Here is a 115,343-nt window from a genome sequence, read left to right on the forward strand (position 1 = left end):
GGCATTGGGCATTGGGCATTGGGCATTGGGCATTGGGCATTGGGCATTGGGCATTCTCCTTGTCTCCCTTGTCCCCACTCCCCCTCATCTTTTAAGAACTTAAAATCTCACTGGTAATTTTAAGGGCTATCTGAATTTGGTCGCTGTCGATAACTAGAGGGGGACAGAAACGAATTGCTGCTTTACCGCAACCTAGTAACAATAAACCTCGTAAAAAAGCTTCTTGAATAATGCGATCGCGCAATTTATGATCAAGATTACCCTGTTCATCCAATAAATCTACCGCTACCATCAAACCCTTACCTCGTGGCAATGATACTCTGGGAAACCTTTGATGCAACTGGGTAAGACTAGCTTGTAATAATTCTCCCATTTGGGTAGCGTTGGTCATCAAACCACTTTCTAGCAGTCGCAGTGTGGCAATACCAGCAGCACAAGCTACGGGATTACCGCCAAATGTAGTAGCGTGAGAACCGGGAGGCCAAGTCATTAACTCAGGTCTGGCAAGTATCGCTCCTAAGGGCATACCACTGGCGATACCTTTAGCAGTAGTAATGATATCAGGCATCACACCCCAATGCTCGATCGCAAATAAGCGACCAGTCCGCCCCATCCCTGCTTGCACTTCATCCACTACCATTAGAATACCGTGGCGATCGCATATCTCCCGAATCCGCTGCAAAAAACCATCTTCGGGTACGATATACCCACCCTCTCCTTGAATCGGTTCGACTACGATCGCCGCTACTTCTTGCGGTGGTAAAATTGTGCTAAATAACTGTTTTTCCAAATAATCTAAGCTTGCGTGAGTGCCGTAGGGGATATGAGTCACCCCAGGAACTAAAGGCCCAAAATTAGCTCGTTGCACTGCTTTGGAACCAGTGAGAGACATTGCCCCATAAGTGCGTCCGTGAAATGCGCCTAAGAAGGCTACGATTAGCGATCGCTTGGTGTAATATCGAGCTAGTTTAATTGCTCCTTCGTTGGATTCTGCCCCAGAATTGGTGAAAAATATCTTTGCAGGAAACGCAGTATCACTCTGTGGGTGGGGAAAGGGAGCGCGAATCGCTAATTGTTCCGCTAGTTCCACCATCGGTTCATAATAAAAATCTGTCCCTGACATGTGCAGCAGACGCGCCGATTGTTCTTGAATTGCCTTGACGACTTCCGGGTGAGCGTGTCCGGTGGCGGTAACGGCAATACCTGCGGTCATATCCAGAAATACATTGCCATCCACATCTTCTACCATACAGCCCTGGCCGCGAGATACAACTAACGGGTAATCGCGGGTGTAAGAAGGGGAAGTTACAGCGCGATCGCGTTGTACAATTGCTTGAGCGCGAGGCCCAGGTAAGGAAGTTACTATACGGGGTGTAAAAGGTAAATTTAGGTTAATAGGGATACTTAACATAATTTTTTCAACTTTTTAAAGATTACTGATGATTAAAGGCTAAATGTTGATTGCTTACAGTAGCATTTGATTCCATTAGTGTAGAAAATTACGCATTTACCGAAAAATTAGAGTATGCGTTAGCAATCGTGAAAAATTACAGATACTTTTTCCTGAATCCTTAGAGGTATTTAACGAAAAAGCTTCATGGTAAAGACTTTCGTATTTTTTTAAAACTCTTGCCCGCTTTTATAACACACATTTTCCAGGTGCGTAGTCGTAACCCGCCGTAGGCATCGCATCCACAGGAGAATGGCTATATGCAAAAATTAATATAACTCTCTGAGATAATCAACCAATGACTTGGGCATCTGGACAGAAGTTACACCGCGATCAGTATGAAATTAAACAAAATTTAAGACAGGAGAACTTTGCTATTACTTATCTTGCTGAGGATCGGGCTAGCAAGAATGTTGTAATTAAAACATTGGATTCCAATTTACTTAATCAATTAAGTAACGTAGACCGCGATCGCTTAAAATCAGGTTTTGCAGATGAATCCCGTAAACTAGCAATATGCAAACATCCGAATATTGTCCAAGTCATTGATACCTTCGAGTCAGGTGATTTAAAATGCATGGTCATGGAGTATATTCCAGGAGATAATTTAGCCAAGATTGTCCAACCGCGAGGATTTCTCCCTGAAAAAGAGGCTTTAGATTACATCCAACAAATTGGAAAAGCACTCATAGTAGTGCATAAACAAGGATTTTTACATCGAAATGTGAAACCAGAAAATATCATTTTGCGGGCGGGTACGCATCAGGTTGTTTTGATAAACTTCGACTTAGCACGAAGATTCGTTGATAACCCAGTGTCAAGTCGCGGTAACTTAGTTGATAAATTTACACCAATTGAACTGTATTCCAACTCTCCTAGACAACAGGCGCGACGTAAACCTTGGACTGATATTTATTCTCTTGCGGCAACTTTATATTTTTTATTAACAGGAAAACTGCCAGAAAGTGCTATTGAGCGCCAAGATAACAATAAGCGTTTAATTCCACCTAAGGAATTTAACACCTAAGGAATTTAATGATAAGATTAGCGATCGCGTCAATCAAGCGATTCTCCACGCAATGGAACTACAACCCGACAACCGTCCCGAAACAGTAGAAGAGTGGTTAAAAGAATTGGGTTTAAACACAGCAAGTTTTTCTCTTCCCAAACTTCTTTGGGCACAACCTCTGTGGGCGTGGATATTAGAGATTATGAGTGTATTAGCCTTATTTGCAGCCTTGATATCAGGAATCAAAGATGGCACAGACTTATTCAAAGATTGGTTTCCAGGCAAACCAGCACCCCCGACACAACAAACCCCATCGTCTTCCACTCAACCACAAAATAGGTAGTAGGTCACGTCTACGCAATAGTTAGTTTTGAAGTCACATTTGTTGCTTTTGCGACTCCAATAGTTAGTTTTGAAGTCATATTTATTGCTTTTGCGACTCCAATAGTTAGTTTTGAAGTCACATTTGTTGCTTTTGCGACTCCAATAGTTAGTTTTGAAGTCATATTTATTGCTTTTGCGACTCCAATAGTTAGTTTTGAAGTCACATTTGTTGCTTTTGCGACTCCAATAGTTAGTTTTAAAGTCGCATTTGTTGCTTTTGCGGCTCCAAAAGTTAGTTTTAAAGTCACATTTGTTGCTTTTGCGACTGCAAAAGTTATTTTAGCAATAGCCAGAAAACCTCAATCTTCGTCTCTGCGCCTCTGCGTGAGCTATCCATCTTCTAATTTACCAACGCCAAGCACCATAACTCACAAAAAGCGTGTCAGAATCAACATTAGCCATCAATAAATGTGGGTATATGTTCTGGCAAAACGGACAGCTAATACATAACGGCAAATACAAAATAGAAAAACAGTTGGGTGGTGGCGGTTTTGCAGTTACCTACCAAGCAATGCATACCAAGCTAAACCGCCGAGTCGTCATCAAAACCCCCAACATCAGCGTCCAACGAGATCCAGATTATCCCAAATATGTTGAACGCTTCAAAAAAGAAGCACAGATGCTAGCAATGTGTTGTACAGACTCACATCCCCATATTGTGCAAGTATTCGACTTTTTTGTTGAAGAAGATGGTCGCTACTGCTTAGAGATGCAATATATAGCAGGCGAGAGTTTATGGGAATACGTGCAACGCCAAGGGAAATTACCCGAAACTGAAGCTGTAAGATACATCCGCCAAATGGGTTTAGCTTTGGTAGATGTACATAAAAAAGGAGTCTTTCATCTCGATGTCACTCCTCCCAATATTATGCTCAACTTTGATCCAAATGTTCCTAACTCAGGCAAAGCAGTATTAATTGACTTTGGTATCGCCGGGGATATGTCCCCACCGAGTACATTGTCTAGGTCTTTTGGTAACAAGGTATTTGCACCCTATGAGTTAACACGCAAAGGGATTCGTAACGCAACAGTTGATGTCTACTGTTTAGCTGGATCGTTGTACTATGCCATTACTGGACAACGCCCTACCAATTCCTTTGACCGCAAGTATGAGCAAGAGGAATTAGTATCACCAAAGCAATTTGTCCCTAGTCTTAGTGATGCTGTAAATGAAGCGATTCTGCAAGGCATGGCATTAGAGGCAAAAGATCGACCCCAGACAATGGAAGAGTGGTTGAATTTTCTCTCCTCCTCGCAAGCTAATCTAACAGAAGTGATATTAGCTTCAAATGTGGGGGTAAATTACCAAAATCTAGAAAATTTACTCAAAGCGGGTCAATGGAAAGCAGCAAACCAAGAAACCACCAGAGTCATGCTGAAAGTAGCCAAAAGAGAACAGCAAGGCTGGCTTGGTTATGAATCTATTGAAAATTTTCCCTGCACAGATTTACGCACAATTGACCAATTGTGGGTAAAATACAGCAATGGTCATTTTGGCTTTAGCGTACAAAAACGTATTTGGCTAGAATGCGGTGGCAAAGTAGATTATAAAACGGAGTATCTTTTGGGCGATCGATTAGGCTGGCGCAATAATGAAGGCTGGGTAAAGGACAATGAATACAACTATTCGCTAGACTCTACCCAGGGGCATCTCCCTACGCTTCCACGGTCAGCGATCTTTACTACTACAGTTAAGGAGATTGGGGTAAAGGATAATGAATACAACTATTCGCTAGACTCTACCCAGCATTTTGATCTCCCTAGGCTTCCACTATTTGGATCTTTAATCTGTCGGGTGAACTCTATTGATGTTACTTCTTCTCTCGCGTCCAGACTTGTAAATTGTAATGTATAAAGGTTTACGAGATTTGTAAAACTTTGTGAACAAGATATATTCCACGAAGCCTTGCGGGTTCTAGCTTTTCGTTACCTGGCACTGTTTAAATAAGCGAGGTACTCAGGCGCACGCTTTGCAAACACAAAAAGCCGCAATCAATATTAGATTAGGATATAAATTCAATACCCAGTTTTTCAACCATGTAAATACAGGGGTAATAATGACTATTAAAGAACAAATTAACCAAGAACTAGAAAAATTACCTGAACCCTTATTGCAGGAAATTTTAGACTTTGTGCAATCTTTGCAAGCCAAACATGAAAAAAATAGTATATCTTCAGATAGCCAACCTGCTCAAACGCTTACAACAGAGCACACCTTAACAGGTTCTACTGCTGAAGATTTATTAGAATTTGTGGGCAGTTGGGAAGGTTCAGATATTAAAGAATGCCTGCAACTAGTTCATGACAGTCGGATACCTCTAGAATTGTAATTATGTATCTCTTGGATACTAATCACTGTTCCTTTTTGATGGAAGGGATGCCTAGTGTTGTGAATCACTTGCGCTCGCTTGGTCAGGTACAATTAGCAACTAGTGTTATTGTTGCTGGTGAGTTGCACTTTATGGCGCAAAATTCACATCAAAAAGCTGCTAATTTAATAAAAATCAATGCATTTATCAAACGAATTAACCTATACGGGATCGACAAAGAAACAACAGAAATATACGGTGATTTTAAATCAGAAATTATTAAACAATTTGGCTCAAAAGAAAAAAATAAACGTAAAACAACTAAATTGAATACTATAGGCATTAGTGAAAATGACCTCTGGATAGCTGCTACAGTTTTACGTCATTCATTGACTCTTGTTTCATCTGACAGCGACTTCGAGCGAATGCGACAAGTAAGAGAAATTTCTTGGGAAAGTTGGGTGTAAATTAAGCAGACTAAAAAAATATCCAATTTACACCCACTCAACTAAAAAACTTCTTCACGCATCTCACAAATATCTCCACACCCATTCCCAATGCCGTCTCATCAAAATCAAACCGGGGATAGGGAGCGCGAATTGCTAATTGTTCCGCTAGTTCTACCATCGGCTCATAATAAAAATCTGTCCCTGACATGTGCAGCAGACGCGCCGACTGTTCTTGAATTGCCTTAACGACTTCCGGGTGAGCGTGTCCGGTGGCGGTGACAGCAATACCTGCGGTCATATCCAGAAATACATTGCCATCCACATCTTCCACCATACAGCCCTGGCCGCGAGATACAACTAACGGGTAATCGCGGGTGTAAGAAGGAGAAGTTACGGCGCGATCGCGTTGTACAATTGCTTGAGCGCGAGGCCCAGGCAAGGAAGTTACTAGATGGGGTATACGAGGTAAATTTAGTTTAATAGGAATACTTAACATAATTTTTTTCTATTTTTTAAAGATTACTGATGATTAAACGCTAAAGCTTAATTGCTTACAGTAGCATTTGATTCTATTGCTGTAAGAATTACGCATTTACCGAAAAATCAGAGAACACGTCAGCGCTCAGGAAAAATACAGCTAATTTTTCCTGAATCTTCAGAAGTATTTAACGAAAAAGCTTGATGGTAAGCCCTTTCGTATTGTTTAAGACTCTTGCCCGTTTTTATAACACAACTTTTAGAAAATGTTCCCTATTCCCTATTCCCTCTATGGGAACCACCAACTTCCCCAATTGCTGTAAAACTGAAACCGTCCAAAGCCGAGAAATTGACCGTGAGCTTTTTCACCCACAGGGAATGCTGTAACACCGAATAAATAAACACCAGAAAAGCTCGGATTACTCACAGGGCGGAGGGCGATTGTAATTGTCTGTCCTGGAGTTACAGGCGGGTCAAAGTTTACAGAAACAGTGCGTGTCTTGCGCTCGTTTGTAACTGAGCCTAGTTTCAGTTGCGTTTCTTTGCGATCGCGTGTTCCGACAAATGCACGGGTATCATCAAGATTGTAACGAATGTTTTCCGATCCCTCTTTTTGGGCGATCGTTACCTTCTGGAGGGATTCTCCAGCATTTTCCGGCACATTGATAGTGAAATAGTAAGTTCCGCCCCAAACATTCACCTCTTTGTAAGTAGTTGTCGCGTTAACAAGTTTCGGCGGTTGGACGAAATAGACTAGGCCATCTCTAAGCTGCACAGCTTGAGTCACCGGAAGCGTAACTTCTCCAATGCCTATTGCTAACGAGAGTGTTATTCCAAACAAAGTTGTGAGGCGCATGATTCAGATATAAAAAACGCACTTATTCTAATTCTAGTTCCTTGGGAATCAGTGACTTAGGAATGATAGAAGCTTGTTTTTCCCCAACCGAAGATTTTGTGTACCACCAAGCCCAAGCAATTAAAACAGCTTGAAGGGGAAGCCTGACTACGTGTACCCAAGGTGAGTTTGGTATATGTTCTAGCTGAATGTGATTAACCGCCATATTGATATTGGCAGGGAAAACCGCAATAAAAAGTGCAAGAAGTCCCCAAGCAGCAGCTTGACTTACAGGCGGAACTAATAACCCAATACCACCCAAAATTTCATAAAAGCCACTGAGATAAACTAATCCTAAAGGGTAAGGAAGTTGGGGTGGCATAATTTTGACATAAGGTTCTGGAATAACAAAGTGTGTCACTCCAACCACAATGATGGATATAGCAAGGATGACACGTAATGTTTCCTTATACTTCTTCATGGTTTTTGCCTCATTATATACTTGCTCTATTACTTCAGTTTGACTGACGGATGTTAATCTGCATTGAGTCAATAGGAGTAAAAACTGAAAATACTCATTCCCTCATCTTTAAAGCCAACCAGCACAGCTGTTCCATCTTTAACGAAAAGTGGACGTTTGAGCAGCATTGCGTCGTGAGTGAATGCATCAACCCACTGTTCGTCAGCCCAAGTCTTCTTTTCATCTCCTAAAGCGCGGTAAGATTGACCAGAGGTGTTTCGCATGGGAGCAAAACCCAAAGACTTCACCCAGTTTTGAATCATCTCACGAGTCGGCGGAGTATCTTTGGTGTTGATAAACTCATGGTCAATGTTGTTATATTGGAGCCACGTCAAAGCTTTTTTGCAAGTGCTGCAATTGGGAATTCCGTAGACTTGAATAGACATAAAATAATTAAAACAATCTTCATATATGACATAGTAGGTGGAACTTCTGCCACCAATGCTCTTGTCGTAGATATTCTACGACAAAAATTTAAGGGTAGCGATCGCTTTTAGTAATCGGTAATTCCAAGTATAGACCTCATCGATCCATGATTTGAGAGTTCTGAAATACCAAGGAGTAGTTTTACTAACACTTTCATCTATAAAAAATATGAGCGATGCCTTTAGCCGACTTGCACCCTTCATCCAAGAATATATTTATCATCACCAGTGGACTGAATTACGTCCAGTTCAAATTGCCGCTTGTCAAGTCATATTTGACACTGATGCTCACTTGTTAGTTACTGCTGCAACTGCTGCTGGTAAAACAGAAGCAGCTTTTCTACCAGTTTTAACTCTATTACATACCAACCCTGCCGCCACAATTGGCGCATTATATATTAGTCCAATCAAAGCTTTAATTAACGATCAATTTGAGCGTCTCAATGACTTACTCAAAGAAGCAGACATTCCAGTTTGGCACTGGCATGGCGATGTTTCGCAAACTCGAAAAAACAAGCTTTTAAAGAATCCTCAAGGCATTCTCCAAATTACCCCAGAATCTTTAGAAAGTTTGTTAATTAACAAAAATCAAGACCTACCTCGCTTATTCGGTGATTTAAGGTTTGTCATCATTGATGAAATTCACGCCTTTATGGGTTCAGAACGCGGTTGTCAAATTATTTGCCAATTGCAACGTTTAGCAAAGTTGACCCAAAAACAACCACGTCGTATTGGTTTATCGGCAACTCTTGGGGATTACTCAATAGCTGAAGAGTGGTTGCGTTCGGGAACAGATAAGCCAGTAATTACACCAAAAATGGATGGTATAAAACGCCAAATAAAACTAGCTGTAGAACATTTTTATATTACTGATGAAATAGATGAATCAGAAGCGACAGCAGATGAACAATATATTTTCAACCTCAGCAAGTCTCGCAAATGCCTGATATTTGCTAATAATCGCACACGTACCGAATCTGTAATTGCATCTTTGCGACAAATCGCCACAGAACAAGGATTACCAGATATATATCATGTGCATCATGGGAGTATATCTGCTAGTTTGCGGCAAGCTGCTGAAAATGCGATGCGTGAACCCAACAATCCAGCTGTTACCGCCGCCACTCTAACTCTAGAATTAGGCATAGATATCGGTTATTTAGAGCGAGTGATTCAGTTAGAATCACCCTTGTCTGTAGCTAGTTTTTTACAGCGTTTGGGACGCAGTGGTAGAAGAGGAGAAGCTGCCGATATGCGTTTCGTCTGCGCTGAAGAGAAGGCATTAGCAGAAGATTCTCTGCCAGAACAAATCCCCTGGCAACTTTTACAGTGTATTGCGATAATTCAACTTTATTTAGAGGAACAATGGATTGAACCAATTATACCAATTAAATATCCTTTGAGTTTGCTTTATCACCAAACAATGAGTATTTTAACAGCTACAGGAGAAATTTCAGCTAATGCTTTAGCTAAACAAATTTTTAGTCTGCCACCCTTTGCTGCGATTTCTCAAGAGGATTTACAACTATTACTACGCTATTTAATTGATATTGGTCATATTCAGTATACTGAACAAGGTAAATTAATCCTGGGTTTGGCAGGAGAAAAAGTGGTGAGAAAATTTCAGTTTTATGCTGTCTTTGCTGAACAGCAAGAATACATTGTTAAGCAAGGTTCAACAGAAATTGGCAGTATTGTCACGCCACTTCCTGTTGGTAATCAATTTGCTTTAGCTGGCAGAACTTGGGAAGTCGTAGAAGTTGACTTTCAAAAGAAGGCTATTTTTGTTAAACAAGCTGAGGGGAAATCTAGTATTTATTGGCGTGGTGGTGGTGGGACTATTCATACCAAAGTTTTGCAACGAATGCAACAAGTCTTATTTGAAAATATCGAGTACAGTTACTTGCAAAAAAATGCTTTGCAACGCTTACATCAAGTTCGCAAATTGGTGCAACAGGTTGAATTAGATAAACACAAGATTGTAGAATTAGAGAAAGGTAAATGCTGTATTTTTCCTTGGATGGGTACGGTTGCTTATCGCACCTTAGAAAGGTTGCTCAACTCTTACTGCCGGGAATCGTTAGAAATTACAAGTATTGGCGGAGTAAATCCCTATTATTTGACAATTAAATTAGGCAAGGATAAATTTAAATATCTTTATCGTGAAATTACTTCCTTGTGCGAACAAAGAATTACCTCAGAAGATTTAGTTAGTACTTCAGAAGCACCGGAAATTCAAAAGTATGATGGTTTTATTCCTCATCCACTTTTACGGAAAGCTTTTGCTAACGATTATTTGGATTTGAGAGAACTGAAACAGCAAGTGGCATTGTGGAAAGAATAAAAAGATAATTCGTAATTATTTAAAATCAGCTATTTTTTAATTAATTTCTGGAGCGATCGCAAATCATAATTTAAGATTTTTCCAGTATTCAAAAGTTGATATCCAGCGAGAAATAAAGCAGATGATGCCACAACAACTAAAAGATTAACTGACGCGAACACATTACCAGTAAAAGCTATAACTATAATTCCTAGCGCTATCAAAATCCATCCTAAGTTAGGGTTTATTCGCTGCTGACAAAGGACGAAAATACCGGAAATACATAGTAATAAACCAGGAATACCAAAAAATATACCAACACGAATATTTGCAGTTAAAATGATGATGCCTGCAACCATCAAAGCAAAGCCTATATACCTGGTTGTTTGATTCACCAGAGTTTGTCTGCTGTTCAGAGCAATTTGAGCCTGCATTTTTGTGGAACTTGTAAGAGGAAGAAGATTTTGTTGAGATTGTATCTTATCTTGAAATATAAATGTAACTTTTTCTCCTTGACCAAGGTCTATTTTATCTCCTATATTTATTTGGCAGAGTGTTCTAGGTTCTAATCTAGTGTTGTTGACAAATGTGCCATTAGAACTTCCTAAATCTTCAATCAAGTAATTATTTATATGGATTTGAATCCGTGCGTGGATGCGAGAAACTACATCTACATCTGGCAAGTTGGAAACATCAATATCCGGCGGAATTTGGTCATTTGGTTTACCGATATGAAACACCGCAGTATTTGGTGATAACTCAAAAGCAGTGTTGGTTTGGACATGAAAAAGCTCTAAACTCAGTCCTATAGTGTTGGATGTACTGAAATTTTGCATAGTTTTTAGTCAATATTTTCTCTAGACTTTTGATTATTGCAAATTAGTAGACAATTTAAATCCGTTATGGCTTACCGATTCTCCTATCTGATGTAAAGGAATCTCAATCCAAACAGAACTCTACAGTAACGAGCCACGGTGCTACTAAGCACTTGTTCATAAAATTCAATTTAAATTATAGACAAGTAAGTCGGTGAGAAGAATTCAAACTATATTAACTAATGTAAAAAATATTCAAATTATTTTGTAGTGAGGGCTTCAGCCCTGAAAATATGGCTTTAGCCCTCACTACAAACCTTTAATTATTTACGTCGTCTTACTTAGTTGATCTTAGAGTACCGAACGACTAACTGACCTTAGTTTGCTCATGTGGACTAAGATCAGTTATCAGTTAGGCATAACATGTGAGCAGAGGGCTATTTACATATTTTTTCTGAAACAAATCTCAAAGTACAGCTTTGCGGAAAATCGTGGCGTTTTTAAACGTAGAGTATTTTAAATTGGAATGTGAATCCAGAATTCTGTGCCTTGTCCTGGTTCTGATATACAATTCAAGATTCCACCATGTTTTTCTACTACAATTTGGTAGCTAATTGACAGTCCTAGACCTGTTCCCTTTCCTACCTCTTTTGTGGTGAAAAATGGATCAAATAAGCGCTTTTTAATGTCTTCTACCATTCCTAATCCGTTGTCAGCAATTCGGATAACAGCAAATTTACTCTCTAAAATTTCAGTACGAATTATAATTTGCGGTTTATAATTTGTTTTTATCCTGACCATTGATTCTTCTAAAGCATCGATCGCATTAGTTAAAATATTCATAAAGACTTGATTAAGCTGCCCAGGATAGCAATCAACTAAAGGCAAATCACCATATTCTTTAACTATAGATATATTTAAGCCAATTCCATTATTTTTCCAGCGGTGATGCAAAATTAATAACGTATTGTCAATTCCTTCATGAATATCAACTAGTTTTTTTTCTGCTTCATCATGACGAGAAAAATTTCGCAATCCCAAAACAATCTCACGAATACGATTAGTACCCATATTCATCGAGGATAGGAGTTTAGAAAGATCGCTAGTAATGAATTCAATATCAATTTTTGCAGCAAAATCTTCAATTTCTACTTCCGGTTGGGGATAATGTTGTTGATAAAGGTGCAAGAGAGTTAACATCTCTTGAAAGTATTCGTTAGCATAGGTTAAGTTACCATGAATAAAACTAACTGGATTGTTAATTTCATGGGCCACTCCAGCGACTAATTGTCCTAAGCTAGACATTTTTTCATTCTGGATCAGTTGAGATTGAGTTTGTTGCAATTTATGCAAGGTTTCGGTGAGTTTTTCAGCTTGAGTTTGAGCTTCTAAAGTAGCAGTGCGACTTTGAGTATAAACTTGTGCATGATCGATGGCGATCGCTAGTTGATCGCAAACAGCTTGTAATAGGTTAATTTCACTGTTAGTCCAAATGCGATCGCCACTACAATGACTGCACACAATTGCTCCAATTTCCCCAGAATTACTCTTAATTGGTAGCATTAGTTGAGATGTAATACCAAACTCAGTTAAAAGTTCTTGCACATCATATTCGAGATGTGATTTGCTATTAATATTGTCGATGCAGCTTAGTTCTTGAGAGAGAAGGTTTTGAGTCAAAAAAGTACTTTTTTGCAGTGGAATACTGCCTAACATACTTGCCAAGTTAGGATTTCGCGCTTCATAGCTAATAGTCAGGCTTGGTTGAGATGGATGCGGTAAATAAGAAAGAAAGTAGCAACGGTCAATTTGTAATAAGCTGCGAATTTCATTCACAGCAGTTTCTAAGATCATATCTAGGTTAAGAGAACTGCGGATTTGGCTAGCTAAACGCAGTAATAAAGCTTCCCGACGACTGAAGAGTTCTTCTCGCGCCCAGATTCGGTCAATAGCCACAGCAATATTATTAGCAATCCAATTTAAGAGGTTATGAGTTGGTTCGGTAAATAATTGCTTGCTAAATAAAGCCATTATACCGATTATTTGCTGCTCTACTATTAGGGGATAAGCAGAAAATCGTAAAATTGATAATGTAGAATTTAGAAGTTCATTGGAATTATTAATTGATAGTTCTTCGTTAAAAATTGCTTGATGATTTTGAATCATTAAGCCAATAATATTATTGACTAAAGCAATATGCTCTGGGAAATCTTGGGTATCGCTCAAAGCACTACAACTAATATCTGTGCAATGAACACCAGCCTGCAATTGTAACTGATTTGTCTGTCTTTCAAATGTCCAGATACAAACAAAACCGATATCAAGATATTGGGAAATAGTATTTGTACAATTTTGCAAAATTTCTGGAAGTGTGCCACTTTGAGATAAGGCTAAACTGACTTCTGCACTCAAAACTGACAAGCGCGATCGCTCCAATAAAGCTAACTCTGAAAGCTTGCGGTGTGTAATATCTGTACGAATTGATACATATTGATAGGGTTTTCCATCTTGTCCCAACATTGGGGCGATCAAAGTATCTACCCAATAAAAAGTACCATCCTTGGCTTTATTTTGAATTTCTCCTTTCCATATTTTTCCTTGAGCAATAGTTTTCCATAAATTTGCAAAAAATTCTTTTGTGTGGTGTCCAGAATTGATAATTCGATGATCTTGCCCTAAAAGTTCTTCTGCAGAATATTGAGAAACTTTACAAAATAAGTCATTGACATAGGTTATTCTTCCAGTTCTATCAGTAATAGCTACCAGTGAATGAGCATTTAAGGCAAATTTAAAAGCTTCTAATTCTTGGATAGAATTTTTTAGTGCTATCTCATTCTCTTTGTTAAGAGTTATGTCACGAGCTACTGCATAAATCAACTTTTCTTCACTGAAACCAGTCGCATTCCACGATAGCCATTTGTAAGAACCATCCTGACAAAGATAGCGATTTTCAAAACTGATTGCGTCTACAGATTGTGTAATTTTTTGGGCTACTGCAATAGTTGATTCACGGTCTTCAGGGTGAATAAATTCGATAAAAGGTTTAGCAACTAGTTCATCAATTGACCAACCTAATGTTTTTGTCCATACTGGATTTAAATACTTAAAATAACCATCAAAATTAGCAATACACAATAAATCTATAGAAAGTGAGAAAAATCGAGAGTATTTTTTTTCAGATTGTTTGTACTCAGATTTAACTAGTTTCATCAGCTTTTTAGGTATGAAGATTTTTGGATAAAAGGTAATACGTTTATCGTTAAAATTGAATAATCATTGCAATAAAATCTTTCAATCTAGAGACTTGCCTAATGTCAGTTATCACTAAGACTAGTTACTTACGAATAAAAACGTAATGAACTTGATAGTAAAGCCAATAAGTATCTACTAGTTTTTACTGAGTAAGCTAGCTAGCTGTTGACTTAATTCTCTACTAAATAAAGGTTTCCCTAAAAAGCTGTAAAGTAAACATTTAGATTTTAAACTTAAGATAAGAAGTGTTACGTAAATTTTTATCTGTCATTTTCCTTAAGTAGCTAAGGTATTAAGACCGTAAAGCGTAATTCTTAGTTAAGAATTCAATTATGAATTACGAATTACGAATTACGTTAGCGCAGCGTTAGCGACGCAGGAGCGTCATTACGAATTATTTTAAGCAATACTCCCGCGCTTTCTGGCTTCTTTGTAGGAGGTTCCGACATTTTTTAAACCAGCTTTAATCATTTGTTGTTCGAGTAGGGCAAAAAAACGCGCTTTATCGCCACCTTTTACTACTGCTTGATTATGCGCTTCAGCGATCGCTACAGGATAACCATACCCTTTTTGAACTTGTGCTAACATCAGTCCCAGTGCTTGGTCTAACATGGTTGGATTCTCTGCTACCCATGCCGGAACTTCAATTCGGGCGATTTCAGTGCCAACGTGGACATAGCAAAAGTAAATAGTTTGATCGCCGTAAAGTTCCAAAATGGGCGAATTACTGCGCCACAGAGTACTACGTTGTCCGGGTTTGAGTCGGGTTCCCCAAATAGAAGTATCTCGCAACTGTTCAAAAATTTTGCAAGGTACTTTTTCTAGCTGATTTGGGCAATGACTTTTACAGTCTGGTACTGGATGGGGACAAGCCAATAGCCGTAAAAAGTTCATGGTTTCGATGCTGCGAGAGGCACTAAGATAGCCCATCAACGGAATTTTAGCCTCACGCATCTGCTGCCAAGCTTCCAGGATGGGGGGTAAAATGCGATCGCGTGCATCAATCGGTAACTGTTCTAAAAACCAGTAAATTAGCGAACCATCTACCATCGCTAGCGCTGGCGTTTCCCCTAGCGCTGCACTACACGCCAGTTCTGCTAACACCGTTGTTTCTGAAGCAGTGCGGCGGAAACTCATCCATTCCTCAGTTCTAATTCCCCACTGCCGAGACATATATAAATCTTCTGGGCGGTAAAATACTTCTGGCAAACTATCGAGTAGCGGATGGCGATTTTGTCCGTAGTGTAAGACGACTCTGCCGATATTTAGCAGATAACAGTAAGCAATTTCATGATGGTTGGGGGCAATTTGGGAACCATCAGTAGCGATGACAGTATGAATTTTTGGCGGAATAGGGATATCGATGCAGGTTTCTAGTGCTTCAATTGGGGTAGCATTAGCAAAGAGAATGCGATCGCGCCATTTTTCCTGGCGATCGATTAAATCTTGTTGGCACTCGTAAGCATTTTTTAAATGTTGTTGTGCCAGTTCTAAACGCTGACGACTGGCAGCAGCTTCTAAGGTAAGATGCTGACTTAAACCCTGCATTTCTCGCGCCAGTTTTGTTAGGTCAAGCATAAAAGTAAGTGCGAAGTAAGGAGTGAATACTTGTAAGTTATTATTTCACCTAAATTTACAAAATACATAATTTTATTTAGATAGATACGTCCATAAATTAGATATGTATTATTCAGAACTATTGTAGAGACGTAACACTGCTACGTCTCTTTTTCACTAGATACTTAATATATTAAAGCCAAGCTGAGAAATCTTTGGCAAACTGAGAAAGTGATAACAACTGAATTCGTGGATCGTTTTGAGCAGTTTCCCGTTCGGCTTGGGTGTTATAGCCCCAGTCTGCAAGGAAAAGTTTCACATCCTCAAGGTCTGCTTGCTGTTGGACTAACTGTAATGTCTTGAGTCTATCTTCTACAAACCAGAGACTAACTGGCTTGTCTTCTACTGACTGGATTAATTCTCGCAAAATATCATATTTGGGACGCTTGACTTCTTTCCCAAAGATTGCTTCTGGTGGTAAATTCACTCCTTCTTGTTGCAACAACTGTTGTACAAAACGCCCTTCTTTAGTTGTTACAATGTATAGCTTAACTCCACTGTCAATAGTTAATTTGATTTTTTCTACTACCGCCGGATAAAATCTATGCAGACTCAGCCAACCATCTAAATCTGTGGTAATCCATTCATCTCGCTGCTTATCTAGTTTCGCACCTATTTCTTTTGCTTCTAGCTTATCATTTAACAAAATTTGTGGGGCAATGCTTACCCATTCATGAAGAATTTTTTCGTCAGGAGTTCCATCTATCAAGGCTTTAATTAAAATGGGCATTTCCCAACCCGTTTCAATAACAGGTCTTAGGCGATAGAATCTCAAAGCTAAATCATCTGGTGGTGTGTCGTTAGCAGAAGACCAAATTTCACAGTAGCTACGCCATGCTACCTCAAAATATTCAATTAATCCGTCGCAAATCACTCCATCAAAGTCCAGGGCTAAAATTTTGGGACTACTTGCGGTCATTGGTTTGAGAATAAAACTGCTGTTGTCAGCTTATCCGACAAATTTAAATCATGCAGTAATTTTTGTTAGTCTTTTATAATTTATAACTTCCTGAAAAAGTATGGTGGAATTGTGACATTTGATTGGTTATTAGTAGATTAACGAGGATCTACAGCAGGTTTGCGATCAACTAAACGAATTTGGTTTTGCTTGACTACTACGGGGATTAGTGGTAAAGAACGTTTAGCTGGGCTACGAACAACTCGACCCTGAGAATCGTATTGAGATCGATGACAAGGACAAATAAAGTGATTCTTCTCAAAATCCCACTTGACTGTACATCCTAAATGGGTGCAGATTGGACTGATAGCGTACTCAGCAATTTGTGGCCCGTCTTAAATAATCAGATAATCACGGTGCGATCGCATTAGGATTAATATACATTTGTGTTTACTGTCAGTTAATTTTCAGAAAATTTGCTTTTTTTAAGAGTTGCTCCTGAACTTTAATTTTTAATTACTATTTATTTCTGGAGGATGAGGTTATTTATCAACTTCAGAGCTAGGCTATAACCTAAGATATGTTGTTCAAAAAATATCTTCAAAATATCTTTTCAAACTCTCTCCAGAGAGAGAATTCTTTATACCTTTAATTTTTTAAGCTGTTGTTAGTCGAGTTCCATATTTTAACAACTGAAAGCGCCATGAGTGAGAAAAATCAAGAAAATCAAATTAATCAACCAGTAACTGAAGACCGGGATTCTCGTGAGTTAGACGTAAACAAAGAAAATTTAACCGCAAATCCAGGAGATAGAATTTCTGATAAGCCTCAATCAATAGAAGAGAAGGCTAAACAGGCGGCGGTTGATGATGTACCAGACATTGCAGGCGAGAGAATCACAGTCCCGACTTACTTCGTTGTGGATGAACCCGACGGCGAAAAAAAGGCACTTCACCACGTTAAAGATGCTGAAGAGATTTCAGATGTAATTCGGCAAGCACGACTTGACGAAAATGGAAATCGAATTTGGTAGTAGTTGTTTATGGAAGACGCAGAGAGACGGAGAAGTTATCAAATACTTTCTCCGTTTTTTTGCATCTCTTTGTACAAATTTCTCGTCTGTATAAGCTTCAGCAAATCCCCCGCACATTACTTGCACATGTTTGAGATTGCGAACTGGAAACCCCTTCATCTCTGGAAAAGCTTTCTGCAAGTTGGCTGTTAGACGATTGATAATCTTTGTGCCCCAACTTTACTGTTGTTGATCATTGAAGAATATCTCGAAATAGTGGTTTCCATGCTCAAAGGCTGCGATGAGAACTAAAATTTACACTTGATCAGAAGGCGATCGCTACAATCCAGGTTACTGAAATTTGCCAGTATTTACACAAAACGAGTGCCAAAACTTCATTTCATTTCTTAATTGCAAAATAATCATCATGAATATGCAGTTATTGCATCGATACGGATTTACAATAGCTTCATAGATGCCATTCTAAATGAGGGAATAAAGATGGATACCCCTGGTCAACACCAGGGGCTTTTTATTTAGCAGCTACGCCTTAAACGTCAATACCGGACTCAACCACGCTACAACGTCTACCATTTCTGCTTCAACTTACACATCAATATCACCTGTGGATACCCCTATACAGTACATAAATACTATATAAGAGCGATCGCACCCTTGGAGCTTTTGTAAAAAGCCAGGTATTGTTTTTATTTTGAGCTTAGTTAGGGAATACTAAACTAAGCACTGAATCTATCTATGACCTTTTTACACAAAATTACTAAAAAATTTTCCCGTAATAACTCTCAAAATGTTTCTGGGATAAATTCATCTGTAATCAGCCAACAACCTATAGTGCCCAAGCAACCAGCAAAACCATCAAAACCAAAAACTCTAGCTGAATTAGAACAGGAAATAGCAGCACAAGGGCAAGTTAGCAGTATATCCCATCAAAAAAGACCTATTAAAGCCAATAGAGGTATAGGTACTAAATTGATATGGATAGCAATACTTATCGGCATTCCCACAGGTGTAATTTGGATGGCGAATCTGCCTTACCCAATAATTCGCCGGACTGTGGTGCAAAATGCGCCTTTTTTATTGCTACCCAGTTACATGAGTGTGGAACAAAACTATCGGCAGGCGTTGGCATCACTTGAGCAAGCTGAATACTTGATTGAAAAACCCACTAGTGCAGCAGATTTAGCATTAGGTGAACAGCAACTGCAACAGACAAAAACACATTTGGATAACTTGCCAGTTGGGTTGGTTGACGATTGGCCGGAATACAAATATTGGTGGTACGACTGGCGGTTCAGCGTTTACGGTCTGAATGCAGCGCGTCGTCAAGTAGGACAACTAGAAGCCAAGGTTTTTCAAGAAAAGAACGCTCAAACCTTGCTCAATGATAATAGTCAAGCATTACTGAATGCAAAACAGCAGTATCAAATTGCTACAACAGTAACCGATAAAAAGTCGGCGATCGCAGCTTGGCGTTCAGCATTGGATAAGTTAGAAGAGATTCCCGGACAAACCTTAGCCGGAAAAACTGCTCAAAATCAACTAGATGCCTACAAGCGTGATTTTAAAGAAGTTGTAGGATTAGCAGCGGGAAATGAACGCGTTAGTGCTTTAATTACCGCAGCGCAGCAATTTTCTTGGCAAGCTGCTAAAGCTGGTCAAAATCCACCGCACACAGTTACCGAATGGGAACAAATAGAAAATTTATGGTCAGAAGCCATTAATCGGTTAAAACAGATTTCTTCTGAAGATTTGGTTGGTTATGCCCAAGCACAAAAGTTATTAGCAACTTATGAGGCTAATTTGGGTCAAGTCAAAGTAAGACGACAAGCTGAGGCAGATTCTGTACAGGCTTTCTTCATGGCACAACGAGAAATAGAAAGCTTAATGGCTTCAATTCCCACTGACCCCAAAAATTTGGATCGCAATCGTGTAATTAGTCAGTTACACAGTATTATTAACCAATTAGAAAAGGTAGAAAAAGGTACAACTGTTTATTTAAAAGCTCAAGAGTTATTGCTATCGGCAAATAATAAATTCAAGCAACTCCAGTGAGATTTTTCAACTGTCAACAACTAACTTCATCCTTTCAGCAACAGGACAAGCACAAAGACCATCAAGAAGCGATTGAGTCAATTCAAAATTTAGAGATTTTATTCATCCGCATTCTTCAACATTCCCGTCAATAATTCCGACATCTTCCACAGGTATTTATTCCTGTTTAAGTAACTAGTACCGCAAGGCAGAAGTCAAAAGTCAAAAGTCAAAAGGCTTTAATTTTGGGCTTTGTGGCTGTTTTGAACGGTAGGTTTATTTCTGCCGTGCTGTACTAGCTGCTGATATCACTCACTGATAGCAACAATTTATTAACCAAGGGTATAGAAGCGAAGCAACCAGCAATAAAACTGACGAATTTGCTATTAGACGTTGCCACATTGCTATTTTTAGCTCATATAACTAAGAAACTCTGGATGACCCAAAAAGACTCATGATACAAGCCCCTAAATTTATTTATGGGGATTATTAATTTTGACTTTTGACTTTTGACTTCCCCGTTCGCGTAGCGTCTCCAAGAGTTGGGGCTGAAAATCGGGTTGTAGTACGTTGTATTTTTGATGGGCAATGTTACTCAGTCAAACCAAATTTGTAAAGAAATTTGAAGTTTAGCAAAAAACTTTTAAAAATCTCTAGACTCTCCAGCCGGCTAGAGAGTCTAGGATAAATTCAAGGCGACTCTCAACCAGAAATTTCTGATGTGTGAGGGATACGTTTCAGTCATCCAGCTCGATCTGGCTAAGTTGTTCATTTTATCCCGTAAATCTATGACTCTCCAACTCACAGTTCCCAACATGGCTTGTTCTGCTTGTGCAAGCACCATCACCAAAGCACTTCAGGCAGTCGATGCCAATGCTAGCGTTCAGGCTGATCCAACAACCAAGCTTGTTAGTGTACAAACTCAAGCATCAGAAACAGCAATTAAGGAAGCGTTGGCTGCTGCTGGTTATCCAGTTGCTTAAACAAAGGGGGCTGGGGACTGGGGACTGGGTACTAGGAGAATAACCAATCCCCAATCCCCAATCCCCAATCCCCAATCCCCAATCCCCAATCCCAGCATGGATACTCTCACACTCAAACTTCGAGGCATGAGTTGCGCTGCTTGCGCCAACAATATCGAAAAGGCAATTCGCTCTGTTTCTGGGGTGATTGACTGCAACGTTAACTTTGGAGCAGAGCAAGCTACCATCAAATACGATCGCTCTCTAGCGAATTTAGAAAAAATCCAAGCTGCGATCGCATCTGCGGGATACTCTTCTGACTCACTCCAAGAAGAATTGCTCTTTGAAGAAGATGATGCTGAAAAAGCGAGTAGGCAAGCATTACAACGCCAACTCTCTCTCAAAGTCGTGGTGGGAGGTGTAATCAGCACTTTCCTACTTTTAGGATCGTTGCCCATGATGACTGGGCTAAATTTACCTTTAATTCCAAGTTTTCTTCAGAATCCTTGGGTGCAGTTAGTGCTGACAACACCCGTAATCTTTTGGTGTGGTGGATCTTTTTACCGGAATGGCTGGAAATCCCTCAAGCACCATACAGCGACGATGGACACGTTAATTGCTTTAGGTACAAGTGCAGCCTATCTATATTCTTTGTTTGTCACTGTTTTCCCAAAATTTTTTATTGCTCAGGGTTTGATACCTCATCTTTATTATGAAGTTGCCGCCATTGTCATCACCTTAATTTTGCTGGGGCGATTGTTGGAAAATCGCGCTAGGGGACAAACTTCTGAAGCCATCCGCAAACTAATTGGACTGCAAGCCAGAGATGCCAGAGTCATTCGTGATGGAATAGAAATTAATGTTCCCATCGCCGAAGTCAGAATTAACGATGTGATTTTGGTGCGGCCTGGTGAAAAGATTCCGGTAGATGGGGAAGTGATTGCAGGTGCTTCGACAGTAGATGAAGCGATGGTGACGGGTGAAAGTTTGCCAGTCAAAAAGCAGCCAGGAGATGAGGTGATTGGGGCGACGATTAACGGTGCTGGTGCATTTCAGTTTCGGGTGACACGAATCGGAAATGATACGTTTTTGGCTCAAATTGTCAAACTGGTGCAACAAGCACAAGGTTCTAAAGCACCTATTCAGCGCTTGGCAGATCAAGTGACAGGATGGTTTGTACCTGCTGTGATTGCGATCGCGATCGCCACTTTCGTCATTTGGTTTAATTTCACTGGCAATCTCACCCTAGCCACAATGACAACGGTGGGTGTACTGATTATCGCTTGTCCCTGTGCTTTAGGTTTAGCTACCCCCACATCTGTAATGGTGGGGACGGGTAAAGGTGCAGAAAATGGCATTTTGATCAAAGGTGCTGACAGCTTAGAACTAGCACACAAAATTCAAACCATTGTCCTAGATAAAACTGGCACTTTGACTCAAGGGAAACCTACAGTTACAGACTTTGTAACTGTCAACGGCACAGCTAATGGTAATGAAATCAAGCTTTTACAGTTAGCAGCAACGGTTGAACGCAATTCTGAGCATCCTTTAGCTGAAGCGGTTGTAAAATACGCCCAGTCTCAAGAAGTGACTTTAATAGATGCAAAGAACTTCACAGCTAATGCAGGTAGTGGTGTGCAAGCAGTTGTTGCAAATCAGCTTGTGCAAATTGGTACACAACGCTGGTTAACAGAACTTGGAATTAACACCATGAGTCTCCAGCAATATAAAGATGCTTGGGAAGCGGCTGGTAAAACAGTTATTTTGATTGCTGTAGATGGCGAACTACAAGGAATAATAGGTATTGCTGATGCCCTAAAACCTTCGTCAGCAGCAGTGGTGAAAGCCTTACAGAAGTTAGGTTTAGAAGTAGTAATGCTCACCGGAGATAATCGTAAAACTGCTGATGCGATCGCTCTACAAGTTGGCATCCAGCGAATCTTTGCCGAAGTGCGTCCAGATCAAAAGGCGGCGATTATTCAAGCTTTGCAAAGAGAGCAGAGGAGCAGAGGAGCAAGGGGAGAGAATTCTCATAAATTCTCACTCAAAACTCAGTACTCAATTGTCGCAATGGTAGGTGATGGCATAAATGACGCGCCAGCGCTAGCACAGGCTGATGTGGGAATTGCCATTGGTACGGGAACAGATGTAGCGATCGCAGCTAGCGATATCACCCTAATTTCTGGAGATTTGCTCTTAATTGTCACAGCAATTCAACTTAGCCGCGCCACCATCAACAATATCAGGCAAAATCTCTTCTTTGCCTTTATTTACAACGTCATTGGTATTCCCATTGCGGCAGGAATTCTGTTCCCTATCTTTGGTTGGTTACTCAATCCAATTATCGCCGGCGCTGCGATGGCTCTTTCTTCGCTTTCTGTTGTTAGCAATGCCCTCAGATTGCGTAACTTTCAACCAAAAACTATCTCATAATTGCAGGTTAATTTAGGAAATGTTCAATCAAAAAACGCTTTGGGGAAGCCTGATAGCTTTAGCACTTCTCACTGGCACATCAGGTGTAACATTAGCAGAAATGCCAGCCCATTCATCAGAGCAAAGCAGCCAATTCCAACGTATTCAGCAACCTTTGGGCTTGAAAGTTGGTGTTGCGATCGCAGGTTTTGCCTTGATCGGACTAGAGTTTTGGTGGTTTCTTCTCTATAAAAGTCCTAAGTCCTAAGTTCTGAGTGAATAATGAAGAAATTGTTTGAACGTAAGACTATATCCAATAGTTCAATTAAATGGTACTCCTAATGGAGGCATCTCCTGCAATAAACGTAATTATGGTATAAAACCGATTGGGTTTATTAGTGAATTTTATGCGGTTCGATACCTGTATCAGATTGCAGAAGTTGCTTTCCCTGATATTATTCAAGATATTCCTAATCTCCCTTGGCAATAATGTAGTACTTCTTTGACTACCAGTGCCATTTATACAATCTTTAGTGTTTCTTCATTTCTTACTTTTTCTTTCTCAGCAATCAGTACTGAGGAGTATTTTGAATAATCGGACAAATTGTCTTCTCATGATGGTCGCTGATATTTTTCCAGCCTGAAAGTAATCCCTTGATTTCAGAGCGTAAAGTTAACAACTGATCAATTTGGCGATCAATCTGCAAAACCTTCTCTTCAAGCTTTTCTTTGATTTCACCACAGGGAGTTTGCCCTTGGTCATAAACCTGAAGAATATTTCCAATCTCTTCTAGGCTAAGACCAAGATTTTGCGCCCTTTTAATGAATGCTAGACGAGTTAGCACATCCAATGAAAACTGGCGAAAGCCTCCCTCTGTTCGTCTCAATGAATTGATTAAACCTAAACTCTCGTAATAACGAATTGTCCTGATGGGTATTCCAGTTAAATCTGTTACCTGACCAATTAAAAGCAGTTTTTTATCTTGAGTTAACATGGTAGATTTTCCTAACTTTTGTAATTATTATTACATATTTTGCTAAATATCAACTGGTTTGAGAGTTAAGCCAAATATTAGCATCAGTATTGGAAATTTTTATCTAATTAGAGATTTTACTAAGTTTTAAATTTTCAAATATCTATTCTAAATGGATATTTGCAATTTAGCTGATATTAAATTGACCTAATTTTGACATTTTTAATAATATTTTTTCAATATTTTACCTAATGATTTTTATCCATTTATTGGGTAGCTGTTTCTCATGGTACTGAAAGTAACTGTTTTTTTGGAGTTTCCATGTTACTTCTAGATCAACTGCTTCACTTCAAGTGAAACCATAAAAATGAATCTCAACTCGCAGACTTTTAGCTCAATCCGTAAACCTAAAATTTTCAATAATCCAGAGCGTTTTATTGAGGGATGGTATTGGGTAATACCCTCTCAAAATCTGCGGGTGGGTGAAGTAAAACCTGTCACGATTTTGGGTAGAGAATTAGTAATTTACCGTGGTAAAGACAAAAGAGTAGTTACCTCTGATGCCTACTGTCCACACATGGGTGCTCATCTTGCTGAAGGCAAAGTTGAAGGTAATGCACTACGTTGTTTTTTCCACCACTGGAAGTTTGATGCTGAGGGGATGTGTATTGATATCCCATGTTTAGATGTGCCGCCTTCCCTAAAGTTACAAACTTGGCCCACTGCTGAAAAATATGGGATGATTTGGGTTTGGACTGGAGAAATACCACAACAACCTCTACCATTTGTTCCAGAGTTAGAACAGAAAGAGTGTGATGTCGCCATTCATTCCCACTTCTTGCTGAACTGTCACCCCAATGTGGTGATGATTAATGCGATTGATGCTCAACACCTCAATACAGTTCATCAATTGCCACTAGAAATTATTTTTGAAAGACACGAACTGAACGAGAATGCAATTATCTTTAGTAATACTACACCCATCAAAGACAATTTCTTTTTGATTAAGCTCATCCGTCTTTTCTACAAAAATGTCATAACTTACAGTATTTGCTATTGGTACGGTAGCATTGGCATTGTGACAATTGGCCCTGATTTCTTCCATATCCACATGATGGTTGCAGTTCGCCTCGACGAAGGGGGAAAAACTGAAGGTCAAGTTCTGTTGATGACTAAAAAACGTAAAGGAATTTTTGGTTGGTTATGCAATCGAGTTGTGCTATGGCTGACTAAGATTACAGCTAAGTACTTTCTCATGGGTGACATCAAGATTCTCCAAACAATTCAGTTTGATTTGAAAACTCCTATTAAAGCAGATCACTCAATTATGCAGTTTATTAACCATGTTGAAAAACAGCAATCCCTAATGTGGGGGACTTGGCAAGAAATGCGATCGCGCGATGTGGAGAGCAAGTCCAAGCGTGAAAGATGGGAAGATACAATGAGTAATGACTAACATCATGTCTATATGATCAAAATTCCGTCAGACTGCTTGGCCAATTAAACGCACGCAATATCACTAACTATTGTCAACAATCTTTGCAACATATAAATCGTTTGTAGGGGCGTATAGATGTACGCCTCTAGCAATGAATGTCTAGCAGATATTTTGCGAAATGGTATAATATCAAGCTCGGGTGATTACTTTTAATATAAATCTATCAATGTATGTTGGGGAGCCACTGCGTTGTCCGGGAACACCTGCTTGTACTCCTACAAAGAAGCAAGCTAGCAAGAGCGTCTCCCCTTCTCCCTTTGGGAGAGGCTAGCGCCAAGGGAGAAGCAAGTGGCGTTTGAACTTAAGTGTTACCCAACGTGAACAAGGATAAATGTTGGGTTTCGTTCCTCAACCCAACCTACATATATTATAAGTGTTTAACCGGACACGATATAACACTTAATAAAGGTTAAAAGTTTAACAAAGTTACTTTTAACTTTTAATCGATTTTTTATTAGACTACCAGATAAATAAAAAGAAGTGGCAAAGCCACTTCCTAATTCCCAGGTAGAACCTAAGTTATGAGTATAACGACTACAAAGAATTGAAATAGTATAAACAAACACCAATTAACTGAATATCTCTATTTTCCTTGTTTCTAGGTGAGTAAATCCTGATTTACATGCACCAAATAACTGTATATTTACATAAGTTTCATGATTGCAATCCAGACTCAATTTTATCCAGTTCATCGCTAAGATGTGCCAGTTTTGTCTGTTCATCAAGAAGTTGCTGTTCTAATTGAAACTTAACTGCTTTACCAGCCTCAAAGCCTCAGTATGAGAACGTTGTCTTCATAGTTACTCTACGCCCTAGCAAGCAAACTAATGTTTAGCATATTATTACTCACTTGGATTCAATACAACGATAATTTCTGTAAGGCTAATTCCTAGAGGTTTCCAATGGGGATTACTGGAGGAAAAAGTACCATCCCCAGATACTAATTGGTAGTCATTGGGGAATTTTTCAGAAGCATTGGGAGCCGTATCTACTCGTAAAATGAGTTTGCCTTGATAACGAGATAATTTACTACTATTCAACAAAATAGTACCGCCGTAGTCCCACGCCAATCCATAGAGTTTAAAATCACCTAATTTTCTACGTAATTCCCTCAAAGGGGTTCCAACACCGATACCTTCGCGGGTTTTCCAAGCTGAACCCAGGTTACGCACATCTAGAGGTTTGGTACGAGTATTATCACTCCAGACTACTAGCAAAGAGCGTCCCTGATTTAGATTTAACTGAGTAGCTGCAAAACTACCTATTCCTTCAGCACCAGAGATAGTTTTATCAACGAGGCGGGATACACCAAACAGCTTGACTAAATCTTGCTTGGTGGTTTTGCGTGTGATCGGCCCCACTCGTTCCCCAGGAACAATTAAGGTATCTTTTAAGGGTTGTGATTTAGCAACAGTAACTGGATGATTGATTTTTTGGGGTAGTGCAAAGGCTTGGTTGGCTGAATAGTTTAGCAGTAAAGCTAAAGTAGCTGTAGCAATGACTTTAATTGATAAATTCATAGGTTTTACTATGGGTAGCAGAATATGAGTGAGAAGTACTCATAATTTAACTACTACAATTTCTCAATTACAGATTCCCAATTTTCAAAAATTTTATTTCATCGCTCTAGTTGCGTTTAAAATTGCCAGCATTGCTACTCCAACATCAGCAAATACAGCTTCCCACATTGTCGCTATACCAAAAATACCCAATCCAATAAATACACCTTTAATTGCTAACGCAAACCCAATATTTTGCCAAACGATTTTGCGGGTTTTTCTGGCGATTTGGATTGCTTCTGCCACTTTGGATGGTGCATCTGTCACGATTACAATATCCGCAGTTTCGATCGCTGCATCTGAGCCTAATCCGCCCATTGCCATACCAACATCTGCTCTAGCAATCACTGGTGCATCATTAATGCCATCCCCAACAAAAGCAACTTTACCATGCTTGCTGGCGGTGCTGAGTAACTTCTCAATGGCATTAACTTTTTCTTCAGGTAATAACTCTGCTTCGTAGGTATCTATGCCAAGCTGTTGGGCAATTCGAGAAGCGATCGCTTGATTATCTCCTGTCAACATTACTGTTCTCTCTACACCCATTCGCTTGAGTGCTTGAATAGCAAGTCTCGCATCTTCTTTGAGTTCATCAGCTATGACAATATAGCCAGCGTAAATATTATCCACTGCTAGATGAATAACTGTTCCTTCTAACTGGCAATTATCGTGATAAATCTTCTCTCTATGCAATAGGCGATCGCTTCCCGCTATTACTACTCTATTTTCAACCTTGGCTTTAATTCCATAGCCTGCTATTTCTTCATAATCTCTAATCTCAAATTCATCGATTTTTCCACCATAAGCCTTGCAGATAGATTGAGCGATGGGATGATTTGAATGCGATTCTACTTTAGCAGCTAATCGCAGCACTTCTTGTTCATTCCAGCCATTTAATGGGACTATTTCTACTACTTTGAATACCCCTTTCGTTAACGTTCCAGTTTTATCAAAAACAACTGTACTAACTGCATTTAAAGTATCTAAAAAAGTAGAGCCTTTAACCAAAATACCACGTTTAGCTGCACCTCCCACACCTCCAAAGTAACCTAATGGAATACTGATAACGAGTCCACATGGACAGGAGATAACTAGTAAAATTAGGGCACGATAAACCCATTCCGAATAAGTTGCACCCGAAATGAATAAAGGAGGCAATATTGCAACTGCTAGAGATGTAAAAACTACTATCGGGGTATAATATCGGGCAAATTTAGTAATAAACTTTTCTGTTGCTGCTTTTTTACTTTTGGCATTTTGCACCAAGTCTAAAATTTTGGCAATGGAAGATTCATCAAATAGTTTTGTGACTCTAATGACGAGCGCACCTATTTTATTAATCGTCCCAGCAAAAACTGTTTCTCCAATTCTTACCGTTCGCGGTACAGATTCTCCAGTTAATGCAGATGTATCAACTTGGGAATTACCATGTATAATTTCGCCATCTAAGGGAATCTTTTCTCCAGGCTTTACAACGATAATATCTCCAATATTTACTGTTTCTGGCGATACTTTTTTCAGTTCTCCTTCTATTTGGATATTTGCATAGTCTGGGCGGATTTCCAATAATGATTTGATCGAATTACGGGAGCGACTGATGGCAATATCTTGAAACAATTCTCCAATTTTGTAAAATAACATGACTCCGACAGCTTCGGGTAATTTATGAATTGCGATCGCCCCTAATGTTGCTACTGTCATTAAAAACGTTTCATCAAATACTCTACCTCTGACTATATTGCGCCCAGCAGTTTTTAAAACACTCCATCCACTTAATAAATAAGCAGGAATGAAAAGCAGATATTCTCCTATTGAGTAGAATGTATTGTGTAATTGATTTTCAAAAATTACACCAGGCGCATATAAACTTAAAATTCCTACCAAAGGCAGTATCTCATTTTTCAGATTGAACTCTCCCCCGTGTTCATGATTGTGGTCATGGTTATGATTCTCATCATGATTGTGATTATGAATATGGTTATGATTCTCGTGATGGTCATGTTCACAGCTGCAACAATCTGAAGATTCTGAATGTACTTTCTGCTTCATTTTTTCTATGTAGGCTAGTAAATTAATTGAGATATGAGCCTTTTTTTTTAAATGTAATGAAAAAAAGAAGTTTTTACAAGTTAATATTTTAAGAACGAGAATCTATCTCAAATTTATTGCTAAATACATGCACTATATTTTGATTAAAATTAAGATTTATAATCTTGTAAAGATAGCTATACGGCTTTCAATTGTATAGAATTATGTAAAATATAACTTTTGTTCGTAGTGAGCAATTTATTGCTCTGTATAAGAATTTAAAGGGATAGAGCCGTTAATTACTACCTCTAATTGAATTAAGCTCTTATACTTACATCAAGCAAATAATAACCGTCTTGGGAATATACAGCAGATTGAAATTTGCTGAATTACATAACATTGCGTCTAAAAGCTAGACATCAAGCCTGTTTGATTGCTGAATTATGATCTAGTAAATAATTTCCGATCAAACTGGTGTAAAGATGGAACTTTCTTGGGTAACAAGTGTCTATCTAGCTATTCTCAGGGAAAATTCACTTGAAGTTTGAAAGTTAATCGAATACCCTAATCTAGTAGACAATTTTCTCAAGGAAATCTATGAACAAAAAAATTCTCCTGAATTTGCTTTCTACTTCCTCAATTTTTGTGTCGATGATGTCTACGCTGGTGGCATTTCATCCTGCCCATGCTAGTGGTAGCATTAGACAGAGATTACTGCACACACAAGACGGTCGTACCTGTATCACTAACCCACATGGTGGACAAGATTTTGTGTGTATTCGAGATTCAGAGAGAAAACGTCCCTATACCTCTACAAGTTCTTCAACCATTGTCACATCAGTATCAGATCAGAATGTTGCCATGTTGAACTTTACTGAAGAGGAAAGCGACGCTGCAATTAAGGTATTTGGCTGCGACTGTCCATTATGTATAAATTCTTTGCGTCAGTTGCAGGGTACTGGAAACTTGGTGTACTAAAATTGAATAGCGCTGATAGCGACTATAACTTTTGTTAGATACACGTGATTAATCACGTATATAAAGATATACGAAACCAAAAAAGCATTTTTAACTACGTACCACTACTATTATTTGGCCAAATGTAAATTGATTGTTGGGGTGGTTTGTAGTACTACTTCAAACCCCTCAAAAGTCTACCTTTACCTGTTCTCGAAGATTTGAGCGAAGCACTGTTAGATTTGACTAGTATTGCTGATGTGCAGGCTTGGCTAGAAACGCGACGATCAAATAGTTCCAAGGCAAGTCCTAGTCCTTTCAAAGATTGCAACACGTTGTTCAGCCGATTGCCAACACAACAGCGAGTTAAAGCTCCCAACGAATAGAGCCGATGATTGTCAAGGGCGCACCTCTTTCAAGACCTAAAGTGTAACCGTAGGTAGAACTGAAATAGTCCGTATCAAATAGATTACGAATATTGATCGCAGCGTTAAAACGATCTCTACGGTAGAAAATCGCCGCATCGGTACGCAAGTAATTGGGTAGTTCAACCGAGTTGTCTGAAAGTGCCGCCCGCTCACCCACATAAAAAAGCCCTAAACCAAATCCCAAACCTTTGAGATCGCCCTTCTGGATTTCATAGGTTGTCCAGAGGCTAGCTTGATTTTCTGGCACACCCAGCAATTTATTACCTACAGAAATATCAATATCCTCGGTAACTTCTGCATCAGTATAGGCATAAGAACCGATCACCTTCCACCCTGGTAGAATCTCACCCGCGATATCTAACTCAATCCCTCGACTCCTTTGCTCCCCCACTTGAATCTGGGAATCACGGTCATTCTGTATTGTAACATTCGTCTTGGTGATTTGATAGACTGCCAATGTTGTTGAAAGCTTTCCGTCTAGAAAGTCAGTTTTAATGCCTGCTTCATATTGGGTTCCTTTGGTCGGCTTAAACGCTCTACCATCAGGATTGAATCCAGAGGTAGGAAGAAAAGATTGACTATAGCTGGTGTAGAGAGAAACCGATTTACTCGGCTGATACACCAACCCAACTCGGGGGCTGAAAGCACTATCATTCTGTTCGGGAGAATCAATTCCGCTATTTGTCACATTCTGTGAAACCCAATCTAAGCGCCCGCCAACCAATAGCTTCAGGTTATCTAAAATACTAATTTGATCCTGAAGGTAAGCACCGTAAGATTGGGTAGATGAATCGAAACTATAATTTGGAATATATACGGGGTTTGAAATGTTGTAATCTGGATTGAAGATATCTAGATCAGGAAGGGCAGGATCGGCAACCAAAGCCTCAAAAGTCTGAAGATTGCGATTAAAATCAAAACCCGCTAAAAGTTGGTGCGAAATCGATCCCGTCTTAAACTTTCCAAGCAAGTCGATCTGTCCAAAATAGTTATCTATTGTGTATTCACGTTTTTGAGTGTCAATACCTACTAGAAAACTATCGTCGACTACATTTGTTCCTGAAGTAAATCCGTCTCTAGTTCTGGTAGTAGCCACCGCCAAATTATTACGAATCTGCCAGTTGTTGCTGAACTTGTGACTCAGGGTATAACCAAATTTTTGAGTCGTGGCATCAATAAAGTTTAAGTTTGAATCAGGATAGCCGAGAAAGAGACTCCGAGGCAGGAAGCTACCATCACTGAAAAACCAACTTCCAGACAAATTCGGATATCCATTATAGTTAGTGTATTCATAGTATAGATTCAGGTCTGTTCTATCCCCCAATTTGAGAGTGATTGAGGGTGCGATCGTGGTTATATTTGAGTTGACGGAATCTTGAAACCCCTCCGAATTTTGATAGGTCGCAATAAACCGATAGAGTACAGTTTTCTCGGCATTTAATGGCCCTGAGAAGTCGATACTGGGCTGATAATAGCCAAAATTCCCCGCTTCAAATCCGAGACTATAGTAGGGTTCACTCAAAGGTTGTTTGGTGATCACATTGACGATTCCACCCGGTTCTACAGCACCAAATAGAACTGAGGCGGGGCCTTTGAGAACGTCTACTTGTTCGATCGTCCCAATGCCTGTCAGCGTAAAGCTATCATTTGTATCTCGATAGCCATTGCGGAAATTTCCGGTCTGCACAAATCCTCTGATGATTCTGCCTCCTGAAGGTGCACCGAAGTTGGTTCCTGCATCAACAACGCCACTGACCGTTTCCACTGCCTCTTTTAAACTTCTTACCTTGCGATCTTCCAGCACCTGTCGCGGCACCACTTGAATCGATTGGGGAATATCACGTAATGGTGTGTCGGTTTTAGTGGCAGTTGACGAATCTGGTACATTATACGTATCTTGCTCCCCCGTCACCACCAACTCAATCGGCTCATCCTGCGGTGTCTCGCTTGCTGGCTTTTGTTGATCTTCCGGTGTTTGGAGTTGCTGCGGTGGTTGTGTCGCTGTTGCAGCAGATGCTACCGCAAAAACCAGCCCTGCATTATCATCAAATAACTCAACCGTAGGCAAAGCTTTCTCACCCACTACCGTCACTCGCACAGTATTTGCATCAATGTTTGTGACTGTTATTTCAATAATTCCCGTAAGGGGTTTTTCCGAGCGGAAGGTGAAACCCTCGCCCGATGGTAAACTCAATTGGGTGTTAGGAATATCAGTAACAAAATTATTACCAGCACTGCGGTTTATAAGTTGTAATTTTTCCCCTTGAGTGGTTTGTAAAATTACCTCCACACCTTTTTGTGTAGGGTTTGCTTTCACCCCTGTTATTTGTGTAATTGTTGGCGCGGGTATAGTTTGCGGTGTGGGCAACTGCACTAGCAATTGTTGAGCGATGGTGATGGAGGTTTCTAAGTCGCTTAGTTGCCGGATTTTTTGATACCCCCGCTTTGTCAGGCGATCGCCCAGTGCAGAAGAATCTATTTGTTGAAGTAAACTATCAATAGCTTTTTGAGACAATTTATCTCTATTCTCAAGTTGCGTTTCTGCCCAAGCAGGTTGAGTTACCACGGTGTTGATAATTACGACCACACTTGCTGCTAGCCATAGATAGATATTGGGCTGCCAACTTTTCATACCGCTCCCCACACCGTTTTAATTAAAATGCTTATTGCATATCGTTATTAATTGCAATATTGGCTGAGTATAGAGAAGCGATCGCGGGTAGGTCTATATCCAAAACGGCATTACAGTCGCAAAACGGCATTAAGAGTCGGAAATATTTTTTTTCCCTGACAAACATTCACTGGGTGTAATGCCGAATTTGCGTTTGAAGGCGATCGCAAAGTGTCCCTGTTGGACATAACCCACTAAATTGGCAACCTGAGTCACAGTTAACTTACCAGAGCGTAGTAATTGCTCTGCTTGTTCCATACGTTTACTGGTAAGATAACCAAACACCGTTGTACCAAAGAGTTCTCTAAATCCATTACCAAGAGTGCGATCGCTCACTCCCACAAGTTGCGCCAATTCCGGTATCAATGGCGGATTCTCCAGACGGGAAACCAAAATATCCCTAGCGTGGTGAATACGGACAATGGTTTGAGCCTTTAGTCGTGGGTATGGTTGCAGTCCATCCGACTGTGCCAGAATGGGAGCTAACTGCAATGCGATTAATTCTTGGATCTTTCCCTGCAAATACATCCGCTTTATCATCCCTTGGTAGGGACAGTTAACGATTTGCTGTGCTACTCCTTGAATAGCGGTTGTAATTTCCGGGTAAATTAATGTCTGCCAATCATTACCCTTTATGAGAAACTTCAACTGGGGGGAAATATCTCCATCCTCTGTGGGGAAAAAGGTTCTGAGTAAATCAGGTGTCATCTCGATATCAACACTTGTGTACTGACCTTTTGGAGTTGCGACTAACATTGTTCGTTGCACGCCGCTACCAGAAATGAGTGTGTATCCTTCCCCAAGCTGTCCTCCGTATTCGTCTAGACTTTTGCCTGAAAGGGTAACTTTAAATTGCACGGGATGATCCCATTCAGTAATTTTTATTAGCAAGTCATGGTGAAATTCTATGTCTGTAATACAAAGCGAGAGATTGGGATGCACTTTAATCTCTCGCTCATATCCTTTACCCTCCCAACTAGGCACTTGATAAATCAACTCATCTGGCTCTGGGTTTTGCAGCTTGTTCATTCAGCTTCTGCCTCCTCCTTGCGGTGCTGTCATGGTAATAGTCATGGTAGGTGGTAGAGATTAATCGGCATTGCTGAATTAGGGGATGATTTCGCACAATTTATAACGAATTTCCAATGGTTTCAACCGCCAATTCATCCCGCATTTATGCAACGCCGATTAATCAAACCAAAACTTATTGAGATTAATTATCACCTGTTTCTTAAACTCATACAAGTTGAACTACTGACCTTTATAGGACAAGGGCAGGGGGAGACAAGTACTAATATCATGTCCGCATAATTAGTTATGATTCCCCTAGTTATTACACCCCACACGCCAGATGCTCCACTTGGGGTCTCCCCAAGACCGCACTGGCTCCCCTTAATCCCCTCCTCGCAAGCTCTTAGGGAAGACGAATTATTTTAAATACTCTCTGTGCGTCCCTGTGTAAAAGCGTAAGAGCGTCCTGTTTATTCAACCACCTCATTTACAGGGAATCTATCAATCAACTGCATCGCGCGATAGGCATTACGCTGGAAAGAATCTGGCAGATGGGGAACGTGAGGTATCTGTGATAACAAATCCAACGTCCGCCGCAAAATTCTCACGACATCGCCTTCATCCAAGGTGGTGTTTTCGCAGAGTTCTATCCACTCCATTCCCAGTGCCCATTGTTCCACGATCGCAATTAACTCAAATTCCAACCATATAGGTAGCGCTACGTTATACCGCCGTTGTAGTTGGAACATTTGGCGGCGAATTCCCCGCAATTTTGCCAAGGCTTCTGCCACTTCATTGCTGAGGTCAAAGTTAACTTTGCTATCTGGACGGGGCGTTTCCATCACTAAAGCCGCTGCTGCTGCTGCTAAATGATGCGGATCTAAGTTATCCAATTCGCCACTAGCGAATACTAAACCCAGCCACAATTCATTCTCGCCTCGAATGGCGGCAGCGATTCGCCCTAATTGTGTGGGGACTAAGTTATCTAAAGCGCCAAAGTGTTGCAAAATTGCAATTAAATTCAGAAACTCTTCCCAATGACGTTGTGACTGTTGCTCTACTTGTCCTTGTAACTGTTCGAGTTCGGCTTCTAGTTCGACATAGCGGGCGCGGCGCTTGAAAAGCGTTGCTGCATTGCCTGATTGATGTAGGGGATGAGCTTCTAATTGCTCTTGGACGGCGGTAGTGCGACTGAGTTGTTCTGCTACTTCTGGTGCCAGATGCAAAGATTCTATCGGATTGGAAATACGTACAGCGATCGCAAAGCTTTCTTCGTTACCACGGCGCGATTGTCCTGGCTTCAAAGGCATCTCTGGCGGTGGTAGTACATCAGGTGGCACTTCTATTCGCGGCAGTTCGGCATACAAATCAACTACATCCCCTGTGGTTGCCACATACCACCGATTATCATGCCCCAAGCATACCAAGTAAGGAGCTTGACCAGAACCAGGCGATTTTCCTACTAAAACTGCGGTTACAGGTGAAGACACTGTGATATTTTTGCCCTTGAGACTCAACAGAGTTCCTGACACTGCAAAGCCCAACATCATTACCAATTCCTCGTGTCGGTCTGACTGTGCTTGCTCTTGCAAGGTTTTCAATATCTGGCGTTCCACCTTCAGGCGTTGCCGCAATTTCTCATAAACTGCCAGTTCATTTTCATCAACTGCGGCAATTTGCTCATGTAGTTGAGCTAATTGTGTTTGCAACTCGGCAATCTCATCGTATTCTGGTCTTAAATGCAAGGTGGCCATATACTGCCCAAAACTGCGCTCTATCAGTTCCCTGGTTTGCTCTAGGGTGTGGGTTTGCAGCAAATTGAGTACCATGCCATAACTGGGCGTAAATTGGCTTACTAGAGGGTCTGGCTTGGATGTTCCCAAATATGCAGCTTCTTTGGCTCCTTCAAAGGGAGTTTGGACTGTCACCACATGACCTTGTTTATCCATCCCTCGGCGGCCTGCTCGTCCAGCCATTTGCAAAAATTCGGAAGCGTTCAACAGGCGGTGTCCAGTATCGGTACGCTTGGAAAGGGTAGAAATTACCGTTGTCCGGGCGGGCATATTAATTCCCGCTGCTAGTGTCTCAGTGGCAAATACTACTTTAATCAGCCCTTGCTGAAATAGTTCTTCTACCAGTGCTTTCCAAGCAGGTAAAATCCCAGCGTGGTGGGCAGCAATTCCCCGATACAGGGGTGCAATTTGTCCAGAACGCCCGGCTTCCGGATTGCGGGCTAAAAACTCATCAATCTGTTGCCGCAAAATCTGGGACTCTTCATTATTTACCAGCCATAAATCACCTACTTCCGCCACCGCTTTATCACATCCCCGGCGGCTAAAGATAAAGTAAATTGCTGGTAGCATATCCCGTTGCTCTAACTGGCTAAGGGTAAAAATTATACCCGGAGCTTCAGGTCTGCCATTTCTTCCCCTATCCCTTTCTCCCCCTTTGGCTTTTTTCTTCTGAAGCCGGGGGTTAATTTTGGTTTTGCTATCATTCAGCAGGGGGAATAACCCTTTAGGATTGCAAAAGTGAAATTCTAAGGGGACTGGGCGAAAATCGGAGTAAATCAGGTCAGTTGGGCCGTGAACGCGGTTTAGCCAATCGGTGAGTTGATCGCTATTGGCAACCGTTGCTGAGAGGGCTGCCAGTTGCACTTCACGGGGACAATAGATGATTGATTCTTCCCAAACAGTACCGCGCTGGCGATCGTTCATATAGTGGCACTCATCAAGTATCACCGCTTCAACGTCTACTAATGAGATGCCGATTTGCCCAATCGGTGTGCCATAGAGCATATTTCGGAAAATTTCTGTGGTCATCACCAAAATCGGTGCATCTCTGTTAATGGAAGCATCTCCAGTTAACAGTCCGACTCGATCGAACCCGAATTTTTCTCGAAAGTCACGTAATTTTTGATTCGACAGCGCCTTCAGGGGAGTAGTATAAAATACACGTTTTCCTCGCGCTAGGGCGCGATAAATGGCGTATTCCCCGACTAATGTTTTGCCCGAACCTGTGGGGGCACATACGACTACGGAGCGTCCAGCGTTCAGGGACGCGATCGCTTCTTTTTGAAACTGATCCAGTTCAAAGGGAAATATAGACCCTAAGTCAAGTTCTGGAGACGGTGCAGGATAATTCACTCAATCACATTTGCAACCAGATTGTTTACTATACTAACGAGTCTTTTGTCAACTTCGTTAGGCATTGGGCATTGGGCATTGGCCATTGGGCATTGGGCATTGGGTATTGCAAAACTCTTACTTAGTGTTCATTCCCCATGCGCTATGCCCCATGCCCCATTCCCTAGTCTCTCATTTTCCCAGCTCTTGCGATCGCTCTGTGGCAGCTTTGACTGCTTCAATTAAAGCGGAACGAAATCCTGCTTGTTCTAGCTTGGCAATCCCGGCAATGGTTGTACCACCGGGACTGGTAACACGATCTTTGAGTTCTGCTGGGTGTATTTTGGTTTCCTGCAACAGTTTCGCTGTTCCCAGTACGGTTTGCAAGGCCAGTTGATTAGCAATTGCTCTAGGTAAACCTGCGGCTACTCCGCCATCTGCAAGTGCTTCTACCATGAGCGCCACGTAAGCGGGGCCGCTACCAGATAGCCCTGTAACTGCATCCATCAGCGCTTCTGAAACTTCTACTACTTCACCCACAGCAGAAAAAACTTGCTGTGCTATTTGGTGATGCAAGGCATTGGTATATGCACCTAAACAAATCGCGGTAACTCCTACTCCCACTGTTGCCGGGGTGTTGGGCATTGCTCTAATCACTGGCAATTGCACAAATGCAGCTTCTAGCTGACTTAAAGTTACACCCGCCAAAATGGAAACGATCAACGGTGAGTGTTCTCTATTAAGAATATCAATATGTGCTAATTCTTGAGCGATCGCACTAAACACCTGCGGTTTCACTGCCAAAAAGACAACTTCTTTTGCTTGTGTGAAAACCTGGCTATTATCTGTCGTCACAGCAACACCGTATTGCTGCTTTAAAAAATTTAAGCGTGAAGATAGCGGTTCGCTAACTATCACTTCTGATGATTCATAAATTCCACGCATTATAAGGCGGGATAAGAGTGCTTCTCCCATTACCCCACCACCAATTAAGCCAAATTTTATAGTCATTAGTCATTGGTCATTAGTCATTGGTGAGCCAGTGCGGTCTTCTCCCAAAGGGAGAGGCTAGCGCCAAGGGGGTTTCCCCCATGAGCAACTGGCGCTAGCGACGCAGGAGCGTCACCCGAAGGGTCATTAGTCATTAGTCGTTTGTCATTTATCACTACGATCAAAACCCAGGACAAATGACAAAGGACAAACGACTAAATACTAATTTAACTTTATTGTGCCATCCGGTTAGTTTCGTTGCCCCAGGTTTGATTTGGAGTACCTGTGGGACGAGATGGACGTGCTGGTGGTTGTGGTACTTCATGAAGAACGCCACCTTGAGTGCTAACTTGGACACAGCTTGGCGTAAACAAAAAGATGCTCTCACCAATGCGCTCTTGATGTCCATCTAATGCGTAAGTACCACCTGCAACAAAATCTACTGCTCGTTGAGCTTGATCTGGGTCCATGATTGTCAGATTTAATACCACTGACTTGCGTTCTCGCAACGCTTGAATTGCCTGAGGCATTTCTTCAAAGGTGCGTGGTTCGAGTACTAAAACTTCCGAAATTCCGTTAATTGCTCCTGGCATACCAATCACATTCCCCATTGGCTTTGAACCTGCTGTCATATCATCTCCCATTGTAGGCACTGGTTCCCGCCAGCGTCGATTTTGAGCGGTTGTGCTTTCTTGCGGTGCTGGTTGGGGATTTTCTTGCTGATACAGATTTTGGTAATTATTATCTGTATCTGGTTCTTCTTCGTAATACTCGTATTCTACTTGCTCATTTAGACCCACAAAGTCTCTGAGTTTGGAAAATATGTTGTTCATGGTGCGTGTACTCTCCTGATGCGAATTGCCTGCATTGACTTAGGCTGAGGATTGATTGAGCTTTTGAGCGATGCCTACGGCGGTAAACTACGCGACATCGGTGGATATTTCAGCAACTTTATTGCTAGTTGTAGCCCATATTACGAGTTTTGGCGATGAACTGACACTTATTGGAAAGGTCTGTGCATCGCCCAAACACAATAATGAGTCAAGATTATATCCTAAGGTTTATCCAAAGGAAACTTCTTTATACCCCATTTTTTCTTGGCGATTGCTCTTGTCAATACTATATCCTTTGTTTCCAATTGCACCAGTCTGTTACAAAATTCTTGTCATCAAATTCTTAGCTTCTATTAATACCCAAGAGCAAGGCTGATGATTAATCGGCTAAGAGCGATCGCCAAACAATATGGTTCCTAATCGTACCATCGTTGCGCCTGCTTGCACTGCCAGTTCGTAGTCGCCTGACATACCCATAGATAGGTGCTGCATTTTAATCTGCGACCAGTTTTGCTCCTGGATTTCTTTGGCTAGCTCACGATTGAGATTAAACACACTGAGAATTTCGGAATCATTTAATCCTGAAGGCGGAATTGTCATCAAACCTTGAATTTGTAAATTTTTGTATTGATTGAGTGTAGGTAAATCAGCCAGAAGTTCTGGCACACTCCAACCAGACTTGTTGGCATCGGGAAGAATTTTCACTTGCAGGCAAACCTGGGGATTCACTCCTAGCTGTTGCGCCAATTGGTCTAAGCGCTGTGCCAGCTTCAAATTATCCACGGAGTGAATCCAAGGGAAATGCTCGATGGCTTTTTTGGCTTTATTGCTTTGCAAATGTCCAATAAAGTGCCAGGTAATATCCGGTAGGTCTTGCAACTCGGCTTGTTTGCTGGCAGCTTCTTGGATACGACTTTCCCCAAAATCACGAATTCCTGCGTTGTATGCAGACCGAATGGCCTGGGCAGAAACTTGCTTGCTAACAGCAATCAATTTGATTGAAGTTGGCAGGGAGGAACGAATAGTAACAATACGTTCGGAAATCGAACTGTTCATTGGAAGGTGCGCTGGAAAACACTCTGAAGCTGATCGTACTCCTGAGATTGTCCACTGCGCCGCAGGGTACGTAAGCGATTTTCCAACATCATTCTAGCCTCAGTACGTCCTAGAGACTGGAATTTAACACCTTTAACGTCATTTGCCACCAAAAAAAATAAGCGCTGGGCATAAAGTGTGGTGAACAAATCCTGGTTCTCATCAACCATACAGATTTTGTAGAGTAAACCCCAAGTTGGATGGTTTATGTAAGTTTCTGCGTTTTCTGGATTCATTTAAGAGTCAAGGTGTAGTCAAGGTGGAAGTATATATATCTTTTCGCAGTGAATTTCAAACATTCAGACGATAATACCAACATTCGTCAGAATATTTGCTTAAAATGCGAAACTGCGGTTACGAAGACCTCGATCTAGTTCCTAATGGGCAGATGAAGCTAGTGGTAGTGAAGCGCAATGGTACAACAGAAGTCGCGAAGCGTAGATTCAAAAAGTAGAGGCTGGTGGACAAATATCACCATCTGCTTTGGTGATTTCGATTTATCAATCTGTAGGGACAAGGCACAAAATAGCGCCGATCTTCTTGTTGAAAGTTCGACATGGGAAGGAAAAACACCCTTTGAAGTTCCCAACGGCAACGGCGAGTTTTTCAACTTCTTTCCATACTGCCACAACTGTCGCCCAATGGCACAAAATCCTAATTGGGGAGTGGAGAGTGGGGATTGGGTACAGGAAAGAAAACTATCTTCTCTTAGACCTCTTGCAAAAGTCCCTGACACCCAATATGGCAAGCTCTTAGGGTAAAAAAGTGTAGCTTTGCTGGGATGGGGTTTTTATTTTTGATTTATGCAAAAGGTCTATTGTATTATCTAGCATTTTTAGTGGTGCAATTTGTGCCTGAGCTTTGTGCAGAGATTCATCGGGGAATCGGTAAAAAATATTAAAATTAGTTTGTAGTGTTCGCCTAAGGCTGGTTCATACCAAAAATCTACGCTAAATGGTAGGGGATCAATTTTATCACTGGGTAGCTGTTCAATTTCCCATTCTGAATCCTCAATTCTGACTCCTGAATTCTGCTGTATTATCTCTTACCATTTTTTCGGTGCAAAATTTAGACCTGAGTTCCTATAGCTAGTCGTATTCCCCAGAATAAGATTAAAGTTGCGATCGCAAGCCAGTCACGCCCTTTTAATCGTAAGTCGTGCCACTGCACTCGATGCTCATTGGGACTGGTAAAACCCCGCACCATCATGGCATTCGCCATTTGATCGGCTCGTAAGAGCAGATTTTCCAAAAGTCTTTCTGCAACTGTCATCCAAACCTTGAATGCTCCTTTTAATCCCAGCTTTTTCCAATTAATTGCCCTTGTCATTACGGAGCGAAATAAGTTTTGTACTTCTTCTAAAACCAAGGGAATAAAGCGCAAGGACAAGGTTAAAGTTAAAGCAATTTCTGTGACAGGCAATTTGAAGCGGCGCAAGGGTTGCATTAAGCTTTCTATGCCAGATGTGATTTCTTCTGGTGCGGTTGTCAGCAGATACAGGTTGGTGCTGTAAATCACGGTAAAGATAAGTGTACTCAGGCGTACTGCCAAACTTAAGGAGTAACGAGTCACTTTAACCGGGCCTTTGTGAAATAGCACGTAGCTGTATGCTTTTTTCTCGGCTGCTGGCTCTTTAATATTATTAGAATTTGCAGGCTGGGTTAAGATTTGTTCATTAGCTGGCAGACGTGACTGATAATCTACACCCAGACCATCAGGACTGAGGGCTGCGATCGCTAGCACAAAAAACGATAGCATTAATAGCCAACCCATTTGCTGCTGCCATACTCGTCGAGGAATTCTCGCAATCAAGGTAGCAATAATTAATACTACCACCAGCAGCACCCGCCAATTGTTGTTGGCTAAAACATAGCTTGTTAAAAAGCTCATCAACCAGGCGAACTTGACTCGCGGATCGATTTTATGCAGCCAAGTTTGGGGTTGTTCTAAATAAAGTCCAAGTGGCAACGATCGCAATAAATCCATTTTAGAGTTAGGAGTGAGGAATGAGGAGTTAGGAGTTTTGACTTTAACTCATAACTTTTACCTTGTGCCGCTATCAAACTCAAGTCGATAGGGTTCTGTAGTTAGCAATTTTGGTTTTAACTCATAACTCTCAACTCATAACTCCTAACTTATTTTGACGCGAGTTGCTCTATTAACATTACCACTTTCGGCATCACGGACTTTTTTACTGCGCCACAGTAAAATAATTGGTGTGCCTTTAAATCCTAGCTGTTGACGGAATTGCCGTTCAATGTAGCGGCGGTAGTTGTCGTTGAAGCGTTTGGAGTCGTTGACAAATAGAGCGATCGTTGGTGGTTGGCTACTTACTTGTGTACCATAATAAATCTTGCCCTGACGCCCACCACGAGATGCTGGCGGTGAATGCCAACTAACGGCATCTGTTAAAACTTCATTAATCACTGATGTGCTGACACGGCGTTTGTGTGATTCAGCTGCCGTTTTCACCAATTCGAGAATTTTTTCTACCCGTTGTCCTGACAAGGCACTCACAAAAATTGTTTCTGCCCATTCGGTAAAATGTAACCGTGATTGCAGAGTTTTTTCGTAGTCGTAGATTGTATAAGAGTCTTTTTCGACAGCATCCCATTTATTAACGACGATGATGCAAGCTCGGCCTTCTTCGATAATTCGCCCAGCTAATTTTTGATCTTGCTCGGTGACTCCATCGACGGCATCTATTACTAATAAAACTACATCAGCGCGGCGAATCGCTTTGAAAGCACGGTTAATACTAAAAAATTCTGTGCCGTATTCGATGTGTTTCTTTTTGCGAATACCGGCAGTGTCAATCAATCGGTAAGTTTGTCCGGCTCGTTCAATGACAGTATCAATAGCATCGCGGGTTGTACCAGAAATGGGGCTGACAATTGCCCTTTCTTCCCCAACAAAAGAATTAAGTAAGCTCGATTTGCCCACATTTGGGCGTCCCACAATTGCTACTTTGATTTCATTAGTTTCTGGAATGTCTTCAATCGCAGGGATGTGATTAACTAACTCGTCGAGTAACTCTCCTGTGCCACTGCCATGAATCGCGGAGATGGGGTAAGGTTCGCCCAATCCCAATTCCCAAAATTCAGCAGCTTGCATTAAGCCTTGTTCTGGGGATTCACATTTATTTACTGCTAGTAGTACAGGTACGGGTTGTTGGCGCATCCATTCAGCGATTTCTAAATCTGCCGATGTGGGGCCTGTTTGACCATCGACGACAAAAATAGCGCCACACGCTTCTGCAAGGGCTGTCATTGCCTGTTGACGAATCAGTGGTAAAAATTCCGTATCATCATTAAAAACTAAACCACCAGTGTCTACCACTAAAAATTCGCGACCATTCCAGAAAGCTGGTAGATAAGTGCGATCGCGTGTCACTCCCGGTTCATCATGGACAATCGCCGTTTGTTCCCCGGCGAGTCGATTAACCAGGGTGGATTTGCCCACATTCGGGCGTCCGATAATTGCAACAATTGGCAGTGCCATAAAACCAGGGTAAGTCAGAGGTGTAGTATATCACGTCCTTACATTTTACTCACTTTCAACTTGAAGTTTTAATAATTTCCCCATCATCTGAAGCGATCGCTATACTTCGGGTAAAACTGCTTTTTTGGCGCTCTGCTTCGCGCCTTTACAACGGACATTTTGACGCTACTTGCTACCCTGCGGGAACGCTAAAAGCGAACAACGGGGAAAATACACACGCAGGTGTCTTTGGCTTGGCGCAAGACAAAAAATGTTATCCGAAAAATACCCGTGGGGGTACTTTTTAAATTTAATTGGATATTTTATAGTCATGACAAAGGTTTTGGTGAATGTCCTAAAACCTAGATATCCGGTTATCTTGTGCATAGAATAAAGACTTTCAACCAACATAAAAGTGGGGAAATAAACCAAAATCCCAATCATTATTATCTGAGCAGTTTAAAAATCATAGCTTCAGGAGATACAAATAATCATGACTCGCAACTTATACGCTCTGCTTATTGGTATTGACAATTATCCTGATTTAAATCATCGACTCCAAGGTTGTGTAAACGACATTACAGCAATAGAAGAGTATCTTAAAGAACGGCTCGATCAAAAAGAATACCAATTACATTTACAAACGCTTAAGGATGACCAAGCAACCCGTCAGGCAGTCATTGATGGCTTTCGCAAGCATCTTTGTCAAGCTGGGCAAGATGATATAGTTTTGTTTTATTACAGTGGTCACGGTTCTCAGGAGCCGGCACCAGAAGAATATTGGCATTTAGAACCTGACCATTTAGATGAAACTTTAGTGTGTTATGACAGTCGTATTGAAGACGGCGTGAATTTGAAAGATAAAGAATTAGCAAAACTTATTGTCGAAGTAGCAGAAAAAGACCCGCACATTACCATTATTATCGATTGCTGCCACTCTGGTTCTGGCACTAAAGACCCATTGCAAGAGAGAGGAATACGTCGCCTCCCTATAGACAAGCGAGAACGCTCACTGGATAGTTTTATGTTTTCTCACGCCGACTTAACGCAACTTACAGCTTCCCGTGACCTGGAAAAACACCCCAGTGGCTGGAAGATACCCAAAAAAGTTGGTCATATACTTCTAGCTGCTTGTCGAGACTACGAAAATGCGCAGGAATACTACTTCAATGACAAACACCGAGGTAGTTTCTCTTATTACTTGATGGATACACTTTCTAAAGCCAATGGCAAATTGACTTATCGAGATTTGTTTGAGCGGACAAATGCCATCATCCGCCGTAAATTTCCAGCCCAGTCTCCTCAGTTGGAAGTGAATAATCCTGATGATGAAAACAAATTTTTCCTGGATGGAGCGATCGCAGAACGTCATCCCTACTTTATTGTTAAAAATGACCTAAACTATGGCTGGGTAATTAATGCTGGTGCTGTCCACGGAGTGCAACCACCCAAAGATGGCGAAACCACTTTACTAGCACTGTTTGCCTTTGATGCTAATATCCAAGACCTGGATGAGGCAGCAAAGTCTGTGGGTAGAGCAGAAGTGACTAGGGTGCTACCAACCCAGAGTCAGGTAGATATCAAAGATGTGCCAAACCTCATTGCTGATGGTAGTACTTGTTTCAAAGCAGTTGTGACCAGCCTACCGCTACCACCTTTAGGCGTTCACATTGAAGGAGATGAAGCCGGTGTAACTTTTGCACGCCAAGCACTAGCAACAGCTGGACTCAATGGTCAAGCTTCACCTTATGTGCGCGAGGAGAATGAGATTGGTAAAGCCGAGTTTCGCCTACTTTGTCGTCATCAACAGTATTTGATTGCCCGACCTACAGATGATCGACTTCTAGTAGCTGAAATTGATGGCTATAGTCCAGACAATGCCAAACAGGCAATTAAACGTTTAGAACATATTTCCCGTTGGACAACAATTGCGGAACTCTCAAATCCAGCAACTAAGATTAGAGCCAATGATGTAGGGATGAAACTGAAGTTTGGAAATGAAGAATCATCTCAATTGCAGCAGCGTTTGCAGTACACGTATAGGGATGGTGAGTGGCAAAGTCCGGAATTTAAACTGGAACTTACCAATAAAAGTCAGAAGCCACTTTACTTTGGCTTAGTCAACCTTTCAGACAGTTTCGCTATTAGCGCCAAATTTTTTGAAGCAGGTAGCATTAGGCTAGAACCAGAAAGATCAGCACTGGCTTTAGACGGCGAAGACTTAATACTCAAAGTCCCAAAGGAGTTGTGGTTACAGGGAATTACTGAGTACAAAGACATAATTAAATTGATTGTCAGTAATCAAGAATTTAATGCCAGATTGCTGACTCAGAATAAACTTGATGCTCCTCCTCCACCTGCCACAAGAGATTTAGAACCTGCAAATCAAAGTAGCCTTGAGCGTTTGATGAATCGAACTCAAAATCGTGAAATCGAACCCAAAAGTGCAGCGAATTATGACGATTGGTATACACAGGAAATTACGATTACCACTGTACGTCCCTTATACTCTACCCCAGTTTCTCAGACAGAACAAAAATTATTAGCACCAGAGGTGGCAGGGGTGGAATTACTGGTGCATCCTAACTTGGTGGCAAATGTTCGCCTAACTACTACACCGCAAGTCAGCCAAGATTTAGGAAATAAAATTTTGCCCCCTATCCTGTGGGAAGATCCAGAAGTTACTCGACCTTTCCAATTTACTACGAGTCGAGGTACTGACCCTGGATTAAATGTATTGGAATTGAACGAGATTCAAGATTACACAGTTGTCACCTCAGATGCACCTTTGAAATTATTAGTACATGCACCGTTAGCAGACAATGAATATCTTCTTGCTGTTGGCTATGATGGAGAATTTTTCTTGCCTTTAGGTCGCGGTAAAACAACTCAAGATAGGAAAATAGAAATTGAGATACAACGATTACCAGCCCCAGTTAGTCAGGGAGAACGTAGCCTACAAGGATCTATTCGCATCTTCTTTCAAAAAGTAATCAGTCGATATTTTGGGCGGGAATTTCAGTATCCCATTTTAGCGGTGGCTGAGGTGGGAGACGACAAGAAAGTAACCTATAGACGGAATGTGGTTGATGTTCAGCAGCAAGTAGCAAAAGCAAGACGAATTGCTCTTTATATACACGGTATTATTGGCGACACTGAAAGTTTAGTTAGCAGCATTAAACAACCCATATTGCTAGCAGATGGACAAAAGCTTTCTATCAGCGAACTTTACGACGTGGTTCTTACCTTTGACTACGAAAACCTGAATACTTCAATTAAAGAGAATGCTGAAAATTTGAAACGGCGGCTAACAGAAGTCGGTTTAGGAGCAAACCACGGTAAAGAACTACACATTATTGCTCATTCAATGGGAGGTTTAATTTCCCGTTGGTTTATTGAGCGAGAAGGAGGTAATAAAGTTGTCCAACATTTAATTATGTTAGGTACACCAAACGCCGGTTCTCCTTGGCCAGTTGTTGAAGATTGGGCAAAACTCACTTTGGGTATTGGACTCAATAGACTTTCTACAGTTGCTTGGCCTGCAACAGTGCTGACAGGTTTGATGGGAATTCTGGAAAAAAATATTAGAGTAGCTCTAGCGGAGTTAAACCCAAACTCTGATTTTCTCAAATCTTTGGCAGCAAGTGAAGATCCTGGCATTCCCTACTCAATTATCGCTGGCAATACATCTATTAATCCGACAGCATTAGAGCAGCAGCTAGAGAAAAAATCTAGTGTTTTAGAACGGCTAGAGCAAAGTTTATTTAAGAAAGTTGTAAATTTACCTTTCTTTGGTGTAGATAATGATATTGCAGTCACTGTAGATAGTATTGAGAATATTCCCAAAGGGCGATCGCTTGCACCCTTTGTTCAACAGGTAGCTTGCGACCACTTAAGTTACTTCAGTATCGAATTACCAGAAGTTGGGTTAGACGCTTTGATTAGAGCGATCGTCGCCCAACAAAAGAAGTAGACAGTTGAAAGGCAAAAATAAGCATTTACTTTTGTTATTGTTGCCTTGATAAATTATCTAACAATACAGTTAAGTTAAGGATTGTTTGTGGAGATTTGATATGTGTAGAGACGTTGCAATGCAACGTCTCAAAGCGAGGTTATCAGTCATACAAGTTATCTTCACCTAAAAGTATTGTGTTAAAGGCATCAGACTTTCTGCTGTGTCTGTGCATGAGATTTTTAGAAGTATTCAACTGGAATTGATATTAGATGAGGCTTACTAATGTCTAAGCATAAGTTCAACCGTAATTTTGCTATTATTATCGGTATAAATGACTATGTAAATGGTATTAGAGAGTTAGAAACAGCGGTTCCTGATGCTGACAAACTTGCTCAAATTCTCCAAGAACAGCATCAAAATCTCAAACAGCAATATCAAGCAGAAAATAAATATGAAGTCCAGTTGCTATTGAATCAACACGTTACCCTTAGCAAACTCAAAGAACTAATTGAAGACTTCAAACAAGGACAAATACCTTTTGACAACGAAAAAGTGGCAATTACCAAGAGCGATCGCATCCTCTTCTATTTTGCTGGACATGGTATCGCTTTAGAGGCTCTAGAAAATCAAGAGGGGCCAGTAGGTTATTTGATTCCGCAAGATGCCACATTAGGAGATAGTAATACCTACTTGCCGATGCAGGAGTTACATGATGCCCTGAATGCACTCCCTTGTCGGCATCTGTTAGCAATTTTAGATTGCTGTTTTGCAGGCGCTTTTCGTTGGGCAAGTCTCAAGCGAGAGATTCAGCCCAAAGTCACAGTCTATAAAGAACGCTACGATCGCTTTATCAGCGATGCCGCTTGGCAAGTAATTACTTCGGCAGCAGACGATCAAAAAGCTTTGGATTCTTTGGGTGTGCGGGGGGAAGTAAAAGAAGGTAACGAGGTTCACTCTCCCTTTGCCAAAGCACTTTTTGATGCCCTACGTGGAACTGACAAAAAAGCTGACTCGAATGATGATGGCATCGTTACGGCAACTGAACTGTACTCATATTTGCGAGATCAAGTTGAAGTTGTCACAGAAAAGAATTACAAGCGGCAAACTCCAAGTCTGTGTCCTTTGAAAAAACATGACAAAGGGGAATTCATCTTTCTGTTACCTAATTTTGACCGAGATAAATTGGAGGATGCACCACCACTTAACCTTGAAAATAATCCCTATCGAGGATTGCAATCTTATGACGAAAAAGACAGTAACTTGTTTTTTGGTAGAGACAACCTAATCAAACAGCTTTATCAGCGAGTCGTTTCTAATAAACAAACGTTGACAGTGATACTAGGCGCTTCTGGAACAGGTAAATCCAGCTTAATGAAAGCCGGGTTATTACCGCGTCTGCGTGATTCCCAGGAGCATAAGTTTCAGATTTTAGATCCCATGCGTCCAGGGGAAACTCCTTTGCAGGCTTTAGCACAGGTGTGTTTACCAATTGCAACTAAAATTACTGTTGCAGAATTAGCAAAAGACGAGCAAGCTTTAGCAAACATTGTTGAACGTTGGAGCCAGACTAATCCCCAGATTAAACTATTGCTATCAGTCGATCAATTTGAAGAGTTGATTACCCTGTGTAAGAGTGACGAACAACGAGAGCAATTTCAGAAATTGATCGAGAATGCGATCGCTAAATATCCCGACAAAATCCATGTAGTTATCACCTTGCGACTCGACTTTGAGGGTCAGTTTCAAAACTCTATACTTAAAGACTTTTGGAATGATGATACCCGATTTGTCGTCCCACCAATGACCCAAGATGAATTCCGGGAAGCAATTGAGAAACCAGTATCTGAAAAAGTGGTATATTTCGACCCTCCCAGCCTGGTGGATGAACTGATCAACGAAGTCGTACAAATGCCAGGTGCTTTACCCTTACTTTCTTTCACCCTCAGCGAATTGTACCTGAAATATTTAGAGGAACGAAGGGACAACCGCGCCTTAAAAAAGGAAGATTACGAAGAGTTAGGAAGAGTAGTTGGTTCTCTAACCAAACGTGCTAACCAAGAATACGATCAGTTAGTAAAAGACCCCGCCTATGAACATACAATACGTCAGGTAATGCTGCGGATGATTTCATTGCAGGGTGGCGACTTAGCAAGGCGACAGGTTCCCAAGTCTGAACTAATTTACGCCGATGAACAAGAAAGCGATCGCGTGCAAACAGTCATCAAACGTTTTTCTGAAGCCCGCTTAATCATTGAAGGTTCTAATTCTCAAGGCGAACCCTATGTAGAGCCAGCCCATGATGCTTTAGTGGAGGGATGGGATAAATTACTCAAGTGGAAAAAAGAAGAAGACATAATTTTACAACGGCGGCTAACAGCAGCTGCCGAAGAGTGGGAAAGTGTCGCCAGCAAAAAACAGCCATCAGGTTTGCAAGCCAAAGCTGAAACTGTAATTGATTGGTTAGATCGCAGATTATACGTTGCTGAAAACTTATTTAGCAAAATCCCGACTCGGCTTGTTCAAGGATTACAGCAAAGACAGCATCAACAAGAGGGTTTGAGAGAGAAACCTATACAGTTTCTTTGGAATAGTAATCCTTATCTTGATGTATTGAATCAGGAACTCCAGTCTCATGACAATTGGTTTAACCAGTTAGAAACAGAATTTGTCCAACAAAGTGTTTTACAGAAACGCCGGAACATTAGTTGGCGATGGCGGATTGCGATCGCAGTTATCGGGGGTTTAAGCTTGTTAACTCTTTGGGCGCTGATTAGTCAAAGAAGTGCAAAAATTGGTGAAACCAGTGCTTCTAGAGAAACAGCAGAAGCCAAGCTACAGCAGCAAGAAGGGTTAGATGCGTTAGTTTATAGCCTACGAGCAGGAAGGTCACTACAACACCCACTGTTGCAATCAATATTTAGTCCAGGTGAGCAGCTACAAAATCAAGTCACAGGAACGCTGCAAGAAGCGGTTTATTCAGTCCGAGAACGCATCCGCTTAGAAGAGCATCAAGGCACGGTCAGAAGCAGTTTTAGCCCAAATGGGCAGTTACTAGCAAGCGCTGGAGAGGACGGTATTGTTCGCTTATGGAACTTACAGGGTCAGGAGCAGGCTGTATGGAATACAAATCTGGTCAGAAGCCTCAGTTTTAGCCCGGATGGGCAACTACTGGCTACAGCTGGAGAGGATGGTATTATTCGCTTATGGAACTTACAGGGTCAACTGTTAGCAGAATTGAAAGGGCATCAAAGTCGCGTTAAGAGCATCCGTTTTAGCCCAGATAGTCAGCTAATCGCTAGCGGCGGCGATGACGATTCAATCCGGTTATGGAACTTACAAGGTCAGCAGTTGCGAGGATGGAAAGCAAATCAAAACTCGGTCAACAGCCTCAGTTTTAGCCCGGATGGGCAGCTGTTGGCTACAGCCGGAAAAAACAGTACTATCCACCTGTGGAACTTGCAGGGTCAGCAGTTGCAGAAATTTGTTGGGCATCAACAACCTGTTAGCAGTGTCAGTTTTAACCAAGATGGTCAACTACTGGTCAGTGGTGGAGAGGACAAAACTGTTCGCGTGTGGAACTTGCAGGGTCAGCAGTTGGGGAAACCTTTTACAGGGCATCAAGGCCGAATCTGGAGTGTGCAATTTAGCCCAGATGGTCAACAAGTAGCTAGTGCAGCCGGAGATGGCACCGTCCGTTTATGGAATTTGCAGGGTAAGGAGTTGGAGAAATTTGCTGGGCATCAAGGCCCAGTTAGAAGCGTCAGTTTTAGCCGAGATGGTCAACTACTAACTAGCGCCGGAGATGATAAAACTGTCCGCGTGTGGAACTTGCAGGGTAAGCAGCTGACAGAATTACAAGGGCATCAAGATCGAGTTCTCAGCATTAATTTCAGCCCAGATGGTCAACGAGTAACGACTGGGGGAGATGATGGCATCATCCGCTTGTGGAACTTACAGGGTCAACAGTTGCTAGGATGGACGGCACATCAAGGTCAACGAGTCCACAGTGTCAGTTTTAGCCCGGATGGTCAGTTAATGGCTAGCGCCGGAGATGATAGCAATGTCCGCGTGTGGAACTTGCATGGTCAACAGTTGACAGCATTATCAATGGCAGAATTTTCTGGTTATCCAAAGCATATATGCGATGTCAGTTTTAGCCCGGATAGCAAACTAGTAGCTAGTGTGGGAGAGAACGGTGTTGTTCTTGTGTGGGACTGGCAAAAGCGGCGGCAGTTAGCAAAGTTCTCTATGATAAAATTCCCTAGTGCAAAGCACTTCTGCAAAGTCAGTTTTAGCCCAGATAGCAAGCTGCTGGCTAGCGCCGGAAATGACGGCATTATCCGTGTGTGGAATTGGCACAAACAGCAGTTGATCACAGACATTCTGGGTCATTTAGGCCCTGTCTATAGTGTGGCATTCAGTCCCGATAGCCAGCGACTAGTTAGTGCTGGAGATGATGGCACTATTCGCTTATGGAACTTGCAGGGTAAGCCATTCCAGGAATTCGTGGCGGCAGTAAATTTTGGGGCGGCGGTGAATTCAGTAGCATTCAGCCCCGATGGCAAAATGATTGTCAGTAGTGACCAAAAAGGTAATGTGCAGTTGTGGGACTGGCAGAATAGGGAGCAGTTTGCTGCCTGGAAAGCACATCAAGGCGAAGTCAGGAACGTCAGTTTTAACAAGGATGGTAAAATACTGGCTAGCGCGGGAGATGATAGCATTGCTAAGTTGTGGCCGATTCAATCATTCGATGAGCTGATACAAGGGGCTTGCGATCGCGCACGTGACTATTTGCAGAATAACCCTAATGTGGAGAGCGATCGCCATCTCTGTGACAATGTACCATCAACTGCTACAAATCCAGACAAGTAAGGTAAAAGCGATGTCTATGACAAGCTACGCCGACACTACATTTTTATAAATAAATAAAAAAGGTAGGATTTCCTACCTTTTACCCAAAAAAAGCATTTTGTAACCAAATACCAAATTAAATATCACACACGCTTTTGACGTATCTATTGCAAAACTATGACGAGTGTATGACGTTTAATTTGTAATTGACTTCGCTATTCCTCCCAGTTGCAACCCAGGCGGATAGCTACCTTCTTCTTTGATGCGCTTAATTTCAGCATCGCTTATCTGCAAATTTAACTTTTGTACTAGCGATCGCACAATATCTCCCCGATCAATTACACCAGCTACGGCTCCAGCAGGAGAAAGTACGGTAATTCTAAGTAACTGCTCATTTTCTAATTTGTTAATTACCTCAGCAATCGATGTTGATTCTGCAACGGTAGGTATTTCTGTCAGCGGATGCACTATGCTGTGTAAAGTTTCGGTTTCCCATTCACTCCTTTGGGTTAAACGGAAATCGTCAATGGAAACTAGACCCCGGTAACGTCCATCAGAAGCAGCAAAATAAACCTGTGAAGGAGCGGTTTCTAAAAGATATAAATCGGCAAAGGAACGCAATGTCTGGTCAGCATCAATTACACGAAAGTCACGAGTCATCGCATCGGCCGCCACCACCTTGAGTAGGCTTTCTTGTAATGTAGTCATGTTGTCATAGGTGTTAGCGTTGCGGACAGCAAACCAACCTAACAACGCAATCCACAAACCAACTACTAACTCCCTGGTCACAAAATCTACAACAAATCCGAAAGTGATCGCACCATAACCCAATATTTGTCCCGCCTTTGCAGCCAAGTGTACGGCTTGAAAACGATTACCCGTGATTTGCCATAGTGCTGCTTTTAACACTTGCCCCCCATCTAGAGGTAAGCCGGGAATCAGGTTAAATAGAGCCACCACTAAGTTAATTCTCGCCAAATCTCCGACCATGACACTGAGGGGATTAGTATCAGGGATCGCAAAAGCTGCCAGACGGAGCAGGAAAAATAGTATGATACTCACCAAAGGGCCAGCGATCGCTACTTGAAAGGCTTTGAAAGGAGTTTTAGATTCTTCTTCAATGGCAGCAATCCCGCCAAACATAAATAGGGTAATTGAATTAACTCTAATGCCCTGCGATCGGGCTACCAAGCTGTGACCCAACTCATGTAATAGCACCGAACCAAATAGCAGCAGTGCCATAACTATTCCAGCACTCCAAGCTATAACATTTCCCCATTCTTGATAAGCTACCCCAAAATTCAGGGTTGCCAACCCTAAAATCACAAACCATAACGGGTCTAAAAACAGGGGAATTCCAAATAATGACCCAATTCTCCAATTTGTTTGCATTACACTGCCCTAAAACTAGATATCGCCAGTACTTTTTATACCGAAATACTATGCATATTCGTATACACATTTATATTGAGCATTAATTCGGTAGTAACAAGTGACGAAATGCTCTTATTTCTAGAATAGACAATTAATGCCTGTGAGCAAAACTTTGGAATTGGGCATTGGATATGGGGCATTGGGCATGGGTCATAAGTTATTTCTTTCCTACTTCCCCTGCCCAAATCATTTTTAGGAGTTTTGTATTGATAGCGGGGTTACAAGTAACACCTTTGTCATTACCAAACTACAGACGACCGATGTAAGTTAGTCCTAAAACGATGCCAACGCCAATAATATGACCAAAAGCCATCGCAGCAACGAATGTTGGAATACTAATTGGTAGGATAGGGAACTTGGGACCAACTAGGGGTTTTTCAATCCTAGTACTTAGTAAAACTATTACTAAGCTACTGATACTGATGATGATTCCTACTATGGGATTCCACGCAGGTGTTGCGGGAACAGATGCAGCGGCGGCTGCTAGTAAAATAGAATAAATCAAGCTTTTGTCTCCTAAACGGAAAAGTTAATGTAGACCTACAAGATTATAAAATTACAAGGCCCAAAAATTTTTTAGATAGTTTAGACTTTTCTGATGATTAGTTTAAATTTGTTAAATATTCATGCGCGTTAAGATTTGCGGCATCACCCAACCACAGCAGTCTATAGCGATCGCCTCTCTAGGCGCAACGGCACTAGGATTTATTTGTGTACCAAACTCACCTCGTTACGTAACTACATCTCAAATTCGGGCAGCAGTGGCAGAACTCCCGGCAAATATTGACACAATTGGGGTTTTTGCCAATCTTAGTATCGCTGAAATCAGTCAGATAGTTACTGATTCTGGATTGACTGGTGTGCAGTTACACGGAGATGAATCACCGAATTTTTGCTACCAATTACGTCAAGCTTTACCTAATGTCGAAATTATTAAAGCACTGAGAATTTGTAGTCTTGAGCATCTCGACACAGCAGTTGATTACACAAAATATGTAGATACTTTGCTACTTGACGCTTACCATCCGCAACAACTCGGTGGTACAGGCAAAACTTTAGATTGGAAGATGCTAGAACAATTTAGCCCTAGTTGTCCTTGGTTTTTAGCAGGAGGATTAACAGCCGATAATATTGTGCAAGCCCTAAATCAGGTTAATCCTAGCGGCGTTGATTTATCTAGTGGTGTGGAACGGACACCAGGAGATAAGGATTTAGATAAAGTAGCACTCCTATTTCACAGTCTAAAGAACATTGGTAAAGTTACTTAGAAGTTAGGAGTAATGAGTTTGAACTAACTCCTAACTCCTAACTCAGCACTCAGCACTCAGCACTCAGCACTCAACACTCAGCACTCAGCACTTAAAAAAATGGTGGTTGGTGGCGAATTAAGTTAAAAAATTCTTCGCGGGTTTTGTGCTCCTCTTGGAACACACCAACCATTGCGCTAGTGACAGTCCAGGAACCTGGTTTCTGAACGCCACGCATTACCATACACATGTGGCTAGCTTCCATCACGACAGCAACGCCTTGAGGTTCCAGAATCGTCTGGATTGCTTCGGCAATTTGGCGGGTTAGTCTCTCTTGTACTTGTAAGCGACGGGAATACATCTCAACAATCCGGGCCAGCTTACTCAGTCCGACAACTTTTTGGTTGGGGATATAAGCAACGTGTGCTCTACCCATAAATGGCAGCATGTGGTGTTCGCACAGACTAAAGAAGTTAATATCTCTAACAAGTACCATCTCGCTATGCCCTTCATCAAAGATGGCATCGTTAACGAGTTCTTCAAGAGATTGGTTGTAGCCACTGGTAAGAAACCGCATTGCTTCGGCTACTCGTTTGGGTGTTTTGAGAAGTCCTTCGCGTTCGGGGTCTTCGCCAACTCCCAGTATTAATGTCCGCACGGCGTCTTTCATTTCGTCCAGCTGTTCCTCTGTTGGCTGGAACACATCCGCTTGTCGCCCGTTGTGGGTGTTGCGATCGGGTCTTGGAGTTATGGCTTCTGCCAAGTCGGGAATCAGAGGCGATTGAGAGCAATTGGAACCGTTGGAACTAGCAATAGTCATGATTCAGTCTTGGTTATGGTTTAGTCATATAGTCATTAGTCATTGGTCATTGGTCATTGGTCATTGGTCATTTGCAAAAGACAAAGGACAAAAGACAAAACAAAGGACGAAGGACTAATTAGAGTGCGCCAGCGCTGGGCATGAGGGTCAATTCATCAATCACTGCCTGTTGTGGTAACAGAACTGTGTGGAGAATTGACTGAGCCACAATTTCCGGGGTTAACATTTTAGAACGGTCTAAGTTGATATGGACTGTTTCTGTATCCCAAAGTTCGGTATTGACTGCGCCAGGACAAATAGCTGTGACACGAATGCCGTGAGTGCGTTCTTCTTGTGCCAGGGTTTGAGAGAGGGCTATCAAACCAGCTTTGCTGACGCTGTATGCTCCCCAACCGGGAAAAGGTTGCTTGGCGGCAATTGAGGCGACGTTAATAATTGTGCCTGTGCCCCGATCGCGCATTGAAGGTAAAATCCCCACAATGCACTGAAACACGCTGGTGAGATTCAAGTCAATTACCTGCTGCCAATCCTCTAGGGGAGTTTCGCTTAAAGTGCCTGTATAGGCGATGCCAGCATTGTTTACCAGAATGTTTATATCACCAAAGTCAAGAGCGATCGCTTGGATCTTTTCTTTGACTTCCAAGGTCCGCGCTAAATCTACAGCGTAAGCTTTCGCTTCCACCCCTGTATGCTCTACAGCTTGTCTTACCGCCTCCAATTTATCCAAAGAACGGCTGACTAAGGCGACATCTATTCCCGCTTTCGCAAAGGCTAAAGCCGTTGCTTTCCCAATTCCACTACTTGCCCCAGTAATCAGGGCGCGTCGTTTTTGCTCAACACTCATGGTGTCTCCCAATTTTTTGGCAGTTCCCAAAGCCTATTACTACCCCATTATTCACACTTCTCGGTTTGGATAGATTAAAGGAATCTAAAAATCTGATAATTTCCATTAAGCAGATGCTATGATTCAGCACAATAGTTACCCGTGTTGTGGTTTTAGCAGTGAAGACAAAAAATTGTTGCCTGGAAAACCACGCGGTACATCGTAGATTCAAATTAGATTATTTACATAATACAAAATCCACTCAATCAAATTGAGTAGATTTGCCAAACATGCAAATGCCTATGGCTAGATTGTTAAAAATCTTTAAGCACATAGGCAATTATAATAGCATTGCTGCCTTTACTAATAAATCATTATGCAGTGCCGTTAGTGGGCAACTTCTGTAAAAACACCAATTTTGCGGAATTTTTCATAGCGCAGTTGACGGCGTTCTGGAGCGGTTAAACGATTGAGTTCGTCTAAATTTTCCATCAGCACTTGCTTGAGAGTAGTAGCGGCTTTTAAGGGGTCGGAATGAGCGCCACCAGTGGGTTCAGGCAGTATTTGGTCGATAATTCCCAACTTTTTCAGGTCGTGGGAAATAATTTTTAGCGCTACAGCGGCTTGGGGAGCCTTACCAGCATCTTTCCACAAAATGGCGGCGCAGGCTTCGGGAGTGGCGACGGTATAAACGGAGTGTTCAAACATGAGTAGGCGATCGCCTACACCAATACCAAGTGCGCCACCGGAACCACCTTCACCAATGACTGTGCAGATAATTGGCACATCTAAGCAAAACATTTCCCGCAAGTTGTAAGCGATCGCTTCTCCTTGACCTTGGTGTTCTGCTTCTACCCCAGACCAAGCTCCGGGCGTATCGATAAAAGTTAGTATCGGCATACTAAACTTGTTGGCGTGTTCCATCAATCGCATAGCTTTGCGATAGCCGCCAGGGTAAGGCATTCCAAAGTTACGGGCAATATTGTCTTTAGTATCGCGACCCTTTTGATGACCCAACATCACCACAGGTTGCCCACTCAGACGACCAACACCACCAACTAAAGCCGGATCGTCACCACCACAGCGATCGCCATGCAATTCCATCCATTCATCACTAATTGCCTGAATGTAATCGAGAGTACTGGGGCGACGCGGATGACGAGCGACTTGCAATCGCTGGGACGGGGATAGACTAGTGAAAATTTCCTCACGCAGTTGCATAGCGCGTGCTTCTAGTTGACGAATTTGACTAGAAACATCGACGCCATTTTCTTCTGCAAGTTGCCGAATTTGATCGATTCGGGTTGCAAGTTCTGCTAGGGGCTTTTCAAAATCTAACAGTAGCGGTTTACGCTCGGTAGTTGTCATCGTAGGGATTATAAGTACGAGTTATAAGTTATCCATCTTTTGTCTTTTGTCATTTGTCATTTATCCTTTGTCCTTTGCAAATAACAAATGACCAATGACTAAACCAGCAGTGGTCTAAATCCATGTTTCACTGATACCTTACCAATCTGCTCCATTTTGTCTACGGTAATCTGATTCCGTCCCCACGAAAAGTTCGTGTATAACTTCTCAAATTCCAGCAGCATTGATTCGGCAAAACAAGCAAACAACTGGCGGGCTGGCACGTCCATATTGACGATTTTCATGATTTTCCAGTCAATATCCAGGGAATGCTCTACAATTCCACCATTTAGCACGTATACACCAGGATGCTGAATTTTAGTCGCTAAGTTTTTAGGATAGCCACCATCAATCAACAAACAGGGTTGTTTCAAAGTGATAAGGTCAATTTCCACGCCTTTAGGCATACTAGCAACCCAAACTACAATGTCAGCTTCAGGCAGTGCTTCTGTCAAACCCATGATTTTTCCTCGTCCTAGTTCGCCTTGCAGTTCTTTGAGGCGTTCTTGATCGCGGGCGATCAACAAAAGTTCTTTGACATCTGTTTTCGCGTCTAGCCAGCGGGTAACAGCACTACCAATATCCCCAGTTGCCCCACATATAGCAACAGTCGCTTTTGACAGATCGATTCCCAGTTGTTTTGAGGCTTCTTCCACCTGCTTACAAATAATGTAGGCAGTATGCGTGTTTCCTGTGGTGAACCGTTCAAACTCTAGTTTAATATTGCGGACTTGGCTAAACTGGTCTAACTTAAAGTTTTCAAAAATAATTGAGGAAAATCCCCCTAAAGCTGTAATGTTAATACCATGCTTTTGTGCATGGGCCATAGCGTTGAGGATTTTGCGGGTTGCGGCTTTGATCCGACGGCTAGCCAGCATCTCCGGCAAAAAGCAAGATTCTACATACCGTCCTTCAATTTTTTGCCCAGTTATACTGGTGACAATAATCGTATCGACAATTTGCGGTGGGGCGCTGCACCAAAAGTCTAGCCCTTGATCGGCATATTCTGGGTATCCCAATTCTTGAGCTACCGCTTGAGCGTGTTCTAAACTAGTCAGATGTCCAATTAGACCAAACATGTAGTGATTATTAGGCTTATGCTGTCTTGAGGGCGTGGAATAAATAAGTGGTTTAGCAGTCCTGAGTCCTAAGTCCTGAGTTTTGAAGTTCTGAATTGAAATTTGAACTACTCAGCACTCAGCACTCGTTACTCAGCACTTTCTTGAGGCGTGAAATAAATAAGTGGTTTAGCAGTCCTGAGTCCTAAGTCCTGAGTTCTGAAGTTCTGAGAAATTTGAACTACTCAGCACTCAGCACTCGTTACTCAGCACTTTTTAAGCGGCGATGAGTCCGTAGGCTGACAAGCGCATGATATCGCGAGTCGTGAAACCTATGTTACTTAATGCTTCACCGTATTGAATCATAAAGTCTTCTACCAAAGCATCTTTTTCCATTGCCATTGTGTGGGCATCACCTTCTACTTTGTTGAGCATTTTCCAGACGATGGGTAGGTTCTGGCGATTTGCAAGTTCAAGTTCAGCTTTGGATTCTGTGAAGTGTTCTTTCAACCAAACTTCTCCAAAGTTGAGGTGGCTGTATTCATCTTTTACTACTCCCTCCGTGATTTTGCGTGCAAAAGCGTCAGCGACAGGAATGTAAATGTTATATGCTGCGATCGCAAAACATTCGATAATCAAAGATTGAATTAACAGACAAGTGACGACCTTCCCGGACGCCGCTGCTATTTGGAAATTCTGGTGTAGTCCAGAGAAAAATTCTTTAGCAAATTGCAAATCTGGGGTAACATCCAAATTTCGTCCACAAGCTTCAAATCCTTTCTTGTGTCGGCTTTCCATCTTCGAGAGACGAATCAATTCATCATGAGATTCCGGCAGCAGTTCGGCTAATGTGATGTAATTTTCATGGGCTTCTTGTTCCCCTTCAATTACGATCGCATTAATCCGGCTATAAGCATCTTTGTATGTTTCGCTCTTGAAATCTAATTCTTTAAATTGGTCTGCAAGCTGCTGCATGGTTATGTTTACTCCTGTAAACTTGAATTATTTGACACCAAGATTGAATTTACCCTATGAACTGTAGAGTAACAATCACTGTGGTTTAATTTAACTTAACAAGTAGACTATGTTTATACATTAATTGTTGCTGGGGGCAATGCTCTAGTACTAGCGAAATAAATGCTTTGCGACCCAAGTTATGTTTAAACCAAACCCGAATGTAAAATCTGGTGATTTTTTGAGCCTAGTAATCTTACTGCTAGGGGCATTTATCGTTCTACTACCGCTGTTTGTGGTCTTTCTCACCTCCTTTGCACCGACAGCCGCCAGCCCAGAAAATTTGTCCAAAAATAACTGGTCTTTAGCAAATTACCGCGTTGCGTGGCAACAGGGAAAATTTTTGCTGGCGTTTGCTAATTCTACCTTGGTAGCGATCGCTGTGACGGCGTTTCAGATTGTCACTTCTGCTTTGGCTGGTTACGCCCTAGCACGGTTGAAGTTTCGGGGACGCCAAGCACTGCTATTAGTCGTTTTAGCAACTTTAGTGATTCCCTTTCAGTTATTGGTGATTCCCATCTTTTTGGTGTTGAAGTGGGGACACCTGATAAATACATACTGGGCGCTCATTTTACCCACTGCGGTTAGCGGATTTGGGATTTTCTTATTACGTCAGTATTTCCAGACAATTCCCGTAGAGTTAGAGGAAGCCGCAGCGATAGATGGGGCGAACCGACTGCAAATATTGTGGCGGGTGATGTTACCTTTAGCCCGTCCGGCCTTGCTAACGCTGTTTTTATTCACCTTCATCGGAGAGTGGAATGATTTGTTTAAACCTCTAGTATTTACGACAAGACCAGAATTAAGGACAGTACAACTAGCGTTGGCTGAGTTTCAGGAGCAATTTACGAATAATTGGCCCTTGATGATGGCAGCAGTGACAATAGCGACAGTGCCAGTAATGGTATTATTTATCATCGGTCAGCGTCAATTTCTTCAGGGTATTGCTGTGACGGGGATTAAGAATTAGTGGGGAAACAGGCAAGAATGGAAGCCCGATTTTAGTTAGGGACTTCCAAATAAAAAAATAATCAATCGTTTAGGTAAGCAGGGGGAGCAGGGAGCAGGGGGCAGGGGGCAGGGAGCAGGGAGCAGAGAGCAGGGAGCAGAGAGCAGGATAATTGAGTAATTTAATTCTTGGATGTCCCTTACTAGACAAGATGCCCACTCTACAATAAATAATTTGAATTGGTGTTATCTCAAAATAAGCTGCAAAGGAAATTCCGCAGGGAAACATGAACTTTTATGACACTCAGCGTAATCATTGCTAACTAAACTGAAGCAATAATTATACACATTCCGTCAGGAAGGAAAACAATATGAGCTCTCAACAAGTCATAGACCCTCAAATATTACAGCAGTTACAAGAAGAGATTCAGCAGAAAATGGATCAAAGCCTAGAAAATGCTGACTTACATTCAGTGCTTGAAAAGTACGGCCTATTAGAATATAGAGTCTTGAGAATTCATTGGCAGTGTAATCTCGACCCCAATCAACTCAAATCTGATGATGCAGTTGATGAAGAGCAACCTAATGCATTATTGGCAGAAACTTCAACAGCTTCAATACCAGAAATTGTGTTAGTCAAAAAAGCATTGTGTATCCCTTGCCCGTCAACTGGCAGCCCTTTAGGCTGTTACTGCTAAATAATTTAATCTTCGGACTGCAAAGAGTTTATTCTAGTGAATGTAAAAATACTAAACTTTGCTTTTATGTAGTAGTTAGGCTACAGAGATGACATCAGCGTACTAACATCACTAATTAGCAAAAAGCAGTATTTTAATAAACTCTTATTTTTTGAGCGCAAGTTTTTCATGTCTCAAAATCGAAGCAGTTGCCAGTGGAAGTTAGGAATAGTGAGTACTTTAGTAATTGCTGGAGTGCTCACTTTTGCTGAGAGTTTTGCCTTAGCTCAAATTCAAACAGATGCCACGCTCGGATCTGAAAGTTCAATAATTACACCAAAGGTAATCGATGGTCAGCCTATAGACCAGATTGATGGTGGAGCAGTTCGTGGTACAAACTTGTTCCACAGCTTTGAAAAATTTTCTGTCTCTGAGGGAAGGACAGCCCATTTTAACAATGCAATCGATATTCAGAACATCATCAGTCGGGTGACAGGTAATTCTGTTTCTAATATAGATGGCATTCTCAAAGCTAACGGCACAGCCAACGTATTTCTGATTAATCCTAACGGAATTGTTTTTGGGCCCAATGCTTCTTTAAATATTGGCGGTTCATTTGTGGCTAGCACGGCGAGTAGTTTGAACTTTGCTGATGGTACAAAGTTTAGTGCTACATCTGGTCAAACTGCACCACTACTCAAAGAAAGTGTTCCTATTGGCTTACAATTCGGAACAACTGCTCGACCTATCCGCAATCAATCCCAAGCAAGTCCAAATAATGCAATTAATACCTTCGGACAAGGTGTTGGTCTACAAGTGCAGCAAGGCAAAACCTTAGCACTGATAGGCGGTGATCTAACGCTAGAGGGCGGAAATTTAACGGCAAGTGGGGGAAGAATTGAGTTAGGAAGTGTTGCTGGCAATAGTTTGGTTGGTCTAAGTTCGACGAATCAAGGTTGGGCATTAGGATATGAAGGTGTTCAAAATTTTCAGAACATCGAACTAACCCAGCAAAGTGAGATTCCATCTAATGTAGATACCAGTGGCAAAGGTGGTGGTAATATCCACCTGCAAGGACAGCGTGTACTGGTAACTGACGGTTCACAAATTTTGGCTCTTACTTTGGGAGCGCAACCAGGAGAAAATTTAACAGTGAACGCTTCCGAGTCTGTAGAACTTGGACTAAATGCGTTCTTGTCTACTGGAACTTTCGACACTGGAAACTCTGGAAATATAAATATCACTACCAGAAAGTTGATTGTCAAAGATGGAGCGCAAGTCTTAATGTTCAATGTTGGTTCGGGATTGGCGGGGCAATTGACCATCAACGCCTCAGATTCCGTAGAACTAATCGCAGGCATCCCCATTGCTCCTTTGCCAGATGGTAGTGATTTAACATCCAGTGGATTATTTAGTGCAACTTTTGGCGCTCAAAATGCTGGCAGCATAATAATTAATACTGGAAAGTTACGTATCGAGGGAGGGGCAGTAATATCAACAAGTTCTGAGGGTATACTTGGGCGTTTTTCTAACCAATTTATACCAGCTACAGGAAATGGAGGAGATTTGATAGTGAACGCCTTCGAGTCCGTAGAATTAATGGGAACCTCAGCAAATGGTTCTAGGCTCAGTAGCTTGTTTGCTGGCACTCAAGGGCCTGGAAATGGCGGCAACTTGACCTTAACTACAGGGCGATTGGTTATCAAAGATGGGGCGGCAATAACTGTCAGCAGTGAAGCTCGAAAAAATGTTAACTATCAAGGGGGTGTACCCAATTTAGGTCTAGCAGGCGAACTCAATGTCAACGCTCGTTCCATCCTCCTGGATAAAGGAAAACTCACATCTGATAGTGAGTCAGGTAAAGGCGGTGACATTGCGGTACAGGTGCGGGACTTATTACTGATGCGTCGCAACAGTCAAATCTCTACTAATGCCGGAGGTGATAAAACTGGCGGTAATATCACCATCAATGCACCTAATGGCTTTCTTGTCGCCACTCCTTTTGGAAATAGCGATATTACCGCCAATGCCAACTTTGGTTCTGGTGGTAAAATCGCGATCGCCGCTAAGAATACCTTTGGGTTTGTGTCACGCACTCGTGCAGAGGTGGAGAGGCTCGATCCAAAAAATATAAACCCGAATAACATACCAACAAGTGACATCACTGCATTTTCTCAGCAAAACCCTTCATTAAGTGGCACTGTACAAATCAACTCACCAGATGCTGACCCCAGTAAAGGATTAGTGGAACTACCCGTAAATCTGGTTGATGCTTCGCAGCAAGTTGCTGCTAGTTGTAGTTCTAGTGGAAAAATAGGAAGAAGTTCGTTTGTCACTACTGGACGTGGAGGAATACAAGCCGATCCCACAGAGCCATTGATAGCTGATGATGCAGTGCTAGCAGATTGGATCGCCCTCCCTCCAGAGAGTCAGAATCGTGCTGAGGGTATTCAGAAAAGAGTAGTTATTCAGACGCAGGGATACACAGAAGAAAAATCACAGAAGGTTAATTCTGTCAATGAGCCTACTCAAATTGTAGAAGCCCAAGGATGGATTCTAGATGCCAATGGGAACGTGGTTCTAGTTGCTCAAGTACCCACTGCATCGCCTCATAACTCCTCGCTTGTCGCTACATCTTGTGCTGCTAATTAAAATTTGATGATTCTCGTAACTTTTGTTGGAGCATTGGCGTAGACCGTCGTAGACATCGCTGCTTTGCAATGAACTTTATACAAGCGATCACTCCTTCTAATAAAATCAGTTGTAGTGCATTAGCGTAGCTCACCATAGACATCGCTGCTTTGCAATGAACTTTAGTTAATAACCAATAGTTATTTTTCCCCTAGCTAGTATCTAACTTTTCACGTTATGTGGAAAAGTCCACCAAAAACCTAACCCCCTAACCCCCTTCCCGACCTCTCCCTAACCCTCTCCTACGAGGAGAGGGAAGCGGAAAAACTTTTGTTACTGTCAGGGGGAAAATTCAAAGTCTCTCTCCTTTTAGGAGAGAGAAATAGAAGTGAGGTTTTCCAGATGCCGTGAAAAGTCAGAGCTAGTATAGGCATACAAAAATTCTCTAGTGAGACTCAAGGGCACTACAGAAGAAATTAAAATAATCAAATAATTAGAAAATTAGAAAAAAGTTGTCAGATTTCCAAATTGGTTGTTTGTTTATGTAATATTCTTTACAAGCCGATCGCGAATTGTTTGGAGTTGGTTTTGAGTTTTAATTGGCTCTCGCGGTGCTGGCAATTCAGTATTCGGCCAGTTAGGTAAATCATTGCAGGGACATAACAACGCCGGCATCCCGACGTTTCGCGCGGCTATTGGCATACTGCATCGGCTGCAAGGGAGCATATTCCATGCTGGTGTCAACAATTCAGCAATGGTTTCATATGTACCCTCAAGGTAACAATCACCCGATTCCGGTGAAATAATTTTTTGCCAACACTCTTCAAATTCTTCACTATAGCGATCGCCATTTAGCACCGATTGAGGCAAAAAGCTTGCCTCACCGTTGCCCGTAATCACTCTTTTACCCAACTGAAACCAGTAGGCAAGGTATCGTTTGACTTCTTGTTTGGTTGCCATAATACAATTCTAGATTTTAGATTTTAAATTTGGGATTAATTTGAATCAACAGTTAAGAATCTTGACTCCTGAATGTTCCAGCATCACCTCTATTTGGCAATGGCGAACCAAGGATGCTGAGATTGAGAACATGGCCACCAGTCACTAAATAAACAGTTTCGCTAAGTGTTGCTAGCTGGCGTACTAAAGAACCAAGGCGATCGCGGAATGTCCTCCCAAGGGGATAAGCTGGGATCACACCCCAACCCACCTCTTCTGCTACAAACAGCATATCAGCAGCAACCAGTTCCACCGTCTCTAATAACTCTGCAAGCGTATTTTCCCAGCTAGATTCATCCTGTTCTAGGAGATTAGCAACCCAAGTCCCTAAAGAATCAACTAAGAGACAGGTATAGGGTTTGGCATCAGCAAGGGTAGCAGAAAGTTCCACGGGTACAGATAGAGTTACCCAGTCTTGGGGACGACGTTGTTGGTGTTCTAAAATGCGTTGGTGCCACTCTTGATCGTCTAGGTTATCGGTGGCTGTTGCTACATAAACAACTGCTTTTCCTGACTGCATAGCTAAAGTTTCCGCCCATTCACTTTTACCAGATCGTGCTGGCCCTGTTACTAAGATGATTTTACCCAAAGTTTTTTACTAAGTATTTTAACAACAGAGGCAGGATACAGAAGAAATATTGCCGTCGCCTCTTGCGGTTATTATCGCAAGTGAGCTTGCAGTTTAAGTCCTCCACCAAAATCTCCGATTTCGTGGCTTGGAATTTAGATGGGATTGAGAGCAACAGATTAAATTCCAACTTCCAATCTTTTGGCTCCTGCGTCCTCCACATACCCACGGTTACAATTTATTACCACAATTTTTTACTTCATCGGTGAGATTTTTGGTTTCAAATAACTTTTAAGGGATAAAATTAGCACCAACATCATTGATGCTACAACTGGCAAAAGCCAAAAATCCCAACAACCCCATTCTCAATTATTCAATACCACTGGGGAAAGCAAACTTTAGGATATCTTTATGAACGCAGGCTTAAAACGCATTGAAGCAACTCTACACGATTTAGGGAATCGCGGCACTGCCTCTACTGCCGAAACAGGTGATTCGACGACAAAACGGCCTTTCTCTTTTAGAATCAGCGTCGGAGCTAACGAACCCACAGAAAGTACACAAATTCCATCCTCTCAGGATGAGAAACTTGTTGAATTGGGCAAAGAGACTGAGAGTGATTATTCTTGTGAACAAAATTTCTTTCCTCACCATGACTCTGTGCAGACCTTTCAAGCAGAAGAGAATGGTAGCAAAACACCCAGTCTACCCAAGTTGAAAACTCCGAACTTTAGTAGCCATCGCCACGGTGCGAATCCAGCATTGGCGATGAATCTATTGCAAGAAATTCAGGAAACTGTCGCTGGTTGGCAAACAGAATTGCAAAATATTTTGAAGCAAATTCAGGATATTTACTTAGAAGGGCCAATTGTCAATGGTTGGTTAGAATCCAATCCCACCGAGCCAGAACCGGGAGGAACCGCGACACTTCGCCATGCAGAAGTTGACCGCTTAATGAACTACGTAGAAGAAATTTGCGCCACTGGTGGAAAAGTATCTTATCAATCATCTATTACTGGCTATCGCCTCTGTGGTGTAGACGATACAGGTAAAGTTTGGTCGCGCCCATGTCCACCGGATCAGGTTCCCAATGTTAGTATGGCGATCGCTCGTTACCAAAAGTTACGTCAACTGTTAGGGCGCAAGCAATCTTTGGAAACCCGCCTTAGTCAACTGGCGCAAACTCTTGTAGTTTTACACAGTCATATTCAACAAACGTAAAGTTTTAAAGATTATTTCCGAAGAAACTCGGTTGGTAGGTCGGTAACTTTTGGTTTAGATTAACTCTCAGCAGTTATAGCATTGGATTTAAGATTTTAATCTAAAATCGTTCGACTGAGCGTAGCCGTACCCCTCCGGGGAAGCAAGCTACGCGTAGCGTTCTGCAGGAAAGTCCCAAATCTCAAATCCAAAATTAAATCTATGCCAGATATCCAAATCTCTGCCATTATCTGTACTCACAATCGAGATACCTATTTAGGGGCTGCAATTGATAGTCTTTTAGCACAGGATTTTGCTGCTGACTTTGAAATTGTGATAGTTGATAATGGATCTAGCGATCGCACTCGTGAGGTTGTAGAACAAAGAACCCACAATCCGCGCCTGAAGTATGTTTTTGAACCCACCATTGGTTTATCTGTCGCCCGTAACACGGGTGCAAAGGTAGCCAGTGGTGATATTCTTGCTTATCTAGATGATGATGCCGTTGCCAGTAAGGGCTGGCTACAAGTTTTATATTCTGCCTATTACAATAATTCTAAGCTAGCGATCGCAGGTGGCAAAGTCACTCTCCTGTGGCCCTCAGGAATTCAACAACCACGGTGGCTATCTCCGGGGCTAGCTGCAAATCTGGGTGCATACGACTTAGGTGACAATAACATCTACATTGAGCAACCTGGCTCAACACCTAGAGGCTTAAATTATTCCATCCGCCGCAGTTTCCTAGAAGAAATTGGCGGTTTCGATCCTCATCTCGGTCGAGTGGGTAAAAATTTATTATCTAACGAAGAACTGCAAATGACCGAATTTGCTCTACAGCGTGGTTGGCAAGTCGCTTATCTTCCCGAAGCACTCGTCGCTCACAATGTAGCTCCAGAGCGCCTCCAACGCTCCTGGTTTTTAAACCGGGGTTGGTGGCAGGGTATCAGTGAATGCTATCGAGAACAACTCGCTGGTAAAGCTGGGATCGCTCAATTACAGCGAGGTAGCGAACGGTTTGTGCGAGGCTTGTATAAGGCATTACAATATTTCTCCGATCCAGCAGAACGGTTTGACAAACTGGTGTATGCTTACGGTCAGATTGGTTACTTAAATGCTGCTATTCAAGGTCTTTTATCTACATCAAAGAAGAAATAACTAGTAACATAATTTCTACTCAATATGTCATCTAAAATACCAGTTTCAGTACTAATTCCGGCAAAAAACGAACAAGCTAACTTGCCTGCTTGCCTTGCTAGCCTCAGCAGAGCAGATGAAATATTTGTAGTAGATTCTCAAAGTACCGATAACAGCATTGAAATTGCTAAAAGTCACGGTGTAAATGTCGTGCAATTCAACTTCAATGGACGCTGGCCCAAAAAGAAAAACTGGTCTTTAGATAATCTACCTTTTCGTAATCAGTGGGTGCTAATTGTAGATTGTGATGAGCGCATCACCCCCGAACTGTGGTCAGAAATTGACCAAGCAATTCAAAATGATGAATATACAGGTTATTATCTCAACCGCCGCGTATTTTTCTTAGGAAAATGGATTCGTTATGGTGGTAAATATCCTGATTGGAATCTACGTTTATTTCAACATAAAAAAGGTCGCTACGAAAATCTAAATACAGAAGATATTCCTAATACTGGTGATAACGAAGTTCACGAACACGTAATTTTGCAGGGAAAAGTTGGGTATCTCAAAAATGATATGCTCCACGAAGACTTCCGCGACCTTTATCACTGGTTAGAACGCCATAACCGCTATTCCAACTGGGAAGCCAGGGTTTATTTTAATATTCTTACAGGTAAAAATGATAGCGGTACTATCGGCGCTAATCTATTTGGTGATGCCGTACAACGCAAACGATTTTTGAAAAAAGCTTGGGTACGCCTGCCATTTAAACCCATTTTGCGATTTGTTTTGTTTTATATAATTCAACGCGGTTTTTTAGATGGCAAAGCAGGATATATCTATGCACGTTTGCTAAGTCAATATGAATATCAAATTGGCGTTAAACTTTACGAATTACGCAACTGTGGTGGTCACTTAAATACTGCAACTATCCCGAAGGAGGAAGATGGGAAGATAAGGGAGATGAGGGAGATGAGGGAGGTTGGGTGATCAGGAAGCAGTTATTGAGCAGGGAAGCAGGAGAAAAATAACAATGACTAATGACCAATGACTAATGACCCTTTCGTAGATTTACGCAAATATGATCAATCTTGGTTTGATCGGGGGCGTCCAAGTTGGTATGTTTTATTATGGTGGTTTGTACAAGCGATCGCCTTTCCTCTAACTCCTCAACCGTTAAATATTCTGCGTTGTGCTTTGCTACGATTATTTGGCGCTCGTATCGGCAAAGGTGTATTAATTCGACCCACGGCCCGATTCACCTACCCCTGGAAAGTTACTATTGGCAACTACAGTTGGATTGGAGATAACGTAGTTTTATATAGCCTCGATCAGATTCACATTGGTGAACATTGCGTAGTTTCGCAAAAAAGTTATCTGTGTACTGGTAGTCACGATCTCCAAGATCCTGCCTTTGGGTTGAAAACAGCGAGTATTACCATTGACAATGGTGCATGGGTAGCGGCAGATTGTTTTGTTGGGCCAGGAGTGCAAATCGGGGCTAATGCTGTGATTGGCGCTCGGAGTAGTGTTTTTACTAATATGCCTTCTGGGCAGGTTTGTTGGGGAAGTCCTTGTCGTCCCAAAACGGCTCGGCTAAAACTCGATCCCTCCACAACGCCGTGATTTTATAGATAAAAGTAGTAAGGGCGTGCAGCTAGCTGTGCGCTCTTAACTTTTCCACATATTTATTTATTTTTGGGAAGAGAATAAAAATGCGATTGTCATTAGTTATTAGTCATTTGTCATTAGTGAATAACCAATGCCCCATGCCCAAGCAAAATGGTAAGTAGCAGTGGTAATATGTTTTCATGGCTGCTCTAATCCTTGCTATTGATGAACAAACTATTGGATGAAACGCTGTCAATCAAAATTGCTGAACAGATAAACAGCAGAGCTAGCACTCCGTTTGACAATGCTTATAAAGCAGCATTATCTACTGAGGGAGCAAGGTATATTCAGGGATTTTTAGCATTTGCTGGGAAGCCATATAGACCGATTGAACACAGTTGGATTGAGCTAGACGACGCCTCCGATGTCCGCATTATCGATCCCACATTACCTCACCTAAACAAAAATCCCCAAGAAATCTGGTATTTTGCAGCACATAGTCTGACTGTTAAAAAACTGAAAGCCATCATTGAAGAATCAAAAGAAGATTATCCAGAAGACGATCCATTGCCAATTTATGGCGATCCACCTTATGAATATTACGGTGATGTAATGTTGGGTGGTCAAGACTATCTGGCAGCATATCAAGCCGCAGAGACTAAGTGCAGAGAAATCAACGAACTCAACCCTGAGAATAACTAATAAAAATGAATTAAATAATTACGAATTATTTAATAGGATTTCCCATCGCTGCCAAAGTATTCCCTATAACTGCAAATTTTGTCTCCACGCACATCAAAAGAAACTGCTACCCGATTTTTGTAAGGCTGTCCGAACAAAAGCCCCTCATCCCGAAACTCAAAAACAGCTGTCGTTTCATTGCTCGTAACACGGTCTAGACCAGTCAGCTTCAACCCAGGACTAAAGGATTCAGAAACGTACTCGAAAAATTCTCTAGCTCGCTCTTTTCCCACGTTTAAACCGTGGAATTTTGCCATTGGAAACCAAAGGGTGAAATCTTCTGTGAGCATATCTAACAATGCTTCCCACTCTCCTGTTGCCATCCCATGTGTAAGATTCTCAAATGCCTGTTGAGCAACTTTTAAAGTATTTTCTGAATTTTGTGTCATTCTCACCCCCGACTGCATATAAACTAATACCGTGTTACTTAAAACCTCACCACTACTTTGCCACAATTCTGGCCACTGAGAAGATATTTTACAGCGTCGGGTATTGATTCTATGCCCTGAAACTGTGTTGGGTCAACAGCAACTTTAAGTTTGTTTGTATAGAAGAGGTAAAAGATGCGATCGCGTGCCTCTGCCATATATTCTTTATAATGAGGCATGAGAAAGCCTCTCACAGAAGCAGCTTTCCAAAATAGCTGGTGATAAAGGCGTGGTTGTGTAATTTGTTCTAAATTTTTTGCGTATTCGGAGATGAAACCAACCACTACTAAGCGTCCCCGCACTGCCAAGTTTTCAACGCAGGTATCAAAAACCTCTTTACCTACACACTCAAAAATTAAATTAATCCCATTGGGGTATTCTTGCTTGAGGACTTGATTGAGGTTTTCTGTGCGATAGTTAATAATGCGATCGCACCCTAATTCTCTCAGTAACTTTGCCTTTGCCTCAGAACTGCAAGTACCAATGACATGATTACCAGCTAGCTTTGCCAATTGCACCGCAATATGACCAGTTCCCCCTGCTGCTGCTGTCACTAAAACCACTTGATTACTTTTCATCTCTCCCACTTGTTCCAATGCCACTAAAGCTGATACACCTGTAGGCATTAGTGTTAGCAACTCTGGCGTTGCTTCCCGCACCTTCATTGCTAAGTTTGCATCGATAAGCTGATATTCTCGATAACCGCCACCACGCGCCGTAGTTATTACAGCATCATCTATTTGAAAATCTTTAACATTCTCACCCACAGCAACAACTTTTCCCACTGCTTCCACACCCAAATCAAAGGGAGGAATCAAGTTAACATAGGGAACATCACCACGACAAAGTAAGGTGTCAAAGCCACCATTAATACCAGCAAATTTGTTTTGGATTAAAAGTTCACTAGACGCAGGTTTAGAAATAGGAATTTCGACAACTTCAACGGCAGATTTAAAATCTTGATTAAGTTGCTTTGCTATTAACTTTTTGTAAGTTTTTGCGTTCATTTACCTATATTAATTTAATAAATATAAATGTAGGGTGCGTTATACTTTTAGCTAACGCACCATCAAAAATCTAAGGTGCATTATACTAAGCTTATAAAGCTTTATCCCACTCTAACTGATGAGCTAAACCATACTTGATAAAATCTTCTTCTTTAGCTTTATCACTTTTACCAAAAACGCCTAAGCTGTAAGGATTATCTTGCATACGTTGTATGACTTGCTCTTTCTCAAATCGGATAACTTCTTCTCTAGGCTTATTAGGTTTAAAAAAGTCTACAACCAAGACAGTTCTATCATAATTGGTGTAATTATGCGGGCAGTGTGGATAGCTATGATCTAAAACCAGGAATTTTCCTTCATGCCAATAAAGTTGCTCATGGCATATTTTCATAGCCACATCTCCCTCTGGCACGATTAATCCTAAATAGCCACGATTCATGTGAGGGTTATAGTTTACATGCAGTTTGATATCCAAGCCTGGATGGAATGTTCCAAAATACACATTTCTGATGATTCCATCATCGCTCAAGTTGACTTTTTCTATTACTTTAGCCAACTTGGGGAAATATTTCTCTCTTAATATAAGTGCTTTTTGTAATGCATCATCTGGGCCATAATCAGGATATTGTATTTGATGCGCCTGAATATATTTTTCAATAAACATACCTTGAAATAAAATTCCAAAAGCACTATATTTTGCATCACCTTTTGTTTTAATCGTTTGACTTTTAGGCCCCAAAATATCATAAGTTAACTTTAACTCGTCATCAGATGCATTCTTAATAAAGCGTTTAAACTCATCTCTAATCACTTGCCAGTTATCTGCAAAACTTTTGAGGAAAGTAAATTTTTTGGGGTCTATATGATACTCATTAAAACTTTCCATTGTCTTTGCTCCTGAAGATGATTTCATAAAAAACCGTTATATAATGATGGGATTTGGTCTTCGTCCCGATTCGATGTTGGAATTCCTGACTAAACTCATTTTAGTGTGAGGTCTATTGTGTCTGAAACTCCCGTATTAGATCAAATTATCAAAAATGTGCGGGTAGTTCGTCCCCATCAGGATGCAATCGAACTACTTGATTTAGGCATTAAGGATGGAAAATTTGCTCAGATTGCCCCTAATATTAGCCCAGACACAGGCAAAGAGGTATTTGATGCCCAAAACTTGTTAGGCTTTCCTGGGGTCGTGGATGCCCACATGCACATCGGTATCTATCAATCGCTCGACAAAGATGCTGTAACTGAAACCAAAGCAGCCGCAATGGGAGGCGTGACTACCAGCTTAAATTACATCCGTACAGGGCAGTATTATCTTAACAAAGGCGGTTCCTACCGCGATTTTTTTCCAGAGGTGTTGGCGTTATCCGCAGGTAATTTTTTTGTAGATTACAGCTATCACATCGCACCTATAGCTAGCCAGCATATCGACGAAATACCTCTACTGTTTGAAGAACACGGTGTCTCTTCGTTTAAAATTTTCATGTTTTATGGCGGATATGGGTTGCATGGTTTGTCAGACCAGCAAAACCTCTTTTTAATGATTAATAAAGAGGAACGGTACGATTTCGCCCATTTTGAATTTATTATGCGCGGTCTAACTCGCTTGATGGAAGCACATCCAAAAGCGCGAGATACTATCAGCTTGAGTTTGCACTGCGAAGTTGCAGAAATTCTTAACGCTTATACCAAAATAGTTGAAAACGATTCTAGTCTTAGCGGATTACACGCCTATAGCGCAGCGCGTCCCCCTCATTCTGAAGGTTTAGCAATTTGCATTGCTTCTTATTTGGCACATGAGACTAACTGTGCAAATATCAATTTGTTGCACCTGAGTTCGCGTAAGGCAATGGAAGCAGCTTTGACTATGCAAACTGCTTTTCCCCATATCAACTTTCGGCGAGAAGTTACTGTCGGACATTTGCTATTAGATGTCGATACCCCTAATACAATTTGGGCAAAAGTCAACCCTCCTATTCGTCCTCGTGCTGATGTGGAATACTTGTGGCAAGCAGTACTCAACCATCAAGTAGATTGGATAGTTAGCGACCATGCTTGCTGTTCTGCTGAACAAAAAAGAAGTGCTAAAGACCTGAATAATATTTGGTTAGCAAAGTCTGGCTTTGGCGGTACAGAATATTTACTTTCTGGTGTATTTAGTGAAGGTAGTAAGCGAGGAATGTCTTACAACCACATGGCTAAGTTGCTATCTTGGAACCCATCGCAACGCTTTGGTTTGTTAGAAAAAGGCGATATTGCCATTGGCTATGATGCTGACTTGGTGCTGGTAGACCCCAATGAAAGCTTTGTGGTACGTGCGGCTGAATCAGAGTCACAACAAGGTTATACACCCTTTGAAGGAGTAGAGTTAACTGGACGAGTGAAGAGTACCTTTTTACGTGGAAATCTTATTTATAATAACGGACAGGTTTTGGGTTCGCCAACTGGACGTTATATAAAAAGATTTTAGAGTAATCTCTACAAAATATAGTTACTTTATTCCTTCTAATTCTAAGTTACAGACATGATAAAGGCAATCGATTCGACAAGATTTTGCCGTTCCAACTCGTATGCGATAAATGGGGCTGTCTCCTTCAAAAACTCAAATGTAATTTTTCCCTTGCAGTATTGAATAAGCCAGTCTTGTCTATGCTTTACACAATCATCATCATCGTTTAATTTTAATCGCTTAATAGTATTTCTTACTTGGCTTTTAACGGGTTCTTCTAAAACTGGACTGACTTTAATAAGTAAGGAAGGAAAATCTAATATAAACCAGTCAATTTCTATCTGGAATGGATCTAAAACATCTTGAAAATCCCTCTTCCTAGCGTTCATCTTTAAACAAGATAAGCAGAAATTGCTCCATTCATATGCCAGTTCTGGTTTTACAGATTTAGGAATAAAATGATCGACAGTAGGGCTTCCTTCAATCCAGGGAATCCATTGAGCAGAATAAGCACAAATTTGGTTGTAAGCTCCATACAAATCTTTCAAGGATTCTCTCCAATATTCACGATTATCCCAAGTCTTCGGTCGAGGAACAGTCTGCAAAAAGGCTACTCCCTTCGATCTCACTTTACTTTCAAAGTCTGTTGGTTCAGGTTGCTGTCTAATAGGAATCACAAGGACGCTCCATGTTGCCTAGCAAAGAACAACCACCGAGACCAAAACTCGTCATCCTCGGCTAAGTATTTTCTCAGTTCATCTGAAACCTTTTGTACATTCTCTGAATTAGGATTATCTTCTTCTTGTAATTTTTTTGCTGCCTGAATAGCCTGCTCCCCTTCAACTGAACGAGGTTGCCCTAAGCCAAATACATCTGATGTCAGCCAAGCATCAATGCGTCCTTGGCGAATGAACGGTAATTGAAGCAACTCTATTTCATTGCTAAGTAAGTCGTTTTTAGCAAGCTCCAGAAGAAATAGCTTATCTAACTTCTCATCAAATGTAGACTCCACAGATGCCATTATCATGGGAGAGTGTGTAGCAATCATCAGTTGCACTTGCAAATCAGTTGCTAAATCTTCTCTAACATCTAATAAAGCAGATAGAATTACTCTTTGCCATTGTGGATGTAAGTGAGCTTCCAATTCATCAATTAAGATAACCATCCTTTTTTGAGGTTTTTTGCGAATCAGTTTTGACTGAATTTTGTGTTCTTCCCATGCCCAAACAATCAGGTAAGCAAGTGTTACGATACGACGAACCCCTGCGGATATATAGACTATTGGAACCCTTCCGTAAGAATGTTCAATTGTTGGCATAGATCTAACGTCATATGGAATTCTAACAGGTTCCCCTGGTCTTAAAATTCCCAAATCACTTTGTGAAGGAGGAGATAAGCGTTCGAGTACTTTCTCTAAAGTGCCAAAAGGAAAAGTTTCTGGTCTACTTTGCCATTGAATCCAATCTTGAAGTAAACCATTAATAAAAGTAGTTTTTCGACCTCCAATCTCAATGTCGCGTCCATCCCAAACTTCATCTATAGTAAAAACAAATGGACGCGGAGTCGAATCACTTTCTCCAAGCTCTTGAGCAGCTAGATATTCTTTAGCCGGATCCCAAACTGCAAAAGATCCATCAACTTTTGCATATACTAACAAGCCTGGAATAGTAGGACGTTTTTTAGGTGGTTTCCAACTTTGAGTTTGCCAGTTATAAGATACTCTTATGCTTTCTGACTCAGAATCTCCTGAGATTTGAAATCCTATAACAGGTTCATTCTTTCTAGTATTCGACATTGGATATGCTTGTAAACCAGCCCATTTTCCGGTTAAAGCCCACCAAGCACAATCAAGTAGAAAAGTTTTTCCTAGCCCATTGTCTCCAGTAATTAAAGTAAGTCTTTCCCCTGGCTGAAAAACTAACTTTTTCGCTGGCCCTACTCCTTGAATTTCCAAAAAACGTAGTGTTCCGCCTTCTTCTGGGACAGAATCAGGTGGTTTTCCAATAATTGCTTGTAAATCTCTTAAAGTTATTTGCTCATTTTGAAATAACTCTTCTAATACATTATCTTGTGGAATAGAACAATCAAAAAGATGCTTTTCTTCATCAGAGATAAGAAACTCTTCTAAAAAAGTATTAACTATATCTTCAGCGGTTGTGTTTAATTCCCAGTTTCTTTCCCTATAAAGCCAAACCGCTACATGAAAGCTTGGAATTAATTCTACCCTTGTTCGATTCCGATGTTCGCGTAGGATTTCAACATAGTTTGTTTGCCATCCCCATATATCCGTATTTTTAGGATGAATAAAAGCATTAGCCAAGTCACCTCTTGTTCTTGTACTTTGCGATCCTGAACTAGGATATTTTGGTGAAAGCCAACGTTTGCTTGGATTAGAAGTTTTAAAGACCTGATAAAAATATTTAGAATGTTTTTCTGGTTTAAAATACTCTTCAAGAAATTCTGTCTCTTTTGCGTTGATCGGGTATTGGATTGTATCACCAATAGGTAAAGGTGCTTTTTTGCACACTAAAAATGTAATGCCATAAAAGGGATGAAGAGATTTTAATGGCTCAAGAGATTCTTTTATCTGCTCCGTTTTGAGAAACATAAAGTCCTCAGAGAACACTTAAAGTATTAATCATGTAATTACAAAAATCAGGATTTAAATCTATCCCAGTTGCAGATATTCCTGATTGTAATGCTACTCTAAGAGTAGTTCCACCTCCAGCAAATGGGTCTAAGACAGTTCCATTAATTGGACATCCAATATCAAGGCATCTTTGAACTAACTCATCAGGAAATGGTGCAGTGTCGATGCCATTAGTTGGTTTAGGACGTGCAGCAATAGTCCACATATCTTCTACATTTTCAGATTCAAGGATTGATCTATTAAAGTAGTAGCGTCTGTTTTGAGCAAACATAAAGACATACTCATAACTGCGCCGAGGTCTATCTTTAACAGATTCAGGAAGACAATGCTCTCGATGCCAAATTATTGGACTGCGTAAAACCCAACCTCTCAGTGTCATTTCAATAGCAACTCGCCAGGGTATACCAATAATGGTTTTAGGTTTTAATCCGATTCCTAAACCACCGCTTTTATCCACTTCTCTCAAACCAAATCGGCGTTTACTACTCTTGAGATCCTTACCGTGAGATTTTCCTTTACCTGAATAGTAAGTGTCTCCTAAATTCAGAAAGAGTACACCGTCCTCTTTTAAAACTCTCTTTACTTCGTCCATAACAGAAGCTATTGCATTGACATAACCTTCAACAGTTGTCTCTTGTCCTATTTGTTCCTTAACTCCATAATCACGTAGCCAGTAATATGGAGGAGATGTGATCACACAATTGAAATGATTACTTGGCAACTCCAAAAGAACTGAGTGAGCATTTCCTTGAAAAATGCTCCATAACATTCCATTTTTAGTTACACCGCTCCACTTACCCAACCAAGGCATAAACTCATAACTCTAGCCTAGCCTGACTAGTATAGTTAAGTTTGTCTTATAAATCAAAGTGGAGCCGAAATACTATAGGCAACTTGGCTGTATACACCGTTACGGTTGACTAATGAGACTTAGACAAAAAGTAGCCATAAAAAACCTCAAATGTATATACACAAAGACTTTGACCAAAACAATTGTCAATTCGCAATTCGCAATGGACTTCTCTACGAGACGCTGCGCGAACGTCCCCCTGCGAAGAGAGCAATTAAATACAAGAAATCACTGCCGGGATGGCACTGATCCACAAAGCCAATGTCCAGCCTGGAGAGTGGGTTTTGGTACATCCAGGTACAATACAGTTCGATTAAGACACCAGACGCGATAAATCGCTGTCTTTACAAAAGATTGATTATTGTAGAGACGGCGATTTATCGCGTCTTTGAGATGTAGAATTTTTATCAAAAAGCCTTAACCGAACCGTATTGCATCCAGGTAGTGGCGGCGTTGGCACCGCAGCAGTTCAACTTGCTCAGTTGCTAGGAGGGCGAGTTATTGCCACTGCGGGTAATGGGGCAAAGGTACAGCGATTACTTGAGCTAAAACAGTCGCTACTGGCTCTACTGGGGCGACACTGTTTGTGTCTTCACTGTAGCAGCTTCTGCCTTCCCTGTAAGAGCTTCTGCCTTGATGTTTCCGTGTTTCGCGCAGGCTGTAGCAGCTTCTGCCTTCCCTGTAAGAGCTTCTGCCTTGACGTTTCCGTGTTTCGCGCAGGCTGTAGCAGCTTCTGCCTTCCCTGTAAGAGTTTCTGCCTTGACGTTTCCGTGTTTCGCGCAGGCTGTAGCAATTTCTGTCTTCCCTGTAAGAGCTTCTGCCTTGATGTTTCCGTGTTTCGCGCAAGCTGTAGCAGCTTCTGCCTTGACGTCATATTCTGGTGTCTACTTATTCCAATCCCAAGGATAGTATGTATGTAATGGCGGTTCCCAGGCATGGTAAGAAAGATGTGGATTACCTCCTCGCACTAAAGCAAAGTACCCGGTTTCTGTGTATGCTGGGGCGTGCGAAATCAATGGTGGACGCCAAAAGTAACAACCTGGAGTCATATGACCAGCCTGTGTTGTGAGACTGCCTTGGAGGACAAATTCCTCTTCGGGAATGGGATGATACTCTGCAAAAGGTTCGACAAATTGCGGCAAACACCCTAGAAGCCAAGTGCTTCTTCCACCTTCAAGCCCTTTGCGTAAAGTTTTTCTCATTGCTCCTGGGGGAAAGCCAGGGGTGATAGTAGCAGACCAAGGAATCAGTTCTGAACTTAATGAAGGTATATATAATTCTCTTTTTGCTTCTGGTACATCATTCAATGATTTCGTAAAGCTGGGATGGCGCTCAGGCATCCACAAAGCTATAGTATTTTCGTTGACGCTCAATAATTCAATGCAGACACCTTTTGGAATAAAAGCATAAGTGTAGCGTCCGAGGCGAAGTTGGCCAATTCGTATTTCTCCACTAAGGACAAACATTTCCACGTCGCAATTAAAATAACCTGAACTACTCTCCCAGTGTTTTGTCCACTCGACTAATTCGGTAGATGCACCAGTTTCAGTATCAAAACTCAAAATACGTGTCAGTCCACCTTCCAAAAAACCATCTACAAGCCAAGTTTTCTGGATGACATCTGCTGATTGAATAAACTCAATATGATTTCTTGCCATAATGTTTTTGACAACCTGCTTTCTAAAATTTTAAACACCTATATCATCTAGAAAATCTATTACTATCTGCGATATTTCTTCAGGCATTTGGTTCATCATGCAGATTGTCCCGCCTTCAATTTCAACCACCTTGCTATGAGGTATTGCTTTGGAAACAAAATATCTATTTTCTACCTTGGCTAAACCGAGTCTGTCAAAAGTTTTCATATCCTCAGTTCCCCACATAATCAAGGTGGGAGACTTTATCAATTGAAATCTTGTTGGCGCATTCAGACAGTAGTTTTGTACAGCCCAAATAGCATATAAAGGATAGCCAAAGCTTTTTAAATCGTCTAAAACCCAACGTTGATTTAATTCTGGAGAGCCTACATATTGGGCGCGGGCTGACCATCTTTCCATGAGGTGGGAGCCATCTGCTTTTATTTTGAAACCGTCAGAAAATCTCTTTGATAGGGCTTCTTTTCCTTCTTCATCGAAGCCAAAAGCATTACATAATATAAGTTTATCTACTTTTTCAGGATATGCGGCTGCAATTTCTCCTGCCACAAAAGCACCTGTATGGTTTCCCAGGATGCTTGTACTTGAAATACCTAATTCCTCCAAAAGAGCAATTACAGTTTTCGCGTAGTCTTCGGTGGAGTAAAGTCTTGGAGGTTTATCAGAATCACCTAATCCTAAAAAGTCCATAGCAATGACACGCCTTGTCTGAGCAAAAATAGGCATTAACTCACTAAATTCGTCACTGCTTCTAGGTTGTTGATGTAATAATAGCAGAGGCTTTCCCTCACCACCAATACGGTAAAGAATCTGCCCATCTTCAGTGTCTAGGAAAGCTCGCTTGATTGGTTTATTCATAACATCATGATCCATTTAGGATTTATGTCAACCTTTATTTAACTTATTCAGCAAATTACCTTTTCTGTGCTATGTTCTGTAGCCATTCAATCAGAGGTCTTAAGGTTCCTGGCAATGCGGACTCGCTGACAGTCACTGTATGCTGCTTACCGTTATCTTCTACTGTTAACTTATACTGAAAGCGATCGCTCTGGGGATTTGGCGAAGTAATTTGTTCTGGTAGCCTAAATAAATCAGCAGCTTCCACTAGTCGGGGAAGTGCGCTGGCTTCATTTGGTGGGAGATCGTCTGTATCAACGGTTGTTTTCTTGGTAATCCCAGCAAAGCCGCCCGTGCGTTCAAACGATATCCGCATTTTTTTGCTCTCCGTTGTGCTATTTAGTTAGGATAAATACAGAAACTAGGAGATGAGAGTTTTCACCTCCCAGTTTAGCAACAACAAACAATACGTCTAAAAAAGTTAGGAGTTAAGAGTTAGAAAAAACTCCTCACTCCCGACTCTAAATAACTCCTACCTTTTGCCAAGCGTTCTGCACAGCTTTTTGCTCATTACTGTCATTACCGTAGAGTTCGCCAGCAACTTGAATGGTGACGTTGGCAGCTTTTTTAAAATCTGCTTTGGCACGCAAGCGATCGCGTAAAGCCACATACCATATTTTGCCAGCTTTTTCCCAGGCATACCCACCAATCTCTACAGCCGCTAGATAAAAGGCATGGTTAGGGATTCCTGAGTTTATATGCACTCCAGCATTATCTTCAACACCAGTATATTTATCTTTTATATGGGCTGGTTGGGGATCTTTTCCCAATACCGGATCATCATAAGCTGTTCCCGGTACTTTCATTGACCGGAGGGCAACACCTTTGACAGTCGGTACTAAAAGACCTTCACCAATCAGCCAGTTTGCCTCTTGTGCAGTCTGATTTTTGGATTTTTGTTTCACCAAGGAACCAAAGACATCAGAAAACGATTCATTTAGTGCTCCTGGTTCGCCATAATACTGTAAACCCGCTTCATACTGAGTTATCCCATGAGCTAACTCATGCCCAATCACATCAATTGATTTGGTAAAGCGCTGAAACATTTCTCCGTCGCCATCACCATAAACCATTTGGTCGCCGTTCCAAAAGGCGTTGTCATATTTAACGCCATAATGCACGGTGGAGTCTAAACGTAGTCCTTTGTCGTCAATGGAATTGCGATCGAATATTTCATGAAATAAGTCATAAGTAGCACCAGCCGCATCGTAGGCTTCATTTACTGATGCATCACTGCTTGGTGGATCTCCTTCAGCACGCACCAATGTGCCAGGGAGTTGCTGGCCATTTTTGGCATCATAGATGGTGCGACGCTTCTCACCCGGTGAAGGTGCAAAGGAGATAGTACCTATGACATCTCTGCGTCCGCGAAGCTGTGCTGAAACATTTAATGTATGAAAAGCCCAACTCCGCTGCTGAGGATTGCCATTCACTACGACATTTTCCAGCATGTGGGGCGGGATAATACAACAAATAGGGCATCTAGAGACAGGTGGATGCTCATACTTAAACCCGGCTGATTTCTTTTTATTTCGAGCCATCCAAGATATTCTCCTTTTGAAACTAAGTGATGGCAAACAGTAGCTTGAACTCCACTGGAGAAAGAAGCAGAAAAACGAATCCAAATCGCGTGTCCCTGGTTTTTTCTGAAGGAAATTTTCTACTCTGTATTTTCGGATAGGTCTTTAGAGGATTGATGGTACCCTCATGGGTACTTATGATGTGGAAATATTGTATAAAAACACAAAGCCAGCTTAATTAGTGCAAGTTTCAACTAAAACTCTTGTGTGAGTTAGCAACACCTCCTTTACAGACCTAATGCGTTTATAGCAGTCCTAAATCATTTATGAAATATTTTTCTGTTGGCTGTCATTAGTCATTAGTCATTAATCATTTGTCCTTTGTAATCACAAATGACTCTTGACAAATGACCAAGGACGACCATCAAAAAAATTTTCACAATCTCATTTAGGATTGCTATATATATTAGTTCTTATCAATAGAAATAATATTATTTATTGCTGTTTTGTTACTATCAAGTTGTTAATGCTATAAATGCCTATTGGAGACAGGCGAATCTCAAGTCTAGGCATCCAAAACCGAGAATTTTCACAAACAGCCACCAAACACCGCCAGACCATAATATTTCCAAGGTACTGCAACTGTTTTAAATCCAGCTTTGCTCAACATTTGTAAATGAGTCTCTAAGCTAGCTAACTGGCCTTGACTAGAGTAACCTTGAATAGTGCTGGTGGCACGTTTAGCGCGGATATCTGTCAAATTAATTCCCTGTTCAACTGCCCATTCCTCTCGTGCCGCCTTGTAAACTTCTGCTAAGGCTGGCGATTCTGGTAAGGTAGGGTCTGCATTCCAAAAACAGCCGTCTTGAGTGAGGCTAGCAGCAATTCGCTCAAATAACTTTAACTTCATCTCATCTTGGAGATGGTGAATTGCCAAAGATGAGACACAAGCATCAAATTCGTTACCAATATCCAAGTTCTCTGGATTATTTGCCCAGTCGCCAAAGTCTGCTTTTATGCCAGTCCAGCGTTGTTGATATCCAACTGCTGTAATTTTATCTTGGGCAAATTGCAACATTCGAGGTGAGTAATCTAGAGCAATTATTTGGGCATCTGCATAGCGGTTGAGTATTTTAAGACTAAGTTCGCCTGTGCCACAGCCTAATTCTAAAATACGCTGACTTGTGGAAGGTAAACAACGGGCAATTATCTCCAACATCTCATCGTATCGCGGTAAGAGTTGGCGAATACCAGTGTCAAAATCCGCAGTGTTGGCGAATACCTCTCCGGGAAATAATTGTTGCATGGTGATTGGAACAAACAAACATACTAATCAATATTAATCATCCATCATTACCGAGGTATATGGTGCAAGGTTGGGAGGAACTTTTAGTATTAAAATATATGGACTAAAATATACTTTTTCAAAAACAACGTACAATATTATTGAGAGGCTTGCTAAATTCGTCATAGTGAGGATAATTTTGTAGAATTGGGGTTTGAATGGCATGAAAAATCAGTTGCCGCCAAGCCACAAAAGCAGAACGGAAAGTTTATGAACAAAGTTAATTCTGAGCAGCCTGATATCACCGATAACGATATGCTTCCAGAGTACGATTTCACTGATGGTGTTCGTGGAAAGCATTACCAAGCTTATCGGTGTGGACATACTGTTACCATTCATCAAGCTGATGAGACAACTGTTGTACAGCACTTTACCCTTGAAGATGGGGCAGTAATGCTTGATCCCGATGTACAGGAATATTTTCCTAATGCAGAAGCTGTCAATCAGGCTTTACGCACATTGATTAGTCTGTTCCCGAAAAATAACGAATCGATTACAACTCAATCTGTTGAATAATCTGCATTGTTTCCACACTGACGGTGCAGACTCTTTGTAGTAAATCAATCACTTGTTCTTTGTAATCTGCAAAGCGATATGTATTGAATTTTTCAGCAATTGTAGGGTCTTTAGGTTTCTTTTCTTTGTATTGATCTAAAATCCACAATAGCGCACAACGGTTGCCAAGATGATATTCCCAAGCAATTTTGGGGACACCTTCTAAAGTTGTGACATCATCTAAAGTAATGGTTCCATTGGCTGTATCGGCTTTGAGTTTTGCTTTTGGTGTCCTATTTTTAGTGAAAGGTAAATCAATTCGTTTTAAAGGATAGGGTTCGACAGTTTCATAATTGATGTGCAAATCCATCAACTGTTTACCCCAGTTAACCCATTGCTGAAAGTGATCATAGAAGGGTATACGGGGAAATTCTCGTTTTAGATTAAGTTCGTATTTAGTGCGATAGGCGGGATTGTGCAAGACGGCGTAGGTGTAGTGAAAGATATCTAATTTGGTAATTGTCGAGTCTTTGTAATGGGTTTGGAATTGGGTTAATCCCCAGTCGGTGATATTGTCGATGCGGTTGCCGTCTTTCTCGTAGCGGTAGAGGGGAAGACATTGAGAACCACCATTAGTTAAGACATCGGGTATATATTTAATACCAATACAAAAATCAGCCGCATCAACACCTGATTTTATCCAAATAGCTTTATTCTCAATATTAGTATTTGGAAAAATTTGAGGGAGTTGATAAGTCCTTCCATTAAAATGTTTATCCAAATAAAGATATTTTTTAATAAATGGTCTATATATACTTGTAATTATTACTCCTTCATCAAACTTTTTGCTGATACCTCGCTTGAGGTAATTGTTCAACTCACTATCCCACTTGATATCAAACCCCAATTCTTCAGAGGTTCTCCGTTTACGTTCATACACATCTACAAAGAACTTCATCCGGTTCTCTAATTCTGATTTTGATAAGTCATACACCCATTCGTCACGTTGAGTTTTAATGCCTGAAGAAAATAATTTAAATATTGCATGCTCTCCTTGACCAGATTTGACATCTTTACTGATAACAGGAATAAGACAATCAAAGTCATTATCCGATAAATTAATCCAGTTACTTTTCTCATCTGGATTAATGTGTTCAAACGAAATTTTGTCAAATGGTGTTTTAGCTAAAAAATTCAGCTTCGCTTCGGCTGAATCTTCTGCAACTTTTGTATAAAAAATTCTACAAGGAACTTTGGTTTTTTCTGGCTTCTTTATCATCAAGCTGATAGCTGTACCAACTTTTACTCCAAAAACACTGCCAGATTTATCTCCTGCGCGGATATTTCCACCCAAATCGATAATATAAATTTCGCTAAATTCATCTGAAACAACTTTTCTAAATCCGTCAAATGTCTTACTATCAATAAATGAAGAATTAGTAATTAAAGCCACTATACCATTTTGACTAAGGCGGTCTGATGCCCATCGCATAAATCGCACATACATGTCATAAAGCACAATTTGATTTTGTGCTGTCCCACGCTTAATGTATGTTCCCTTAATGTGTTTATCTACTTCTGGATAGGCACGATTTGCATTATTATCATTAAAGTTTTCTTGTTTTGCATTATAAGGTGGATTTCCCATAATCACGGAGACATCAGTTTCATTTTGCTGCTTTATTCTTTCGGTATTCTCAACACTTGTAGCAAACAAATCTAATTGCTTTCCTTCAAAAGATGTATGCTCAAGAGTATCAACAAAACAGAGATTTTTAAACTCTTGATATTCACCCATTTTTTGCTTATAGGTGTATTCAATATTCAAGTTAGCGATATAATAAGGTAAAATTGCCACCTCATTACAACGAATCTCATGCTTATATTTATATTCGAGACTATTTTTAGGCAAATAATTAATTAATTCAGTAATAAACGTCCCAGTTCCTGTAGCCGGATCTAAAATTTCGACATCTTTATCAGCTAGCAGCTTACCAAAATTTTTATAAACTAAATAATCACACTTTCAATCATGAAGCGTACAATTTCATTCGGCGTATAGACAATACCTAGCCTGTCAGCCGCTTTCGGATTATATGCTTTATAGAAATTCTCATAAAGCACTTTTAAAAACTTCTGCTTTTCATGATGATTATAAATATTCGCAGCAGTTCTTCTAATGACTCCATAGTAACGCTCAATAGTACCAAGAGTATTTTTTTTAGTACTACCTGTAAAAAAGGTATCGATGATAGTTTTTAATTCACGAGCAATATTATTTTCTCGATGAAACTGAGATTCATTGAAGATGCTGATAAAGATATCTTCAGTTAAAATATGCTGAATCATCATTTCTCTAACATCCAGCAAAGTAACTTCAGGATTAATTGATTCTTTGCAAATACCCCAAAATTTAGCCCTTGCTATTTTAAAAGCTGCGTTTGTTTCGATTTGACTATCAATTAAGTCACGCAAAGCATTTAAAACAGTCGGTAAGTCTTGCTTAAAAGTTTCAATAGCCTCTCTAAAATCTTTAACTTCCGGGCGAACATAGTTGATAAAATATGTAATTATTCCATCCAGCGCGTCAGCATCTTTCATCGGGACGCGCATAGTTTCTTGTCCACTCTGAATTAAAACTGCTGTTTGTGAGTCTTCAAACAAAATGTTACTATCTGGGTAGCCTTTTATTAGCTTTTTCGCAATTTATTGGTCTAAATTGTCAAATGAATCCTTGCTTTCCCAGTAACCCCAATCCAAACGCAAAGCATCTTTGACAGTGCCATCTGGATAAACAAGTTTGCCGCTAGGTGTTTTATAATCTAGTTCGGGAATAAGTCTAAATTCTCTAGGTTTGCAATATTCATTAACTAAGTTTTGAAATGCAACCCGAATCGATGTTTCTTTACGTGATCCGCCATACTGGATAATTCTTTCTACTTCTGTGTGATATTGACTAACCAGAAGCTTGGACATACTTTATCAAATTTTTATAATTTTATAATCTGCCCAATTTAGCTGCTATATCACTTAGCCACCTCAGAATATATAACGAAGAAAAATCAGGCGTTGTTTTGGGATGTCCGTAAAAACTAAGAGACGTGATTAATCGCGTCTCTGCAAAAGATATCTATATAAATACATTGACAATTTTAATAGTGTTGAGTTGTGCCTACTATGTCTGTAACTACAATCTACTTGGTTAAGCAATCGCTCTTACCTCTATGATGAAATAAGCTAATTTGCATTTAAATTGCAATAAACTGACTAAGCTAAACTGATTAGTTCAGTAATCAGCCGTCTTTTCACTAACTTCCATCTTCCGTCACTTGCAAACTTGACATTAAATGCACTAAGCTAGCTCTAGCGCAAGGGGCTTCGCGCTGACTGTCTTTGGTTGGGCAAAAAATGGATTTTAGTCAGACTCTAATTGCCAAAAGTGATGCCATTCTCGATCAATGGGTAGAAGCGGTTTACCAGGATCAACAAATTGAAGCTACTAATGAACTTACTTTTAATGCTGTACGGGATAGCTTACCCCGCGTTTTGAAAGCATTAGCAACAGTACTTTCTGAATCTGAAACGAGTGATTTGCAGACAGTAGTAGATGCAAGTTTAGAACACGGCACACTTCGCGCCCAACAGGGATTTGAACCAGAGGAAATTGCGCGAGAGTATCGTTTACTCCGGTTTGTGATTTTTTCGTTTTTAGAAGAAGATTTATTACAGGGATCTGCACAAGAGGTGCTAAGGGCTGTTCGCCTGATTGATACAGTAATTGATGAAGCGATCGCCCGTTGCTTTAACAGTTATACTCAAGGACGATTACAAGAGCTTAAACAACTCCAAAGTCAGTTGCGGTTGACTAACCAAGAGCTAACTCGTTTGGTTCGCGCTAATAAAGATAGTCTCTCTCATTTGGCTCATGAACTGAAAACGCCCCTGACTTCAATCATCGGTTATGCAGACTTATTTCTGCGCCAGCAGCGTCAACAATCAGAACTCAAAGACACCTATACAAATCTTGAAAGTATCGAGCGAGTTCTCAAGAGTGGTAGACTTCTTGTGCGGTTAATTAACGATACTCTGGAAATTTCGCGCTATGATGCCGGACAGATGAAATTGCAGCCGACTTTAACCGATGTGCGTAGTTTAATCAACTTTGTTTTAGAGATAATTGAGCCACTAGCGCGTGCGAAAGAATTATCCTTGATTGTTGAATGCGATGGCTTCTCTACGAGAGGCTTCGCCAACGCCAACGCCAAAGGCGAACGCGCCCCAAGTAAAGTTATCACAGATCCTCTTCGGCTTCAGCAAATTCTGATAAATCTGCTGAGTAACGCAATTCGCTACACAGAATCTGGTTCAATTTATTTACAGTGCTGGACGATATCTCAACAGCAGTGGGCTATCTCCGTTATTGATAGTGGTATTGGTATTTCTCCAAATGCTCAAGCACAAATTTTCAATCCCTATTTTCGGGAAGTAACTTCTCCAAAAGTGCAAAGTTCTGATGGTACAGGATTAGGTTTAGCAATAGTTTCTCGATTGGTTCAGTTAATGGATGGTGAAATTAAAGTAGATTCACAGCTAGGAAAAGGGTCTACATTTACAGTAATTTTGCCATTAGAAGCAATCGCTCAGGTATGACTGTCGCTTTCCTAAAATTCAAAACTTGAGAGTAAAATCGCAACTTAAACTGGTGCGTTAACGCAGTGTAACGCACCTACAATTGGCACATCTACTCGTCAATTTGACCAACGCGGCGGATATTCAAAATGTCGCTCATTTTCTTAATTTGGACGAACACTTGCTCTAGTTGAGAGCGATCGCGTATATCTATTCCTAAGTCCATCAATGCAGGTTGACCAGTAGAGGTTTTCACCTGAGCATGGCGAACGTTGATCCCTTGGTCACTCAACCGTGACAAAATATCCTTTAGCACCCCGACGCGATCCAGAGCTTCAATTTGAACATCTACTGGGTACGTATGCGGACGACCACTATTTTCAGCGCTTGGGTTCCACCTAACTGGTACTAAGCGTTCATACTCCACAGTTTCCAGATTATGGCAGCCTTGGCGATGAATTGAAATCCCCCGACCTCGCGTTACCACACCAATAATTGGTTCACCAGGAATCGGGGTACAACACCCAGCTAAATAATACACCAAACCTTCCACCCCAAAAATTGGCGAATCAGTGGAACGTGAGGTAGTTGGAGGTGCATCTCGCAAAGCTTTTGATGTCGCTGGTTCTTTGGGGATAAAAGGCAACACAGTGGAAACTGGTTGTTGTCCCTTGGCTACTTCTCGCCAGCGATTTAATACTAGGTTCAAGGTAATCTCTCCGTAACCCAAACCAGCAAGTAAATCTTCCACGCTGTGGTAATTACACTTTTCAGCGACAATCTGCATTGCATCTGACTTCAGCAAACTATCAAAACCAGTTTTACCAAGTTCCTTTTCTAACAACTCCCGTCCACGCGCGACATTTTCTTCCCGGCGCGATCGCTTGTACCATTGTTTTATTCGATATTTCGCCGCTGAAGTTCTGACAAAGTTCAACCAATCCAAACTCGGATGGCAGTTCTTTTGGGTCAGAACTTCTACAATATCGCCATTTTGCAGCCGCGTTGACAGCGGCACCATTCGCCCATTCACCCGCGCCCCTGAACAGTGGTTTCCGACTTCGGTATGAATGCGATAAGCAAAATCTACAGTGGTGGCACCGGGGCTTAAAGGAACAACATCCCCCTTAGGGGTGAAGACATAGACATCATCTTCAAATAAATTATCTTTGACGCTATCAAGATATTCTTGTGCATCCTTGAGATCGGTTTGCCATTCCAGCAGTTGCCGCAGCCAAGTAAACTTGTCATCCGTCCCTGTCAAATGGCTAATACTAGAACCTCCAGTTTCTTTGTACTTCCAATGGGCGGCAATTCCATACTCGGCGATATGATGCATTTCGATTGTCCGAATTTGCACCTCCAAAGGACGGCCAGTTAGTCCAATCACCCCAGTATGCAATGACTGGTAACGGTTAGGTTTTGGTAGTCCAATGTAGTCTTTAAATCTCCCAGGAATTGGGCGAAAAGCATCGTGAACCACTGCCAACGCCCGATAGCATTCCTCATTGGTTTGAACAATAATCCGTAGCGCCGCCAAATCGTAAATTTCATGAAATTCCTTTTGCTGTCGGTGCATTTTTTGGTAAATGCTATAAAGGTGTTTGGGACGACCGCTAAGATCCTGAAAGTAGATTCCGGCTTGCTGCAAACGTTCTCGTAAAATCTCTGTAGCTTTGGCTAATTTCTCTTCTCGCGCCGTCCGTTTTTCGGAAACATACTCCTGCATTTGGCGAAAAGCTTCCGGTTCCAAATACTTAAAAGCCAAATCTTCGAGTTCCCATTTAATCCGCCAAATCCCCAAGCGATTGGCTAAGGGTGCGAATATATCTCGCGTTTCCTGGGCACTGCGGCGGCGGCTGGCCTCTGACATATATTGTAAAGTTCGCATATTATGCAAACGATCTGCCAATTTTACGACAATTACCCGAATATCTTGCGCCATTGCCAAAAACATCCGCCGGAAGTTTTCGGCTTGGCTTTCGGTTTTGCTAGTGAAATTGATTTTAGAAAGCTTGGTGACACCTTCGACCAATTGCCGCACTTCTGGGCCAAAGCGTTCTTCTATGTCTTGACTTGTAACTTCTGTATCTTCAACGACATCATGGAGAAATCCAGCTGCTATCATAGCAGCACTGCCTCCCAAGTCACGCAGCAAGTCGGCCACAGCAATGGGATGGGCGATGTATGGTTCTCCAGATTTGCGGTATTGACCTTCATGCAGTTGGTAAGCAAATTCAAATGCCCGACCAATTAAGACGGCATCATTATGCCTTCGGTCATCTTCCCCTGCGCTACTACTTGTCGATGACTCCTTCAAACATTTTTTTAACCATTCGGGAATGGCAAGGTCAACTGATGAATTTATCGCTATACTGCTCATACAATTTGGGTTTAGAGAGGATCGGTAGATAAGTGAATGATAAATAAAACTAGCAGCATCGCCCTGATAAAGATGCTGTTGCCCAAAGACGGGTTGGAAAAAGCAGTGTAAGGACGATTCTCCAATTGCCAATGGTAGTCATCCAGTTTGAGTTTCAAGAATCGTTAAAGAAAGAAAATCCATTGATGGCAAACAAAGCCCCAAATCACGATTTGAGGCTTTTAGTGCTGATAAGTCTTTAAGAAAGTTTATTGTAGAAGAAAAATTACTTGACATTAATACTATCTTACCTAGCACTGGATGTCTTTAAACCGTGAGAAATATCTGGCATTCGTAACTTTGTTAGAGCAATTACGCTCCGATGCCACAACTACCCAAATCGCTGCGCCAGAACTGCGGCAGCGTGTAGCCACGTTGCAGCAATTTTTTGGGCAACAGATTGTGCCTTTGGCTGATGAAAACTGGCGAGTGCAGTCTTATCAAACGGAGATGAGCAAGCAATTGCGCCTGTTGGAAATAGATGTGATGTTTTTCCAAGGAGCGCGGCAAGCATCTACTATACAAACGAGACTTCAAACGATTAGCGATCGCTTGACAACTCTCATTCAATACTGTAATGCCATTCTGCAACCAGAAGCGGAAGGAGAAAAATAACAATTGTTCACCTTTTTCTCTAATTTCTCCATCATCTCATTTATGACCTATGATGAAAAGTTATTTTGCTAACAAGTTGGAATTGAGCATTGGGCATTGGTTATTCTCGTTGTCCTTCTAAAGTTCTGATCTAAGGAAGCCTTATCTTAGTCTTGTTCCCATTCCCCATGACCCATGCCCTATTCCCCATTCCCAATACCTTTGAGGAGAAGATTCATGGTGCGGCGCATGTATCCTTCTACTGGCTCGGTTGTGGGTTTGAAGATCAATGCATAATATAGTGACCCACTTACAAGGTCGATAATTAGGTCTAAGTCTGCATCCTTGTGAATTTCGCCTCTATACTTGGCACGCTCAAGTACTTTAGAAAAGGCTTCACGTCGGAGTTTAGTATATTTTGTCCAATAGACCTCGGCAAACTGAGGATTGCTAGACGCTGTACTAACGATCAAGGCAAGTGTCTGACGACCAAGGGGACTATCTATTTTGTTGGCGGCATTCTTAATCAGGATATTCATGTCTCCCCAAAAGCTGCCAGTATCGGGGATCGCTAAATCATCTCTGAGACTTTCTATCGCGTCTGCAACTAGTTCTTCTTTGGAAGTGTAACGCCGATAGATAGTTGTTTTACCAACTCCAGCACGAGAAGCGATCGCTTCTATACTCATGCTTTCATATCCTACCTCTGCAAGCAAGTCTAAGGTCGCTTGCAAAATCGCTTGATCGGCATGGATGCTGCGTGGGCGTCCAGAAGTGATGTTGATTTGCTTACTCATAAAAATATCATCCCCAAGCAATATCTTCTTGGCCATTTGCTCCATTTGAGAAACAAATAAGCCTTATAACCCAATTCTCATGCACTAAAACAGCAACAATGACCATCCATCTTTAGCATAAGTATTTCTGCCACATTTGAGGAAAAACTCTCTTGACCATTTTTATATGATACGCTACCGTAGCGTATATATACAATACTTAATTTGAGCTTTGGCGTCAGCGTAACCCAACCAAGGCATTGCTTAACATCTCCCAAATATTATTTGTGCTAAATAATGGCTACCAACATTAAAGGTTCTAGTTTTGACGAATTTGGTTATGTCCACGGCCCATTAAAGTGGGCGATCGCTTTTACGGCTTCTCTTGGTGCAATATTAGAAGTAATTGATACTAGTATTGTTAACGTTGCCCTGACAGATATACAGGCTAGTTTGGGTGCAACTGTCAGTGAAGTAGGTTGGGTGGTAACTGGATATGCGATCGCAAATGTCGTCTTAATTCCCTTATCTGCATGGCTGGGAGATTACTTTGGACGCAAAACCTACTTTATCTTCTCGTTGATTGGCTTTACGCTGGCCTCGGTTTTATGCGGTTTGGCATTTAATCTGCCGATGCTAGTTTTTTCTCGAATTCTTCAAGGTTTGTGTGGTGGCGGATTGCTAGCTAAAGCCCAAGCAATTTTGTTCGAGACTTTTCCACCTGCTGAACAAGGTTTAGCACAGGCAGTTTTTGGGGTAGGTGTAATTTCTGGTCCAGCCATCGGCCCAACTTTGGGAGGATTTTTGGTAGATGGTTTAGGCTGGCGGTGGATTTTCTTTGTTAATATTCCCTTCGGGATTGTTGCAGTGGCGATGTCTTTCATGTTTTTACCCAAAGACAAAGATAAAAGCAAGACAAAAAGCCAAACTGTCGATTGGTTGGGGATCGGGTTTTTAGTCGTTGCTATTGGCTGTATGCAAACTTTGTTAGAGGAAGGAGAGAAAGACGACTGGTTTTCCTCCGATTTTATTACGACGTTAGCGATCGCCAGTATTATCGGCTTGGGATTGTTTATTTGGCGAGAAGTGAAAACAGATCACCCGGCTGTGGATTTGAGAGTTTTGCGCCACCGTTCTTTAGCTGCGGGAAGCGTTCTCTCAGCAGTGGTGGGTATGGGGCTTTATGGCACACTCTTTGCTGTGCCGATATTTGCTCAGAGTGTGCTGCACTTTACGGCAACGCAGACAGGACTATTGTTAGCGCCTGGTGCTTTAGCGTCTGCGATCGTTATGGTTTTATTAGGCAAACTATCTAGTAAAATTGATGCCCGATTTTTAATTGCAATGGGCGCTGTCGGATCGTCTGGAGTCATGTTTCAACTAGCAGCAATTACCCCACAAACTGGCATAGATGATTTATTTTGGCCATTGGTATGGCGTGGGGCTTTTACTGTGTTGATGTTTCTCCCTTTGAGTTTGGCAGTTTTAGGCCCGCTACCCAAACAGGATATTTCTGCTGGCTCTGGTTTCTACAACCTCACCCGACAACTGGGTGGTAGCATAGGCATTGCTCTACTCACCACTTTGCTTGACCGACGAGAAGCTTTTCATCGAGCCATCCTCTTAACAAAACTTAGTCCTTATGACCCAGAAACCAGTCAGCGCCTTGACTTCCTCAATGGGGCACTTCAAAGCCAAGGCATGGATGCGACAACAGCGCAACAACAAGCACTAGCTTTATTAAGTCAAACAGTAGATATTCAAGCTGCGGTTTTGTCTTACGCAGATTGCTTTCGAGTGGTAGGGGTAGGATTCATTTGCTCATTACCTTTGTTGCTATTTCTGGGTAAAGGCGGTGCAGGAGCGAAAGCGCCAGTCGGGCACTAGGGTAAAGGAAATAGCGATCGCATCCCTATTCTAAATTCTCTGACTGCAAAACTACGTAATAACACGGCTTTAGAATTATTCTCTGCCGAAAGTCACAGCAGAAAATTAATACACACGGATTAATCTGGATGAAAAAAGTAAAAGTCCCACTCAGTTTTGAGCGGGACTATGTGAAGTCTTATTGCTAAAATGAAAAATTTTAATCTTAGAAAAAGTTCATTATTGTAATAATCCCAACGCTGGTTAACATCATTAAAGCACCCATAATTATAGATTGGCCTAATGGATTCCCGAATTTTGCATTGTTCATTTAAGTAAAATCCCTTTTATTAATAGTTCCTTAACCATATCAAAATCAGTATAAATATCTATAAAATTAATGTAAAACTTAAATTCTCGTAACGTTTCTTAATAAATACTCTTATTTAGGCTATTATTGTATAATTTATGTCAAGTATTTGTTTTGGTTATTTTTCTTGTCCTATTCCCCATTCTCAAAGTGTAGTAATTTCCGCACAAAATAATTACCTTATATCCGAGCGGAATAGGCGTCTTCATGGAGTAAGATCGATCTTAATCAAGGTAAAATATTTGAACAGAAGATTATCATGACAGTCTCCACGGCATCTAGAAACCAAGCGATCGCTTTTGACTTAGAAAAATTAAATGAGCAATTTGAAACTGCCACTCCCAAAGAAATACTGGCATGGTCTATAGAGAATATCCCAACGGGACTGGTGCAAACAAGCGCCTTTAACGTGGATGACATGATAATTACTCATATTCTTTACAGTGAACTGAAGCATCCCGTTCCTGTGATCTTTCTCGATACCTTGCACCACTTCCCTGAAAGCTTAGAATTAGTAGCCAAAGCCATACAAATCTACAACCTGGATTTGCAAACTTACAAAACTCCAGATGTAGACACCCGCGAAGCCTTTGAAGCCAAATACGGCGACAAACTTTGGGACAAGGATATTGCCCAATTCCACAATATTACAAAAATTGAACCATTATTACGGGGTTTAGACGAACTCAACAGCGTTGCTTGGATTACCGGACGCCGCCGTGACCAAGCAGTAACCCGTGCGAATATGCCCATATTTGAATTAGACGGTAAAGGTCGGCTGAAAGTGAATCCCATAGCTACCTGGACACGCCAAGACAGCTGGGTCTACGTGGCTGAACATGGAGTTATCTACAACCCCCTCCACGACCAAGGTTATCCCAGCATAGGCGACCAACCCATTACCACCAAAGTAGGTGAAGGCGAAGACGAACGCGCCGGACGTTGGCGGGGAAGTGAGAAAACAGAATGTGGAATTCATATTTAGTCATTGGTCATTTGTCATTTGTCATTAGTATTAGACAAAGGACAAATGACTAAGAACAAAGGACAAATATGATTAAAATCCTCCATCTCTCCGATATCCACATGGGAAGTGGCTTCTCCCACGGACGAATTAATCCCGCGACTGGATTAAATACACGGTTGGAGGATTTTGTCAATACTCTGTCTATATGTATTGACCGAGCGCTGACAGATGCTGTTGATATGGTGATATTTGGTGGCGATGCTTTCCCGGATGCGACACCACCGCCTTATGTTCAACAAGCTTTTGCTAGCCAGTTTCGCCGTCTCATGGATGCCAATATTCCGACAGTGCTGTTGGTAGGCAACCACGACCAACATTCCCAAGGACAGGGAGGGGCGAGTTTAAATATTTACCGCACTTTGGGAGTGCCAGGGTTTGTTGTCGGTGATGCATTAACTACGCACTGTATCGAAACCCGCAATGGCAAAGTGCAAGTAATTACGCTGCCTTGGCTGACTCGTTCAACTTTGATGACTCGTCAAGAGACTGAAGGTTTGTCTTTGGCGGAAGTCAACCAACTATTAACGGAACGTCTGCGAGTTGTTATAGAAGGGGAAATTCGCCGTCTTGACCCCAATGTGCCTACTATCCTTTTGGCTCACTTGATGGCTGACAATGCTACCTTGGGCGCAGAACGCTTTTTGGCAGTAGGTAAAGGCTTTACTCTACCCCTATCTTTGCTGACGCGACCTTGTTTTGATTATGTAGCGCTGGGACACGTCCACCGCCACCAAAATCTGAATAAATCCAACAACCCGCCAGTAATTTATCCAGGGAGTATTGAGCGGGTAGATTTCAGCGAAGAAAAAGAAGACAAAGGTTATGTAATGCTGGAATTAGAGCGGGGGAGGGCTGAATGGGAATTTTGTCCTTTGACAGTTCGGACTTTCCGCACCATTGAAGTGGATGTCTCAAAAGCAGATGAGCCGCAAGCGGTGTTAATGAAAGCGATCGCTAAATATAATATTGAAGATGCTGTAGTGCGGCTAATTTACAAACTCCGCTCCGAACAGATGGATTTAATTGACAGTTCCTCTCTACATACTGCTTTAAGTCCCGCTCATACCTACACCATTCAAGCAGAATTAGTGAGTCAATTAGCCAGGCCCCGGATTCCTGAATTGAGTGCAAGTAGCAGCATCGACCCAATGGAAGCGTTAAGAACTTACTTAAATAATCGCGAAGACCTCAAAGACATCGCAGCATCAATGATGGATGCAGCTCAGAAGTTGCTAGCAGATGATGTGGAAGTTTGGCTAGAAGCAGCAACTAATGAATAGGATAAATGCCAATTATCTTTTCATGTTTAACTGAGCGATCGCAATAAAATAAAGTAAAAATTTAAAGTGCCACAGCATATCTAACTTTTTCCACTTTGTGAAAAGTATGACGCAAACACTCCAAGCAAAAGAGATCAATTTACGTTACTTAATCGATAATTTTGGCATTTAGTTAGTTTTGGATGACCAATTTTTCCGCGAATGGCAAGAAGATTTATTAGAAATTACTGATTTAGATAAACAACTTTTAGATAAAGTAAAAACAGGTTATTTTAATCTTCTTAATTACCCACCTTTACTAGAAGATGTTGTGAGAATGGCAATTATAGACCCAATACTTTTTATTGGGGATTTTTATTTATTGCCCTTATATATCAAAGCTGAGGAACCAATAGAGATTACTGATGAAGATGAAGAAATTATCATCAAAGGCAAAATAGATACATTAGTTCTGAAAGACCAATTCTGGGTGATGGTTATTGAGTCAAAACAAGCAGAATATTCGATTGAAAGAGGACTCGCACAAATTTTAGCTTATATGTTAGGTAATCCTCATCCAAATCAGCCTAGTTTTGGGATGATTAGCAGCGGTGGAGAATTTATTTTTGTCAAATTAGTTAAAGGAAATCCAACTTATTATGCTTTATAAAAGGGGTTTTTAATCCGAAACCCTGGAAATGAATTGTACGACGTACTACGAGTCCTGAAACGCTTGGCTCAGTTGGTGAGTGCTTAAATCTTATCGCTTGATTATATATTCTTGTAGAGGGGCGATGTCTGACACCAGCCGATACGCATCTACGCTACATCAGTTAGCATTAAGTAATGAAAAAATGTCTGATAAATGTCTGATATTTGAATAGTAGTGATTACAGGAGTAAGCATACGATGAAAATTAGAGGAATCAAACGCGGTCAAACTATTGAATTATTAGAGCAAATTCACAGTATTCCTGATGGAGTAGAAATAATCGTTAATCTAGAACTTCCTTCTACTCAACCTGTTGTAGAAAAACTAGACTTAACAGATGAAGAAAGGCTAGCAAAATTGAATAAATTATTTGGAGCTTGGCAAGACCAACCAGAGTTGATAGATAGATATCTTTGCTGAAATAAGATTTTGAAAATATACCTAATTTGCAATTAGAGAACTGGTTAGAGTAGCAAAAAAGCTGTATGAGCGCGATCGCTTGATTATATCCTGAGCAAAGTTGCTTTTGAAGTGGCTAGGGTACGTGGCAGTCATCATATTATGATACATAGTGATGGGCGTAGGACAGTAGTTCCTGTACATTCAGGTGAAACAATTGGTCGTGGTTTGCTAGCACAAATACTACGCAATTGCCAAATAACTCGTGAATAATTTAGGGAATTGTTGTAAGTATTGATGATTTTGAAGGTTAGATGTTATGTACAAATAATGTCGTAATGAGCGCGATCACTAAATATGATACTCAACCTGCTGTAGTGCGGCTACTATGTTTTAAAAAGAGCTTTATTGGCTAAAAAAAGTCTAGTTTATACTACTGTTTTGTATTCCTCATCACATATTATTTAGCCAATATTATGTATTAATGCAATCGGATGTTTTCGCTTTCCAGCAAAAGAAACGTTTTGTGAAATGCCTTGCTAAATCGGATTTATTTGCTACTTTTGAGCAGAAATTGCTCACTGAGTAAAAAAATTAAAGTCAAATGATAAATATTATTCTATATACCCTATAATTCTTATAATTACGGTATTCGTCTAGAAATACCGTAGATTTAGGGGTGATTCTAATGCGCAAGTCGCAACAACCGACACAATTAAGTAAATTTCTAAGCGAGGGCATGCAGGCTTATGTTATGAAAGCTTTGCAGAATATACAACTCTCGTATCAACACGCAATTATAAGTTGGTTGAATGGACGCACTGTACAAAGCTTTGTAAGTCTGTTTCTAATAAGTATTTTTTTTAGTCTAGCAGTTGCCTCCTGTTCTGGAAGCAGTTCAGCTAGAAAAAATGATGTTAAGTTAAAACTAGTTTCATTCTCTGTCACCAAAGCCGCTCATGACCAGATAATTCCTAAATTTGTCGAAAAATGGAAGCAAGAACATAACCAAAACGTCACATTTGATCAAAGTTATGGAGGTTCTGGTGCTCAAGCGGCGGCTGTGATAGCCGGTTCACAAGAAGCAGATATAGTACATTTGGCACTTCCCCTGGATATCAACAAAATTCAACAAGCAGGTTTAATTAAAACAGGTTGGGAAATAAAATCACCGAGAAGTGGTATTGTGAGTAGATCGGTTGCTGCGATCGTCACTCGTGAAGGTAACCCAAAAGGCATCAATACCTGGGCAGACTTGGCAAAAGATGGCGTGAAAGTGATTGCGGCTAACCCAAAAACTTCTGGTATTGCTATCTGGGAATTCTTGGCTTTTTGGGGTTCGGTGAGTCTAACGGGAGGTGACGAAGCCACAGCGCTAAATTACGTCACCAAAGTTTATAAAAACACTCCTATTCTGACAAAAGATGCTCGTGAAGCTAGCGATTTATTTTTCCAAAAAGGTCAGGGTGATGTCTTAATCAACTACGAGAATGAGGTAATTTTAGCAGGAAAAAATGGGACTAAACTACCTTATGTTGTACCCCAAGTTAATATTTCCATTGATAATCCTGTAGCCGTAGTTGATAAAAACGTTGATAAGCACGGTACAAGAGAAGTTGCACAAGCATTTGTTGATTTCCTTTACTCGACAGAAGCTCAACGGGAATTTGCAAAATTACAATATCGTCCTGTTAACCCCAGCGTTACCCAAGAAGTAGCATCACAACATCCCCCAATTAAAACTTTATTCACATCTCAAGATTTAGGTGGCTGGGATATTATCCAGAAAAAGTTTTTTGGAGATGGGGCAATTTTTGACAAAGTGCAAGCTGCGAATAAAGCATGATATCTATTTTTTCATGCAGCATTCTCTACTTGCAGATAGCCAAGCATAAGCAATTCGTAGTCATTTTATCTCAATTGATAATTTATGAGCTTTCGTAGCCGATTTAAGCATAGCCTTTTCCTGACATTTTTAATGATTATTGCCAGCAGTATCACTGCTTGTAGCAGTAATGAGGAAAAGAAAAGTCAGGTTAGTATTGATGGTGCAGCTGTAGGTTTTCCTATTTCTTTAGCAGTTGCAGAAGAATACGGTAAAGTCAAACCTGAAGCTAAAGTAAGCGTTGCCTCAAGTGGTACTGGTGGTGGTTTCAGTAAATTTTGTAATGGCGATCTTGATATAGCTGGTGCTTCTCGCACCATTAGAGATGAAGAAATCAAAAAATGTCAAAGTAAGAATATTAAATTTGTTGAGTTGCCTATAGCTTTAGATGGTATCGCCGTGATTGCCAACCGCCAAAATAACTTTGCCAAATGTCTAACTATTAAGGAACTGGGTAAGATTTGGGGCGGCAAATCAGACGGCAAAATATTGAGATGGAATCAAGTTAATCCCAAGTTTCCTAATCAAAAGCTGAAGCTGTATGCTCCATCTTCTGATACAGGAACATTCGATTATATGACTCAAGCTGTGACTGGCAAAGCTAAGAATGGGCGTACAGACTACACTGCCACTCAGAATCAAAACCTTCTCGTCCAAGGAGTGTCAGGTGATGTATCAGCTTTGGGTTATGTAGGGATATCTTACTACATTCAAAATCAAGATAAACTCAATCTAGTTGCTGTAGAAAGTCTGACAGGAAAGTGTGAAAAACCAGTTCCGGTAGATAATGTGATCAAAAATATCTACACACCTTTGTCTCGTCCTCTGTTTATCTATGTCAGTAGAAAATCCTTAGATACTAAGCCAGCAGTAAAAGAATTTGTAGATTTTTATCTAGAAAATTCTTGGAAGTGGGTAGATAGCGTTGGTTATGTAGCATTACCTGATGAAGCTTACCTCAAAGTCAAACAAAAATTTGCTACTGGTGAAACTGGGACAAAGTTTAAAAAAGCAAAACCAGGTGAACCGATCACAAACTTCATTTAAATAAAGTCCTAGTCATTGTAGTCTGAGTGTAGTTAAAACTTAACTGTTTATGCAAAATACCAATTCTCAAGACGAGCCTTATCTACTATCCAGACAGTCACTGGATAAAAATCCATCTGAAGATATCTCAGAAAAGATTGTTGCAGCAGTTTTATTTGCTTGTGCTTTAGTTTCAGTTTTAACTACCTTTGGTATTGTTGTAATTATCTTTCAGGAGACATTCGGTTTTTTCCAAGAAGTTTCCTTTGCCCAATTTTTTCTTGATACTAAATGGACGCCTTTATTTGCTAATAGACATTTTGGTGTTTGGCCATTGATTAATGGCACTTTCTTGACTACAGCTATTGCTATGGCAGTTGCTATTCCTTTGGGTTTATCTTCTGCTATTTATTTGAGTGAATATGCTGAACCCAAAGTGGCTGCAATTTTACGTCCAGCAGTAGAACTTTTAGCGGGAATACCCACAGTAGTATATGGTTACTTTGCGCTGTTGTTCCTTACACCATTGCTGCGGAATTTTATCCCTCTGGAAATATTCAACGCTTTGAGTGCGGGGTTAATGATGGGGGTAATGATTACTCCTACTGTTGGTTCTATCAGCTTAGATGCTATCCGAGCAGTTCCACGTTCTTTGCGAGAAGGAGCTTATGCTTTAGGTATCACTAAACTGGAAACCATTTTTAAAGTAGTTCTACCAGCCGCGCTTTCTGGAATCATAGCCTCGATTATTTTGGGTATTTCTCGAGCTGTGGGTGAAACAATGACTGTACTCATCGCTGCCGGACAACAACCAAGACTAACTGTTAATTTTGCCGAATCAATAGAAACAATGACAGCTTACATGGCACAAATTTCTGGTGGAGATAGTCCACGTGGTAGTCTCAATTTCAAGACATTATATGCTGTAGGCGCTGTTCTGTTTCTACTTACCCTTGCTTTGAATATTGTTAGTTACTGGATTGCTAATCGCTTTAAAGAAAAATACGACTAAACTAAATAGATATGGCTACAAGTTATCAACAAGATGATTCTCTAGATTCTGCGGCAGAATTTACCGATAATGTTGAAAGTAGGGAGACATTAGGTAAAGTATTTGAAGTACTTTTTTTGTTAGGATTGCTGATTGGTTTATTTATCCTAGCTTTGCTACTTTTTGATATTTTTCGAGACGGATTAGGCAGATTTTTATCACCCGGCTTTCTTACGGAAACTCCTTCTCGTTTTCCCGATCAAGGTGGTATTCGTCCTGCGATTATCAGCAGTGTTCTTTTAGGATCTGTTGTGATTTTAGTGACTGTCCCAATAGGTGTAGGAGCAGCTTTATATCTAGAAGAGTATGCACCTAAAGCTTGGTGGACAGCGATTATTGAGATTAATATCAGTAATCTTGCAGGTGTGCCTTCTATCGTCTATGGATTGCTGGGTTTAGGGGTTTTCAATTATTTGCTTGGATTTGGCCCCGCTTTGATTTCCGGTGCATTGACTTTATCTTTGTTGTCTTTACCAGTAATTATTGTGACAGCTAGAGAAGCAATTCGCGCTGTCCCAGATTCCTTGAGAAATGCTTCTTACGGATTAGGTGTCACAAAATGGCGAACTATCAGCAATCATGTCATACCCTATGCTATTCCCGGTATTCTAACGGGGGTGATTATCTCTATATCCCGCGCTATTGGTGATGCAGCATCTCTGATTGTTGTAGGTGCTGTGGGTTTTCTCACCTTTAACCCTGGTTTGTTTCAGAGATTTATGGCATTACCTATTCAAATTTACAGTTACATAACTCGTCCTGAACCGGGTTTTGCTAGTGCAGCAGCAGCGACAATTATTGCGTTGTTAATCTTGATTTTAGTTTTAAATGGTGTAGCAATTTATATTCGACAACGCTTCTCAATAAGTTAGGTAATTAAATATCTAATTCGATAAATTCACGGATATTAGGAGAACAGCCAAATGACTTATAGCAATAGTAAAAGTAAATCAGATAGTGCCACAATCGACCAAGACAAGGGTGTATTCAATGTTGAAGGTGTGAAGGTCTACTATGGGGGATTTCTGGCCCTTTTAGATGTCTACCTAAAGATTCCTGAAAAACAAATTATTGCTTTTATTGGGCCTTCAGGATGTGGTAAAAGTACCTTACTGCGTTGCTTCAACCGGATGAATGATTTAATCCCTGGGGCTAAGGTTGAGGGTAGACTGAATTATCGCGATCGCAACATTTACGATCCGAAGATAAACTCTGTAAAATTACGCCGCCAAGTCGGAATGGTTTTTCAAAGACCGAATCCTTTTCCCAAGTCAATCTACGAAAATATTTCCTTTGGGCCGCGGGCTAACGGTTACAAAGGTAACATTGATGAATTGGTGGAAGATTCTCTCAGACGCGCTGCTATCTGGGATGAAGTCAAAGATAAACTTAAAGAGAAGGGAACTGCATTATCTGGCGGACAACAACAACGGCTTTGCATAGCAAGAGCGATCGCGATGAAGCCAGATGTATTATTGATGGATGAACCATGTTCTGCTCTTGACCCAATTTCTAGCCGCCAAGTCGAAGAACTCTGCTTAGAACTCAAGCAACAATACACTATCATTATGGTGACACACAATATGCAGCAAGCTTCCAGAGTGGCAGATTTCACGGCTTTCTTCAATACAGAAATTGATGAGCATGGTAAACGTCGTGGCAAATTAGTTGAGTTTAATCCTACAGCGCAAATGTTCAGTTCTCCTCAAACCAAAGAAGCTGAAGATTATATCAGTGGACGCTTCGGTTAAGAGACATCACAGTTGAAGGGGAAAGGTAAAAGCCAAGTTCAGTTATGAGCGACTATTATTCCTTTGTCCTTTAATTTAAATTTAGTCAACTAAATAGACATCTCCGGAAATTAATTATGCGTTCACCAAAACCCTTGTAGAGACACGAAATTTTGCGTCTCTATATTCTTTTCCGGAAATGTCTAATGTCCCCTTAAAAAATCTTTCGTCTACTGAAATTAAAATATAAGCTTGTCATTGCGGCAAACAGTTTCTTTAAGTCATATTTTGTTTACGAATTAGCTCTTATTGAGCCAATAACTTAATTTGCTATAGTGTCAAGCAATCGCAGTAAGATAATTGAGAATTAATAGCATTAGTTTTCCAACATCTACCAATTATGACTATCACCCTGACGATGAAAGAGGAGTGGGAACTGTGGGACGAAGCTGCAATAAACAGCCTGCAAAACCCAGAGCCTAATGAATTTATTTGTCAAATGCCAAGACTTCTCGGCAAGGGCTATGTGCGAGATATTGAAGTGTATCCCAATCTCTGCCTTTCAATTAGGGACTATGAATATCACGATGATGTATTGCTGAAAATTCCTGAATGGGATCATTCACTGCAATTTTGTGTCTGGCTTTTAGGAAATGCCACAGACGATACACTCATTTCTGGTGCTGGCGTTCAACGCCAATTTACTTTGGAGACTCCGAAATCTCAACGGATTGTGAGCGTTGAGATTCATATGCCACCTGAGCTATTGGGAACTTTTTTCCCAACAGTGGACGGCGAAATTCCTTTTGAGTTCAGGCAACTAGCAAAGGGTGATGATTGGCAGACAATGCTACACCCCAAAATGACTACTGCTATCAACTGTGTGGCACAGCAAATCATTAATTGTCCCTATCAAGGAATCAGCAAGCGGATGTTTTTGCAGGCGAGAGTGCTAGAACTAATGAGGTTGCAATTAACTCCCCTCTTGGCAGAGCAAGGGAGACTGCAACAGCCGCCACGATTAAAGGCACAAACTATCGCCCAGATTCATTATGCCAGGGAAATTTTACTCTCCCGTTTGGAGAATCCGCCATCGATACTGGAATTATCGCAGTTGGTGGGAGTAAGCGATCGCACCCTCCAACGTGGATTTCAGGAACTGTTTGGCAAAACAGCATTTAGCTACCTGACAGAAAAACGTATGGAATGGGCAGAGCAGTTATTGCGTCAGGGAAACATGACTATTGCTGAGGTTGGTAACCGCATTGGCTATTCTAACCTGGGACACTTTGTGGCTGCTTTCAAGCGCAGATTTGGGATTACACCGAGTCAAAGTTTAATGGGGAAAAAGTCGGTTTTGGCTCAAATATTGAGCGGGTTGAAGTACTTAAAGGACCCGCTTCGGTTCTATTCGGTCAAGGCGGACTCGGCGGCAAGGTCAACTTAGTAACGAAGCAACCATTGCGCGATCCTTTCTACTTCGTAGAAACTTCTGTTGGTAGCTACAATTCCTATAGCGGTGCAATTGATTTATCCGGTTCATTGAATGACAGTAAAACGGTGTTGTATCGCCTGAATGCTTCTGCTGAAACAAACGAAAGCTTTATTGATTTCTATGACCAACAGCAATATCTAATTGCACCTACTTTAAGCTGGCAAATTAGTGACAGAACAAAGCTGACTCTAGAAGCAAGCTATTCCCTTGCAGAGGGACCCTATGATTTTGGGATACCAGCACAGGGAAGCGTACTGCCTAACCCCAATGGCAAAATTCCTCGTAATCGTTTTGTGAGTGAGCCTAATCTTAATGACACCTCTAATGGTGCATTTCGGATTGGCTATAATTTTGAACATCGCTTTAGTGATAACTGGCAAGCGCGGAGCGTTTTTCAGACTTCTTTGTTTCGCCTAAAACGAAATACTGTGTTTTCTTTCGGATTACAAGATGATTTGCTTACCTTGGAAAGAGGCGTTGAGAATTTTGACTACGATGAAAATGCTTATAATCTAGACAATTATGTGGTCGCTAAATTGACAACAGGTAGTATCAAGCATGAGCTAGTCGCTGGATTTAACCTGAGCAAAACTGATACTAATTCCAAAGCTCTTTTTAATGACACGACTCCTCTCAATGTTTTCAATCCCGTGTATAGAACTGCTACAGAAGCTAGTCTTCCAGATTTTGATATCAAAAATACGGCGCAACAATTAGGTTTTTACCTTCAGGATCAAATTACCCTAGCAGAAAACTTCAAACTACTTTTGGGTGGACGCTTTGATATTGCCAATCAAGAGTTTCAGGATTTATTGAACCAGACAACCGACTTTAAGCAAACAGAAGCTTTTAGCCCTCGTGTTGGCATTGTTTACCAACCTATTCAACCGATCTCACTCTACGCCAGCTATAGCCGTTCATTCAATCAAGCGACATCTGCATTCGGTGCCGCCCTACCTGAACCGGAGCGAGGAACGCAGTATGAAATCGGGGTTAAAGCAGATTTGACTGACCGATTAGCTACAACCTTGGCATTTTATGATTTGACTCGCACCAATCTCTCAGCCGAAGATCCAAATAATCCACAACGAACTATTCAAATTGGGGAACAGCGCAGTCGTGGGATTGAGTTTGATATATCTGGCGAAATCTTGCCAGGGTGGAACATCATTGCTGGTTATGCTTACACTGATGCAGAAATCACAAGAGACAATCCATCGACAGTGGGTAATCAACTGAATAATGTGCCGAGACATGCGCTCAATCTATGGACAACTTACGAAATTCAATCCGGCAGTTTAAAAGGATTAGGCTTCGGTTTAGGAGCTTTTTACTATGGAGCTCGGCAAGCTGACTTAGCCAATACGGTTGAGTTACCTAGTTATGTACGCACAGATGCAGCTATTTATTATAAGCGGGACAATTACCGGGCTGCGATCAATATCAAGAATTTGTTCGACACTGATTATTTTGTCTCTGCACAAAACGTGAATCGGATTATACCTGGCGATCCCCTGACAATACAGGGCACAATTTCTTGGCAGTTTTGAGCAAACCCCCTGGGCATCCTACGCTTCTATCCGTCAGTCAAAGTAATTCTGGAAAATATGCTGAGGCTTGATAGTACTTAACTAAAGTAAAATTTTAGTTAAGTATTTATACGGTGTATAATGTTTAAGCCTCTGTCATTTGCCTTAATTGCAATTACCGTTCTCACAGCATCCATTAATAACCCCAGTCCCACCTTGGCTGGAACATGTGCGTCTAAATGTGGTTCGCGTCTAATTCAGTTTACACCTGGGCAACACATTCGAGTTGAAGTTATAAATAGCACACCCAACTTGATTAAAATCCAAAAACCCTCTGGGACTGACGCAATTTCCTTGAGTCTAGGACAGAAATTAAGTTTAGAACAAATAGAGGGTACAGAACCAAATACATCTCTAATATTTTGGAGCGAAACGGGTTTATCACTACAAGCAATTGTCTCGAAACCTAACTTTGGTACATTGCGGCTGGAACTGCGTCCGACTTTGCGCTCTCTGGGCGATCGCTCGTTGTATATTATGGATGATGGTAAGATAAACGTGTTTTAGATAGCAAATTAATGTTATTAGTTATGAGTTAAGAAACAACTTTCAATTCAACACTCATAACTGAAAACTCCTAACTTTTATTGTGCTAGACCGAGCTGTATCTGAAGTATCAAAGCCTCACAGGCGCTTACCTAATCAGCGCTGGCAAATTTATCAGCAAAAACCAGAATTTGCTCAAAATCTGGCGGTTTTGACAAATATTTCCCCGATTGTCAGCCAGTTGTTGATTAATCGGGGTATGGAAACACCAGAACAGATACAAGCATTTTTAAATCCAGAGTCTTTAGTTTTGCCTTCGCCGTTGGAAGATTTCCCAGATTTGGCGATTAGTTTGGAGTTGTTGCAAAATGCGATCGCTTCTCAAACAAAAATTGCTATTTGTGGTGACTACGATGCTGATGGGATGACCAGCACTGCTTTACTTTTGCGTAGTCTCCGCACTTTAGGCGCACAAGTAGATTATGCTATCCCTAGCCGGATGCACGAAGGCTACGGTATTAATAAACGCATAGTTGAAGAATTTCATAGCGAAGGTGTGGGATTAATTCTGACTGTAGATAATGGCATCTCTGCATTTGAACCAGTTGCTAGAGCTAGAGAACTTGGTCTTGTGGTTATTATCACCGACCACCACGATCTACCCCAAAAATTACCACCAGCTAACGCTATCCTCAACCCCAAACTAATAGCTGAATCCTCGCCTTATCGGGGTGTTGCTGGTGTTGGTGTTGCCTACATCTTGGCAGTTTCTCTAGCACAACAGCTAGGCCAGACTAAGGGCTTGATCCAGCCGATGCTAGCCCTATTTACACTGGGAACGATCGCAGATTTAGCCCCCTTAACTGGCGTAAATCGCCGCTGGGTGAAACGCGGTTTACAGCATTTACCCAAATCCCATTTACCTGGAGTGCAGGCGTTGATTCAGGTAGGCGGCGTCCAGGCGAGGGGAGATGAGAAAGCAGGGGAAGCAGGGGAGCAGGGGAGCAGGGGAGCAGAGGAGAAAATTCCTAATCCAAAATCCAAAATTCAAAATCCAAAATCCCTAAAGCCTGAAGATATCGGGTTTCGCCTGGGGCCGCGAATTAATGCTATTGGTCGGATTGGTAATCCTCAGACTGTGATTGAATTGCTGACTACAGATGATATGGGAGTGGCGCTGGAAAAAGCAATGCAGTGCGAACAAATTAACGCCTCTCGCCAGCTAATGTGTGAGCAAATCGAACAAGAAGCGATCGCTTATGTAGAGACAGAATTTGTTGCTTCTTTACAAGATGACCGTGTATTAGTTATTGTTCAACCTAATTGGCATCACGGTGTTATTGGCATCGTCGCCTCCCGCTTGGTAGAACGCTACGGTGTTCCCGTGTTTATCGGGACTTATGAAGATGAGGGACATATACGCGGTTCAGCACGCTCAATTCCAGAGTTTCATGTATTTGAAGCTTTGGAATATTGTCACGATTTACTAGGGAAATTTGGTGGACACAAAGCAGCTGGGGGATTTTCTCTACCAGCAGAGAATTTACAGATGTTGCGATCGCGTTTGATTGAGTTTGCTAACCAGTGTCTTGAACCCCAACATCTCAAGCCTCTGCTCAAAATTGATGCAGAAGTCAACCTCAATCATCTCAATCAGCAGCTTTATCAACAGCTTAATGCTCTACATCCCTGTGGTATGGACAATCCCGATCCAGTTTTCTGGACACCTAATGTCCAAGTGGTTGAGCAAAAAATTGTTGGCAAGGGTCACATCAAACTCACAATTGCTCAAACTGTTGATAATCAGGAGTATAAAATTAAAGCGATCGCTTGGCGTTGGGGCGACTATTTCCATCTACCATCGCGAGTGGATATCGCTTATAAACTGCGAGAAAATTACTTTAACGGTAACACTAGCATTGAGCTAGAGTTAATCGGTGTCAGACTGCCAATTCAGATTCAACAATTTTTTGCTTCACCACCTATCCAGTCAAGCATCACATTTGAGTACAACCAGCGACAATATACTTGTGGTTTCTATAAAAATGGTATTAAAGCAGAATTAAGAATTAGAAATTCTGAAGGCAAAGTCTTAGCCATCCAGCCAGGACATATAATTGGTTTGGTGGGCACTAATCGTCAAAATGCTAAAGAAGTTGATATTTCTCAACCACAGTATGACAATATTATCCAAGCTGCCCTTCAGTCATTATCAGTATTGAGTGCTGAGTTATGAGTTTTAAATTCCAAAATTTTCTTTTACTCAGCACTCAACACTCAATACTCTTATAGGTTGCCGTTGCGAAATGCTAGCACAAATATTACTGCTGGCCCAGCAATCACGATTAGCGCCACGGACAGCAATTGGAAAATAACTTCCCAATTGATACTGGTAAAAGCGTTAAACAATCCAGATAAAGCGTCAAACATTTTTCCTTTTCTCCTCTCAATTGTCTTAAAAAATTCAATAACTTAATTACAAAACCCGCAATATTATCATATCTGGCTATGGACTGTTAGATTTAATTTACTTAACAAAATTATAAGAAAAGATATAAAAACGTAAAATAGGGGGATTGGGAATGGGGCATTGGGCATTGGGAAGAGACAAGGTAGATAAAAAAGAGGGGGGAGATAAGGGAGAGATTTATTCAATAATTCCCCCTGCTCCCCCTGCTCCCCCTGCTCCCTGCTCCCCTGCTCCCCCACTCCCTGCTCCCCACTCCCTAATCCCTAATTCAAAATGTCAACTTGGCAATGTGTAAAGCAATGTGGAGCCTGCTGTAATCTCGATCCAGCAGAGCGTCCAGACTTGGAAGAGTATCTCTCACCACCAGAACTAGAACTCTACCTCAGCATGGTAGGCGAAGGGGGATGGTGCGTTAATTTCGACCATACCACGCGAGAATGTCGCATCTACCCCAATCGTCCGCGCTTCTGCCGTGTGGAATCAGAAGTATTTCAAGATATGTATGGGGTTGAACCAAAAGAAGTCAACGATTTTGCTATTGACTGCTGTCGCCAGCAAATAGAAGGAGTTTATGGCGATCGCAGTTTAGAAATACTACGCTTCAACAAAGCTGTTGGCCTTTGACACCCAACCTGCTTTTTTTGTGTAAGGTTGCAATTTATGACAAAAATCTGAGAAAATGATAGAAATATGAAAACACCCCAGCAACCAAAACTACTGCTTGTGAAACTTGATTCTGCACCTTTGGAGATTTCTGGCATATCTCACACTGAGATCGAGCTAGAACTACAAGACAGCAATGATTTTAACTTAACTCCTGCGATCGCTCCCTTGGTTGAGCCTGTAATTGCCGATAGTTCTCAAAAGCAGCAATCAGCGCTAGTAGTTTTTGGTACGACTTTTGTAACCATTTTTTTAGCAGAAATTGGAGATAAGACTCAGCTATCCACTCTGTTAATGAGCGCACAATCTCATTCGCCGTGGGTGGTATTTATCGGCTCGGCGGCGGCGCTAATAACCACCAGCTTATTAGGCGTACTTTTAGGTAGTTGGATAGCCAACCGACTCAGCCCGAAAACTGTAGAAAAATCAGCCGGCGTGATGTTGTTAGTGATTTCCCTAATGCTGTTTTGGGATGTATTACAAGGTTAGTTAGAAGTTAGAAGTTAGAAGTTACTAGTTAAGAATTAGGAATTAGAAGTTAGTAGTTATTCTCCCTCATCTCCCCCACTCCCCACTCCCCCATAAATAATATGGATTGGCATCTATTAGGACTGAGCTTTATTACGGTTTTTTTATCAGAATTGGGTGACAAAAGTCAGCTAGCGGCGATCGCACTTTCAGGACGTTCTAATTCTCCACGTGCAGTATTTTTTGGTGCAGCAGGCGCATTGCTGTTGACAAGCCTGTTGGGATCGTTAGCAGGGGGCGCAGTAGCCGAATTATTACCTACACGCGTGTTAAAAGCGATCGCGGCTTTAGGATTTGCCATTCTTGCTGCACGCCTGCTGTTATTTAACAATGAACCATCAGCAGATTCTGAACAAACACCTTAGAGAAAAATTCAGAATTCAGAATCCAGGAATCAAAATTATTCTTCGTGGGCGATTGGAACGCGCCAAGGTTTTCAACCAGTCTCACTCAGCCGGACTTGAATTAATACTGAATTCTGACTCCTGAATTCTGAATTCTTCTTTACAAACCTTCCCAAGCAGTTCCTTTGTAGCCGTATTGAAAAATTTCTGGATGCAAAATTTCTGCCAAAATTTCTAGAGAATCTACCAGTCGCGGCCCTGGACGATTGAAGTAAGAATTGCCATCAGTAATGTAGACTCTACCAGCTTCGGTAGCGTGTAGTTTTTCCCACTCTGGACGTTGAGTTAATAACTTGGCTTCTTGGCGAGTGCGATTTAAATCAAAGCCACAAGGCATAAAAACAATTACATCTGGATTCGTTGTTAATAGTGTTTCCCACGGCAAGATCGGAGAAGGCTGACCTGTAGCGCAAAATAGAGACTGTCCTCCGGCTAAGTTAACTAATTCAGGAATCCAATTAGCGGCAACCATCAAAGGATCAGTCCACTCGATACAGGCGACAGTAGGTAGTTCATCTAAAGAAAGCCCTTGGATTTTTTGCTGACAAATTTTGACGCGAGCTTCTAAATTTTCTAAGACTTTTACCGAGTCTACGCCAAAGGTGTTGCCTACTCGCTCAATGTCAGCCCAAACATCCTGGAGAATATTGGGTTGTAAAGAAATAATCTGAGGTTTACTGTGAATAAGTGTAGCAACTGCCTTTTCAACATCATGTAAGCTAACAGCACAAACGTCGCACTGGTCTTGAGTGAGAATGTGGGTAGGCTGCAATTGCTCTAAAACATCTGTTTTGATTTCATAAATACTCAAAGCAGATTGCAATAAATTGTTCACTTCGTCGTGAATTTGGCTGCTGGGGGCATCACTGTTTAAACGTGCTTGGGTACAAATGGGGCGATTGAGGATTTCTGGAGGGTAATCGCATTCGTGCGATCGCCCCACAATAGCATTAACCAACCCTAGTGTCGCTAAAATCTCTGTTCCACCGGGAATCAGGGAAACAATTCTTACATCACTATCTGTCATCACTTCACCTCCGCAAAAGCTGCCGTTACCTTAAGTTTGGCAGAATTTGAGTCATTAGGTATCTTTCTCTAGGAGAATCAAGGGTATTTTGCTAGTCAGTACTAAGCAAGAAATTCAACTGGAGATTGGATATTGGGGAGAGTCTTTACCACTCCCCAATCCTAAGTTAAAAATACTATACTACTTATACTATTTAATAGTAGGATTCCTTAATAGTAAAATTACTTGAAATGGTAATTATCCCCTGGCAAAAATCACTGGTATGAAGTAATAGAAGTAATCAGCAAAATCTAGCTTAGAACTCATTAGCCAGAATCATAAAATTTAATTAGAAAAATTATACTTTCCGGTTATGAAAAACCATACCAAGTAATTGTAGTTATACAAAGACAGTTCTACTTTCTTCGTAGAACTACAAGTCCAAATTATTTCTTCTTGAGGGCAAGTAATGCAAGTGGTGTCAGCTAGAGATATTACAGAGCACAACCAGGCCCAAGAGGCTTTACGAACCAGAGAAAATAGTCGGCGAAAACAAAGCCAGACGCTGGTGCAACTGGCAAGAAGCAAGACATTTCAGCAAGGTAATCTCAATGCGGTGTTGAGAGAAATCACAGAAACTGCTGCTCAGACGCTGTTAGTAGAGCGAGTTGGGGTATGGTTATATAATGAAGAACGTTCAAAAATTGAATGCATCAATTTATATGATGTCAGGACTAAGGAGCATACCTTTGGTAACTCGCTTTTAAAGACAAATTTTCCTGCTTATTTTCAGGCTTTAGAAGAGGAACGTACCATTGCCGCAGATGATGCCAGAAACGACACCAGAACCCAAGAATTATCCGAGCCTTATCTTTCAGTTTTGGGCATCACATCTATACTAGATGCACCAATTTGGCTAGAGGGTCATTTGGTAGGCGTAGTGTGTCACGAACACATTGGCGAAGGTCGCCAATGGACTTTAGAAGAAGAGAGTTTTGCTGGCTCAATTGCAGATTTTGTGACGCTGGCTATAGAAGCGAGCGAGCGAAACGTCGTACAGGAAGCACTGCGACAGAGTGAGGCACAATTTCGGGCGATTTTTGAGCGTTCCTCTATCGGCATTGGACTTATAGATATGAAAGGGCAGATAGTCGATACTAATCTGGCACTGTGCGAGATTTTAGGATACAGCCGAGAAGAGTTATACGGCAAGTGCTTTACAGATTACATTTCCATAGAAAGGAAGGATTTAAAACTTTACAAACAACTGATGTCAGGAATTCGCACAGACTTAAAGAGAACTTCCAGGGACGGTTTACAACCCTCCAAACATCAGGAACAACTTGCCGAAAGACATCGTATTGAGATAGAAAGACGCTGCCTGCATCAAAATGGTAACTTAGTTTGGACTCATATCTCTGTTTCTGTTATACCAGGCAGCAATGGTGAACCTGAGTTTTTTCTAGCGATGATTGAGGATATTACTGAACGTAAGCAAACAGAGTTGAAACTACGTGCCTCTCAAGAAGCAGCAGAAGCTGCCAGTCGAGCAAAAAGTGAATTTTTAGCAACCATGAGCCATGAGTTGCGGACGCCTCTGAATGCGATTATGGGTTTGTCACAGTTACTGCAAGAAGAAATAGTTGGCTCTCTGAATGAAAAGCAGAACGAATATGTAAGTTGTATATATAGTAGTGGCGAACATCTGCTGGCAGTGATTAACGATATCCTTGACTTATCTAAGGTAGAAGCAGGTAAAGAGGAACTGTTACTATCATCTTTGTCGGTGGCAGATATATGTAATTATGCCATCTGGACAGTGCGCGATCGCGCCTCAGAAAAGGGATTGCAACTCACACATAAAATTGACCCAAAAGCAGATATTTGTATTGCTGATGAGCGGCGCATCAAGCAAATGCTACTCAACCTGCTCACCAATGCGATTAAATTCACCCCAGCAGGTGAAGTATCGCTGGTAGTCAAAAAAGTGCCACAAGGGATAACGTTTACAGTTTCAGATACTGGCATTGGTATAGATTCAAGTCAGTTTCAATTTCTATTTGAACCGTTTAAACAGCTTGATAGTCGGTTAAATCGGCAGTATGAAGGCACTGGTTTGGGTTTAGTCTTGACACGTAAATTAGCGCGTTTACATGGTGGAGATGTTACCTTTACATCAACTTTAGGAAAAGGCAGTCAGTTCACTGTGTTTCTACCAAAGCCAGAGCATCCGGTAAATGAGGAAGATGAAGAAAATGAGACAAATGAGATAGATGAGACTGAAGAGGAAGCAAAGTTCTCATCTTCTCCAGTCATCTCCACAAAAAAAACTATTTTGCTTGTAGAAGAAGAGGAAAACACAGCAACAGTGTTGCAAGATTATCTCCACACAACTGGCTACCAAGTCAAGTGGATAGATAATGCTAACGACTTTTTGAAACAGGTAGAAAGCTTCCAACCAGATTTAGTTTTTTTTGATTTCCAGTTAGTAAAAGATGTTCATATCTGGAATTTGCTGAATATCCTTAGACAAGAGCCTTATCGGAAACATTTACCAATTGTAATGATGACCTTTAGCGAACCTTTAGAGGAGGAAATTGCCACGCTACCAGGTAGTCTTAATGACTACCTAGTTAAGCCAATTCGGATAGTCCAGCTAGAGTCAATCCTGATGAAATACTTGAGTTAAT

100 protein-coding genes and 4 pseudogenes are annotated in these 115,343 nt (G+C 41.3%); 52 read left to right on the forward strand and 52 right to left on the reverse strand.

Annotated features, from left to right (window positions below):
- Positions 1–91: 91 nt before the first annotated feature.
- On the reverse strand, positions 92–1,411 hold the full coding sequence (locus tag HWQ58_RS33740) for an acetyl ornithine aminotransferase family protein (RefSeq protein WP_292872511.1): 1,320 nt from the start codon (positions 1,409–1,411) through the stop codon (positions 92–94).
- A 337-nt stretch (positions 1,412–1,748) separates the two neighbouring features.
- Between HWQ58_RS33740 and HWQ58_RS33745 the strand changes: the two genes are divergently transcribed.
- Together HWQ58_RS33745 and HWQ58_RS33750 are read left to right on the forward strand one after the other, a co-directional pair.
- On the forward strand, positions 1,749–2,477 hold the full coding sequence (locus HWQ58_RS33745) for a serine/threonine-protein kinase (RefSeq protein ID WP_292872513.1): 729 nt from the start codon (positions 1,749–1,751) through the stop codon (positions 2,475–2,477).
- A gap of 52 nt (positions 2,478–2,529) precedes the next feature.
- Positions 2,530–2,802, forward strand: coding sequence for a hypothetical protein (locus HWQ58_RS33750; RefSeq protein ID WP_292872515.1), 273 nt, complete (start codon positions 2,530–2,532; stop codon positions 2,800–2,802).
- Positions 2,803–2,812: 10 nt separating this feature from the next.
- On the opposite strand, the gene HWQ58_RS33755 is transcribed toward HWQ58_RS33750, so the two are convergent.
- Positions 2,813–3,091 carry a hypothetical protein gene (locus HWQ58_RS33755; RefSeq protein ID WP_292872517.1) on the reverse strand — a complete coding sequence of 93 codons (279 nt, stop codon included), beginning with the start codon at positions 3,089–3,091 and terminating at the stop codon, positions 2,813–2,815.
- Between the two features lie 131 nt (positions 3,092–3,222).
- Between HWQ58_RS33755 and HWQ58_RS33760 the strand changes: the two genes are divergently transcribed.
- From HWQ58_RS33760 to HWQ58_RS33770, 3 genes are all read left to right on the forward strand, one after another.
- Positions 3,223–4,698, forward strand: a complete 1,476-nt coding sequence (locus HWQ58_RS33760) for a serine/threonine-protein kinase (protein WP_292872519.1) — start codon at positions 3,223–3,225, stop codon at positions 4,696–4,698.
- A 202-nt stretch (positions 4,699–4,900) separates the two neighbouring features.
- Positions 4,901–5,173, forward strand: coding sequence for a DUF2281 domain-containing protein (locus HWQ58_RS33765; protein ID WP_292872521.1), 273 nt, complete (start codon positions 4,901–4,903; stop codon positions 5,171–5,173).
- Between the two features lie 2 nt (positions 5,174–5,175).
- On the forward strand, positions 5,176–5,619 hold the full coding sequence (locus HWQ58_RS33770) for a type II toxin-antitoxin system VapC family toxin (RefSeq protein ID WP_292872523.1): 444 nt from the start codon (positions 5,176–5,178) through the stop codon (positions 5,617–5,619).
- 115 nt (positions 5,620–5,734) lie between these two features.
- Here the strand turns inward: HWQ58_RS33770 and HWQ58_RS33775 are convergent.
- From HWQ58_RS33775 to HWQ58_RS33790, 4 genes and pseudogenes are all read right to left on the reverse strand, one after another.
- A pseudogene (locus tag HWQ58_RS33775) lies at positions 5,735–6,097 on the reverse strand (aminotransferase class III-fold pyridoxal phosphate-dependent enzyme); the annotation flags it as partial.
- A 270-nt stretch (positions 6,098–6,367) separates the two neighbouring features.
- Complete coding sequence (locus HWQ58_RS33780; RefSeq protein WP_292872525.1) at positions 6,368–6,934, reverse strand: DUF2808 domain-containing protein; 567 nt, start codon at positions 6,932–6,934, stop codon at positions 6,368–6,370.
- Between the two features lie 22 nt (positions 6,935–6,956).
- On the reverse strand, positions 6,957–7,394 hold the full coding sequence (locus HWQ58_RS33785; RefSeq protein WP_292872527.1) for a DoxX family protein: 438 nt from the start codon (positions 7,392–7,394) through the stop codon (positions 6,957–6,959).
- A 68-nt stretch (positions 7,395–7,462) separates the two neighbouring features.
- The gene (locus HWQ58_RS33790) at positions 7,463–7,819 is read right to left on the reverse strand and encodes a Spx/MgsR family RNA polymerase-binding regulatory protein (protein WP_292872529.1); all 357 of its coding nucleotides are present in this window, start codon (positions 7,817–7,819) and stop codon (positions 7,463–7,465) included.
- A gap of 208 nt (positions 7,820–8,027) precedes the next feature.
- Here HWQ58_RS33790 and HWQ58_RS33795 point away from each other — a divergent pair, with 208 nt between their 5' ends.
- Positions 8,028–10,202: a DEAD/DEAH box helicase gene (locus HWQ58_RS33795; RefSeq protein ID WP_292872531.1), complete on the forward strand. Its 2,175-nt coding sequence runs from the start codon at positions 8,028–8,030 to the stop codon at positions 10,200–10,202.
- A 29-nt stretch (positions 10,203–10,231) separates the two neighbouring features.
- Here HWQ58_RS33795 and HWQ58_RS33800 read toward each other — a convergent pair whose 3' ends face one another.
- The 5 genes from HWQ58_RS33800 to HWQ58_RS33820 all read right to left on the reverse strand — a co-directional run bounded on the left by HWQ58_RS33800 (position 10,232) and on the right by HWQ58_RS33820 (position 17,146).
- Complete coding sequence (locus HWQ58_RS33800) at positions 10,232–11,017, reverse strand: FHA domain-containing protein (RefSeq protein WP_292872533.1); 786 nt, start codon at positions 11,015–11,017, stop codon at positions 10,232–10,234.
- Between the two features lie 495 nt (positions 11,018–11,512).
- Positions 11,513–14,206 (reverse strand): PAS domain S-box protein, encoded by a 2,694-nt coding sequence (locus HWQ58_RS33805; RefSeq protein ID WP_292872535.1) that lies wholly within the window; start codon positions 14,204–14,206, stop codon positions 11,513–11,515.
- Between the two features lie 441 nt (positions 14,207–14,647).
- Positions 14,648–15,826 carry a DNA double-strand break repair nuclease NurA gene (locus HWQ58_RS33810; RefSeq protein WP_292872537.1) on the reverse strand — a complete coding sequence of 393 codons (1,179 nt, stop codon included), beginning with the start codon at positions 15,824–15,826 and terminating at the stop codon, positions 14,648–14,650.
- A 172-nt stretch (positions 15,827–15,998) separates the two neighbouring features.
- Entirely contained in the window at positions 15,999–16,784 is a 786-nt protein-coding gene (locus tag HWQ58_RS33815; protein ID WP_292872539.1) for an HAD family hydrolase, read from the reverse strand.
- A gap of 137 nt (positions 16,785–16,921) precedes the next feature.
- Positions 16,922–17,146 carry a Rieske 2Fe-2S domain-containing protein gene (locus HWQ58_RS33820; protein WP_366839138.1) on the reverse strand — a complete coding sequence of 75 codons (225 nt, stop codon included), beginning with the start codon at positions 17,144–17,146 and terminating at the stop codon, positions 16,922–16,924.
- Positions 17,147–17,466: 320 nt separating this feature from the next.
- On the opposite strand from HWQ58_RS33820, the gene HWQ58_RS33825 reads away from it, so the two are divergent.
- The gene (locus tag HWQ58_RS33825) at positions 17,467–17,796 is read left to right on the forward strand and encodes a hypothetical protein (protein ID WP_292872541.1); all 330 of its coding nucleotides are present in this window, start codon (positions 17,467–17,469) and stop codon (positions 17,794–17,796) included.
- Here HWQ58_RS33825 and HWQ58_RS38650 read toward each other — a convergent pair.
- Positions 17,743–18,003, reverse strand: a pseudogene (locus HWQ58_RS38650) (hypothetical protein); the annotation flags it as partial. The gene HWQ58_RS33825 and the pseudogene HWQ58_RS38650 overlap by 54 nt on opposite strands.
- Positions 18,004–18,531: 528 nt before the next feature.
- Between HWQ58_RS38650 and HWQ58_RS33830 the strand changes: the two are divergent.
- The 6 genes from HWQ58_RS33830 to HWQ58_RS33855 all read left to right on the forward strand — a co-directional run bounded on the left by HWQ58_RS33830 (position 18,532) and on the right by HWQ58_RS33855 (position 23,691).
- Positions 18,532–19,848, forward strand: a complete 1,317-nt coding sequence (locus HWQ58_RS33830; protein ID WP_292872543.1) for a hypothetical protein — start codon at positions 18,532–18,534, stop codon at positions 19,846–19,848.
- Entirely contained in the window at positions 19,845–19,982 is a 138-nt protein-coding gene (locus HWQ58_RS33835; protein WP_292872545.1) for a hypothetical protein, read from the forward strand. Before HWQ58_RS33830 ends, HWQ58_RS33835 begins: the two co-directional genes overlap by 4 nt.
- A 633-nt stretch (positions 19,983–20,615) precedes the next feature.
- Positions 20,616–20,810 carry a heavy-metal-associated domain-containing protein gene (locus tag HWQ58_RS33840; RefSeq protein WP_292872547.1) on the forward strand — a complete coding sequence of 65 codons (195 nt, stop codon included), beginning with the start codon at positions 20,616–20,618 and terminating at the stop codon, positions 20,808–20,810.
- Positions 20,811–20,906: 96 nt separating this feature from the next.
- A complete protein-coding gene (locus HWQ58_RS33845) occupies positions 20,907–23,222 on the forward strand; it encodes a heavy metal translocating P-type ATPase (RefSeq protein ID WP_292872549.1) in 2,316 nt (771 codons plus the stop codon).
- A gap of 19 nt (positions 23,223–23,241) precedes the next feature.
- Positions 23,242–23,469, forward strand: coding sequence for a hypothetical protein (locus HWQ58_RS33850; protein WP_292872551.1), 228 nt, complete (start codon positions 23,242–23,244; stop codon positions 23,467–23,469).
- Between the two features lie 27 nt (positions 23,470–23,496).
- Positions 23,497–23,691: a hypothetical protein gene (locus HWQ58_RS33855; protein WP_292872553.1), complete on the forward strand. Its 195-nt coding sequence runs from the start codon at positions 23,497–23,499 to the stop codon at positions 23,689–23,691.
- A gap of 79 nt (positions 23,692–23,770) precedes the next feature.
- Here the strand turns inward: HWQ58_RS33855 and HWQ58_RS33860 are convergent, their stop codons facing one another.
- Positions 23,771–24,196 (reverse strand): heavy metal-responsive transcriptional regulator, encoded by a 426-nt coding sequence (locus HWQ58_RS33860; RefSeq protein ID WP_292872555.1) that lies wholly within the window; start codon positions 24,194–24,196, stop codon positions 23,771–23,773.
- A gap of 346 nt (positions 24,197–24,542) precedes the next feature.
- Between HWQ58_RS33860 and HWQ58_RS33865 the strand changes: the two genes are divergently transcribed.
- The gene (locus HWQ58_RS33865; RefSeq protein ID WP_292872557.1) at positions 24,543–25,631 is read left to right on the forward strand and encodes an aromatic ring-hydroxylating dioxygenase subunit alpha; all 1,089 of its coding nucleotides are present in this window, start codon (positions 24,543–24,545) and stop codon (positions 25,629–25,631) included.
- Between the two features lie 884 nt (positions 25,632–26,515).
- Here the strand turns inward: HWQ58_RS33865 and HWQ58_RS33870 are convergent.
- The gene (locus HWQ58_RS33870; RefSeq protein WP_292872559.1) at positions 26,516–27,193 is read right to left on the reverse strand and encodes a hypothetical protein; all 678 of its coding nucleotides are present in this window, start codon (positions 27,191–27,193) and stop codon (positions 26,516–26,518) included.
- 93 nt (positions 27,194–27,286) lie between these two features.
- A complete protein-coding gene (locus HWQ58_RS33875) occupies positions 27,287–29,281 on the reverse strand; it encodes a heavy metal translocating P-type ATPase (RefSeq protein ID WP_292872561.1) in 1,995 nt (664 codons plus the stop codon).
- 576 nt (positions 29,282–29,857) lie between these two features.
- Between HWQ58_RS33875 and HWQ58_RS33880 the strand changes: the two genes are divergently transcribed.
- Both HWQ58_RS33880 and HWQ58_RS33885 read left to right on the forward strand, forming a co-directional pair.
- Positions 29,858–30,238, forward strand: coding sequence for a hypothetical protein (locus tag HWQ58_RS33880; RefSeq protein ID WP_292872563.1), 381 nt, complete (start codon positions 29,858–29,860; stop codon positions 30,236–30,238).
- A 179-nt stretch (positions 30,239–30,417) separates the two neighbouring features.
- Positions 30,418–30,603: pseudogene (locus tag HWQ58_RS33885) on the forward strand (DUF4351 domain-containing protein); the annotation flags it as partial.
- Here HWQ58_RS33885 and HWQ58_RS33890 read toward each other — a convergent pair.
- The 5 genes from HWQ58_RS33890 to HWQ58_RS33910 form a co-directional block, all read right to left on the reverse strand.
- Positions 30,584–33,277: a TonB-dependent siderophore receptor gene (locus tag HWQ58_RS33890; RefSeq protein ID WP_292872565.1), complete on the reverse strand. Its 2,694-nt coding sequence runs from the start codon at positions 33,275–33,277 to the stop codon at positions 30,584–30,586. The pseudogene HWQ58_RS33885 and the gene HWQ58_RS33890 overlap by 20 nt on opposite strands.
- 129 nt (positions 33,278–33,406) lie before the next feature.
- On the reverse strand, positions 33,407–34,345 hold the full coding sequence (locus HWQ58_RS33895; RefSeq protein ID WP_292872567.1) for an AraC family transcriptional regulator: 939 nt from the start codon (positions 34,343–34,345) through the stop codon (positions 33,407–33,409).
- Between the two features lie 452 nt (positions 34,346–34,797).
- On the reverse strand, positions 34,798–37,473 hold the full coding sequence (locus tag HWQ58_RS33900) for an RNA helicase (RefSeq protein WP_292872569.1): 2,676 nt from the start codon (positions 37,471–37,473) through the stop codon (positions 34,798–34,800).
- Between the two features lie 171 nt (positions 37,474–37,644).
- Positions 37,645–38,463 (reverse strand): pyrroline-5-carboxylate reductase, encoded by an 819-nt coding sequence (proC, locus tag HWQ58_RS33905; RefSeq protein ID WP_292872571.1) that lies wholly within the window; start codon positions 38,461–38,463, stop codon positions 37,645–37,647.
- A 212-nt stretch (positions 38,464–38,675) separates the two neighbouring features.
- Positions 38,676–39,275, reverse strand: a complete 600-nt coding sequence (locus HWQ58_RS33910) for a cell division protein SepF (RefSeq protein WP_292872573.1) — start codon at positions 39,273–39,275, stop codon at positions 38,676–38,678.
- Positions 39,276–39,345: 70 nt separating this feature from the next.
- Between HWQ58_RS33910 and HWQ58_RS33915 the strand changes: the two genes are divergently transcribed.
- Positions 39,346–39,651 carry a hypothetical protein gene (locus tag HWQ58_RS33915; RefSeq protein WP_292872575.1) on the forward strand — a complete coding sequence of 102 codons (306 nt, stop codon included), beginning with the start codon at positions 39,346–39,348 and terminating at the stop codon, positions 39,649–39,651.
- A gap of 11 nt (positions 39,652–39,662) precedes the next feature.
- Here HWQ58_RS33915 and HWQ58_RS33920 read toward each other — a convergent pair whose 3' ends face one another.
- Both HWQ58_RS33920 and pipX read right to left on the reverse strand, forming a co-directional pair.
- Positions 39,663–40,331, reverse strand: coding sequence for a YggS family pyridoxal phosphate-dependent enzyme (locus HWQ58_RS33920; RefSeq protein ID WP_292872577.1), 669 nt, complete (start codon positions 40,329–40,331; stop codon positions 39,663–39,665).
- Complete coding sequence (pipX, locus tag HWQ58_RS33925) at positions 40,328–40,606, reverse strand: transcriptional coactivator PipX (protein ID WP_109010971.1); 279 nt, start codon at positions 40,604–40,606, stop codon at positions 40,328–40,330. Before pipX ends, HWQ58_RS33920 begins: the two co-directional genes overlap by 4 nt.
- 177 nt (positions 40,607–40,783) lie before the next feature.
- Here pipX and HWQ58_RS33930 point away from each other — a divergent pair, with 177 nt between their 5' ends.
- A complete protein-coding gene (locus tag HWQ58_RS33930; protein WP_292872579.1) occupies positions 40,784–41,131 on the forward strand; it encodes a hypothetical protein in 348 nt (115 codons plus the stop codon).
- 307 nt (positions 41,132–41,438) lie between these two features.
- Here the strand turns inward: HWQ58_RS33930 and HWQ58_RS33935 are convergent, their stop codons facing one another.
- Both HWQ58_RS33935 and der read right to left on the reverse strand, forming a co-directional pair.
- Positions 41,439–42,356, reverse strand: coding sequence for an energy-coupling factor transporter transmembrane protein EcfT (locus HWQ58_RS33935; protein ID WP_292872581.1), 918 nt, complete (start codon positions 42,354–42,356; stop codon positions 41,439–41,441).
- Positions 42,357–42,500: 144 nt separating this feature from the next.
- Positions 42,501–43,871, reverse strand: coding sequence for a ribosome biogenesis GTPase Der (der, locus tag HWQ58_RS33940; protein ID WP_292872583.1), 1,371 nt, complete (start codon positions 43,869–43,871; stop codon positions 42,501–42,503).
- A 472-nt stretch (positions 43,872–44,343) separates the two neighbouring features.
- Here der and HWQ58_RS33945 point away from each other — a divergent pair, with 472 nt between their 5' ends.
- Complete coding sequence (locus tag HWQ58_RS33945; protein WP_292872585.1) at positions 44,344–47,823, forward strand: caspase family protein; 3,480 nt, start codon at positions 44,344–44,346, stop codon at positions 47,821–47,823.
- Positions 47,824–48,087: 264 nt separating this feature from the next.
- On the forward strand, positions 48,088–52,677 hold the full coding sequence (locus HWQ58_RS33950) for a caspase family protein (protein WP_292872587.1): 4,590 nt from the start codon (positions 48,088–48,090) through the stop codon (positions 52,675–52,677).
- 174 nt (positions 52,678–52,851) lie between these two features.
- Here the strand turns inward: HWQ58_RS33950 and HWQ58_RS33955 are convergent, their stop codons facing one another.
- Complete coding sequence (locus tag HWQ58_RS33955) at positions 52,852–54,048, reverse strand: site-2 protease family protein (protein ID WP_292872589.1); 1,197 nt, start codon at positions 54,046–54,048, stop codon at positions 52,852–52,854.
- A gap of 289 nt (positions 54,049–54,337) precedes the next feature.
- On the reverse strand, positions 54,338–54,595 hold the full coding sequence (gene psaK, locus HWQ58_RS33960) for a photosystem I reaction center subunit PsaK (protein WP_292872591.1): 258 nt from the start codon (positions 54,593–54,595) through the stop codon (positions 54,338–54,340).
- A 121-nt stretch (positions 54,596–54,716) separates the two neighbouring features.
- Between psaK and HWQ58_RS33965 the strand changes: the two genes are divergently transcribed.
- Complete coding sequence (locus tag HWQ58_RS33965) at positions 54,717–55,358, forward strand: phosphoribosylanthranilate isomerase (RefSeq protein WP_292872593.1); 642 nt, start codon at positions 54,717–54,719, stop codon at positions 55,356–55,358.
- Between the two features lie 91 nt (positions 55,359–55,449).
- Here HWQ58_RS33965 and folE read toward each other — a convergent pair whose 3' ends face one another.
- The 5 genes from folE to HWQ58_RS33990 form a co-directional block, all read right to left on the reverse strand.
- Positions 55,450–56,157 carry a GTP cyclohydrolase I FolE gene (gene folE / locus HWQ58_RS33970; protein ID WP_292872595.1) on the reverse strand — a complete coding sequence of 236 codons (708 nt, stop codon included), beginning with the start codon at positions 56,155–56,157 and terminating at the stop codon, positions 55,450–55,452.
- 118 nt (positions 56,158–56,275) lie between these two features.
- The gene (locus tag HWQ58_RS33975) at positions 56,276–57,001 is read right to left on the reverse strand and encodes an SDR family oxidoreductase (RefSeq protein WP_292872597.1); all 726 of its coding nucleotides are present in this window, start codon (positions 56,999–57,001) and stop codon (positions 56,276–56,278) included.
- 366 nt (positions 57,002–57,367) lie between these two features.
- Entirely contained in the window at positions 57,368–58,348 is a 981-nt protein-coding gene (locus tag HWQ58_RS33980) for an acetyl-CoA carboxylase carboxyltransferase subunit alpha (protein ID WP_292872599.1), read from the reverse strand.
- A gap of 98 nt (positions 58,349–58,446) precedes the next feature.
- Positions 58,447–59,466, reverse strand: a complete 1,020-nt coding sequence (locus HWQ58_RS33985; protein ID WP_292872601.1) for a long-chain acyl-[acyl-carrier-protein] reductase — start codon at positions 59,464–59,466, stop codon at positions 58,447–58,449.
- Between the two features lie 255 nt (positions 59,467–59,721).
- Positions 59,722–60,420 carry an aldehyde oxygenase (deformylating) gene (locus tag HWQ58_RS33990; RefSeq protein WP_292872603.1) on the reverse strand — a complete coding sequence of 233 codons (699 nt, stop codon included), beginning with the start codon at positions 60,418–60,420 and terminating at the stop codon, positions 59,722–59,724.
- A 181-nt stretch (positions 60,421–60,601) separates the two neighbouring features.
- Here HWQ58_RS33990 and HWQ58_RS33995 point away from each other — a divergent pair, with 181 nt between their 5' ends.
- From HWQ58_RS33995 to HWQ58_RS34005, 3 genes are all read left to right on the forward strand, one after another.
- Positions 60,602–61,429 carry a carbohydrate ABC transporter permease gene (locus tag HWQ58_RS33995; RefSeq protein ID WP_292872605.1) on the forward strand — a complete coding sequence of 276 codons (828 nt, stop codon included), beginning with the start codon at positions 60,602–60,604 and terminating at the stop codon, positions 61,427–61,429.
- Between the two features lie 349 nt (positions 61,430–61,778).
- A complete protein-coding gene (locus HWQ58_RS34000) occupies positions 61,779–62,105 on the forward strand; it encodes a hypothetical protein (RefSeq protein ID WP_292872607.1) in 327 nt (108 codons plus the stop codon).
- Positions 62,106–62,273: 168 nt separating this feature from the next.
- The gene (locus HWQ58_RS34005) at positions 62,274–64,736 is read left to right on the forward strand and encodes a filamentous hemagglutinin N-terminal domain-containing protein (protein ID WP_292872609.1); all 2,463 of its coding nucleotides are present in this window, start codon (positions 62,274–62,276) and stop codon (positions 64,734–64,736) included.
- Between the two features lie 519 nt (positions 64,737–65,255).
- On the opposite strand, the gene HWQ58_RS34010 is transcribed toward HWQ58_RS34005, so the two are convergent.
- Entirely contained in the window at positions 65,256–65,675 is a 420-nt protein-coding gene (locus HWQ58_RS34010; protein WP_292872611.1) for a hypothetical protein, read from the reverse strand.
- A gap of 52 nt (positions 65,676–65,727) precedes the next feature.
- Complete coding sequence (gene cobU, locus HWQ58_RS34015; protein ID WP_292872613.1) at positions 65,728–66,303, reverse strand: bifunctional adenosylcobinamide kinase/adenosylcobinamide-phosphate guanylyltransferase; 576 nt, start codon at positions 66,301–66,303, stop codon at positions 65,728–65,730.
- A gap of 390 nt (positions 66,304–66,693) precedes the next feature.
- On the opposite strand from cobU, the gene HWQ58_RS34020 reads away from it, so the two are divergent.
- From HWQ58_RS34020 to HWQ58_RS34040, 5 genes are all read left to right on the forward strand, one after another.
- A complete protein-coding gene (locus HWQ58_RS34020; protein ID WP_292872615.1) occupies positions 66,694–67,503 on the forward strand; it encodes a hypothetical protein in 810 nt (269 codons plus the stop codon).
- A gap of 201 nt (positions 67,504–67,704) precedes the next feature.
- Complete coding sequence (locus HWQ58_RS34025) at positions 67,705–68,637, forward strand: glycosyltransferase family A protein (protein WP_292872617.1); 933 nt, start codon at positions 67,705–67,707, stop codon at positions 68,635–68,637.
- Between the two features lie 24 nt (positions 68,638–68,661).
- On the forward strand, positions 68,662–69,606 hold the full coding sequence (locus HWQ58_RS34030; RefSeq protein WP_292872619.1) for a glycosyltransferase family 2 protein: 945 nt from the start codon (positions 68,662–68,664) through the stop codon (positions 69,604–69,606).
- A 57-nt stretch (positions 69,607–69,663) separates the two neighbouring features.
- Complete coding sequence (hpsU, locus tag HWQ58_RS34035) at positions 69,664–70,242, forward strand: hormogonium polysaccharide biosynthesis acetyltransferase HpsU (protein ID WP_292872621.1); 579 nt, start codon at positions 69,664–69,666, stop codon at positions 70,240–70,242.
- A 210-nt stretch (positions 70,243–70,452) separates the two neighbouring features.
- A complete protein-coding gene (locus HWQ58_RS34040) occupies positions 70,453–70,929 on the forward strand; it encodes a hypothetical protein (protein WP_292872623.1) in 477 nt (158 codons plus the stop codon).
- 29 nt (positions 70,930–70,958) lie between these two features.
- On the opposite strand, the gene HWQ58_RS34045 is transcribed toward HWQ58_RS34040, so the two are convergent.
- The 3 genes from HWQ58_RS34045 to HWQ58_RS34055 all read right to left on the reverse strand — a co-directional run bounded on the left by HWQ58_RS34045 (position 70,959) and on the right by HWQ58_RS34055 (position 73,289).
- Positions 70,959–71,357, reverse strand: coding sequence for a nuclear transport factor 2 family protein (locus tag HWQ58_RS34045; RefSeq protein WP_292872625.1), 399 nt, complete (start codon positions 71,355–71,357; stop codon positions 70,959–70,961).
- A gap of 38 nt (positions 71,358–71,395) precedes the next feature.
- Complete coding sequence (locus tag HWQ58_RS34050; RefSeq protein WP_292872627.1) at positions 71,396–72,403, reverse strand: zinc-binding dehydrogenase; 1,008 nt, start codon at positions 72,401–72,403, stop codon at positions 71,396–71,398.
- A 91-nt stretch (positions 72,404–72,494) separates the two neighbouring features.
- Positions 72,495–73,289, reverse strand: a complete 795-nt coding sequence (locus HWQ58_RS34055) for an aspartyl/asparaginyl beta-hydroxylase domain-containing protein (protein WP_292872731.1) — start codon at positions 73,287–73,289, stop codon at positions 72,495–72,497.
- A gap of 117 nt (positions 73,290–73,406) precedes the next feature.
- Between HWQ58_RS34055 and HWQ58_RS34060 the strand changes: the two genes are divergently transcribed.
- Entirely contained in the window at positions 73,407–74,876 is a 1,470-nt protein-coding gene (locus HWQ58_RS34060; RefSeq protein ID WP_292872629.1) for an amidohydrolase family protein, read from the forward strand.
- A gap of 41 nt (positions 74,877–74,917) precedes the next feature.
- On the opposite strand, the gene HWQ58_RS34065 is transcribed toward HWQ58_RS34060, so the two are convergent.
- From HWQ58_RS34065 to HWQ58_RS34100, 8 genes are all read right to left on the reverse strand, one after another.
- On the reverse strand, positions 74,918–75,532 hold the full coding sequence (locus HWQ58_RS34065; protein WP_292872631.1) for a hypothetical protein: 615 nt from the start codon (positions 75,530–75,532) through the stop codon (positions 74,918–74,920).
- The gene (locus HWQ58_RS34070) at positions 75,529–77,463 is read right to left on the reverse strand and encodes an AAA family ATPase (RefSeq protein ID WP_292872633.1); all 1,935 of its coding nucleotides are present in this window, start codon (positions 77,461–77,463) and stop codon (positions 75,529–75,531) included. Before HWQ58_RS34070 ends, HWQ58_RS34065 begins: the two co-directional genes overlap by 4 nt.
- Positions 77,464–77,470: 7 nt before the next feature.
- Complete coding sequence (locus tag HWQ58_RS34075; RefSeq protein ID WP_292872635.1) at positions 77,471–78,316, reverse strand: site-specific DNA-methyltransferase; 846 nt, start codon at positions 78,314–78,316, stop codon at positions 77,471–77,473.
- Between the two features lie 923 nt (positions 78,317–79,239).
- Positions 79,240–80,013, reverse strand: a complete 774-nt coding sequence (locus HWQ58_RS34080; protein ID WP_292872637.1) for a DUF4437 domain-containing protein — start codon at positions 80,011–80,013, stop codon at positions 79,240–79,242.
- Positions 80,014–80,043: 30 nt separating this feature from the next.
- Positions 80,044–80,868, reverse strand: coding sequence for an alpha/beta hydrolase (locus tag HWQ58_RS34085; RefSeq protein WP_292872733.1), 825 nt, complete (start codon positions 80,866–80,868; stop codon positions 80,044–80,046).
- A gap of 55 nt (positions 80,869–80,923) precedes the next feature.
- Positions 80,924–81,223, reverse strand: coding sequence for a protealysin inhibitor emfourin (locus HWQ58_RS34090; RefSeq protein ID WP_292872639.1), 300 nt, complete (start codon positions 81,221–81,223; stop codon positions 80,924–80,926).
- A 145-nt stretch (positions 81,224–81,368) separates the two neighbouring features.
- Entirely contained in the window at positions 81,369–82,448 is a 1,080-nt protein-coding gene (locus tag HWQ58_RS34095) for a M4 family metallopeptidase (protein ID WP_292872641.1), read from the reverse strand.
- Between the two features lie 568 nt (positions 82,449–83,016).
- Positions 83,017–83,733 carry a class I SAM-dependent methyltransferase gene (locus HWQ58_RS34100; protein ID WP_292872643.1) on the reverse strand — a complete coding sequence of 239 codons (717 nt, stop codon included), beginning with the start codon at positions 83,731–83,733 and terminating at the stop codon, positions 83,017–83,019.
- A 249-nt stretch (positions 83,734–83,982) separates the two neighbouring features.
- Between HWQ58_RS34100 and HWQ58_RS34105 the strand changes: the two genes are divergently transcribed.
- Positions 83,983–84,288, forward strand: coding sequence for a hypothetical protein (locus HWQ58_RS34105; protein WP_292872645.1), 306 nt, complete (start codon positions 83,983–83,985; stop codon positions 84,286–84,288).
- On the opposite strand, the gene HWQ58_RS34110 is transcribed toward HWQ58_RS34105, so the two are convergent.
- Genes HWQ58_RS34110 through HWQ58_RS34120 form a run of 3 tightly spaced genes read right to left on the reverse strand, consistent with a single transcriptional unit; the run spans position 84,266 to position 87,243 of the window.
- Entirely contained in the window at positions 84,266–86,257 is a 1,992-nt protein-coding gene (locus tag HWQ58_RS34110) for a type ISP restriction/modification enzyme (protein WP_366839141.1), read from the reverse strand. The two genes, HWQ58_RS34105 and HWQ58_RS34110, sit on opposite strands and share 23 nt — an antisense overlap.
- A 20-nt stretch (positions 86,258–86,277) precedes the next feature.
- Positions 86,278–86,931, reverse strand: coding sequence for a hypothetical protein (locus tag HWQ58_RS34115; protein WP_292872647.1), 654 nt, complete (start codon positions 86,929–86,931; stop codon positions 86,278–86,280).
- Positions 86,932–86,973: 42 nt separating this feature from the next.
- Positions 86,974–87,243, reverse strand: a complete 270-nt coding sequence (locus HWQ58_RS34120) for a hypothetical protein (protein ID WP_292872649.1) — start codon at positions 87,241–87,243, stop codon at positions 86,974–86,976.
- A gap of 432 nt (positions 87,244–87,675) precedes the next feature.
- On the opposite strand from HWQ58_RS34120, the gene HWQ58_RS34125 reads away from it, so the two are divergent.
- The gene (locus HWQ58_RS34125; protein WP_292872651.1) at positions 87,676–88,917 is read left to right on the forward strand and encodes a HAMP domain-containing sensor histidine kinase; all 1,242 of its coding nucleotides are present in this window, start codon (positions 87,676–87,678) and stop codon (positions 88,915–88,917) included.
- A 91-nt stretch (positions 88,918–89,008) separates the two neighbouring features.
- Here the strand turns inward: HWQ58_RS34125 and HWQ58_RS34130 are convergent, their stop codons facing one another.
- Both HWQ58_RS34130 and HWQ58_RS34135 read right to left on the reverse strand, forming a co-directional pair.
- Entirely contained in the window at positions 89,009–91,279 is a 2,271-nt protein-coding gene (locus tag HWQ58_RS34130) for a bifunctional (p)ppGpp synthetase/guanosine-3',5'-bis(diphosphate) 3'-pyrophosphohydrolase (RefSeq protein ID WP_292872653.1), read from the reverse strand.
- A gap of 11 nt (positions 91,280–91,290) precedes the next feature.
- Complete coding sequence (locus HWQ58_RS34135; RefSeq protein ID WP_292872655.1) at positions 91,291–91,437, reverse strand: hypothetical protein; 147 nt, start codon at positions 91,435–91,437, stop codon at positions 91,291–91,293.
- Between the two features lie 142 nt (positions 91,438–91,579).
- On the opposite strand from HWQ58_RS34135, the gene patD reads away from it, so the two are divergent.
- Entirely contained in the window at positions 91,580–91,933 is a 354-nt protein-coding gene (gene patD, locus HWQ58_RS34140) for a heterocyst frequency control protein PatD (RefSeq protein ID WP_292872657.1), read from the forward strand.
- 179 nt (positions 91,934–92,112) lie between these two features.
- Here the strand turns inward: patD and HWQ58_RS34145 are convergent, their stop codons facing one another.
- Positions 92,113–92,709 (reverse strand): TetR/AcrR family transcriptional regulator, encoded by a 597-nt coding sequence (locus tag HWQ58_RS34145; RefSeq protein WP_292872659.1) that lies wholly within the window; start codon positions 92,707–92,709, stop codon positions 92,113–92,115.
- A gap of 276 nt (positions 92,710–92,985) precedes the next feature.
- Between HWQ58_RS34145 and HWQ58_RS34150 the strand changes: the two genes are divergently transcribed.
- The 15 genes and pseudogenes from HWQ58_RS34150 to HWQ58_RS34220 all read left to right on the forward strand — a co-directional run bounded on the left by HWQ58_RS34150 (position 92,986) and on the right by HWQ58_RS34220 (position 109,818).
- Entirely contained in the window at positions 92,986–94,575 is a 1,590-nt protein-coding gene (locus HWQ58_RS34150; protein WP_292872661.1) for a DHA2 family efflux MFS transporter permease subunit, read from the forward strand.
- 608 nt (positions 94,576–95,183) lie between these two features.
- Positions 95,184–95,909 (forward strand): phosphoadenosine phosphosulfate reductase, encoded by a 726-nt coding sequence (gene cysH / locus HWQ58_RS34155; protein ID WP_292872663.1) that lies wholly within the window; start codon positions 95,184–95,186, stop codon positions 95,907–95,909.
- A 68-nt stretch (positions 95,910–95,977) separates the two neighbouring features.
- Entirely contained in the window at positions 95,978–97,231 is a 1,254-nt protein-coding gene (locus tag HWQ58_RS34160; RefSeq protein ID WP_292872665.1) for an exonuclease SbcCD subunit D, read from the forward strand.
- Positions 97,232–97,337: 106 nt separating this feature from the next.
- A pseudogene (locus HWQ58_RS34165) lies at positions 97,338–97,967 on the forward strand (restriction endonuclease subunit R).
- Positions 97,968–98,119: 152 nt separating this feature from the next.
- A complete protein-coding gene (locus tag HWQ58_RS34170; protein WP_292872667.1) occupies positions 98,120–98,341 on the forward strand; it encodes a hypothetical protein in 222 nt (73 codons plus the stop codon).
- A gap of 90 nt (positions 98,342–98,431) precedes the next feature.
- Complete coding sequence (locus HWQ58_RS34175) at positions 98,432–98,593, forward strand: type II toxin-antitoxin system HicA family toxin (protein WP_292872737.1); 162 nt, start codon at positions 98,432–98,434, stop codon at positions 98,591–98,593.
- Between the two features lie 415 nt (positions 98,594–99,008).
- Complete coding sequence (locus HWQ58_RS34180; protein WP_292872669.1) at positions 99,009–100,166, forward strand: sulfate ABC transporter substrate-binding protein; 1,158 nt, start codon at positions 99,009–99,011, stop codon at positions 100,164–100,166.
- A gap of 84 nt (positions 100,167–100,250) precedes the next feature.
- Positions 100,251–101,252 (forward strand): PstS family phosphate ABC transporter substrate-binding protein, encoded by a 1,002-nt coding sequence (locus tag HWQ58_RS34185; protein ID WP_292872671.1) that lies wholly within the window; start codon positions 100,251–100,253, stop codon positions 101,250–101,252.
- Positions 101,253–101,301: 49 nt separating this feature from the next.
- Positions 101,302–102,243: a phosphate ABC transporter permease subunit PstC gene (gene pstC, locus HWQ58_RS34190; protein ID WP_292872673.1), complete on the forward strand. Its 942-nt coding sequence runs from the start codon at positions 101,302–101,304 to the stop codon at positions 102,241–102,243.
- An 11-nt stretch (positions 102,244–102,254) separates the two neighbouring features.
- Entirely contained in the window at positions 102,255–103,154 is a 900-nt protein-coding gene (pstA, locus tag HWQ58_RS34195) for a phosphate ABC transporter permease PstA (protein ID WP_292872675.1), read from the forward strand.
- A 51-nt stretch (positions 103,155–103,205) separates the two neighbouring features.
- Positions 103,206–104,033: a phosphate ABC transporter ATP-binding protein PstB gene (gene pstB, locus HWQ58_RS34200; protein WP_292872677.1), complete on the forward strand. Its 828-nt coding sequence runs from the start codon at positions 103,206–103,208 to the stop codon at positions 104,031–104,033.
- A 379-nt stretch (positions 104,034–104,412) separates the two neighbouring features.
- The gene (locus tag HWQ58_RS34205) at positions 104,413–105,459 is read left to right on the forward strand and encodes an AraC family transcriptional regulator (protein ID WP_292872679.1); all 1,047 of its coding nucleotides are present in this window, start codon (positions 104,413–104,415) and stop codon (positions 105,457–105,459) included.
- A complete protein-coding gene (locus HWQ58_RS34210) occupies positions 105,381–107,057 on the forward strand; it encodes a TonB-dependent siderophore receptor (RefSeq protein WP_292872739.1) in 1,677 nt (558 codons plus the stop codon). Before HWQ58_RS34205 ends, HWQ58_RS34210 begins: the two co-directional genes overlap by 79 nt.
- Positions 107,058–107,177: 120 nt before the next feature.
- On the forward strand, positions 107,178–107,603 hold the full coding sequence (locus tag HWQ58_RS34215) for a hypothetical protein (RefSeq protein ID WP_292872681.1): 426 nt from the start codon (positions 107,178–107,180) through the stop codon (positions 107,601–107,603).
- A gap of 82 nt (positions 107,604–107,685) precedes the next feature.
- Positions 107,686–109,818 carry a DHH family phosphoesterase gene (locus HWQ58_RS34220; protein ID WP_292872683.1) on the forward strand — a complete coding sequence of 711 codons (2,133 nt, stop codon included), beginning with the start codon at positions 107,686–107,688 and terminating at the stop codon, positions 109,816–109,818.
- 50 nt (positions 109,819–109,868) lie between these two features.
- On the opposite strand, the gene HWQ58_RS34225 is transcribed toward HWQ58_RS34220, so the two are convergent.
- Positions 109,869–110,012, reverse strand: coding sequence for a photosystem II reaction center protein Ycf12 (locus tag HWQ58_RS34225; protein WP_190240852.1), 144 nt, complete (start codon positions 110,010–110,012; stop codon positions 109,869–109,871).
- Positions 110,013–110,325: 313 nt separating this feature from the next.
- On the opposite strand from HWQ58_RS34225, the gene HWQ58_RS34230 reads away from it, so the two are divergent.
- The 3 genes from HWQ58_RS34230 (at position 110,326) to HWQ58_RS34240 (ending at position 111,608) form a co-directional block, all read left to right on the forward strand.
- Complete coding sequence (locus HWQ58_RS34230) at positions 110,326–110,676, forward strand: YkgJ family cysteine cluster protein (RefSeq protein ID WP_292872685.1); 351 nt, start codon at positions 110,326–110,328, stop codon at positions 110,674–110,676.
- Between the two features lie 99 nt (positions 110,677–110,775).
- Positions 110,776–111,204 (forward strand): TMEM165/GDT1 family protein, encoded by a 429-nt coding sequence (locus HWQ58_RS34235; protein ID WP_292872741.1) that lies wholly within the window; start codon positions 110,776–110,778, stop codon positions 111,202–111,204.
- Positions 111,205–111,305: 101 nt separating this feature from the next.
- On the forward strand, positions 111,306–111,608 hold the full coding sequence (locus HWQ58_RS34240; RefSeq protein WP_292872687.1) for a TMEM165/GDT1 family protein: 303 nt from the start codon (positions 111,306–111,308) through the stop codon (positions 111,606–111,608).
- Positions 111,609–111,747: 139 nt separating this feature from the next.
- Here the strand turns inward: HWQ58_RS34240 and HWQ58_RS34245 are convergent, their stop codons facing one another.
- Positions 111,748–112,674 (reverse strand): cobalamin-binding protein, encoded by a 927-nt coding sequence (locus HWQ58_RS34245; protein ID WP_292872689.1) that lies wholly within the window; start codon positions 112,672–112,674, stop codon positions 111,748–111,750.
- Positions 112,675–113,122: 448 nt separating this feature from the next.
- On the opposite strand from HWQ58_RS34245, the gene HWQ58_RS34250 reads away from it, so the two are divergent.
- Entirely contained in the window at positions 113,123–115,342 is a 2,220-nt protein-coding gene (locus HWQ58_RS34250) for a PAS domain S-box protein (protein WP_292872691.1), read from the forward strand.
- Position 115,343 lies beyond the last annotated feature (1 nt).

Source organism: Nostoc sp. LPT, from assembly GCF_017115165.1.
In the GTDB taxonomy this organism is placed as follows: Bacteria; Cyanobacteriota; Cyanobacteriia; order Cyanobacteriales; family Nostocaceae; genus Nostoc.

Coding starts and splice junctions, on each gene's coding strand:
- HWQ58_RS34105 (WP_292872645.1), top strand. CDS start 83,983: ATGAACAAAGTTAATTCTGAGCAGCCTGATATCACCGATAACGATATG.
- HWQ58_RS34170 (WP_292872667.1), top strand. CDS start 98,120: ATGAAAATTAGAGGAATCAAACGCGGTCAAACTATTGAATTATTAGAG.
- pstA (WP_292872675.1), top strand. CDS start 102,255: ATGGCTACAAGTTATCAACAAGATGATTCTCTAGATTCTGCGGCAGAA.
- HWQ58_RS34005 (WP_292872609.1), top strand. CDS start 62,274: ATGTCTCAAAATCGAAGCAGTTGCCAGTGGAAGTTAGGAATAGTGAGT.
- HWQ58_RS34150 (WP_292872661.1), top strand. CDS start 92,986: ATGGCTACCAACATTAAAGGTTCTAGTTTTGACGAATTTGGTTATGTC.
- HWQ58_RS34085 (WP_292872733.1), bottom strand. CDS start 80,868: ATGAATAAACCAATCAAGCGAGCTTTCCTAGACACTGAAGATGGGCAG.
- HWQ58_RS33840 (WP_292872547.1), top strand. CDS start 20,616: ATGACTCTCCAACTCACAGTTCCCAACATGGCTTGTTCTGCTTGTGCA.
- HWQ58_RS33895 (WP_292872567.1), bottom strand. CDS start 34,345: ATGAACAAGCTGCAAAACCCAGAGCCAGATGAGTTGATTTATCAAGTG.
- patD (WP_292872657.1), top strand. CDS start 91,580: ATGTCTTTAAACCGTGAGAAATATCTGGCATTCGTAACTTTGTTAGAG.
- HWQ58_RS34145 (WP_292872659.1), bottom strand. CDS start 92,709: ATGAGTAAGCAAATCAACATCACTTCTGGACGCCCACGCAGCATCCAT.
- HWQ58_RS33945 (WP_292872585.1), top strand. CDS start 44,344: ATGACTCGCAACTTATACGCTCTGCTTATTGGTATTGACAATTATCCT.
- HWQ58_RS33950 (WP_292872587.1), top strand. CDS start 48,088: ATGTCTAAGCATAAGTTCAACCGTAATTTTGCTATTATTATCGGTATA.
- HWQ58_RS34040 (WP_292872623.1), top strand. CDS start 70,453: ATGAACAAACTATTGGATGAAACGCTGTCAATCAAAATTGCTGAACAG.
- HWQ58_RS33935 (WP_292872581.1), bottom strand. CDS start 42,356: ATGGATTTATTGCGATCGTTGCCACTTGGACTTTATTTAGAACAACCC.
- HWQ58_RS33920 (WP_292872577.1), bottom strand. CDS start 40,331: ATGAACAGTTCGATTTCCGAACGTATTGTTACTATTCGTTCCTCCCTG.
- cysH (WP_292872663.1), top strand. CDS start 95,184: ATGACAGTCTCCACGGCATCTAGAAACCAAGCGATCGCTTTTGACTTA.
- folE (WP_292872595.1), bottom strand. CDS start 56,157: ATGACTATTGCTAGTTCCAACGGTTCCAATTGCTCTCAATCGCCTCTG.
- pipX (WP_109010971.1), bottom strand. CDS start 40,606: ATGAATCCAGAAAACGCAGAAACTTACATAAACCATCCAACTTGGGGT.
- HWQ58_RS34095 (WP_292872641.1), bottom strand. CDS start 82,448: ATGGCTCGAAATAAAAAGAAATCAGCCGGGTTTAAGTATGAGCATCCA.
- HWQ58_RS33845 (WP_292872549.1), top strand. CDS start 20,907: ATGGATACTCTCACACTCAAACTTCGAGGCATGAGTTGCGCTGCTTGC.
- HWQ58_RS33870 (WP_292872559.1), bottom strand. CDS start 27,193: ATGAATTTATCAATTAAAGTCATTGCTACAGCTACTTTAGCTTTACTG.
- HWQ58_RS33770 (WP_292872523.1), top strand. CDS start 5,176: ATGTATCTCTTGGATACTAATCACTGTTCCTTTTTGATGGAAGGGATG.
- HWQ58_RS33805 (WP_292872535.1), bottom strand. CDS start 14,206: ATGAAACTAGTTAAATCTGAGTACAAACAATCTGAAAAAAAATACTCT.
- der (WP_292872583.1), bottom strand. CDS start 43,871: ATGGCACTGCCAATTGTTGCAATTATCGGACGCCCGAATGTGGGCAAA.
- HWQ58_RS34230 (WP_292872685.1), top strand. CDS start 110,326: ATGTCAACTTGGCAATGTGTAAAGCAATGTGGAGCCTGCTGTAATCTC.
- HWQ58_RS33850 (WP_292872551.1), top strand. CDS start 23,242: ATGTTCAATCAAAAAACGCTTTGGGGAAGCCTGATAGCTTTAGCACTT.
- HWQ58_RS34240 (WP_292872687.1), top strand. CDS start 111,306: ATGGATTGGCATCTATTAGGACTGAGCTTTATTACGGTTTTTTTATCA.
- HWQ58_RS33990 (WP_292872603.1), bottom strand. CDS start 60,420: ATGCAGCAGCTTGCAGACCAATTTAAAGAATTAGATTTCAAGAGCGAA.
- HWQ58_RS33825 (WP_292872541.1), top strand. CDS start 17,467: ATGAGTGAGAAAAATCAAGAAAATCAAATTAATCAACCAGTAACTGAA.
- HWQ58_RS33830 (WP_292872543.1), top strand. CDS start 18,532: ATGACCTTTTTACACAAAATTACTAAAAAATTTTCCCGTAATAACTCT.
- HWQ58_RS34215 (WP_292872681.1), top strand. CDS start 107,178: ATGTTTAAGCCTCTGTCATTTGCCTTAATTGCAATTACCGTTCTCACA.
- HWQ58_RS34185 (WP_292872671.1), top strand. CDS start 100,251: ATGAGCTTTCGTAGCCGATTTAAGCATAGCCTTTTCCTGACATTTTTA.
- HWQ58_RS34250 (WP_292872691.1), top strand. CDS start 113,123: ATGCAAGTGGTGTCAGCTAGAGATATTACAGAGCACAACCAGGCCCAA.
- HWQ58_RS34025 (WP_292872617.1), top strand. CDS start 67,705: ATGCCAGATATCCAAATCTCTGCCATTATCTGTACTCACAATCGAGAT.
- HWQ58_RS33795 (WP_292872531.1), top strand. CDS start 8,028: ATGAGCGATGCCTTTAGCCGACTTGCACCCTTCATCCAAGAATATATT.
- pstB (WP_292872677.1), top strand. CDS start 103,206: ATGACTTATAGCAATAGTAAAAGTAAATCAGATAGTGCCACAATCGAC.
- HWQ58_RS33910 (WP_292872573.1), bottom strand. CDS start 39,275: ATGAACAACATATTTTCCAAACTCAGAGACTTTGTGGGTCTAAATGAG.
- HWQ58_RS33750 (WP_292872515.1), top strand. CDS start 2,530: ATGGAACTACAACCCGACAACCGTCCCGAAACAGTAGAAGAGTGGTTA.
- HWQ58_RS34130 (WP_292872653.1), bottom strand. CDS start 91,279: ATGAGCAGTATAGCGATAAATTCATCAGTTGACCTTGCCATTCCCGAA.
- HWQ58_RS34100 (WP_292872643.1), bottom strand. CDS start 83,733: ATGCAACAATTATTTCCCGGAGAGGTATTCGCCAACACTGCGGATTTT.
- HWQ58_RS33860 (WP_292872555.1), bottom strand. CDS start 24,196: ATGTTAACTCAAGATAAAAAACTGCTTTTAATTGGTCAGGTAACAGAT.
- HWQ58_RS33955 (WP_292872589.1), bottom strand. CDS start 54,048: ATGCAAACAAATTGGAGAATTGGGTCATTATTTGGAATTCCCCTGTTT.
- HWQ58_RS34050 (WP_292872627.1), bottom strand. CDS start 72,403: ATGAACGCAAAAACTTACAAAAAGTTAATAGCAAAGCAACTTAATCAA.
- HWQ58_RS33810 (WP_292872537.1), bottom strand. CDS start 15,826: ATGCTTGACCTAACAAAACTGGCGCGAGAAATGCAGGGTTTAAGTCAG.
- HWQ58_RS34045 (WP_292872625.1), bottom strand. CDS start 71,357: ATGACACAAAATTCAGAAAATACTTTAAAAGTTGCTCAACAGGCATTT.
- HWQ58_RS34160 (WP_292872665.1), top strand. CDS start 95,978: ATGATTAAAATCCTCCATCTCTCCGATATCCACATGGGAAGTGGCTTC.
- HWQ58_RS34030 (WP_292872619.1), top strand. CDS start 68,662: ATGTCATCTAAAATACCAGTTTCAGTACTAATTCCGGCAAAAAACGAA.
- HWQ58_RS34055 (WP_292872731.1), bottom strand. CDS start 73,289: ATGGAAAGTTTTAATGAGTATCATATAGACCCCAAAAAATTTACTTTC.
- HWQ58_RS33880 (WP_292872563.1), top strand. CDS start 29,858: ATGAACAAAAAAATTCTCCTGAATTTGCTTTCTACTTCCTCAATTTTT.
- HWQ58_RS33995 (WP_292872605.1), top strand. CDS start 60,602: ATGTTTAAACCAAACCCGAATGTAAAATCTGGTGATTTTTTGAGCCTA.
- HWQ58_RS33740 (WP_292872511.1), bottom strand. CDS start 1,411: ATGTTAAGTATCCCTATTAACCTAAATTTACCTTTTACACCCCGTATA.
- HWQ58_RS33785 (WP_292872527.1), bottom strand. CDS start 7,394: ATGAAGAAGTATAAGGAAACATTACGTGTCATCCTTGCTATATCCATC.
- HWQ58_RS33985 (WP_292872601.1), bottom strand. CDS start 59,466: ATGTTTGGTCTAATTGGACATCTGACTAGTTTAGAACACGCTCAAGCG.
- HWQ58_RS34000 (WP_292872607.1), top strand. CDS start 61,779: ATGAGCTCTCAACAAGTCATAGACCCTCAAATATTACAGCAGTTACAA.
- HWQ58_RS33875 (WP_292872561.1), bottom strand. CDS start 29,281: ATGAAGCAGAAAGTACATTCAGAATCTTCAGATTGTTGCAGCTGTGAA.
- HWQ58_RS33790 (WP_292872529.1), bottom strand. CDS start 7,819: ATGTCTATTCAAGTCTACGGAATTCCCAATTGCAGCACTTGCAAAAAA.
- HWQ58_RS34010 (WP_292872611.1), bottom strand. CDS start 65,675: ATGGCAACCAAACAAGAAGTCAAACGATACCTTGCCTACTGGTTTCAG.
- HWQ58_RS33865 (WP_292872557.1), top strand. CDS start 24,543: ATGAATCTCAACTCGCAGACTTTTAGCTCAATCCGTAAACCTAAAATT.
- HWQ58_RS33745 (WP_292872513.1), top strand. CDS start 1,749: ATGACTTGGGCATCTGGACAGAAGTTACACCGCGATCAGTATGAAATT.
- HWQ58_RS34245 (WP_292872689.1), bottom strand. CDS start 112,674: ATGACAGATAGTGATGTAAGAATTGTTTCCCTGATTCCCGGTGGAACA.
- HWQ58_RS33815 (WP_292872539.1), bottom strand. CDS start 16,784: ATGACCGCAAGTAGTCCCAAAATTTTAGCCCTGGACTTTGATGGAGTG.
- HWQ58_RS34080 (WP_292872637.1), bottom strand. CDS start 80,013: ATGGCAAGAAATCATATTGAGTTTATTCAATCAGCAGATGTCATCCAG.
- HWQ58_RS33965 (WP_292872593.1), top strand. CDS start 54,717: ATGCGCGTTAAGATTTGCGGCATCACCCAACCACAGCAGTCTATAGCG.
- HWQ58_RS34205 (WP_292872679.1), top strand. CDS start 104,413: ATGACTATCACCCTGACGATGAAAGAGGAGTGGGAACTGTGGGACGAA.
- hpsU (WP_292872621.1), top strand. CDS start 69,664: ATGACTAATGACCCTTTCGTAGATTTACGCAAATATGATCAATCTTGG.
- HWQ58_RS34125 (WP_292872651.1), top strand. CDS start 87,676: ATGGATTTTAGTCAGACTCTAATTGCCAAAAGTGATGCCATTCTCGAT.
- HWQ58_RS33780 (WP_292872525.1), bottom strand. CDS start 6,934: ATGCGCCTCACAACTTTGTTTGGAATAACACTCTCGTTAGCAATAGGC.
- HWQ58_RS34180 (WP_292872669.1), top strand. CDS start 99,009: ATGCGCAAGTCGCAACAACCGACACAATTAAGTAAATTTCTAAGCGAG.
- HWQ58_RS33980 (WP_292872599.1), bottom strand. CDS start 58,348: ATGACAACTACCGAGCGTAAACCGCTACTGTTAGATTTTGAAAAGCCC.
- HWQ58_RS34225 (WP_190240852.1), bottom strand. CDS start 110,012: ATGTTTGACGCTTTATCTGGATTGTTTAACGCTTTTACCAGTATCAAT.
- HWQ58_RS33930 (WP_292872579.1), top strand. CDS start 40,784: ATGGTACAACAGAAGTCGCGAAGCGTAGATTCAAAAAGTAGAGGCTGG.
- HWQ58_RS33765 (WP_292872521.1), top strand. CDS start 4,901: ATGACTATTAAAGAACAAATTAACCAAGAACTAGAAAAATTACCTGAA.
- HWQ58_RS33975 (WP_292872597.1), bottom strand. CDS start 57,001: ATGAGTGTTGAGCAAAAACGACGCGCCCTGATTACTGGGGCAAGTAGT.
- HWQ58_RS33915 (WP_292872575.1), top strand. CDS start 39,346: ATGCCTACGGCGGTAAACTACGCGACATCGGTGGATATTTCAGCAACT.
- HWQ58_RS33890 (WP_292872565.1), bottom strand. CDS start 33,277: ATGAAAAGTTGGCAGCCCAATATCTATCTATGGCTAGCAGCAAGTGTG.
- proC (WP_292872571.1), bottom strand. CDS start 38,463: ATGACTATAAAATTTGGCTTAATTGGTGGTGGGGTAATGGGAGAAGCA.
- HWQ58_RS33800 (WP_292872533.1), bottom strand. CDS start 11,017: ATGCAAAATTTCAGTACATCCAACACTATAGGACTGAGTTTAGAGCTT.
- HWQ58_RS34090 (WP_292872639.1), bottom strand. CDS start 81,223: ATGCGGATATCGTTTGAACGCACGGGCGGCTTTGCTGGGATTACCAAG.
- HWQ58_RS34075 (WP_292872635.1), bottom strand. CDS start 78,316: ATGCCTTGGTTGGGTAAGTGGAGCGGTGTAACTAAAAATGGAATGTTA.
- pstC (WP_292872673.1), top strand. CDS start 101,302: ATGCAAAATACCAATTCTCAAGACGAGCCTTATCTACTATCCAGACAG.
- HWQ58_RS34120 (WP_292872649.1), bottom strand. CDS start 87,243: ATGTCCAAGCTTCTGGTTAGTCAATATCACACAGAAGTAGAAAGAATT.
- HWQ58_RS34070 (WP_292872633.1), bottom strand. CDS start 77,463: ATGTTTCTCAAAACGGAGCAGATAAAAGAATCTCTTGAGCCATTAAAA.
- HWQ58_RS34020 (WP_292872615.1), top strand. CDS start 66,694: ATGAACGCAGGCTTAAAACGCATTGAAGCAACTCTACACGATTTAGGG.